Source organism: Streptomyces sp. NPDC048825, assembly GCF_043198355.1.
Taxonomy (GTDB): Bacteria; Actinomycetota; Actinomycetes; order Streptomycetales; family Streptomycetaceae; genus Streptomyces; species Streptomyces xiangluensis.
On the sequence record NZ_JBICUR010000010.1, the window covers coordinates 229,016 to 339,386 of the forward strand.

Below are 110,371 nucleotides of genomic sequence, written 5' to 3' on the forward strand. Positions count from 1 at the left end.
ACCGTCGTCGACCTGACCCCGGTCGGCCTCGGACGCCGCCCCGTCCAGCTCGCCGAGGTCTCCCGCACAAGCGCCGTACATGTCGTGGCCGCGACCGGCTTCCACCGCAGCGCGCACTACCCGGCCGCTCACTGGGCCCGCCACGCCGACGACGCCACGCTTCTCGACGTACTCCTGGACGACCTCGGGACCGGCATGGACAGCCACGACTGGGACTTTCCGCGCCCCGTCCCCAGCCCTCACAAGGCGGGCGTCATCAAACTCGGGGCTTCGTACCACCGTATCGACCGCCACGAGGAACGCTGGTTCGCCGCGGGAGCGACGGCGGCCCGGCAGACAGGCGTGGCCGTGGCGGTCCACACCGAGGTCGGGACCGCCGCACACGCCGCCCTGGACCTCCTGGACAAGCACGGCCTGCCGGCCGGGCGGGTTCTGCTCGCCCACACCGACCGCAACCCCGATCCGGAACTGCACCTCGACCTGATCGCCCGCGGCGCCCACCTCGTCTACGACACGATCGGGCGGATCAAGTACCGGCCGGACTCCGTCGTCCTCGACCTGATCGAGCGCATGGCCGAGGCCGGCAAGCTGGGTCACGTCTGCCTGGGGACCGACGTCGGACGCAAGTCCTCGCTCACCGCGTACGGCGGCGGGCCGGGAATGGACGTACTCGGCCGGGAGTTCGTCCCGCGGCTGCGCCGGCGCCTGGGCGACGAGGCGGTCGAGACCGTTTTGCGGTACGCCCCTCAGGCACTCCTGGGCAAAGAGACCCCCGCCGTGTGAGGGCAGCGCCGAGCCGCGGCCGCGCCGTCGGCCCCGCCCCAGGTGGGGCGGGCTCCTCACGGGTGTGAGCAGGTGTACGTCACGGTGCTCGGAGGTCGACCAGTTCGGCCAGCGCCTCCCGGTGGCCGCCCGCCGTTCCGTACGCGATCGAGTCGGCCTTGGCCCGCTTCAGGTAGAGGTGCACTGGGTGCTCCCACGTCATGCCGATGCCGCCGTGCAACTGCACTGCCTCCTCGGCGGCGTGAACCGCGACGGGTGCCGCGTAGGCCTGGGCGACGGCTACCGCCACGTCCGCGTCCGTACTCCCGGTGGCCAGCGTGTCGGCGGCATTGCGGGCCGCGGCACGTGTGTTGACGACCTCCAGCCACAGCTGGGCGAGCCGGTGCTTGATGGCCTGGAAGCCGCCGACGGGCCGGTTGAACTGCTTGCGGTCCTTCAGGTGGCGGACCGTCTCGGTCAAGCACCAGTCGGCGAGGCCGAGTTGCTCGGAGGCGAGCAGTCCGGCTCCAGCCCGCAGGCCACGTCGTACGGCGGGTTCGGCATCCCCCAGCAGGCGGCCGGCCGCACCCTCCAGCAGCACCGTCGCCACCGGCCGGGTCAGGTCCAGGGACACCTGCGGGCTGACGGTCACGGCGTCGGCCTCCACCGCGTACAGGCCGCCGTCGTCCGCGGGCACCAGCAGTACGTCGGCGACGGCCGCGTCCGCGATGCCGGTCAACTCCCCGTGCAGGGCGCCATTCTCGTGTCGTACGAGCTGGTAGGCGGCGCCGGGAGCGACGTTCAGCGCGACGGCGAGGGCGCCGATCCGCCGCCCGGACGCCAACTCGCCGAGAAGGTCGTCGGCCGGGGGGATGGCGAGCAGGGCCTCAGTGGCGACGACCGCGCTCGTCAGATAGGGCACGGGAGCGACCGCGCGGCCCAACTCCTCCAGCACCACGGCGACTTCGCGGTGCGTGGCGCCCTGGCCGCCGGACGACTCGGGGACGAGGAGGCCCGCAAGGCCCATGCCGTCGGCGAGTGCCTTCCACAGCTCTGGGTCGTAGGGCGTGTCGGACTCCACGCGGGCGAGCACGCCCGCCGCGTCGCAGTGGTCGGCGAGGAGATCGCGTACGGCCGCGCGCAGCGCCTCTTCCTCCTCCGAGTACAGCAGATCAGTCATCGCGCGAGGTCCTTCCAGGCGACGTCCTTGTCGGTGCGCGGCTCGGCGGGCAGGCCCAGGACGCGCTCGGCGACGATGTTCAGCAGGACCTCGCTGGTCCCGCCCTCGATGCTGTTGCCCTTGGAGCGGAGGTAGCGGTATCCGGCCTCGCGCCCGGTGAAGTCGACGAGTTCGGGGCGCCGCATCGTCCAGTCGTCGTACAACAGGCCTTCCTCGCCGAGCAGTTCGACCTCCAGGCCGCTGATCTCCTGGTTGAGGCGGGCGAACGCGAGCTTCAGCCCGGAGCCCTCGGGGCCGGGCTGGCCCGCGACGAGCTGCTGGCGCAGCCGTTCGCCGGTGAGACGGGCGACCTCAGCCTCCACCCACAGGGTGAGGAGTCGCTGATGGAGGTCGTGGGTGCGCAGTTCGGGCCGCTCGCGCCAGGTCTTCGAGACCGGGCCGATCATGCCGCCCTCGCGCGGGATGCGCATACCGCCGATGGACACCCGCTCGTTCATCAGCGTCGTCTGCGCGACGCGCCAGCCGTCGCCGATCTCCCCGAGCCGGTGGCTGTCAGGAATGCGCACGTCGGTGAGGAACACCTCGTTGAACTCGGCCTCGCCGGTGATCTGGCGCAGCGGACGCACGTCGACACCGGGGTCGGTCATGTCGCAGATGAAGTACGTGATCCCGCGGTGCTTGGGCACGTCCGGGTCCGTGCGGGCGATGAGGATGGCCCAGCGGGCGAGATGGGCGCTTGACGTCCACACCTTCTGCCCGTTGACGACCCAGCTGTCGCCCTCTCGTACGGCCCGCGTGCCCAGCGCGGCCAGGTCGGAGCCGGCGCCCGGCTCGCTGAACAGCTGGCACCAGACCTCCTCGCCCACCCAAAGGGGCCTGAGGAAGCGGCGCTTCTGCTCCTGCGTACCGAAGCCGAGGATCGTCGGCGCCGCCATGCCGAGGCCGATGCCGATGCGCCGCGGGTCGTTGTCGGGGGCGCCCGCGGACTCCAACTCGGCGTCCACGACGGCCTGGAGAGAGCGCGGCGCGCCAAGTCCCCCGAGGCCCTCCGGGTAGTGCACCCAGGCGAGTCCGGCGTCGAAGCGGGCCTTGAGGAAGTCGAGGCGGTCGGTGGTGGCGGGGGCGTGGGCAGCCAGCAACTCCTGCGTCCGTTCCCGCAGTTCGGCGGCGTCGGTCATGCCGCTCCTCCTTCGGGGAGACCGGGGATGACGGCGACGCGCCCGGTGGTGACCCCGTCGGCGACACGCTGAACGGCGGCAGCCGCACCGCCCAGCGTCACGCGCTCACTGACCAGCGGCTTGATCGCGCCACGGGCGGCCAGTTCGGTGAGCTGCTCGTGGCAGCGCAGGACGAGCTTCGGGTTCTTGGTGTTGTAGAGGCCCCAATGCAGGCCCATGATCGAGTAGTTCTTCACCAGGGCGTGGTTCAGGGCCGGACTGGGAATGGACCCGCTCGCGAAGCCCACGACCACGATCCGCCCCTCGAAGGCGACGACCTTGGCGGACTGCGCGTACGCCTCACCGCCGACCGGGTCGTAGATCACGTCCGCGCCCCGGCCGCCAGTCGCCTCCTTCACGGCGCCGACGACGTCCTCGGCGCGCCGGTCGATGACGACGTCGCACCCCAACTCCCGCGCCACGTCCGCCTTGTCGGACCCGCCCACGACCCCGATGACCGTGGCGCCCGCGGCCTTGCCGAGCTGCACGGCCGCGCTGCCGACCCCTCCTGCGGCAGCGTGGACGAGCAGCGTCTCGCCGGCCTCCAGACCCGCCCTGCGGTGCAGACCGAACCACCCCGTCTGGTAGCCGATGTGCAGCGCCGCGGCCTCGGCGTCGTCGAGCGCCTCGGGGGCGGGCAGTACGGCCGCGGCGTCCGCGATCGCGTACTCGGCGAAGCCGCCGTACGGCAGCGCGGGATTGCCGATGACCCGCCGTCCGTCCTCGGTCTCGCCGCAGAGTTCCACGCCGGGCGTGAACGGCAGCGGCGGCCTGATCTGGTACTGCCCGCGGCACAGCAGGGCGTCCGGGAAGTTGATGTTCGCGGCACGCACCTTGAGCAGGACCTGGCCCTCGCCGGGCACCGGCCGCTCCACCTCGTCGAGCCGCATCACCTCGCTCGGCTCGCCGTTCTGGTGCACTTGCCATGCCTGCATGCGGGGCCTCCACGGAGCGGTGTCTGTCCCGGTCGCCTCCGGGGCGCGCTTGCTCGTCTGGTGCGCCTGACCGGGCTCCAGCGCATACTAAGCGGTCGCTTGCCCTCCTGTGAACCACCGGCGTCAGCCGTCTTCGCCACCCTGCTTGGGCCGCGCCCGTACGTGCATCCGCTCCCCCTGCGGCCCGAAGATGCTGAGGAACTCCACCGGCCCGTCCCCCGTCGACCCGAACCAGTGAGGCACGCGCGTGTCGAACTCGGCTGCCTCCCCCGGCCCGAGCACTACGTCATGGTCGCCGAGCACGAGCCGCAGCCGCCCCGAGAGCACGTACATCCACTCGTATCCCTCGTGCACACGCGGGTCCGGCTCTGTGGACCGGGCAGGTTCCAGCACCTTGTAGGCCAGGAGTCCGCCGGGCTGCCGGGTGAGCGGCCAGTGGGTCCGGCCATACCGCACGATGGGCTTGGACCGGACGCGCGGGTCGCCCACAGGGGGTGCGCCGACCAGTTCGTCGAGGGGCACCTGGTGGGCGCGGGCGATGGGCAGCAGCAGTTCCAGGCTGGGTTTGCGCAGACCGGACTCCAGCCGGGAGAGGGTGCTCACGGAGATGCCGGTGACTTCGGACAGACCCGCCAGGGTCGCGCCCCGCTCCTTCCTGATCCGTCGCAGCCGGGGACCGACTCCCGCCAGAACTTCGTCGGTGTCCCGCTCATTGAGGTCCGTCTCGTGCTCACTCATGGATCTATTGCAGTTTCGGCAAAGATGTTTGTCAATGCGGCAGCGATTCGGCGACCTTGTCCATGGAGGTGGTCACCATGACCGATCGTTACGAAGTGGTCGTCGTCGGAGGCGGCGCGGCCGGGCTGTCCGCCGCGCTCGTACTGGGGCGCGCACGGCGCCACGTGCTCGTCGTCGACGCGGGCGAGCCGCGCAACGCGCCTGCCGCGCACATGCAGGGTTATCTGTCGCGTGACGGGATGTCACCCGCAGAGTTCCTCGCCGAGGGGCGGCGGGAGATTCAGCGGTACGGGGTCGGACTGGTCCAGGACCGCGCGGTCGACGTCGCGCGGGACGACGCCGGGGAGTTCGATGTGACGCTGGCGTCCGGGCGTTCGGTGCACGCGCGCCGGCTGGTCGTCGCGACCGGGCTCGCGGACGAAATGCCGTCGGTGCCCGGGGTCGCGGAGCGGTTCGGGCGGGACGTGCTGCACTGTCCGTACTGCCACGGCTGGGAGGTCCGAGACCAGGCGTTCGGGGTGCTCGCGACGTCCGTCATGAGCGTGCACCAGGCGCTGATGGTCACGCAGTGGTCCAAGGACGTGTCCTTGTTCCTGCACACGGTCGCCGAATCCGAACTCTCGGACGAGGACCTGCGCCACCTGGCCGCGGCAGGGGTGAACGTGGTTCCCGGCGAGGTTTCGGCGCTCGTCGTCTCAGACGATCGGCTCGCCGGCGTACGTCTCGCGGACGGGTCCGAGCACGAGCGCTCGGTGGTGTTCGTATCGCCGCGGGCCGTTCCGCGCACGAGGCTGCTGGAGCGGCTCGGTGCCGACCTGAAGGAGACTCCGTTCGGCGTGTACGCCGCCGTGGACGAGACGGGGCGCACGAGCGTGCCGGGGGTGTGGGCTGCGGGTAACGCGGTGGGGTTCTCGGAGCAGGTGATCAATGCGGCGGCGTTGGGTTATCGGGCGGGTGCCATCATCAATGGGGACTTGCTGTTCGCGGACATCGCGAGTGCCTCCGGCGGCTGAGCGAGTGCCTCCGGCGGTTCAGCAGGGGCGCCTACCAGGCGGGTGGGTTCGGTTCGTGGGCGGCTGCGGGTGCGTCGTGGCTGGTCGCGCAGTTCCCCGCGCCCCTAAAAAGGGGCGCTCCCGGAGCCGCCAGGCATCATGCTCACCAGCCCCGACGTGCCCGCACTTGCCCACCGGCGGGAGGGGACGTGGGCCGGTGCGTCGTATGCCCGTCGCGTAGGTTCTGTCTCAGGTCACCCGCACCCTGTGGAAGACGAAGGGCCGTATGCCCACCCTGCGACGGGCTGACGCACCGGCCCACGGCCCCGCACCCACCACCCACCCCAGGGGCGCGGGGCTGTGACATCAGCGGCTCCGCCGCGGGGCGCGACCAGCCACCCACAAACCCGCACCCGACAACGAACCCACCCGCCCAACCGCCGGAGGCAACCCGCCCCCGAGACACAACCTGTAGGACCATGGCTTCATGCTGTTCGCCCGGCTCGCTCGTGTGTCGCAGGAGGTCGCCTCCACCTCGGCCCGCTCCCGGAAGATCGGCCTGCTGGCCGAGCTGTTCCGGGACGCCGAGGCCGAGGAGGCGCCGATCGTGATCCCCTACCTGGCGGGACGCCTCCCTCAGGGAAGGATCGGCATCGGCTGGAAGGTGCTCAGCCGCCCCGTCACCCCGGCCGGAGAGCCCACGCTCAGCGTCCGGGACGTGGACGCCCGCCTGACCACGCTCGCCGGCGTCTCCGGCCCCGGCTCGCAGGCCGAACGCCTGCGGCTGGTCGGAGAGTTGTTGGCGGCGGCCACCGCGGACGAGCAGCGGTTCCTGTTCGGCCTGCTCAGCGGAGAGGTACGGCAGGGCGCCCTCGACGCCGTCGCCGTCGAGGGACTCGCCGAGGCGACCGACGCACCCTCCGCGGACGTACGACGGGCGGTGATGCTGGCCGGTTCGCTGCAGACCGTGGCGCAGCGCCTGCTGGCGGACGGCCCGAAGGCCCTCGCCGAGTTCCGGCTCACCGTCGGCCGCCCTGTCCTGCCCATGCTGGCGCACAGCGCCTCGTCCGTGGCCGAGGCGATCGACAAGCTCGGCACCTGCGCAGTCGAGGAGAAGCTGGACGGCATCCGCGTCCAGGTCCACCGCGGCGGCGACGACATACGCCTCTACACGCGCACCCTGGACGACATCACCGACCGCCTGCCCGAACTCACTGCCGCGGCACGGGAGTTGAAGGGCGAGCGGTTCATCCTGGACGGCGAGGTCATCGCGTTCGACGAGGGCGGACGCCCGAAATCCTTCCAGGACATCGCCGGACGGGTGGGCTCCCGCGTGGACGTCGGCACGGCGGCCAGGGCCCTGCCCGTCTCCCCCGTCTTCTTCGACGCGCTGTCGGTGAACGGCCACGACCTTCTCGACCTGCCGTTCGCCGACCGCCACGCGCAGCTGGCCCGGCTGGTGCCCGAACCGATGCGAGTGCGGCGCACGCTGGTGACGGATCCGGCGGACGGCGAGACACGCGAGGCCGCGGAACGGTTCCTCGCGGACACGCTGAAGCGCGGCCACGAGGGCGTCGTACTGAAGGGCCTCGACGCCCCCTACAGCGCGGGGCGGCGCGGCGCCTCCTGGCTCAAGGTCAAACCCGTACACACGCTTGACCTGGTGGTGCTGGCCGCCGAGTGGGGGCACGGGCGGCGTACCGGCAAGCTGTCCAACCTGCATCTGGGGGCGCGTAATCCGGACGGCTCGTTCGCCATGCTGGGCAAGACGTTCAAGGGCATGACGGACGCGATGCTGGACTGGCAGACCGAGCGGCTGCGCGAGCTCGCCGTCAAGGACAGCGGGCATGTGGTGACCGTCCGTCCCGAACTCGTCGTCGAGATCGCCTACGACGGCTTGCAGAAGTCCACCCGCTACCCGGCCGGCGTCACGCTCCGCTTCGCCCGCGTCGTCCGGTACCGCGAGGACAAAACTCCGGCGGAGGCCGACACCGTCGAGACGCTGCTCGCCGCGCACCCGGAGGTGTCCCGGTGAAAGCCCCTCGCCGCAGCGCGGGCCTGCTGCTGTTCCACCACACCGGCGACGGCCCGGAGGTACTGCTCGGCCACATGGGCGGCCCGTTCTGGGAACGCCGCGACGCCGGCGCATGGACCGTACCGAAGGGTGAGTACGAGCCCGACGAGCCGGCCTGGGACGCGGCCCGCCGGGAGTTCCGCGAGGAGCTGGGCCTGGAGCCACCCGACGGAGAGGCCGTGCCGCTCGGCGAGGTCCGGCAGGCGAACGCCAAGATCGTCACCGCGTGGGCGATCGAGGCCGACCTCGACCCGGCGACGGTGGTCCCGGGAACATTCGAGATGGAGTGGCCGAGGGGCTCGGGCCGGGTCCAGCAGTTCCCGGAACTGATCCGGGTGGAGTGGTTCGGGCTCGACCGGGCGCGATCGTTGATCGTCAAGGCCCAGGCCGAGTTCCTGGACCGCCTCGAAGAGCGAGTCGGCTAGAACGCCTGCACCTGGGTACGCGGATCCGACAAGGGCCCCGAAGGGGCGCGGGGCCGTGACATATGCGGCTCCGCAGCGCGGGTGCTACCAGCCACAACCAACCCGCAGACCTGGACGGCGCTCGGAACAACAGCGCTCCCAGAACAAGTGCCCCCGAGCGGAGCGCCCCCGCGGAGCGCCCGCGTATCAGGAGGTCAGCCATGCCCATCGCAACGGTGAACCCGGCAAACGGCGAAACGCTCAAGACCTACGACGCCCTCGGCGCCGAGGAGACCGAGCGCAGGCTCGCGACCGCCGACGCCGCGTTCCATACGTATCGCACCACCTCGTTCGCCGAGCGCGCACGGCTGATGCGCCGGGCCGCCGACCTGCTGGAAGAGGATTCGCAGGACACCGCCCGCGTGATGACCACGGAGATGGGCAAGCCGATCAAGCAGGCCCGCGCGGAGGTCGCGAAGTGCGCGAAAGCGATGCGCTGGTACGCCGACCACGCCGAGGAACTGCTCGCCGACGAAGAGGCCCCGGAGCCGGAGGCGCGCGACTCCGGCGCCTCCCGGGTGCTCGTGCGCTACCGGCCGCTCGGCCCGGTGCTCGCGGTGATGCCCTGGAACTTCCCGCTGTGGCAGGTGATCCGGTTCGCCGCGCCCGCGCTGATGGCCGGCAACGTGGGGCTGCTGAAGCACGCGTCGAACGTGCCGCAGACCGCCCTCTACCTGGAGGATCTGTTCCACCGGGCGGGCTTCCCCGAGGGCTGCTTCCAGACGTTGCTCATCGGCTCCGGCGAGGTCGAGGGCATCCTGCGTGACGAGCGGGTCAAGGCTGCGACGCTCACCGGCAGCGAACCTGCGGGCCGCGCGGTCGCCTCGGTCGCCGGCGACGAGGTCAAGAAGACGGTGCTGGAGCTGGGCGGCAGCGATCCGTACGTGGTGATGCCGTCGGCCGACCTCGACCGGGCGGCGAAGACGGCGGTGACGGCCCGAGTGCAGAACACCGGACAGTCCTGCATCGCCGCCAAGCGGTTCATCGTGCACACGGACGTGTTCGACGCCTTCGCCGAGCGCTTCACGGCGGGCATGGAGGCGCTGAACGTCGGCGACCCGCTGGACGAGGACACGGACGTCGGCCCGCTCTCCAGCGAGCAGGGCCGCGACGGCCTGGTGGAGCTGGTGGACGAGGCGGTGGAGAGCGGCGCGACGGTCCTGTGCGGCGGCGAACGGCCCGACCGGCCCGGCTGGTACTACCCGCCGACCGTCCTCGCCGACGTCACCCCCGCCATGCGCATCCACCGCGAGGAGACCTTCGGTCCGGTCGCCACGCTCTATCGTGCCGCCGGCCTCGACGAAGCGGTGGCGATCGCCAACGACTCGCCGTTCGGGTTGAGTTCCAACGTCTGGACCCGCGACGAGGCCGACATCGACCGCTTTGTACGCGATCTGGAAGCGGGCGGTGTCTACGTCAACGGGATGACGGCGTCCCACCCGGCGTTCCCGTTCGGCGGGGTCAAGCGGTCCGGCTACGGGCGTGAGCTGTCGGGCCAGGGAATCCGCGAGTTCTGCAACATCACCACCGTATGGCACGGAGCGTGAGCGTTCCGCAGTTACGATCGCCTGTGTGAACCGCGAAGTGACCCTCCCTCTGATCGTCGACGACCGCGGCACTTTGCAGGTGGCGGCCGCCGATGTCAGCAAGCTGCTGCGCACGGTCGGCGGCCGGTGGCTGCATCTGGTGGAAGCCGGTCAGGAGGGTCTCGACGAGGACACGGTGGCGACCCTCACGATCGAACTCGCCAAGCTGGCCGACCGTATCGACGTGGCCTGCATCGCCCACAGCAGCGGGACGTCGTCCGACTAGGACTCACTCGCTAGGACTCGCCCCGGTCCAGCTCCCACAGCGTGTGCCAGAACATCTCCTCGTAGCGCTGCAGCAGGCGTCCGTAGCGATGGACCGCCTCCTCGCTGATCAACTCCGCGTCCAGCCCTGCCTGTACGGCGGCCACCGCCTTCTGCTCCAGGTCGGGCGCGGGTTCGGCGAACAGGTCGAAGAACCCGCAGGCCTCGTCGTCGAAGCCGTACTGGCGGCGCAGCGCCTCGGCAATGGTGGCGCAATAGCCGCCCCACGCCGAGAAGTTGGCGCTCAGCGCGAGCACCACGTCGGCCGGTGCACCGTTCAGGGCGAGCCAGGCGACGTACGCGGGATACGCCTGGGCCCCCGCCAGCGGCTCGTACGCCGCCACCCGCGCCTCATCGGCTCCGCAGGCGGCGAGCAGCGGTCCGAGCCGACCATGGGCCAGCGCCTCACCCTCCGCAAGCATGGTGAAGTAGGCGAAGCACTCGGGCTCGGCGGCCGACCGTTCCGCCAGGTGCAGGAACGCCCGGCGGTCCGCGGCGATCACATAGCGCTGTTCCATTGCGAGAGTGGCGAGGGTGTCTTGCCGTGCCGCGCCCCTGCCGATCAGGGGCAGCAGCCGGTTGGCCTGCGGGTCGGGGGCGAGCTTTCCGGTGGTGGTCTCCAGCAGTTCCCTGGCTGTCCGCGTCATCGCCGCACTCCTTCGGCTCGACTGCGCTGCCTTTCCCGTACCCCCAGGCTCTCACGGCCCCGCCGACCGCTCAGGTGCCGTCAGCGGATCGGCATACCCGCGAGGGTTCGGGCGATCACCAGACGCTGGATCTCGCTTGTGCCCTCAAAGATGGTGTAAATCGCTGCGTCCCTATGCATGCGCTCGACCGGGTACTCGCGCGTGTATCCGTTTCCGCCGAGGATCTGGATCGCCTCCGCCGTCACCTTCTTCGCCGTCTCACTCGCGAACAGCTTCGACATGGAACCCTCAGCCGCGGTGAACGGCTTCCCGTTGACCGCCATCCAGGAGGCACGCCACACCAGCAGCCGGGCCGCATCGATCGACGTACGCATGTCAGCGAGCTGGAAGGCGACACCCTGGTTGTCGATGATCGGCCGGCCGAACTGCTCGCGTGTCTTGGCGTAGTCGAGGGCGACCTCGTACGCGGCCCGGGCCGTGCCCACGGCCATGGCGCCCACTGCCGGGCGCGAGGCCTCGAACGTCGCCATAGCGGCGTTCTTCACGCGCTCGCCCCCTGCCTTCGCCCTCTCACGGGCACGCGCCAGGCGCTCGTCCAGCTTCTCCTTGCCGCCGAGCAGGCAGGAGCCGGGGACGCGGACGTCCTCCAGGACGACCTCGGCGGTGTGCGAGGCACGGATGCCGTGCTTCTTGAACTTCTGACCCTGGGACAGGCCGGGCGTGTTCGGCGGGATGATGAAGGACGCGTGGCCCTTGGAGCCGAGCTCCGCGTCGACGACGGCGACCACGACGTGGACGTTGGCGATGCCGCCATTCGTCGCCCACGTCTTCGTGCCGTTGAGGACCCACTCGTCCTTGGCCTCGTCGTAGACGGCACGGGTGCGCATGGAGGCCACGTCGGAGCCGGCGTCGGGCTCGGAGGAACAGAAGGCCGCGACCTTGACGTCGCCCGCGTCGCCGTACATCTGGGGGATCCAGGTGCCGATCTGCTCCTCGGTGCCGTTGGCGAGGACGCCCACGGCGGCGAGGCCGGTGCCGACGATGGAGAGGGCGATGCCCGCGTCACCCCAGAACAGCTCCTCCATGGCCATGGGGATGCCGAGGCCGGTGGGGTCGAAGTACTGCTGGGCGTAGAAGTCCAGGGAGTAGATGCCGACTTTCGCGGCCTCCTGGATGACCGGCCAGGGAGTCTCTTCGCGCTCGTCCCATTCGGCTGCCGCGGGACGGATCACGTCGGCGGCGAAGCCGTGGAGCCAGTCCTGGACCTCCTTCTGTTCGTCGTTGAGCTCCATGGTGAACTCGGCCATGTCCCCTCCAGCTACAGCACTCACATGTTACTTGCGGTAACAGTAGCCTGTTACCCGTCAGTAGGAAAAGTCAACTCCCGGTTCCCCTCCGGCAGCCCGTTCGATGCAGAATCCCAGCAGGGTGTTACGTTGCGCAGGCGTCACCGAACCAGTACGGGTGGGGAGAGCTCATGGACACCACACAGCGGACCGAGCACCAGCGGTCCGCCGACCGCCGCCGGCGCGAGCTGCTGGAGGCCGCCGACCGGGTGGTGCTCCGCGACGGCCCCGGCGCCTCGATGAACGCCATCGCCGCCGAGGCCGGTATCACCAAGCCCATTCTGTACCGGCACTTCGGTGACAAGGGGGGACTGTACGCGGCTCTCGCCAAGCGCCACACGGACGCCCTGCTCGAAGCGCTGCGGGCCGCGCTGGACGCACCGGCCGAGCGCCGCGAGCGGGTCGAGGCCACGCTCGACACCTACCTCGCGGCCATCGAAGCACGTCCGCAGGTGTACCGCTTCCTGATGCACCCGTCAGAGGGCGGCCCACAGAGCGACCAGGGCTTCGACGTCGGCCTGCACTCCGCTCCCCTGCTGCGCCGTATGGGCGAGGAACTCGGCAAGGTCATCGAGGAACGGGTCGACCTCGGCCCGAACAGCGAACAGCTCGCCCGAGTCTGGGGCCACGGCATCGTCGGCATGATGCACGCGGCGGGCGACTGGTGGCTGGGCGAACGCCCGTGCTCACGCGCGGAGTTGGTACGCAGTTTGGCTGACCTGCTGTGGGGACGTCTGGCAGCGGCGGGCGACAAGGTGGGTGGCCCCAGCTTCTGACTCCGGTGAGCTGAAGCGCCCCGTGAGGGGCCGCGGGGCTGTATCAATGTGCGGCTCCGCCGCGATGGGGGTCCCCCCGCTCGAGCGAAGCCGAGAGTGGGGGAGCGACCCGCCACAGAGAACTGGCAGACCGCATCCGAGACCGCACCCCAACGCCGCTCACCGGCTCCAGGAAGCCCGCGCGGCGGCCCGCAGAACCCGCCGCCTGCGCCACCCCTTGACGCGTTCGGTGTAGACACCCCCGTCAAGGTGGTCGCACTCATGCTGAAGGCACCGGGCGAAGAACCCGGTGCCATGAACCCGCACCAACTCACCGTCCAGCGTGCGACCTTCGACGATCGCGTGGTCGTACCGCTCCGTCCCCGCCTCAAGCCCCGGCAACGACAAACACCCCTCGGGCCCGCGCAGCACAAGCCCGTCCGCCTCGACCAGACGCGGGTTCACCAGGTGACCCACATGCCGCCGCTCCTCGTCGTCAGGGCAGTCGTACACAAAGACCCGCAACGACTGACCGACCTGGTTCGCGGCGAGCCCAACCCCCTGAGCCGCGTACATCGTCGCGAACATGTCCTCGACCAGACGCGCCAGTTGAGGGCCGAAGTCGGTGACTTCCTCGCACGGTGTGTGCAACACGGGGTCGCCAAGGAGGGACAGCGTGAGAACGCGCCCCTGGGCGCCCGGGATCGAGCTGTGTCGCATGGCCGCAAGGGTACGGTCCTCAATGTCGCGCGGGCGCCGGGGTGGTGCCGCGAATCGGGCCGGTCGTGGATCTCGATAGGCTGAGGGCCACACGTTGCCGGGAGCAGGGCAGGGCGCGGCGTCGTACGCAAGGAGGATCGAGAACTGATGGCAGGCAACTCGGACCCGCTGTCACCGCGGGCCAAGCTGGCCGTGACGGCGGGCAAGGCGGTCGCGGCGGCTTCGCGTGCCGCGGGCCGCGGCAGCGGATCGGTGATCGGCGGCCGGGTGGCGCTCAAACTCGACCCCGACCTGCTGGCCCGGCTCGCCCAGCACCTGGACGTCATCCTGGTGTCGGCCACCAACGGCAAGACGACCACCACGCGGCTGATCGCGGAGGCGCTGCGTGCCGCGGGTCCCGTCGTCTCGAACGCCCTGGGCGCGAACATGCCCGCCGGCATCACCTCCGCGCTGGCCGGCGGCTCGGACGCGCGGTACGCGGTCATCGAGGTCGACGAGAAATACCTCGCCGGTGTGGCACGTGACACCGCCCCGAAGGCCATCGCGCTCCTCAACCTCTCCCGCGACCAGCTCGACCGCGCCGCCGAGACCCGCATGCTCGCCGAGCACTGGCGTGAGGGCCTGGCCGGGTCGAAGTCCGTCGTGATCGCCAACGCGGACGACCCGCTGGTCGTATGGGCAGCCTCCTCCTCGCCGAACGTCGTATGGGTGGCCGCCGGGCAGATGTGGAAGGACGACGCCTGGTCCTGCCCGTCCTGCGGCGGTGTGATGCAGCGGCCGGGTGACGACTGGTTCTGCAGCGAGTGCGGTTTCCGCCGTCCGACGCCCAGTTGGGCGCTGAACGGCGACCATGTACTGGACCCGCACGGTTCCGCCTGGCCGATCCACCTCCAGCTGCCGGGCCGCGCCAACAAGGCCAACGCCGCCTCGTCGGCCGCCGTCGCCGCGGTCTTCGGTGTGCCGCCGCAGGTCGCCCTGGAACGCATGTACCAGGTCCAGGCGGTGGCCGGACGGTACGACGTCGTGCAGTTCATGCAGCGTGACCTGCGCCTGCTGCTCGCCAAGAACCCCGCGGGCTGGCTGGAGACGTTCTCACTGATCGACCCGCCGCCGACGCCGGTCATCCTGTCCGTGAACGCGCGCGGGGCCGACGGCACCGACACCTCCTGGCTGTGGGACGTCGACTACACGCGGCTGAGCGGGCACCCGATCTTTGTCATCGGCGACCGGAAGCTGGACCTCGCGGTGCGTCTGGAGGTCGCGAACCAGACCTTCCAGGTCTGCGAGAACCTCGACCAGGCCGTGCAGATCGCACCACCGGGGCGGATCGAGGTCATCGCGAACTACACCGCGTTCCAGGACCTGCGCCGCCGTGTCGGCAACTGACCACAGAGGACGATCATCGATGAGTGACAACAGCCTGCGTCTGGTGTGGATCTACCCGGACCTGCTGAGCACGTACGGCGACCAGGGCAACGCCCTCGTGGTGGAGCGCCGGGCCCGGCAGCGCGGCCTGGACGTGGCCCGGCTCGACGTACGCAGCGACCAGCCGATCCCCACCTCCGGCGACATCTACCTGATCGGCGGCGGCGAGGACCGGCCGCAGCGGCTCGCTGCCGAGCGGCTGCGCCGTGACGGGGGTCTGCACCGCGCGGTCGGCAACGGCGCGATCGTCTTCTCCGTGTGCGCCGGCTACCAGATCCTCGGCCACGAGTTCATCAACGACCTCGGTCAGCGCGAGCCGGGCCTCGGCCTGCTCGACGTGGTCTCCACGCGCGGCGAGGGCGAACGCTGTGTCGGGGACGTACTCGGGGACATCGACCCGCCCCTCGGCCTGCCGCAGCTCACGGGCTTCGAGAACCACCAGGGCATCACCCACCTCGGCCCCACCGCGCGCCCCTTCGCCCAGGTCCGCCTCGGCAAGGGCAACGGCACAGGAGACGGCACGGAAGGCGCGTACAACGACACGGTCTTCGGGACCTACATGCACGGGCCGGTGCTCGCCCGCAACCCGCTGATCGCGGACCTGCTGCTCAAGCTCGCGCTCGACGTCAACGCCCTGCCGCCGATCGACGACCGGTGGTACGAGGCGCTGCGCGCCGAGCGCATCGCGGCCGCTCAGCAACCTGCCTGAGAGGCCCTGATACGCGGAGACACAGCTCACAGCCCGCCCGGGACAGCCCGAGACATGGAGCACAGCCCTTCTGGCGGCCCGCCCGCTCACCTGTGCGGGGGCGTCCAGCAGGCGGACGCACGATGCGGAACCGCCCCCTGCCGCCGGTAGGCTGGCCGGGTCCAACCGGACAGCGCGGTCCGGTACCCGGCCCACGTTGAGAAGGTATTTCGGGCTATGCGCATTGGTGTCCTCACGTCCGGCGGCGACTGCCCCGGCCTGAACGCCGTCATCCGGTCCGTCGTGCACCGCGCCGTCGTCGACCACGGCGACGAGGTCATCGGCTTCCGGGACGGCTGGAAAGGCCTTCTGGAGTGCGACTACCTCAAGCTCGACCTCGACGCGGTGAGCGGAATCCTGGCTCGCGGCGGCACCATCCTCGGCTCCTCCCGCGTACGTCCCGAGCAGCTCAGGGACGGCGTGGAGCGGGCCAAGGGGTATGTCGAGGAACTCGGGCTCGACGCGATCATCCCGATCGGCGGGGAGGGCACGCTCAAAGCGGCGCGCCTCCTGTCGGACGGCGGCCTGCCGATCGTCGGCGTGCCGAAGACCATCGACAATGACATCGCGGTGACGGACGTCACCTTCGGCTTCGACACGGCCGTGGGCGTGGCGACCGAGGCCCTCGACCGCCTCAAGACCACCGCCGAGTCCCATCAGCGCGTGCTGATCGTGGAGGTCATGGGCCGCCACACCGGCTGGATCGCGCTGCACTCGGGCATGGCGGCCGGCGCGCACGCGATCGTCGTGCCGGAACGCCCCTTCGACGTCGAGGAGCTGGCGGCCAAGGTCGGCGAGCGCTTCTCTGCGGGCAAGAAGTTCGCCATCGTGGTGGCCGCGGAGGGCGCGAAGCCTCGCGAGGGCACCATGGAGTTCGACGAGGGCGCCAAGGACATCTACGGACACGAGCGGTTCGCGGGCATCGCCCGCCAGCTCTCGCTCGAGCTGGAGCACCGGCTCGGCAAGGAGGCCCGTCCGGTGATCCTCGGGCACGTCCAGCGTGGCGGCACCCCGACCGCGTACGACCGCGTCCTCGCGACCCGTTTCGGGTGGCACGCGGTGGAGGCCGTGCATCGTGGCGAGTTCGGCAGGATGACGGCGCTGCGCGGTACCGAGATCGAAATGGTGTCGCTCGCGGAGGCGGTCGAGACACTGAAGACGGTTCCGGATGAGCGGTACGCGGAAGCGGAGTGCGTGCTTTAGCCGGGGCAGTGCCTTAACACTTTCGGTCTGACTGGTCGCGCCCGCGCGGCGGAGCCGCATATCGACACAGCCCCGCGCCCCTGAAGGGGCGCCCCCCCCGGTCACCGCCGGCTCCGGAGGCGGTTCTAGTCTGGGTGCGGACAGACGGCGCACAACCAGTACGAATCAGGAGCCGGCGGATGGATCACAGCGGGCACGGCATGGTCATGGATCTGCCGCCGTTCACGCTGGGGCGAGGGCTCGCGTGGTCCGCGGACCCGTTCTTCCTCGTCGCCTGCCTGGTGGGGCTCGCCCTGTACGGGTGGGGCGTCGTGCGGCTGGTGCGGCGCGGTGACAAGTGGCCGGTCGGGCGGACCGTGGCGTTCGTCGCCGGCGTACTGACCGTCGTGCTCGTGATGTGCACCGGGCTCAATGACTACGGCATGGTCATGTTCAGCGTGCACATGGTGCAGCACATGGTGATCAGCATGCTTTCGCCGATCCTGATCCTGCTCGGCGCGCCGATCACGCTGGCGCTGCGTGCCCTGCCGGTGGCTTCCCGCCGGGGCCGCAAGGGGCCGCGTGAGCTGCTGCTGGCGCTGCTGCACAGCCGGTTCATGCGGCTGATCTCGCACCCTGCGTTCACGATCCCGCTGTTCATCGCGAGCCTGTACGCGCTGTACTTCACTCCCCTCTTCGACTTCCTGATGGGTTCGAAGACGGGCCACACCGTGATGATGTGCCACTTCCTCGCTGTCGGCCTCGCCTTCTTCTGGCCGATCATGGGCGTGGATCCCGGTCCGCACCGGCCCGGCTATCTGATTCGGATGCTGGAGCTGTTCGCGGGCATGCCGTTCCACGCGTTCTTCGGCATCGCACTGATGATGGCGTCCGGGCCGATGGTCGAGACGTACAAGAACCCTCCCGCGTCGCTGGGCATCGACGCGCTCTCGGACCAGAACGCGGCGGGCGGCATCGCCTGGGCGTTCAGCGAGATCCCGTCCGTACTCGTGCTGCTCGCGCTGCTCTTCCAGTGGTACCGCTCCGAACAACGGCAGGCCCGGCGCAAGGACAGGGCCGCGGACCGCGACGGGGACAAGGAGCTGGAGGCGTACAACGCCTATCTGGCCTCGTTGAACGCGCGCACCCGCTGAGAATCAATTCCCACTCAAGGCCACTGAGAATCTCTGGCCCCTCTTGGCACTTCCAGGACTTAATGCCTCTTCCAATTAATCTTGACTGAAAGGCTTTTCCATTCAGTAGCATGGCGCGCAAGCCCTGCTTTCGCTGTGCAGGGTGACGGGGGAACCGCCGGGGGGAGCGGTAATGACATTTCGCGTGCCCATGTACAGGGGCTTTCAATCTTCGGTCCGCGGGACCGCATTTCTGCTGGTCGCTTTGCTGATCCTCAGCGGCTGCACTCAATCCGACCGCCTGACCGTCGTGAAGGCCGTCGCCGCCGGCGTTCCCGCTCTCGATCCCTTCTTCGACGAGAAGAGTGGGCTCGGTGTGGATGCCGAGGTACGTGGGGAGCGGCCTCGTGGCGGCTTGCAGCAAGGCAACACACCTGGGCTGTACGGCGGTTCGCGTAAGCAGGGCGCCTGTGACGTCGACCGGCTCAAGGAATTCCTCAACGATCCCAAGAACCGCCAGAAGGCGCGGGAATGGGCACGGGTTGTCGAAATTTCTCCGGATGCGATCGATGAGTACGTCGATCGACTCACACCGGTCCTCCTCCGTCACGACACTCTCGTACAGAACCATGACTACAAGAAGGGCAGGGCCGTTGCCTACGACGCCTTGCTGGAGGCGGGAATCGCGGTTCTCGTGAACGATCAGGGATTGCCCGCCGTGAAGTGCTCCTGCGGTAATCCGCTGCGCACATTCCAGGGGGACACCGACAAGATCTCGGTGCGGTTCGAGGACGGCAACAAGAAGTGGCCGAGTTTCCGCGAGGAGTCGGTGGTGTCGGTCGAACCGTCGCCCACGAAGCTCGACCGGCTTGCTCTCGTGGACGTGGACGACACGGACAAGGGTCTCGACCGGCCCGTGGGCACCGACGGCTCGGAGGACCGGACGTTCGGCGCAGGCGACGAGGCCACCGAGGAGCCGGGCACTTCCCCGGACCCGGGTTCGACCTCGCCCACCGAGACGTCGACCGACACCGCGACTCCGAGCGATCCGACGGAGACCGATCCGGCGGAGACCGAACCGGTGGAGCCCCCGACGTCGCCCGCCGACAGGCGGCTCACTGACACGCCGTCCCCACCGACGCCGACCGGCACGAAGCCCGCCGAGCCCTCGACGCCGACGTCGACGGACAGCACAAGTCCGCCGAGCGACGATCCGTCTCGTACGAGCTCATCACCGCCGACGAGCGATCCGGTTACCAGCGAGCCCGTCACCAGCGCACCTGTGACCAGCAGCGCACCCGTCACGAGCGAGCCGGCGACCGACGCCCCGGTGAGCGGCGACCCCGCCCCGAGCGCGGTCTGACCCACGGCACCCAGGAGGGACCGGATGGCACCAGGAACTTCGCAGTCGGGAGTGGGCCGGGTCATCGCGGGCCGGTATCTGCTCCTGAACCGGCTCGGTACCGGCGGCATGGGACACGTCTGGCTCGCCCATGACCAGCATCTCGCCTGCGAGGTCGCGCTCAAGGAGATCGTGTTCCGCAACCCGGCCGAGGCCGGCCGGCAGCGGGCGGCCCGGGTGGCGCGTGCCCGCGCGGAGGCCCGGCACGCGGCGGGGCTGCGGGGCCATCCGCACGTGGTGACCGTGCACGACGTGCTGGAGCACGAGGGCCTGCCGTGGATCGTGATGGAGTACGTCGCGGGCGCCCTCGACCTGCGCGACCTCGTCACGCAGCGGGGCCCGACGGCGCCCGCCGAGTGCGCCCGGATCGGCCTCGCCGTGCTGGACGCGCTGACCGCGGGGCATGAGCGGGGCGTCATGCACCGCGATGTGAAGCCCGCGAACATCCTGCTGGCGCCGGACCGTTCGGGTTCGCCGTACGCACGTGTCCTGCTCACGGACTACGGCATCTCTGTGCAGCCGGACTCCGCGGAGCCGCGCTGGACGATGACGTCCATGCTCGTGGGCACGGCCGGGTATCTGGCGCCCGAGCGGGCCCAGGGCGGGCCGCCGACCGCTGCCGCCGACCTGTTCTCGCTGGGCTGCACGCTCTACTACGCGGTCGAGGGCTGCGGCCCCTTCGACCGCGACACCGACCTGGCCGCGCTCACCGCGGCCGTCCTGGAGGAGGCCCGCCCGCCACTGCGCGCGGGCGCGCTGGAACCGCTCCTGGCGGCCTTGCTCACCAAGGACCCGGTCCACCGCGTGACGGCCGAGGAGACGCAGGCCGCGCTGTCCGCGATCGTCATGCCGCAGTCCCCGCAGCGCACCCATGCCGATCCGGGATCGCAGCCGCAGTGGGCGCACGCCGAGACGGAGGCGTCAGCCAGGCCGGTGCCTGTGTCGGGGCCCGGGTTCGGGCCACCGCAGTCACCGCTGCCACCCGTCTCGCCGATGTCGCCCATGTCGCCGACGTACGGACCGCCGCCCGGAAGGCGGCGTCGCAAGCGCTCGAACGTCCTCCAGTCCGTGATCGCGGGCCTCCTCGGTGTGGGCCTGGCGCTCGGCGGGGTCTGGTACGCGATGGGCCGGCAGGCGGACGAGGGCGGCAGTGCGCAGCCGTACGGAGCGACCATCGGGCTCGCCGAGCCGCTCAAGGACGGCGACTGTGTCATCGCCGACTGGTCCGAGAGGCGTTTCGAGGGCACTCCACGGCTCAAGCTCGAGGACTGCCTCAAAGGGTCACCGGACGGCCAGGTCATGGCGGTGGTCGAGGCCGGATCCGTCGAGGAGGCGCGGACAAACGGGCCCGCCCGGTGCGAGGAGCGCACAGAGAAGACCCGTAAGAAGCTCGCGGACGTACGCGGCTACGTCGTGCTGCCGACCGAAGCGGGCTTCGAGGCCGCCGGCCGGCGCACCGTCTGTCTGCTGCTCGGGGCGAACGGAGGGGTGTACGGGCCGCTCGGGGACCACCGGGAGGCGGGGCTGGCGTTCATCGATACGGCCAATATGCACAAGCAGGACTGCCTGGACGAACGGTCCGACCGGGACGCCCGGCTGGCCTCCTGCGACGAGCCGCACGACCAGCGGGTACTCGGTTTCACCCGGCTCGGCCCCGACACCACGCTGGAAGAGGCCAAGCGGGAGTCCGTGGAGGCGTGTGCGGCGGATGTGCCGCCGATCCAGTACGGCTACGACCCGAGCCGCTATGAAGCGGCGGCCTGGGCCGGGGAGAGCGGCTGGAAAACAGGCACACATTTCGTCGTATGCACTGTGAAAAGGCAGGACGGGGGCACCATGGAGAAGGACGAACCATAAGGAGGGTGTTGCGATGCCCGGTTCCACGAAGACCATGGGGGTGCTCACCGTCGGCGGCCTGGTAGTGGTCACGGCCTACACGGTGGCGCTCGGCAGCAACGGCTGGCTGTGGTTCGGCTGGGTCGTGCTCGGCCTGATCACGCTGGCGATGGTGGCCTCACGCAGCACCTGATGCGCTCCGCGACGCCTCCCCGGACGACCGTCTCCGACTGGTCCGGGGAGGCTCTCGTTCGCGGGAGAAGCGCCCTAGTGCACGCCAGGCTGGTATTTGGGCAGCCTGGCGGTGATTTTCATGCCGGCGCCGAGGGCGGTCTCGATGACGAGGCCGTAGTCGTCTCCGTAGACCTGGCGCAGCCGGTCGTCGACGTTCGACAGACCGATGCCGCCCGAGGGGCTGGTCTCGCCTGCCAGGATGCGGCGCAGCCAGTCCGGGTCCATGCCGGGGCCGTCGTCCTCGATGACGACGAGGGCCTCGGCTCCCGCGTCCTGTGCGGTGATGCTGATGTGGCTCTTGTCGACCTGGCCGGTGCCGCCCTCCAGTCCGTGTTTCACGGCGTTCTCCACGAGGGGTTGCAGACACAGGAAGGGCAGGGTCACCGGGAGTACTTCGGGGGCGATCTGCAGGGTGACCGAGAGGCGGTCCCCGAAGCGGGCCCTGACCAGGGTCAAGTAGTGGTCGATGGCATGGAGTTCGTCGGCGAGCGTGGTGAAGTCGCCATGCCTGCGGAACGAGTAGCGGGTGAAATCGGCGAATTCCAGCAGGAGTTCACGGGCGCGCTCCGGGTCGGTGCGGACGAACGAGGCGATCACGGCAAGCGAGTTGAAGATGAAGTGCGGGGAGATCTGGGCGCGCAGGGCCTTGATCTCCGCCTCGATCAGCCGCGTACGGGACTGGTCGAGGTCGGCGAGTTCCAGCTGGACCGAGACCCAGCGGGCGACCTCGCCGGTGGCCCTGACCAGTACGGCGGACTCGCGGGGTGCGCAGGCGACGAGCGCGCCGTGTACGCGGTCGTCGACGGTGAGCGGGGCGACGACTGCCCAGCGCACCGGGCAGTCCGGTTCGACGCAGTCGAGGCGGAAGGCTTCGCCGCGGCCGTTCTCCAGCGGTCCGGCTAGCCGGTCCATGATCTGCGTTTTGTGGTGCTCGCCCACGCCTTCCCAGGCCAGGACCGTGTCCTGGTCGGTGAGGCAGAGCGCGTCGGTGCCGAGCAGGGTGCGCAGTCGCCGGGCCGACTTGCGGGCCGTCTCCTCGGTGAGGCCCGCCCGCAGTGGGGGTGCGGCGAGCGAGGCGGTGTGCAGGGTCTCGAAGGTGGCGTGCTCGACGGGGGTGCCGAGTCCGCCCAGGCTCCGTGGGCGCGTGGTGCGCCGGCCGAGCCAGAATCCGGCCGCCAGCAGCGGGAGTACGGCCACCAAGAGCCCGGCCAGGAAACCGCTCATGTCTCCACCACCCGGTTCATGACTACCCAGCTCATGCGTCGACTTCCTTCGCGCTCACAGCCGTTCGCACCTGGCCGCCCGACAGCTGCTCCGGCAGATGGAAGCGGGCGAGGATCGCGGCCGTGCCCGCCGGCACCAGCCCGGGTGTGGCCAGCGACACCAGCACCATGGTGAGGAAGCCCAGCGGCACGGACCACAGCGCGGGCCAGGCGAGGAGCGCGTGCAGCGGGCCCGTGCCCGGGAAGCCCGCCATGGTCGCGGCGACCGCGAGCAGCGCCGAGCCGCCGCCGACCAGCATCCCGGCCGCCGCGCCCGGCGGGGTGAGCCGCCGCCACCAGATGCCGAGAACGAGGAGCGGGCAGAACGACGACGCGGACACGGCGAAGGCGAGCCCCACGGCGTCCGCGACGGGCAGTCCGCCCACGACCACGCTGGCCATCAGCGGCACGATCATCGAGAGCACCGTGCCCAGCCGGAAGTGCCGTACGCCGCGAGCCGGGAGCACGTCCTGGGTGAGCACGCCCGCCACCGCCATGGTCAGCCCGGACGCCGTGGACAGGAACGCGGCGAAGGCACCGCCCGCCACCAGTGCGCCCAGCAGGTCTCCACCGAGTCCGCCGATCACCCGGTCGGGCAGCAGCAGTACGGCTGCGTCGGCGTCCCCGGTGAGGGTGAGCTCGGGGGCGTACAGGCGGCCCAGCGCGCCGTAGAGCGGCGGCAGCAGGTAGAAGGCGCCGATCAGGCCGAGTACGACGACCGTGGTGCGGCGGGCGGCGACGCCGTGCGGGCTGGTGTAGAAGCGGACGACCACGTGCGGCAGGCCCATGGTGCCGAGGAAGGTGGCGAGGATCAGTCCATACGTGGCGTAGAGCGGGCGGTCCTCGCGACCCTCGGCGAGCGAGGTGGACATGCCGCCGTTGCTGCCGCGGTCGGCGACGGGGACGTGGTCGCCCTTGGTGAAGCCCAGCTCGGTGCCCCGCTCGATGCGGTGGACGCCCTCGGTGAGCCGTACCTTCTCGTCCTCGTACCGCTCGCCGTCCACGGTGCCCGTCGCCGTGACGTTCAGCGGTGCGGCGAGCTTCAGGTCGAGGCCGCTGTCGACGCGGACGACTCTGTGTTCGCGGAAGGTCGCCGGTTCGTCGAAGGCGTTCCGTGGCGATCCGTCGCCCTGCCAGGCGAGGACGAGGAACAGTGCGGGGACGAGCAGGGCGGTGAGTTTCAGCCAGTACTGGAAGGCCTGTACGAAGGTGATGCTGCGCATGCCGCCGGCGGCGACGGTCGCGACCACGACGACGGCGACGATGATTCCGCCGAGTGACTTGGGGGCCCCGGTCAGCACGTTCAACGTCAGCCCGGCGCCCTGTAGTTGGGGCAGCAGATACAGCCAGCCGACCCCGACGACGAAGGCGCCCGCCAGCCGTCGCACCGACTGTGAGGCGAGCCGTGCCTCCGCGAAGTCGGGCAGCGTGTAGGCGCCGGAGCGGCGCAGCGGGGCTGCCACGAAGAGCAGCAGGACGAGATAGCCCGCCGTGTAGCCGACGGGGTACCACAGCATGTCGGGGCCCTGGACGAGGACGAGGCCCGCTATGCCGAGGAACGAGGCGGCGGACAGGTACTCACCGCTGATGGCCGCCGCGTTCAGCCGGGGTCCGACGGTGCGCGAGGCGACGTAGAAGTCCGAGGTGGTCCGTGAGATGCGCAGGCCGAAGGCGCCGACGAAGACGGTCGCCACGACGACGAGGGCGACCGCGGGAACGGCGTAGTTCTCGTTCACTGTTCAGCGGTCCTCGTTCTGGTTCATGGGCTCGGCATTCGGGGGTCAGCGGTCCTCGACGAGGCGGACGAAGTCCCTCTCGTTGCGGTCGGCCCGGCGTACGTACCAGCGGGCGAGCAGCACCAGCGGCGGGTAGACGCAGAAGCCGAGGACGAGCCATTCGAGGTTCGTACTGTCGTTCATGGAGGTGAACACCAGCGGCAGCGGTCCCACGAGCAGCACGAGTACGCCGAACACCGTGAGCGCGGCGCGCAGCTGGCTGCGGATGAGCGAGCGGACGTAGGTGTGGCCGAGAGTCGTCTGCTCGTCGATCTCTGTGCGGGGGCGGTAGCCGTTCAGCCTGCCGGTGCGGCGGGGCGGCCCCGTGACGACCACGCGGCGATCGGTCGGATCCTGTGCCACTGAAGCCCCCTAGCTCGCTGTCCGGCGCATCAGCAGCTCGCGCAGCTCGCGGGCGTGCCGGCGGCTGACCTGCAGCTCGACGGGGCCGACCAGGACGCTCACGGTGCCGGCGTCCAGCCGGAGCTCGCTGATGTGGCCGAGCGCGACGAGATGGCGCCGGTGGATGCGGACGAAGCCGCGCGAGCGCCAGCGCTCCTCCAGCGTGGACAGCGGGATACGCACCAGATGGCTGCCCTGCGCGGTGTGCAGTCGCGCGTAGTCACCCTGGGCCTCGACATGCGTGATGTCCTCGACGGCCACGAAACGGGTGACCCCGCCCAGCTCGACCGGGATGTGGTCCGGGTCGGGCTCGTGCACGGGGATCAGCGGAGCCGCCTCCTTCAGCTCGGCGGCCCGGCGGACGGCCTCGGCCAGCCGTTCCCTGCGTACCGGCTTCAGGACGTAGTCGACGGCCTTGAGGTCGAAGGCCTGCACCGCGAAGCCCTCGTGGGCGGTGACGAACACGACGAGCGGGGGTTTGGCGAGGCCCGCGAGCAGCCGCGCCATGTCCAGGCCGTCGAGCCCGGGCATCTGGATGTCGAGGAAGATCACGTCGATCGCGTCGTCGCCGGCGGGGCCGCACTCCAAAGCGCGATTGATCCGCCGCAGCGCCTCTGTCGCGTCGCTCGCGCCCTCGACGCTCTTCACGCGTGGGTCGGCCTCCAGCAGATAGAGCAGCTCTTCGAGGGACGGCGGTTCGTCGTCGACGGCGAGGGCGCGCAGCATGAGGCTGGAGTCTAGGAGCAATCCGGACGTCTGCACATGCGCGAGACGGGGCTGTGACCTCTGGGCCTGCGGAGCCGTGAGGTGTGGCCGTCACCGCTGGATACAGTGCGCGCATGAGCCCCAAGTCCGCGCCGTTCGACGAGCTCGACCGCAAGATCGTCACGGCCCTGATGGCGAACGCCCGCACCAGCTTCGCCGTGATCGGCGAGGCGGTCGGCCTGTCGGCCACCGCGGTCAAGCGCCGCGTCGACCGGATGCGCGAGACCGGTGTGGTCACCGGATTCACGGCCACCGTGAAGCCGGACGCGCTCGGCTGGCGTACGGAGGCGTACGTCGAGGTGTACTGCGAGGGCGCGGCCCCGCCGCGGCGGCTGGCGGAGGTGGTGCGCAACCATCCGGAGATCACCGCCGCGATGACGGTGACCGGGGGCGCGGACGCGCTGCTGCATGTACGGGCCCGGGACGTGGACCACTTCGAGGAGGTGCTCGAGCGAATCCGTACGGAGCCGTTCATCCGCAAGACGATCAGTTACATGGTGCTGTCGCATCTGCTCCCGGAGAGCCCGGAGGCGGGCGCGAACCAGCCGGCTCCGCCGCCGGAGGAGTGAGCGACCCGGTTCGCGCACCGATCGTGCGGTGAACCGTCTGAATACGCAGCGTTCCTGCGCCGACGCGCAATTGTCGGTGCTTGTCGCCCCTCTCCCCCACTTCCTACCGTTGACTCACCGCCAGTCATCACCTCGTCACCGCAGGAAGCGGAGGAACCCCTCTGTGCCCAACAGCCGTGTGTCGCGCCCGAAGCACTTTCTGGTCTGCGAACCCAGACACTTCGCCGTGCAGTACGCCATCAACCCATGGATGCATGAGGACACACAGGTCGACGTCGATCTGGCCCGCGGCCAGTGGGCGGAGCTGATCCGCGCCTACCGCGCCCACGGCCACACCGTCGACAGCGTCGAGCCGGTCGCCGGTCTTCCGGACATGGTCTTCGCCGCGAACTCCGCGCTGGTCGTGGAAGGCCGGGTCTTCGGCTCGCTGTTCCACGCGCCGCAGCGGCGGCCGGAGTCGACCGCGTACGAGACCTGGTTCAAGAACGCGGGCTTCGACGTCCAGCACCCCGAGTCGGTGTGCGAGGGCGAGGGCGATCTCGTCCCGGTCGGCCCCTACATCCTGGCCGGCACCGGCTTTCGTACGACGCGGGATGCGCACCGCGAGGTGCAGGAGTTCTTCGGCATCCCGACGATCGGCCTGCAGCTGGTGGACCCGTACCTCTACCACATGGACACCGCGCTGTTCGTCCTCGACGACGGAGGCGACGGCCCCGAGGCGAACATCGCGTACTACCCCGAGGCCTTCTCCCCGGGAAGCCGTGAGGTGCTCGGGCGGCTGTTCCCGGAGGCGGTGATCGCCACGCGTGAGGACGCGATGGCGTTCGGGCTCAACTCCGTCTCGGACGGCCGCCATGTCTTCATCTCGCCCCGCGCCGAGGCGCTCGCGGACCAGCTGAACCGCCACGGCTATGTTCCCGTCCCCGTCGACCTGTCGGAGCTCCACAAGGCCGGCGGCGGCATCAAGTGCTGCACCCAGGAGATCCGTTCATGACCGCTCCCGCGCGTACGCGTACCTCCGCAGACCTGATCCGCGCCGAGGAGCCCGTCCTCGCGCACAACTACCACCCGCTGCCCGTGGTCGTCGCCCGCGCCGAGGGCGTCTGGGTCGAGGACGTCGAGGGCCGCCGCTACCTCGACATGCTGGCCGGCTACTCGGCCCTCAACTTCGGCCACCGCCACCCGGCGCTGATCGAGGCCGCGCACCGCCAGCTCGACCAGCTGACGCTCACCTCGCGCGCCTTCCACAACGACAAGCTCGCCGAATTCGCCGAGTCCCTGGCCGAGTTGACCGGCCTGGACATGGTGCTGCCGATGAACACGGGCGCCGAGGCCGTGGAGAGCGGCATCAAGGTCGCCCGCAAATGGGCGTACGAGGTGAAGGGCGTCCCCGCCGACCAGGCGACCATCGTGGTGGCCGCCGACAACTTCCACGGTCGTACGACCACCATCGTCAGCTTCTCCACCGACGAGAGCGCCCGCGCGGGCTTCGGGCCGTTCACGCCCGGCTTCCGCATCGTCCCGTACAACGATCTCGCCGCGCTCGAGGCGGCGGTCGACGAGACGACGGCGGCTGTCCTCCTCGAGCCGATCCAGGGCGAGGCGGGCGTGGTCGTCCCGGACGACGGCTACCTCACCGGCGTACGCGAACTGACCCGGCGGGCCGGGTGCCTGTTCATCGCGGACGAGATCCAGTCGGGCCTCGGCCGTACGGGCCGCACGCTGGCCGTCGAGCACGAGGCGGTCGTCCCGGACATGGTGCTGCTCGGCAAGGCGCTCGGCGGCGGCATCGTCCCCGTCTCCGCGGTCGTCGCGCGCCGCGACGTGCTCGGCGTGCTGCGGCCCGGCGAGCACGGCTCGACGTTCGGCGGCAATCCGCTGGCCGCGGCGGTGGGTTCCGCGGTCGTCGAGCTGCTGGGGACCGGTGATTTCCAGCTCAGGGCCGCCGAGTTGGGTGTGACCCTGCGCGAGGGGCTGGCCGCTCTCGAGGGCAGGGGCGTACGCGGTTTCCGTGCGCGTGGTCTGTGGGCGGGCGTCGACGTCGACCCCGCCATCGGCACCGGCCGCGAGATCAGCGAACGCCTCATGCGCGAGGGAATCCTCGTCAAGGACACCCACGGCTCGACGATCCGGCTGGCACCACCGCTGACCATCACCGACGGGGAACTCCGCTCGGCGCTCGGGACACTGGAGAAGGTTCTGACAGAAGGGGCCTGAGGGCAGAAGGAGCCTGCGCGACGGGGGCCGGAACCAGGAACTGCTTTATCCTTTATGGTGATTGGTTCCGGCCAAGCGGGCTAGATTGTGCACTGTCCCAGTCAGTGATGAGCGAAAAGAGCCACAGGGATGTCCGAACTCTCGACACCAGGCACCCGGGGCACCATGCGGAATCCCAAGCTCAAGACCAATGTGTCGCACTCCGCGCGCATCTGGAACTACTGGCTGGGCGGCAGGGACAACTACCAGATCGATCAACAGGTCGGCGATCACATCCTGTCCTTCGTGCCGGAAATCTCGCGCTCGGCCGTCGCGGACCGGCGGTTCCTGGCGCGCTCTGTGCGGTTTCTCGCCGGTGAGGCGGGAATCCGGCAGTTCCTGGACATCGGCACGGGCCTGCCGATCGTCGACAACACCCACGAGGTGGCCCAACGCGTCGATCCCGGCTGCCGGATCGTCTACGTGGACAACGACCCCATCGTGCTGAGCCACGCCCGCGCCCTGCTCACCAGCACGCCCGAGGGTGCCACCGACTACATCGACGCCGACGTCCACGCCCCCGACTCGATCCTCCAGGGTGCCGCCCGGACGCTGGACTTCAGCCGGCCCGTGGGAATCACGATGCTGGGCATCCTCAATTTCGTCCTGGACAACGATGAGGCCCGCTCCATCGTGCGGCGGCTCATGGACGCCGTGCCCTCCGGCAGCCACCTGGTCGTCTCTCACCCGACCTCGGAGGTCGACGGCCTGGCGATGGCCCAGGCGGTCCACTACTGGAACACGCAGGGATCGGCGCCGATGACACTGCGTACCCGCGAAGAACTCCTGGGACTCTTCGACGGTTTTGATCTCCTCGAGCCGGGCGTCGTCTCCTGCCCCCGCTGGCGGCCCGACTGTCCGCAGGAAGAGATCGTCGATGTGACTCACTTCTGCGGAGTGGCCCGCAAGCCGTAGCGCACCGGTTAACACAGGCCCGCGCCTGCACATACACTGGCGTCTCTCCCGCGTACCTATTGACCTGCTAGAACACGGCGGTTGAGCCGATCCGGCGGAGTGAGGAGCGACGACCCCATGTTCTACTACGTGCTCAAGTACGTGATCCTGGGACCTTTGCTGAGACTGGTCTTCCGTCCCCGGATCGATGGGCTCGAGCATGTACCGGCGACGGGCGCGGCCATTGTCGCCGGTAATCATCTGTCGTTCTCGGACCATTTCCTGATGCCCGCGATCCTCAAGCGGCGGATCACGTTCCTGGCGAAGGCGGAGTACTTCACGGGGCCCGGTATCAAGGGCCGTCTGACGGCCTACTTCTTCCGCAGCGCCGGGCAGATCCCGGTGGACCGCTCCGGCAAGGAAGCAGGTCAGGCAGCCATCCGCGAGGGCCTCGGCGTGCTGCGCAAGGACGAGCTCCTCGGCATCTATCCGGAGGGCACGCGTTCGCACGACGGCCGCCTCTACAAGGGCAAGGTGGGCGTCGCGGTCATGGCCCTCAGGGCCCAGGTCCCCGTCATTCCCTGCGCGATGATCGGCACCTTCGAGGCCCAGCCGCCCGGGAAGAAGATCCCCAACATCCACCCCGTGGTGATCCGCTTCGGCAAGCCCCTCGACTTCTCCCGCTATGCCGGCATGGAGAACGAGAAGGCGATCCTGCGCGCCATCACCGACGAGATCATGTACGCCATCCTCAGCCTCTCCGAGCAGGAGTACGTGGACCGGTACGCGGCCGACGTCAAGGCCGAGGAAGCCGAGCAGAAGGCGGCCGAGAAGGGGCGCAAGTTCCCGCGGATGCCGCTGAGTTGAAGCTGAGTGCATGCGGAGGGGGCGGCCGGATCCCGGCCGCCCCCTCTTCGTGCCTGTCGTGCTTACGGACTACGGCGTGGGCGTGGCGTGCGCGGCGCACGTCACGTCGGCCGCGTCGACCTTGCCGGTGAGCAGGTAGGTGTCCACCCGCTCGTTGATGCAGGGGTTGGCCAGCCCCGTGACACCGTGCGAGCCCGCGTTCTTCTCGGTGATCAGACGGGAGCCCTTGAACCGCTTGTGCAGCTCGACGGCGCCCTCGTACGGAGTGGCGGCGTCCCGCGTGGCCTGCACGATCAGCACGGGCGGCAGGCCCTTGCCGGTCTTGACGTTCAGCGGGGTCTGCTGCTTGGCCGGCCAGGTGGCGCAGGGCAGGTTCAGCCAGGCGTTGGCCCACGTCATGAACGGGTACTTCTTGTGCAGCTCGGTGTTGTCGCGGTCCCACTTCTTCCAGCTGGTGGGCCACTTGGCGTCGGTGCACTCGACGGCGGTGTAGACGGCGTTGCCGTTCTCCGAGGCGGCGTTGCCGGCGGTGTCCGACAGGTCCGGAGCGGCGGCGTCGACGAGCGCCTGGGTGTCACCGGCGACGTACTTGCTCCATACGGCGGCGGTCGGCGCCCACGCGGAGTCGTAGTACGGAGCACTCTGGAAGAAGCTGATGAGCTCGGCCGGACCGACGAGCCCGCCGATCGGGTTCTTCTTGGCCGCTGCGCGCAACTTCAGCCACTGGGCCTGGACTTCGGCCCGCGTGTCGCCCAGGTGATAGGTCGCGTCGTTCTTGGCGACCCAGTCCTGCCAGTCCTGCCAGCGCATCTCGAAGGCGACGTCCTGGTCGAGGTTGGCCTCGTACCAGATCTTCTCGCGCGACGGGTTGACGACGCTGTCGGCGACCATGCGGCGCACATGCGTCGGGAAGAGCGTGCCGTAGACGGCGGCGATGTACGTGCCGTACGAGACGCCGAGGAAGTTGAGCTTCTTCTCGCCGAGGGCGGCCCGGATGACGTCCAGGTCGCGCGCGGTGTTGGGCGTCGTCATGTGCGGCAGCATCTCGCCGCTGCGCTCGGCGCAGCCGTCCGCGTACTCGGCGGCGAGCTTGCGCTGGGCACGCTTGTCGGCCTCGGAGTCCGGCACCGGGTCCATCTTGGGCGCCTTCACGAACTCCTGAGGGTCCGCGCAGGAGATGGGCGCCGAGTGGCCGACACCGCGCGGGTCGAAGCCCACGAAGTCGTACGCCTTCGCCGTGTTGACCCAGAGCGGGGCCTTGGTGGTGACCCGGCGCGGGAAGCGCAGGCCCGAGCCGCCGGGGCCGCCGGGGTTGTAGATGAGGGCGCCCTGACGCTCCGCCTTGGTGCCCGTGTTGCCGATGCGGTCGACGGCGAGCTTGATCTGCTTGCCGTTCGGCTTCGCGTAGTCGAGCGGCACCGTGACCCAGCCGCACTGGATGGGCTTCTCAAGTCCCCAGTCGGCCGGGCAGTCCTGCCAGTTGATACCGGCCTTGGCGGCCCGTGCGGCCGCGATCGCCGTACCGCGCGCCTCGCGGTCCTGGCCGTGGCGGGTGTCCGCACTGGCGGACGGTGCCGCGACGGCGCCTGCTATCAGTGTCGCCGTGACAAGCACTCCGGCCGAGCCGAGCGCTGCCGCTTTCTTCTTCGGCGGTCTCATACCCGTCAAGTGGGCCTCCCCGTACATGTTGTGGTCGGTACGGGGATCCTTTCGGCTGTGACCTCCCTGAGAACAGGGGTGACTTGGCTTCTTTGCCAATCCGATAACCGGTAACCACCTGCCCGTTGAGCGGAGTTGTCCGTTACGGGCCGAGTATGCGCAGGGCTTCGTCGAGGGTGCGGCGCAGCCGCAGGGCATCCGGGGCGAGTGCGGTCACGAGGACGCCGGGTCCTGCGAGCGGGGTGAGCGCGGCATGCTCTCCCAGGAGCTGTGGGCTGGGCGGCGCCTCGGCGAATTCCGGTCGTACGACGATGAGTTGCCCCACGGCCCGATGTCCCGCCAGAACCGCCGGGCCGTCCCAGCCGCCGGGAGCGCCGGGTCCGCAGGACAGTTCCTGGTCGAGCAGCGGGCGCCCGTCGAGACGGACGGTGAGCCGGCTGGTGAGGCGCCCCGGCTCCTCGTGGGCGCGGCCGAGTACCTGTTCCTCACGCAGCGTCAGGCGGGCGCCCGGCGCGAGATCGGCGCGGGTGGTGACGTACAGATCACTGCCGTTCGCGGAGATCAACTGCTCGGGTAGCCAGCGCAGTTCGGCGCCGTCGGCGACCGTGAGGCGCACGTCGTAGCGGGCCTCGCCCTTGGCCTGGCCCGGCAGGGCGATGGTGGCGGCGGCGGATCCGATGTGCAGTTCGGCGCCGTCGGCGGCGGTCGCCTCGACGGTGAAGTGGTCGCCGCCGAGGGGGCCGCTCATCGCCCCGACCAGCGTGACGCGCGCCTCGGAGCCGGTTGCGCGGGTGCGGCGCAGGGCGAGGGGGCCTTCGCCTTCCAGGGTGGGCAGGGCGGTGCCGCCGCGGCCGTCGGGGCGGGCGGCGATGCGGGCGGTGGCGCGTACGCCGGCTGCTTGGGCTTCTCCGGGGGCCCAGGCCGCTCGGGCTGTTCGGGTCGTCATGCCGTCCACGCGGCGAGTTGGGCCCGTACCCACTCGGCGACCTCCCGGACTCCGCCCTCCGCCCTCAACGACTGGAAGACAACCGGCAGTTCGGCACGCTGGGTCTTGGCATCGGCGGCCATCCGCCCGAGGTCCGACCCGACGTGCGGGGCGAGGTCCGTTTTATTCACGACCAGCAGATCGGCGGTGGTGACACCGGGCCCGCCCTTGCGCGGGATGTCATCGCCACCGGCCACGTCGATCACGAAGATCTGCGCATCGACGAGCCCCTTGGAGAAGGTCGCGGTGAGGTTGTCTCCCCCGGACTCGACGAGGATCAGGTCCAGCGGACCGATCTCGTCCTCCAGATCCTCGACGGCTTCGAGATTCGCGGAGATGTCGTCCCGGATCGCGGTGTGCGGGCACGCGCCCGTCTCGACGGCGGTGATCCTCTCGGGCGGCAGCACGGCCTCCCGGAGGAGGAACTCGGCGTCCTCGCGCGTGTAGATGTCGTTCGTGACGACGGCGAGGGAGAGTCCGTCGCGGAGTTCTCGGCAGAGGGCGGCGACGGTGGCGGTCTTGCCGGAGCCGACGGGGCCGCCGAGTCCGATACGGAGGGCACGGCGGGTGCCGTCGGGGCGGTGCGCGTCGGCGCTCACGGCTCCGCCGTGGTGAGGGTGGGAGTGGTCGAGGTGCATGCGGGTTGCTCCTGTGGCTTTCGTGTCGGTCGGTGGTTGGTGCGCTGCCGCCGGGTGGTGCCGGGGGTTGTTTCGCCCCGCCGCACCTACCCGTCCCGTCCCGGGGCCGGCCCCGGACCCCGCTGGGGGCTGCGCCCCCAGACCCCCATCGGCCCGGCGGCCTCGTCCTCAAACGCCGGACGGGCTGAGTTCAGCCCGTCCGGCGTTTTAGGACCGTGGGTCCGGGGCGAAACCCCTCCTACGACGCGAACAGACGAACCGCCCACGCGGCATGCACCTCCGCACTGATCTCCAGCAGCGGCGCGGAAGCCGCAGGCAGCGCGTCGACGCCCTCCTCCACGGCACACCGAGCCGCTTCGGCCGCCCGGCCCGCGACACGGTCGAGGTCCGGAGCCAGCCGAGCCAACACCCCCGTGGCGTCAAAGGGATCCAGACTCAGCAACCGCACCGTCGCGGAAGCCGCCCCACTGACACTCTCGTACGCGGAGCAGTACGCGGCGTCCACCGCCCCAAGCCCCGCGGCCCGAGCAGCCACCCCGAGGACGACCGGCTGATGGGCCCCCTTGGGGAACGCCCGTGCCACGGCGTCGAGTTCGGGAGACGGCCACGTCGCCCGCGCCGCCCGCATCAGCTGCCGCCCGAGCTTCCGCGCAGCAACCCGCAGCGCGGCCGACGGCGTACGGGCGTCCGCCGCGGCGTCGAGTGCCAGGGGATCAAGTCCCAGCGCCCCCGCCGCGGCCAGCGAGGCGGACACAAGCCCCGCCGTGTGCAACCTGCCACGGCAGAACTCCTCAAGACTCTCCGCCCCAGTGATCCGCCCGGCCTTGACGGCCGCCTCGGCCCCGCCGGAGTGCGCGTGCCCACCGGCGGGAAAGCGGCCATCGGCCAGGACGAGAAGCGCGGCTCGGGACATGGTGACGCGTCCTTAGAAGAGGAAGTACCGCTGAGCCATGGGCAGTTCAGCAGCGGGCGTGGCCTCGACCAGTTCCCCGTCGATGTGCACGGCGAAGCTGTCCGGATCGACCCGCACCTGAGGCCGCGCATCGTTCTCTCGCATGTCCGCCTTGGTCACCGCCCGCGTCGACTCGATCGCCACGAACCGCTTCCCGAGCCCGAGGCGCTCCGGCAGCCCGTCCTCTACCGCGAGCGGCGCCACGAAGTTGAAGGAGTTGGAAGCCGGAGCCCGCCCGATCGCCCCGTACATCGGCCGGGGCAGAATCGGCTGCGGCGTCGGAATGGACGCGTTGGCGTCGCCCATCTGCGCGTACGCGATCTGCCCGCCCTTGATGATGAGCTGCGGCTTGACCCCGAAGAAGGCGGGCTCCCACAGCACGAGGTCCGCGAGCTTCCCGGTCTCGACGGAGCCGACCTCGCGGGCGAGCCCCTGCGCGAGGGCCGGGTTGATCGTGTACTTGGCGACATAGCGACGTACGCGGTGATTGTCGGCACGCCCGTCACCGGGCAGCGCGCCCCGCCGGCCCTTCATCACATGCGCGGTCTGCCAGGTCCGCATGATGACCTCGCCCACCCGCCCCATGGCCTGGGAGTCCGACGAGATGATCGAGATGGCGCCGAGGTCGTGCAGGATGTCCTCGGCCCCGATGGTGGAGGGCCGGATACGGGACTCGGCGAAGGCCAGGTCCTCGGGCACGGCGGGGTTCAGGTGGTGGCACACCATCAGCATGTCGAGGTGTTCCTCGGCGGTGTTGACGGTGTAGGGCCGGGTCGGGTTGGTGGAGCTGGGCAGGACGTGCGGCTCGGAGACCACGGTCATGATGTCCGGCGCGTGGCCACCGCCCGCGCCCTCCGTGTGGTACGCGTGGATGCCGCGCCCGGCGATCGCGGCGAGCGTGTCGGCCACGAAGCCCGCTTCGTTCAGGGTGTCCGTGTGGATCGCCACCTGGATACCCGTCTGATCGGCGACCGTCAGCGCGGCATCGATGGCGGCAGGCGTGGAGCCCCAGTCCTCGTGGATCTTCAGACCCAGCGCGCCGCCCCGGATCTGCGAGAGCATCGCCTCGTGCGAGACGGTGTTGCCCTTGCCCAGCAGCCCGAAGTTGAGCGGGTACTCCTCCATGGCCTCCAGCATCCGTGCCAGATGCCAGGGGCCGGGCGTGACGGTGGTGGCCTTCGAGCCCTCGGCCGGACCCGTGCCGCCGCCGACGAGGGTCGTGATGCCGGAGGCGAGCGCCTCGTCGGCGATCTGCGGGCAGATCAGGTGCACATGGGCGTCGATGGCACCGGCCGTCAGGATGCGGCCGTTGCCCGCGATGATCTCGGTCTCCGGTCCGATGACGAGGTCCGGGTGGACCCCGTCCATCGTGTCCGGGTTGCCCGCCTTGCCGATGCCGGTGATCCGGCCGTCGCGGATGCCGACGTCGGCCTTGACGATGCCCCAGTGGTCGACGATCACGGCTCCGGTGATGACGGTGTCCGGCGTGCCCTCCGCACGCGTGGCACGCGACTGGCCCATGGACTCGCGGATGACCTTGCCCCCGCCGAACACCGCCTCGTCACCGGCGAGCCCGGGCCCGCCGGAACGATCCTCCTCGATCTCGATCAGCAGATCGGTGTCGGCGAGCCGGATCCGGTCGCCGGTGGTCGGGCCGAACAGATCGGCGTACGCGGCACGCGAGAGCTCAGCCATCCAGAGCACCTCCGGTCTCACCGCGCAGTCCGGGCACCACACGGGCGCCGGTGAGCGGAACGAGTTCGACGTCTACGGGGATACCGGGCTCGAAGCGCACAGCGGTGCCGGCGGCGACGTTGAGCCGCTTGCCTCGCGCGGCGGCGCGGTCGAAGTCCAGACCGGGGTTGGCCTCGGCGAAGTGGTAGTGGGAGCCGACCTGGACGGGCCGGTCGGCGGCGTTGAGGACGGTGAGCCGGGTGACCTCGCGGCCTTCGTTGAAGGCGACGGATCCGTCGGCGAAAAGGATCTCTCCGGGAATCATGGTGGCCGCTCCCCCGTCAGACGATCGGGTCGTGGACGGTGACGAGCTTGGTCCCGTCCGGGAAGGTGGCCTCCACCTGGACGTCGTGGATCATCTCGGGGATGCCCTCCATGACGTCCTCGCGGGTGAGGATCTTGCGCCCGGAGGCCATCAGTTCGGCCACGGTACGGCCGTCCCTCGCGCCTTCGAGGATGTGCGACGTGATGAGTGCGACGGCTTCGGGGTGGTTCAGTTTCAGTCCGCGCGCCCGGCGCTTCTCGGCCACGTCGGCGGCCACATGAATGAGCAGCCTCTCCTGCTCGTGCGGGGTCAGTTGCACGGCGTCCCACCTCACAGTCCTCGCTCCGGACCGTGCGGGGTCCGGTTTCCGCAGCCGCCGGGCAAAATCCCAGGTGGCGTGGAGGCGCAGGCTAATTGGGCGGCGTTTCAGCGACGTTAACCAGCCGTCGGCCGGCTCAGGCCCGCGCGTCGGGGTTCCCCATGCTCATCAGGCCCCGCAGCCCCTCCTGCAACACCTCCACCGGTGCGGCGCCGAAGATCGCCATCTGCGCCACAAAGCCCTGGGCCGTCGCGATCATAGTCCGGGCGACGCTTTCGGCCGGTACGTCGTCCCTCATCATCCCCGCGTCCTGATAGCCCTGGACGACCTTCATCCAGGCCGCCCGCACGCTGCCGTAGCCGTCGTTGATCGCGGCCGACAGCTCTTCGTTGCGCAGGGTCTCCGTCCAGACCTGGATGATCAGCCGGGGGTACACGAACTCCCCGTTGTGGACCATCCCCGACCTCCCCCCGAGGACTGAGCCCATGACGCGCCCCACCAGCTCGTCGGGCGGCGGGGGCGGGCTCTGCCGGGCTGCGGCCTCGAAGTGTTCGCGAATCTCCGACAGCACCTCGGTGACGATCGCGCTGATCAGCTCGTCCTTGCCGCTGAAGTAGCGGTAGACGGCACCCGCCGAGAGGTCCACTTCCTTCAGCACGTCCTGCATGGACGTGGCGTGGAAGCCGTTGCGGGCGAAGCAGAGGGCCGCACCGTCGAGGATCTGACGGCGACGGGCGTCGAGGTGTTCCTGAGTTACGCGGGCCATGGACAGAAAAGTAAAACGAACATTCCTTCTTGACAAGCTCGCAGGGTGCGCTGGATGGTGGCAACGTACCTAAAACGAACGATCCTTCTTTTTGAGCCTAGACCTCGATCGGAGAGGAAACCCATGTCCGCCACCTCCGCTACCGCCACCAGGACCACCACCCCACCGCCGCCGACAGCACCTTCGCCACCCCACGGCCGCCGTATGGTCGCCGTCGTCCTGCTGGTCCCCGTCCTGGTCGCCCTCGCACTGTGGGCGTTCGCCTGGCCCGCGGCCCGCACCGCGCCGCACGACCTGCCGCTCGGCGTGGCGGGTCCCGCCACCGCGACGGCCCAGGTGGAGCAGAAGCTCGAGGCGCGCGAGGGCGCCTTCGAGATCCACCGGTACGCCGACGAGAGCGCCGCCCGGGACGCGATCGAGGACCGGACCGTATACGGGGCGGTCGTCGCCACCGAGCAGGGGCCGAAGCTGCTCACCGCCTCGGCCGCGAGTCCGGTCGTCGCCCAGCTGCTCCAGCAGGCGGTGACCCAGCAGGCGGGTGGCGCCCAGGTGCAGACCGTCGATGTGGTGCCGGCCCCCGCCGGTGATCCGCGCGGCGCGGCCCTGACGTCGAGCGTGCTGCCGATGGCACTGGCCGGCATCGGTGCGGGAGCCGCCGTGACGCTGCTGGGGCTGCGTGGCTGGCGTGCGGCCGGTGCACTGGTCGGCGCGGCTGTCCTGGTCGGCGCGGTGGCCGCCGCGATCGCGGGCAGCTGGCTCGGCGTGCTCACCGGGAACTGGTGGGCCGAGGCGGGCGCTCTCGGGCTGTCGACGCTGGCGGTGAGCGCCGCCGTCGCGGGGCTCGCGGCCCTGTTCGGCACGCCGGGCGTCGGGCTCGGCGCGTTCGTCATGATGCTGCTCGGCAACCCGTTCTCCGGCGCCGGCTCGGCACCCGAGATGCTGCCCCAGCCGGTCGGCGTGATCGGTCAGTGGCTGCCGCCGGGGGCGGGCGCCTCACTGCTCCGCTCGGTCTCGTTCTTCGACGGAGCCGCCGCGGCCGGTCCCGCGCTCACCCTCACCTGGTGGGCAGCGCTCGGCCTTGGCGCGGTCATCCTGGGCAGCGCGCTCCAGCGGCGCAAGGCACCTGCCGAGCAGGTCGTCGCCGAGCGGGAACCTGCCCGGGCCGGCTGACCACCACGACAACAGAGCGACCGTGCGTCCCCGCTGTAGCGGACGGGGGCGCACGGTCTTTTGCATCCGCAGGCGTCCCGCCCACAGGAGCGCCCTACGAAGCGTTGGGCCCCCGGTGCTCCGCCGCGATACCGAAGCGCTGCCGTTCGCGGGGAGCGGACGCGACCTCGCGGACGCTGGAGACGGCGCTGATCACCTGCTCCTCGGCCGGGTCTTGAAGTTCTTCGAGTCGTTCCAGGTCAGCGGCGGAGACAAGGGCGACGAGGGGCTTTCCGTGCCGCGTCACGACGACGCGCTCACCGCCGTACACCACTTTGTTGATCAGGTCGGCGAGCTCAGCCCTGGCTTGCGTCACCGGAATCTCGTAGGCCATGCTCCCCATCATAACGGCATGTACGTCCTGTACATTTTTTACAGGACCTCACACGGAGGAGGCGTGTGTCATGACCCGACCGTCCGCCCGCTACGTCCTGCCCGAGTTCACCGAACGCACCAGCGCGGGGCAGCGGACCATGGATCCGTACTCGAAGCTGCTGGAGGAGCGGATCGTCTTCCTGGGGACACCGATCGACGACACGTCGGCGAACGACGTGATGGCGCAGTTCATGCACCTCGAGTACCAGTCGCCGGACCGCGACATCTCGCTGTACATCAACTCTCCCGGCGGCCAGTTCAGCGCGATGACCGCGATCTACGACACGATGCGGTTCGTCAGCTGCGAGGTGGAGACCGTCTGCCTGGGGCAGGCGGGGGCCGCCGCCGCGGTACTGCTCGCGGCCGGTGCGCCGGGGAAGCGGTCCGCACTGCCGGACGCACGCGTACTGATCCACCAGCCGGCGCTGCCCGAGCCGGTGCAGGGCCAGACCTCCGATCTGGCCATCCAGGCCGAGGAGTTGATGCGCACGCGCAGGATGCTCGAGGAGATGCTCGCCCGGCATACCGGCCAGAGTCAGGAGCGCATCAGCGCGGACATCGAGCGGGACAAGATCCTGGAGGCACCGCAGGCACTGGAGTACGGGCTGGTCGACCGCATCATTCCGAGCCGCAAGAACTCGCTCACCGCCCCCGGCGCGAGGTGAACGGCGGATGCTCCCACCCGAGTTGCCCCCGCTGCCGGCGCTGACCCGGGCGGAGGGTGAACTGGTCGACCGTTACCTGGAGGTGCTCGATCTCCTGGGCCGGATCAATCCGGCGAACCGCGGCGACACCTATGGCGGACTGCGCGCGGCACAGGCACTGGTCACCAAGGCCACCGCGCTGCGCGATGCGCTGAACCTGATGCACCAACGCGGCGAACACGAGTTGCACGCACCGACCCTGACGCGGGCTCTGCGGGTCCTCGACGGTGAGCGCCGGGCGGCCCGCGTCACCTTGCCGCCGGAGACCTCCGACATCTGACGCCCACCGAGCGGCCCGGGGGCTCCGCAGGCGACTGAGGGGGCGTCCGGGCAAGATGTGAAACGGACCAAATGACGTACCCCTGAAAGGAGTAGACGGAGGTACGTTCAAAGGCCCCCGCAACTTGCGCAGCGCGCGTACTCAAACACCGGAATCAGACATTCCGGTGCTGGTACGAGGGTCCTCGACCCCCTCGACGCTCGTTCGACAACAGGCCTGTCCACCCGAACGGGTGAGTGGTGAGTAAGCCCACAAACCGCCGATTCCGCTCGGACTTTCCGACATTCGTGCGTCAAGATCCCTTCCGACGACAAGCCCCCGCCACAGCGGCGGGGCGGTCCGGGCGGACGCCGAGTCCTGCCGCCGCCCGGATGACGGGTCGACAGAAGTGGATCGGCAGGAGTGGAGGACCCAAGCACGACGGGCCGCCGGAGACTTCCGAGTGGTCCTTGGGGTGAAGCCGCACACCGCGGCCGGGCAACTTCGCCAGCCCGAATCCGACAGGTCATCCTTCACAGGCGGCTGACGAAGGGTTGCGCATGTCTGCGCTCAATCGTGTCCCGTCGCTGTTGACCAGGGCCGGTACCGCCTCGGCTCTCACCGTCGCCGTTGTCGGCGGCAGCGTTGTTGCCCCCGGTCTCACATCCGACGCCGAAGCAGTAACCCCAGCGAAGAAGGCACTTCAGGTAGCGGCCTCCAAAAAGGGGTCCCCGTACAAGTGGGGAGCCACGGGGCCCAGGCGCTTCGACTGCTCCGGGCTCACGCTCTACTCGTTCAAGAAGGCGGGGAAGAAGCTGCCCCGTACGGCCGCGCAGCAGTACAACAAAACGCGCCACATCTCGGCTTCGAGCCGCAAGCAGGGAGATCTGGTGTTCTTCCACTCGGGCCGGAACGTGTACCACGTCGGCATCTACGCCGGGAAGGGACGGATCTGGCACTCCCCGAAGACCGGGGACGTGGTGAAGCTGCAGAAGATCTGGACGAAGAGCGTCTGGTACGGCCGGGTCAGGTGACGCGCGTGGGGTGGCGGCGGTCATCGCCGCCACCCCACGGGGCGTGATTCGGGCGGCTGACGGGATACTCATGGATCCATGGCCCAGCAACCGCCCAGCGACCGAGAGCCCGACGAGCGACGTCCGGGCGACGAGCGTCCGTACGCCCAACGGATGGAGCGGCGCGAGACACCGCTCGAGCGCGCCGACCGCAACTTCATCGAACTGCTCCAGGAGTTGAGGGTCACCCAGACGGGCGTACAGATCCTCTTCGCATTCCTGCTGAGCCTCGCGTTCACCCCGCGCTTCCCGGACCTCGACTCGGTGCAGCGCGCCACGTACATCACGACGCTGCTGCTCGCGGTGCTGTCCTCCGTGCTCCTCACGGCACCGGCCGCCCTGCACCGCCGGCTGTTCCAGCAGGGCGCCAAGCCGCAGATCGTGGCGGTCTCCTCGCACCTCGCCCAGATCGGGATGGGTGTGCTGGCGTTCGCGCTCACCGGCTCGGTCCTGCTCGTCGTCGATGTGACGGCGGGCCGTCTCGAAGGGATTCTGGCCGGCGCGGCCACCATGGTGATCTGCTTCGGCCTGTGGGGGCTCGTGCCGCTCTTGATGAAACGGGCCGGCAGCAGGAGCCCGGACGATTCCTGAGCCCTGCCGGCCGGGCTCTCCGGCTCAGGCGAGCACCGTTTCGAGAACGAGTCCCAGTCCCAGCACCGTAAGAGCGGTTCCGGTGACGGCCTCGATGACCCGGGCTGTACGCGGCCTGCGCAGCCACCGGCCGAGCCGGTCCACGAGCAGCGCGACCGCCGGGAACCAGATCAGCGCGAGCGCGACCACGATCAGCGCGAGGACCAGCGTCCGAGGCATCGCGGGACTTCCGACTGGTACGAACTGCGGCAGCAGGCTGAGGAAGGTGATCGTCGCCTTTGGGTTGAGGGCGTTGGTGACGAAGCCCTGCCGCAGGGCTCCGGCCCCGGACACGACCGGCGCCTCCTCGGCCCCCGTCGTACGCCTGCCGCGCACCGACTGCAGCGTCCGTACGCCGAGATAGAGGACGTAGGCACCACCCAGTAGTTGGAGCGCGCGGAACAGCGGAGGCACGGTCGTCAGCACCGCGGCCACCCCGACGACGGCGAGGGCCGTGTGGACGAGCAGCGCCGCCGCGATCCCGAGCGCGCACGCGATACCGGCCCGGCGGGAGACCAAAGCGTTGCGGACCACGACGGTGAAGTCGGCACCGGGCATGGCGACCAGGCCTGCGGCGACCCCGGTGAAGGCGATGAGCTGTCCATCCATGAGCACCAGCGTGCCCGCTCCAAGCCTTCAGCAGGTATGTGCATTATCCTGGGCCAGCCTTAAGTAATTCTTTAGTCCGCACTTGGGCCGGGAGCCTCGCATGTACGACCCCACGCGGCTCGCGGCGCTGGTGGCGGTCGCCGAGGTCGGCTCGATCACCCGCGCCGCCGAGCGCCTCGGCTACACCACGCCGGCGCTCTCCCAGCAACTGGCCAAGCTGGAGCGGGAGGCGGGCACGGCGCTTCTCGTACGCCACCATCGCGGCGCCCGCCTGACCGGCGCGGGCGAACTCCTCGTGGCCCGGGCACGCCGGGTGCTGGACGAGATGGACCGGGCGCGGCTCGAACTGGCGCGCCTGACCGGGCTGTCCGGCGGCAGGCTGCGGCTCGGCACTTTCCAGACGGCCGGGATCCATCTGCTGCCGCCGGTGCTGAGCGCGTTCCGCCGAGCCCATCCTGATGTGGAGCTGACCGTGGCGGACTACGAGCCGCCGGCCGGCATCGCCGCGGTGGCCGCGGGCCAGGTGGATCTGGCGCTGACGCACGGCTACGAGCCCGCGGCCCCCGTCCCGCTGCCCGCCGCGGTGTCCGCGGAGCCGGTCCTGGTCGAGGAGCTGGTGCTCGTGACCGCCCCCGGGCACGCCCTGACCAGCGGCTCGTCGCGGCTGCCGCTGACCGGTCTTGCCGGCCGGCAGCTGATCAGCATGGCCCCGGACCACCCACCCCGACAGGGCGTGGAGGCCGCGCTCGCCCGCGCGGGCGCCACACCCTCGGTCCTCGTCGCGACTCCCGGCTACGCCCTGGTGGGCGCCCTGGTCAGCGCGGGCCTCGGCATCGCGGTGGTCCCGGAGATGGTCGCCAGAACCGCCGCCACTCCGGTGAGCATGCGCCTCCTGGAGCCGGGCGACCTGCGCAGGACGGTCTCGGTCGCCTACCGCACCGACGAGCAGGCACCCGCGGCTGACGCCTTCCGCGCGCTGCTCCGCGGCGCTTTCGGCCGCGCGTCCCAACGGACCTGACGGTCAGCGCCCTTGAGGGTCCGCAGCCGACAACCCGCAGTCCCCGCAGCCCCTCAGTCGGCAGAGACCGGCTGAACCGGAGTCGTCCAGGGCAGCGTGATCGAAACCGTCTTGCCGCCCTCACGAGTGGGCCGGACCGTCAGCTTCCCCCCGCACTCGGCCGTGAGGAAGCGGATGATCACCATCCCTCGGCCGTTGTCCTGCTGGACGGCCGCAGGGAGTCTCTTCGGGAAGCGTGGATGGCTGTCGGTCACGCCGATGAGCAGTTGCTCGTCACGGTCGAGCGTGAGGTCCACCGTGAAGGTCGGTGACTGGCCGAGGGTGTGCTGCACGGAGTTGGTGGCGAGCTCGGAGACGATGAGACGGACGGTGTCGGCGACATCCGTGTCGGACGGAAGGCCCCATTCGGCAAGGACGTTGGCGACGTAGGTGCGGGCGGCGGAGACCGAGGCGGGATCGCTCGGCAGAGTGACGGATGCTTCCAGGTGGTCTGCCATGGCGACGTCGTCCCTTTCCCACGGGACCGGAGTCCGACACGGAGCGGAGGTTCGAGTACGGTCCCGGACTGGTGCTGCGCGCCAGACTGCCACTACCGGGCCGGTCTCGGTGCCGATCCACCAAGATATGCATATATCTGTCGCTCGAAGCGGTGAACTCTCCGACGACCGACCGTATTTGGGTCGCGCCCAGGGTGGTCATTCGGACGGGTGACCGGGTCGTCTTCTGCCGTCGCCGCGACCCCCGACGCTATAGCGTCGGCGCGACGGTCGGAAGGAGACGACCATGCAACACGGTCCCGCAGTACGCCGCCGCAAACTCGGCGCCGAGCTGCGCGCCCTGCGCACCCGCGCGGGTCTCACGAGCGGCGAGGCCGCCCGGCGCGTCGGCTGGCACCAGTCGAAGGTGAGCAGGATCGAGACCGGCCGCAGCGGGGTCAAAGCGGCGGACATACGGCGACTCCTCGACGCGTACGACGTCCGGGACCCGGAACTGCTCGAGTTGCTCGTCGTGCTCGCGGGCGCCTACGGCGACGGCCGGCACCGCTGGTGGAATGCCTACCGGGGTCTGCTGCCGCCCACGTACCGCGACTTCATCAGCCTGGAGTCGCAGGCCGGCGCGATGCGCACGCTGGAGAACTCCGTGGTTCCCGGGCTGTTGCAGACACCGGAGTACGCCCGTGAGGTGACGCGGGCCGCCCTGGACGGGCTGCCGGACGGCAAGGTCGACGCGCTGGTGGAGGTGCGCCTCGCCCGCCAGGAGGTGCTGCGCTCGGAAACGCCGCTGCGGCTGAGCGCGGTCCTGGACGAGGGAGTGCTGCGGCGGTCGGTCGGCGGACCGGAGGTGATGGCACGGCAGTTGAGGCGTCTGCGGGACGCTGCCCGACTGCCTCACGTGCGGATTCAGGTGCTGCCGTTCGGAGTTGGGGCCCATGTCGGGGTGACCGGGCCTTTCGTTATCTTTTCATTTTCGACCACTTCTGATCTGGATGTGGTTGTTCTCGACCACTTGACGAGTAGCCTCTATCTCGAAAGGGAAGAGGACGTTCAGGCCTACACCGAGGCCTTCAACTCCCTTCAGATCCACGCCCTTTCTCCCGAGGACTCGTTGGATTTCATCGCCGGTCTGGCTGACGGCGAGTAAGGAGGCACCATGTCCACCCCCCTGCCTCGGTCCGTACCTTCCAGCACCCGTCTGCACGGTGTGCGGTGGCAGCGCAGCAGCCGCAGCACAGGAATGAACAACTGCGTCGAGACGGCCTGTCCGGCCTCCGGCCCGTGTGCCGGACTTCTCGCGGTGCGCGACTCGAAGAACACTTCGGGTCCCGCGCTGCTCTTCGCGCCCTCGGCCTGGGAGGGCTTTATCGACGCGCTGCGCTGATCACCCGTACGGCATGGTCGAGTTGCCCGTCGGTGAGGTCCGCGCGGGCGGTGAGCCGCAGCCGTGAGATTCCGTCCGGCACCGACGGGGGACGGAAGCAGCCGACGGCCAGTCCCGCCTCGCGGCAGTCCGCCGCCCAGCGCACGGCCTGCTCCGGCGAGGATGCGCGCACGGAGACGACGGCGGCGTCCGGGCGTACCGCTTCAAGGCCTTCGGCCGTCAGCCGGGTGTGGAGCTGCATCGCCACGGCACGCGCGCGTGCCGCCCGTTCCGGTTCCCGGCGCAGCAGCCGCAGGGCCGCGAGGGCGGCGCCCGCGGCGGCCGGGGCCAGACCGGTGTCGAAGATGAAGGTGCGGGCCGCGTTGACCAGGTGGTCGATCACGTGGGCCGGGCCGAGGACGGCGCCGCCCTGGCTGCCGAACGACTTCGACAGGGTGACCGTCGTGACGACGTCCGCCGCCCCCGCGAGTCCTGTCGCATGCGGTGCGCCCCGGCCGCCGTCACCGAGCACGCCGAGCCCGTGTGCGTCGTCGACGACCAGACCGGCGCCGAACTCCCGGCATGCATCCGCGAGTTCAGCGAGCGGAGCCGCGTCGCCGTCCACCGAGAAGACCGTGTCGGACACGACGACGGCGGGTGCGGAGTGCGTGCCCAGCACCTTGCGTACGGCGTCGGGGTCGGCGTGCGCGACGACCTGCGTGGTGCCCCGCGCGAGACGGCAACCGTCGATCAGCGAGGCATGGTTGCCCGCGTCCGACACGACGAGAGAGCCGTGCGGCGCCAGCGCGGTGACGGCGGCGAGGTTGGCGGCATAACCCGAGGAGAAGACGAGCGCGGACTCGAAGCCGCAGAACTCGGCCAGCTCACGCTCGAGTTCGGCGTGCAGCTCCGTGGAGCCGGTGACCAGCCGGGAGCCGGTGGCGCCGCCTCCCCACACCTGTGCGGCATGCGCGGCTGCCTCGGTGATCTCGGGGTGCCGGGCCAGGCCCAGGTAGTCGTTGCTCGCGAGATCGAGCAGCGGGGACTGAGCAGGGCGTGGGCGCAGGGTGCGGACGAGTCCGGCCCGGCGCCGCGTACGCGCCTGTTCGTCGATCCACGCGAACGGCGATCCCGCCATGTGTCCTCCGGGCCTTGAGGGTCTTGCTTGAGGGTGCGTCCTGCAGACGGTGCTTTGTAGGCAGTGCACAGACCCTAGCCGCCCGGCCCGCCACCCATGATGTGGAAAAAACCACACCTCGAACGGGCTGTCTTGTACGAACTCTCCTTGGCCCCGCCCCCTCGCATAGGCCAGGATCTGACCCCATGGACCTGCTGAACACGCTGGTGGACAAGGGGCTTCGGCGCGAGCTGCCGACCCGCGAAGAGGCACTGGCCGTGCTGGCCACCTCCGACGACGAACTCCTCGATGTGGTGGCCGCGGCCGGCAAGGTAAGGCGGCAGTGGTTCGGCCGAAGGGTGAAACTCAACTATCTGGTCAACCTCAAGTCGGGCCTGTGCCCCGAGGACTGCTCGTACTGCTCCCAACGCCTCGGCTCCAAGGCGGAGATCCTCAAGTACACCTGGCTGAAGCCCGGCCAGGCCTCCGAGGCGGCGGCTGCCGGGCTCGCGGGCGGCGCCAAGCGGGTCTGTCTGGTGGCGAGCGGGCGGGGGCCGACGGACCGTGACGTCGACCGGGTCTCGGACACCATCAAGGCGATCAAGGACCAGAACGAGGGGGTCGAGGTGTGCGCCTGCCTCGGCCTCCTCTCCGACGGCCAGGCCGAGCGGCTGCGCGCGGCGGGTGCGGACGCCTACAACCACAACCTCAACACGTCCGAGGGGACGTACGGGGACATCACGACCACCCATACGTACGCGGACCGCGTGGACACGGTCCACAAGGCGCACGCGGCGGGCCTGTCCGCCTGCTCCGGCCTGATCGCGGGCATGGGCGAGAGCGACGAGGACCTGGTCGACGTCGTCTACGCGCTGCGTGAGCTGGACCCGGACTCGGTCCCGGTGAACTTCCTGATCCCCTTCGAGGGCACCCCGCTCGCCAAGGAGTGGAATCTCACCCCGCAGCGCTGTCTGCGCATCCTCGCGATGGTCCGCTTCGTCTGCCCGGACGTGGAGGTGCGCATCGCGGGCGGCCGTGAGGTCCATCTCCGTACGATGCAGCCGCTCGCGCTGCACCTCGCCAACTCGATCTTCCTCGGCGACTACCTCACGAGCGAGGGCCAGGCGGGCAAGGCGGACCTGGACATGATCGCGGACGCCGGCTTCGAGGTGGAGGGCACGGACGAGGTGACGCTGCCGGAGCACCGGGGGGCTGGTGCGTGCGGCTCGGGGGGCGTCTGCGGTTCCGCCGATTCGGACGCGATCCCCGAGGCGCGTACGGATCTGGTCGCGGTACGCCGCCGTGGTGCCGGAACGGATCTCGCACCCAATGCCTGACCTGCCCGTGAGTGAGCTGCTCGAGCTCGACCGACGCCACGTATGGCATCCGTACGGTCCGATGCCCGGCCGTCAGGAACCGCTCGTCGTGGAGTCGGCGAGCGGGGTACGGCTGACGATCGCCGGTGAGCCGGGCGAGCTGGTGGACGGCATGTCGTCCTGGTGGTCCGCCATCCACGGCTACAACCACCCGGTACTCAACGACGCGGTGCGCGAGCAGCTCGGGCGGATGAGCCACGTCATGTTCGGCGGGCTCACGCACGAGCCCGCCGTGCGGCTGGCAAAACGTCTGGTCGATATGTCACCCGAGGGGTTGGAGCATGTCTTCCTCGCCGACTCCGGTTCGGTCTCGGTCGAGGTGGCGGTCAAGATGTGCCTGCAGTACTGGCGTTCGCTCGGCCGACCGGCCAAGCAGCGCCTGCTGACCTGGCGCGGCGGCTATCACGGCGACACCTGGCAGCCGATGTCGGTGTGCGATCCCGAGGGCGGGATGCACGAGCTGTGGCAGGGGGTGCTGCCCCGGCAGGTGTTCGCGGATCCGCCTCCGGTTGCGTACGAGGAGTCGTACGCCGATCAGCTGCGCTCGCTGATCGAGCGCCACGCCGACGAACTGGCCGCGGTGATCGTGGAGCCGGTGGTGCAGGGCGCGGGCGGGATGCGGTTCCACTCCCCCGGGTATCTGCGGGTGCTGCGCGAGGCGTGCGACGCACACGGCGTGCTGCTCGTGCTCGACGAGATCGCGACCGGGTTCGGGCGTACGGGTGCGCTGTTCGCGGCGGACCATGCGGGTGTGACGCCGGACGTGATGTGCGTGGGCAAGGCTCTGACCGGCGGCTATATGACGATGGCGGCGACACTGTGTACGTCACGGGTCGCCGAGGGAATCTCCCGCGGCGAGGTCCCGGTGCTCGCCCATGGCCCTACCTTCATGGGCAATCCGCTTGCCGCCGCGGTGGCCTGCGCCTCCATCGACCTGCTCCTCGGCCAGGACTGGCGGACGGAGATCAAGCGCATCGAGACGGGGCTGCGGGAGGGGCTGGCACCGGCTTCGGAGCTGCCCGGGGTGCGGGACGTACGCGTGCTCGGTGCCATCGGTGTCGTGCAGTTGGATCACGCCGTCGACATGGCGGCGGCGACGCGGGCGGCGGTGCGCGAGGGCGTGTGGCTGCGCCCGTTCCGCGACCTCGTCTACACGATGCCCCCGTACGTGACGGGCGACGCGGACGTGGCGCGGATCGCGCGCGCGGTGTGCGCGGCGGCGCGGGAAGGGTGAGCAGGGAGCGTGAGCGGGGAGATGCGCGGGAGGTGACATGCCGGTACTGGTGATCACGGGGACGGGCACGGAGGTCGGCAAGACGGTCACGACCGCGGCCGTCGCGGCGGCTGCCGTCGCCGCCGGGCGGTCCGTTGCCGTGCTCAAGCCCGCGCAGACGGGCGTACGGCCGGACGAGCGCGGCGACGCCGATGAGGTGGCCCGGCTCGCGGGCCCGGTGACCGCGCTCGAGCTCGCCCGTTATCCCGAGCCGTTGGCGCCCGCGACGGCTGCCCGAAGAGCGGGCCTCCCGCCGGTGCGGGCGCGCGAAGTGGCGGAGGCGGCGGGCAAGCTGGCCGCCGAACACGAGGTCGTGCTGGTGGAAGGGGCGGGCGGGCTGCTCGTACGTTTCGACGACGCGGGCGACACGCTGGCGGACGTGGCCCGCCTGCTGGACGCACCTGTGCTGGTGGTGGCCTCCGCCGGCCTCGGCACCCTCAACACGACGGAACTCACCGCCCGCGAACTGGCCGCCCGGCAGCTCGATCTGCTCGGCATCGTCGTGGGCAGCTGGCCGAACGACCCGGACCTCGCCTCGCGCTGCAACGTCGCCGATCTCCCGGTGGTGGCGGGGGCTTCGCTGCTGGGGGCGGTTCCCGAAGGGGCGGGGCGGCTGCGACCCGCCGACTTCCGTGCTGCCGCACCGAGTTGGCTGGCCCGGCCGCTGGGCGGGACGTGGGATGCGGACGCGTTCGCTGTGAGGCAGGCGGCGGAGTAGGCGCGGGGCGGGCCGACACGGGGCGCCGCATCGCGACTCACCGAGGGGTCAGTGGGCGCGTACGGGGGGACAATCGCCGTAGCGCAAGTCGCCCAGGGGAGGTCTCCATGCGACCACGCGGTTCCCGGACCACCAAGTCCGGCCGGATGGCCCCGGCACCCGTGCACCACCCGGTGTTCGCCCGCTTCTACGCCAAAATCAGTGTCGCCTCCGAGCCCGCCATCGGCCCGCACCGCGACGAACTGCTCGCCGGGCTCTCCGGCCGGGTCATCGAGATCGGCGCCGGCAACGGACTGAACTTCGCCCACTATCCGAGCACCGTCTCGGAGGTCGTCGCCATCGAACCCGAGCGCAGCCTGCGGCAGTTGGCGGTGACCGCGGCCCTGCGCTCCGAAGTGCCCGTCGACGTGGTGCCGGGCGTCGCGGAGGGGCTGCCGGTCAAGAGCGAGGCGTTCGACGCGGCGGTCCTGTCGCTGGTGCTGTGCAGCGTACGAGATGTGCCGAGGGCCCTGGCCGAGATCCGCCGCGTCCTGCGTCCCGGCGGCGAGCTGCGGTTCTTCGAGCACGGCAAGGGCGGCGGCGCGGCGATGGGCGTCACCCAGCGTGCCCTGGACCGTACCGTGTGGCCGCCGCTGTTCGGCGGCTGCCATGTGAGCCGGGACGTCCTCGGTGCGCTACGGGACGCGGGGTACGAACTGGGTCCGTACCGGCGGCTGTTGGTGCCCGAGAAGGGGCTGCGCATGCCGAGCTCGTACTGCGTGCTCGGCACGGCTCGCTCCGCGGGTTAGGCCGTTTGAAAGTGCGGGTTCGTTGTGGCTGGTCGCGCAGTTCCCCGCGCCCCTAGGAGGCCTACGGCCTCCTTAGGCGCGCGATGACGCACCCGGACTCCGACGAGTCCGCTAAGGGACGTGCCGGACCCTGGACTGCTCACGGATCGAGACTCCACCGGCGCAGCTCCTGCGTGATCTCCTGCACCGTTGCCTCGCCTGTCTTGACCAGGCGGGCCAGGTCGCGGACCTGCTCGGGTGAGGTGACGACCTTCAGGCCGCTGGCGACCAGATAGGCGTATGCGACGGCCGTGGCGAACATCGCGTTGGAGCGTTCAAGTGCGGGGATGTGCAGCAGGAGCTGGAGCAGCGCGGCGGCGCGGGCGTGTGGACTGTCGTAGACGGGGACGCCGAAGATCTCCGCATCGTGCCGGCTGACCGCGGCGACGAGGGCTCCCCAGTCGGTGACCTGGGGATCTCCGGGAGTCTTCTGTTCGGCGACCATGAGCAGCCAGGCAAGGTCGACTCTGACGTTCAAGGGTTCAGCGACGACCTTCTCGCTCCGGGCCGAACTCCTCGGCGAACACGGACTCGTACTGCTTCATGAAGTCGGCGGCGGCCTCCACGAAGGTGTGCCCCACTTCCCCGGTGTCCTGTTTGACCAGCTCTTCGATATAGCGGTTGACGCTCATGCCGCGGGCCAGGGCTCGCTCCCGCGCGGCCCGGGCGGTGCCCTCGTCCACGCGCACGTTCAGTTGGGTCTTCGCCATGCCTCGAAGCTAGCGCCTGGGCGCTAGCAGGGCAAGGGGTACCCAACGGCGATCCACTAAGGGTGCCCCTTACATCAAACTCAGGGGCACCGACCTGCGCAGGAGAGCGGCTCGGACTTCGGGTGGATACAAGTGTGTGCGGGATCACACTAGGCTCGCCCGCGAGACCGAACCGACCTAGGAGGCGGCCTTGCCCTCAGCAGCTGCGGAGCACGCCCTCGGGCGCACGGACGCCGGGGAGATCGCCGCCCGCGCCCGTGGTCTCACCAAGGCGTACGGCACGGGCGAGACGACCGTGCTCGCCCTCGACTCGGTCGACGTGGACATCGCGCGCGGTCGCTTCACGGCGGTCATGGGCCCCTCGGGCTCGGGGAAATCCACGCTGATGCACTGTCTGGCGGGGCTCGACACCGTGTCGGCCGGACAGGTGTGGCTGGGCGACACCGAGATCACCGGGCTGAAGGAGCGCGAGCTGACACGGCTGCGCCGGGACCGGATCGGCTTCATGTTCCAGTCGTTCAACCTGATCCCGACGCTGAACGCGATCGAGAACATCACGCTGCCCATGGACATCGCGGGCAAGAAGCCAGACGAGAAGTGGCTGGACCAGGTCATCGACACGCTCGGCCTGCGCGACCGGCTGAAGCACCGGCCGGCTCAGCTGTCCGGCGGGCAGCAGCAGCGCGTCGCCTGCGCCCGCGCGCTGGCCTCCCGCCCCGAGCTGATCTTCGCCGACGAGCCCACGGGCAATCTCGACTCACGGGCCGGTCTCGAAGTCCTCGGCTTTCTGCGGAACGCCGTCGACGAGCTGGGCCAGACCGTCGTCATGGTCACGCACGACCCGGGCGCGGCGGCCCACTCCGACCTGGTGCTCTTCCTCGGGGACGGCCGGATCGTGGACGAAATGGCGCGGCCCTCGGCGGAGGCGGTGCTGGAACGCATGAAGAGGTTCGACACCATCCGCGGCACGTTCGAGGACGGCGCCGCCCCCGGCCAGGGCATCACCCCCGATCAGGGCGTCGCACTCGACAAGAGCGTCGCTCCCGACCAAGGCATCGCTCCCGACCAGGGCATCGCCCGCGACCAGGACTGAGGCAGGCCGTCGTGCTGAAGGCGACACTGAGGAGTTTCCTCGCGCACAAGGGGCGGCTGCTGCTCTCGGCGCTGGCCGTCCTGCTGTCCGTGGCGTTCGTCGCGGGCAGCCTGATCTTCTCGGACACGGTCACCCGTACCTTCGACCGGCTCTTCGCGTCCACGTCGGCCGACGTGACCGTGCTGCCGCGCGAGGATCTGGACTCGCAGCTGCCCTCCGGGGCCGTCCAGACCGTGGACGCGAGCATCGAGGACCGTATCGCCCGGGTCGACGGCGTCGCCGACACGCATCTGGACGTCTCCGTCGAGGGTGTCACCGTCGTCGACAGCAAGAACAAGTCCGTGGGCCCGACCACCGGCGCGCCCACCATCGCCACCGGCTGGTACGTCACCGAGCGCAGCCCCGTGGAGCTGACCTCCGGCCACGAGCCGCGCGGGCCCGGTGAGGCGCTGATCGACGCGGACACGGCCGACAACAAGGACGTACGCATCGGTGACACGCTCACCGTGATCGCACAGCCGGGTTCGTTCAAGGTGGAGATCGTCGGCATCGCGACCTTCACCACCACCAACCCCGGTGCGGCGCTCGTCTTCCTCGACATCCCGACCGCGCAGACGGAGCTGCTGGGCGAGAGGGGTGTCGCCACCAGCATCGCGGTGGACGCGGAGGACGGCGTGAGCGACGCCGCTCTCAAGCAGCGCATCTCCCGCGAGATCGGCACCGAGACCTATGAGGTGGAGACCGCCGACGAACAGGCCGAGTCCGCCGCCGCCGAACTCGGCGGCTTCCTCGACGTGATCAAGTACGTGATGCTCGGCTTCGCCGGAATCGCCGTACTGGTCGGCGTGTTCCTGATCGTCAACACCTTCTCCATGCTGATCGCCCAACGCACCCGCGAACTGGGCCTGTTGCGAGCCCTTGGCGCCGATCGGAAGCAGGTGCGCCGGTCCGTGCTCCTGGAGGCGACCCTGCTGGGCCTGGTGGGCTCCACGCTCGGGCTGGCCACGGGGATCGGGCTCGCGTTCGGACTGATCGAGCTCATGGGCCTGCTCGGGATGAACCTCAAGTCCACCGAGATGGTCATCGGCTGGGTGACCCCCGTCTCGGCATACGCGGTCGGGGTCGGCGTCACCTTCGTCGCCGCGTATCTGCCGGCGCGGCGGGCCGCCGGGGTGTCGCCGATGGCCGCGCTCGCGGACGCCGAAATCGCCGGTGTGGGGCGGCCGTTGCGGGTACGGGCCGTGGTGGGAACGGTCGTCGGAGCACTCGGCGCCGCCGCGCTGGTCGGATGTGTGACCGCGACGGAGACAGGCTCCGCCGCTTCCCTGCTGGGACTCGGCGTCGTCCTGACCCTCATCGCGACCGTCATCGCCGGGCCGCTCCTCGTACGGCCTGTGATCCGCGTCCTCGGCGGAGCGTTCCCGGCCCTGTTCGGCTCGATCGGGCGGATGAGCCAGCGCAACGCGCTGCGCAATCCGCGTCGTACGGGTGCCACCGCGGCAGCTCTTATGGTCGGCCTCGCCCTGGTCGGCGGGATGTCCGTGGCCAGCGCGTCCATGACCGAGTCCTTCGACCAGCAGATCGACAAGACACTGGGCGCCGACTTCGTGGTGCAGAACAACAACTTCCAGCCGTTCCCTCAGGAGATCACCGAGAAGGTGGACGACACGGACGGCGTCGGAATCGTCGTACGCCAGCGGTTCGCGCCCATCGCGGCCACGCTGCCGGACGGCGACCGCGTCGAGACGGCCGCGGGCGGCTACGGCGACCAGCTCGACGAGGTCGCGAACATCACGTACGCGCAGGGCGACACCGCGGCGGCGCTGGCGCCCGGCAACATGGCCATGGATGTCGACTACGCCGAGGATCACGACGTACGCATCGGCAGCGTCATCCCCATCGAGTTCCCGGCCGGCCGGCAGACCGAACTGCGGGTGGCCGCGCTCACGGACCAGGAGGGCGGCGAGGGCTTCGGCGCGCAGGGAGCGATGTACTTCGGCCTGAAGACCCTCGAGCAGTACGTGCCGGGCGGTCAGGACTCGACGCTGTACGTGAACGCCGCCTCGGGCACCTCCGTCGACACGCTGCGCTCGCGCCTGGAGCAGACGCTCGACCCGTATCCGCAGGTGCAGGTGCGCGACCAGGCCGACTACAAGCAGCTGGTCCGCGACCAGATCGCCGTACTGCTCTATCTGGTCTACGCCCTGCTGGGCCTGGCGATCGTCATCGCGGTGCTCGGTGTGGTCAACACCCTTGCCCTCTCGGTCGTCGAGCGCACGCGCGAGATCGGGCTGCTGCGCGCGATCGGCCTCGCCAGGCGGCAGTTGCGCCGGATGATCCGGCTGGAGTCTGTGGTGATCGCCGTGTTCGGCGCGGTTCTCGGGCTCGCGCTGGGGCTTGTGTGGGGCGTGTGCGTGCAGCAGGTCCTGGCGCTCCAGGGCATGACGGCGCTGGCGATCCCGTGGGTCACCATCGTCGCGGTCGTGGTGGGCTCGGCGATCGTGGGCATCGTGGCGGCGCTGCTGCCCGCGTTGCGTGCCTCGCGGATGAACGTGCTGGCAGCCATCGCGCACGAGTGAGGAAATCGCACATGAGTGACGGCGGCACGTACGAGTGATGGAATCGGGTACGTGCTCAAGTCCCTTGTCTGTGAGGAGAGTCCATGTCGCAGCCGCAGCCCCTCCGCCCGTTCCGGTTCGGCGTCAACCTGGTCACCCCCGCACCCTCCGAGGAATGGCGCGCGAAGTGCCGCCGGGCCGAGGAACTCGGCTACGACGTGATTCTGGTCCCGGACCATCTGGGGATGATCGCGCCGTTCCCGGCCCTGATCACGGCGGCCGAAGCGACCGAGCGTCCGCGCCTGGGCACGTTCGTTCTCAACGCGGGCTTCTGGAACCCCACGCTGCTGGCCCGCGAGGTCGCCACCACGGACGCGCTGACGGGCGGGCGCCTGGAACTGGGCCTCGGCACCGGATACGTACAGGCGGAACACGACACGGCGGGCCTCCCCTGGGGTTCACCGCGGGAGCGCGTGGACCATCTGACGCGTACGGTCGAGGAGTTGGAGCGACTGCTGGGATCGGCGGATCACCAGCCGCAGCCCGTGCAGAAGCCACGGGTGCCACTGCTGATCGGCGGCAACGGCGACCGGGTGCTGCGGCTCACTGCGGAGCATGCCGACATCGCGGCGTTCACGGGCGCGCGTACGGTGCCGGACAGCCCGACGGGCACGCTGGCGCCGATCACAGCTGAGGAACTCGAGGAGCGTGTGGCCACGTACCGGCGCCTCGCGGCCGACCGCAAGGAACCCGCCGAGCTCAACCTGCTGATCCAGATGGTGGTCATCACCGAGGACCGCCGTGCGACGGTCCAGGAGTGGCTGCCCCTCGTGCCGCATCTGACCGAGCAGCAGATCCTCGAGCTGCCGATCATCCTGGTGGGGCCCTTGGAGCGGATCGTCGAGCAGGTGCGGGAGCAGCGGGAGCGGTACGGGTTCTCGTACCTCACCGTCCTGGAGCCGTACATGGAAGCCTTCGGGCCGGTCATCGAGGCGCTGCGCGGCGAGTGAGCGTCCGGATCGTGGAATTCGCCGTCCATCCGGTGCGCCCGTGATGGGATCGCGGCATGACTGATCTTCGGATACGGGCCGCGCTGCCCGACGACCTCGACGCCGTCCTCGCCTTCTGGAAGACGGCCGCCGAGGGCACGAGCATCAGTGACGACCGGGAGGGCGTGGAGCGGCTCGTCGCCCGTGATCCCGAGGCGCTCATCCTCGCCGAGTATGACGGGGAGCTGGTGGGCACGGTCATCGCGGGCTTCGACGGCTGGCGCTGCCATCTGTACCGCCTCGCCGTGCATCCGGACCGCCGCCGCCTCGGCATCGGCTCGGCGCTGCTCGCCGCCGCGGAGGAGCGGTTCGCACGGCTCGGTGGGCGGCGAGGAGACGCGATGGTGCTGCAGCGCAACGAGACCGCGCAACATGCGTGGCGGGCGGCAGGGTACACACCCGAGGAGCATTGGCGACGGTGGGTGAAGCCGCTCGGCGCGTGACCGGCGCACGGGCGACTTTGCTGACCCTTTACTATATGAAGATCTGGTCTTCTTCCTAGGAAAGGTGTGAGCGTCCGCCCATGGGCGAGCCTCCCAGTCCCGGCAGCCCGCGCGGTCTCGCGCCGTGCGGGCATCATGCGATCCCCACTCCTCTGTCCGACCATGGGACGGAGGTGACCCGATGACCGAAGTGCTCCTCCTCGCGGTGGCCGTTCTGCTCTCCCTGGCCTGCGGCGCGTTCGTCGCGGCGGAGTTCTCGCTGACCACGGTCGAGCGCGGCGAGCTGGAGCGGGCCGCCGAGCGCGGCGAGGTCGGCGCCTCGGGCGCACTCAAGGCCGTACGGAATCTGACCTTCCAGCTGTCCGGCGCGCAACTCGGCATCACCGTCACCAACTTGATCGTCGGCATGCTCGCCGAGCCGTCCATCGCCAAGCTGATCGCCGGCCCGCTGGAGGCGGTCGGCATGGGCCCCTCGGTGGCCTCTTCGACCGCGCTGGTCATCGGTACGGCGCTGTCGACGGTGTTCCTGATGGTCGTCGGCGAGCTCGTGCCCAAGAACTGGGCGATCTCCTCGCCGCTGTCGGTGGCCAAGAAGGTGGCGACGCCGCAGCGCTGGTTCAGCACGCTGTTCCGGCCGTTCATCACCCATCTCAACAACACCGCGAATCGTGTCGTACGCCGCTTCGGTGTCGAGCCCACCGAGGAGCTCGCCTCGGCCCGTGGGCCGCAGGAGCTGATGGCCCTGGCCCGGCACTCCGCGAAGGAGGGCGCGCTGGAGGCGGACACCGCCGAGCTGTTCGTCCGCACGCTGAACCTCGCGGACCTGACCGCGGAGAATGTGATGACGCCGCGCGTACAGGTCATCGCCCTGGATGTGCAGGCGACCTGCGAGGACGTGGCGAACGCGACGCGCGCGACGGGCCTTTCGCGTTTCCCCGTCTACCGCGGCAACCTCGACTCGGTCGTGGGTGTCGCGCACATCAAGGACGTACTGGCGGTGCCCGCCGAGCGCCGTAGCCGCAGCTCCGTCGCACAGCTGATGCGCGAACCCCTTCTCGTACCGGAGTCGCTGACCGTCGACCGGCTCCTGGACCGGATGTCCGGGAAGCGGACGATGGCCGTCGTCATCGACGAGTACGGCGGCACCGCCGGGGTCGCCACCCTGGAGGACATCGTCGAGGAGGTCGTCGGCGAGGTGCGGGACGAGCACGATCCGCACGAGGTGCCCGACCTGGCCCAGGCCGGCAAGGACGACGACGGCCGGTCGCTGTACTCCGCCGACGGCGCGGCCCGCACCGACCAGCTCGCGCGGGTCGGGCTGCGGGTGCCCGAGGGGCCGTACGAGACGCTGGCCGGGCTCGTCGCGACCGAACTCGGCCACATTCCCGACGTCGGCGACACCGTGGACGTCGTCGGCTGGCGGCTCGAAGTGACGGACGCATCGGGGCACCGGGCCGCGCGGGTGCTGCTGCACGCTCCGCTGCCGCTCATTGAGGAGAAGGGGACGCTGTGACCGCCGTACAGCTGCTGATCGGTCTGGCGACGCTCGTCGTGAACGCCTTCTTCGTGGGCGCCGAGTTCGCGCTGATCTCCGTACGCCGCAGCCAGATCGAGCCGTACGCCGAAGAGGGCGACCGGCGGGCACGGAGCGTGCTGTGGGGTTTGCAGCACGTCTCCGCGCTGATGGCCGCCGCGCAGCTCGGCATCACGCTGTGCACGCTGATCCTGGGTGTGGTCGCGGAGCCCGCGATCGAGCATCTGCTGGAGCCGGTGTTCCACGCGGTGGGCGTGCCGGAGGGCGCGGGGCACGTGATCTCGTTCGTGATCGCGCTGGCCCTGGCGACGTATCTGCACATGCTCCTCGGCGAGATGGTGCCGAAGAACATCGCGCTCGCCGAGCCGGTGCGCACGGCACTGCTGCTCGGCCCGCCGCTGGTCGCACTCTCCCGGGCGCTGCGTCCGGTGATCTTCACCATCAACGCCTTCGCGAACGGCCTGCTGAAGCTGATGCGCGTGGAGGCTCGGGACGAGGTGACCGCGACGTTCTCGGACGACGAGCTCGCCCGCCTCGTCCAGGACTCCAGCGCCGCGGGCCTGATCGACGACCGGGCCCAGGAACGACTGCACGACGCCCTGGAGCTGGGCCGCCGCCCTGTGCGGGACGTCGTCCTCCCGCTGGAACGCGTCGTCTACGCACGCGTGGGCGTCACGCCCGAGCAGTTGGAGGCCCTGTCGGCGGAGTCCGGCTTCTCCCGCTTCCCCGTCGTGGACGGCGGCCGCCGCATCGTCGGCTACCTCCACGTGAAGGACGCGCTGGACGCGATGCCGCGCGATCTCCCGTTCCGGGTCACGGACATGCGCTCTATCGCCCGCGTCCGGGAGAGCACGCCGCTGGACGACGTGCTCACGGCGATGCGGCGCAGTCGTACGCATCTGGCGGCGGTGATCGGCGGGGACGGGCTGCTGGCAGGGGTGGTGACGATGGAGGACGTACTGCGGGAGTTGTTCGGGCAGCCGGCGTGACGACGTGCGAGTCGGCGGACCCGCGACCTTGAGGGGTCGGGGCCGGAGTGGGGCAGGTGATCGGCTTACCGGCGGTGCCGGTGGGGGCTGACCGGCACCGTCGTCAGCGGACCGGTGCTCGGCGGACGCCAGCGGGTGTCCCGCTGAGCGGCGGGCGCCGGCGGCGGACGGGCTCGTCGGCCGGCCGGAGACCGATGGGCCTCGCCGGTTGCCCGGTGGCCAGCGAACTGACGGGCGCCTGGTGCACGGCCGGCAGGCATGGCCGTGGTGGAGCCGCCATCGGCTGACCGCCGGGAGCCGAAGGTTCCGGCGAGTGGCCGACGGCCGGAGCCCAGGGTTCCGGTGGGTGGCCGACCGATGGGAGCAGTGGGTGCCGCTGGGCGGCCGACCGCCGGGAACCGAGGGTGCCGGTGGGTGGCCGACCGATCGGTATGTGCACCGGATACCATCGCTTCCGCCATGGAGACGAATGCCACCTACACCAGTTTTGTCGCCGTCGGCGACTCCTTCACCGAGGGCATGTCGGACCGGTTGCCCGACGGCTCGTATCGCGGCTGGGCCGACCTGCTGGCCGGCCGGATGGCCGCTCGGACACCGGGCTTCCGGTACGCCAATCTCGCCGTGCGCGGCAAGCTGATCGGGCAGATCGTGGCCGACCAGGTGGGCATGGCGGCGGCCATGCAGCCGGACCTGATCACGCTGGTGGGCGGGCTGAACGACACGCTGCGCCCCAAGTGCGACATGGGGCGGATACGCGGGCTCCTGGAGGAGGCCGTCGAGCGGCTCGCCCCGTCCTGCAAGCAGCTCGTGCTGATGCGCAGCCCCGGACGCCAGGGCCCGGTGCTGGAACGGTTCCGTCCGCGCATGGAGGAGCTGTTCGGCTGCGTGGACGACCTCGCGGCCCGGCACGGCGCACTCGTGGTCGACCTCTACGGCGCCCCTTCACTCGCCGACCCCCGTATGTGGGACGTGGACCGGCTGCACCTGACGGCCGAGGGACACCGCCGCGTCGCGGAGGCGGTGTGGCAGACACTCGGCCACGAGGCGCAGGACGCCGAATGGCGCACCCCGATGCCCACGAGCGCACCGCCAGGTTGGGTCACCCGCCGGACCGCCGACGTCCGGTTCGCCCGGCAGTACCTGCTGCCGTGGATCGGACGGCGGATTACGGGGCGCTCGTCGGGCGACGGCCGACCGGCGAAGAGGCCCGAGTTGCTGCCGTTCGACGGACCGATGGCGTAGGCGTAGGAAGGGGCGGTGGCGTGGGTCGCCTGCGCGTCGGATGATCGGAGGCGTCGCCGGCGGCGCGAAGGGAGCCTCGCGTGACCACCACCGTGATCAACCTCAAGGGCCATATCCAGGAATTCGGGCCCCGGCTGGAGAAGGCCCCCGCGGACCTCGTCTACGTCGGCCGCCGCTGGACCAGGGGCGGCTGGGACCTGCCCGAACACCCGCTCAACAACCCGTTCGTCCCCGACACAGCCAAGAAGAAGCACGACGGCACCCGTGCCGAGGTCATGGCCAAGTACCGGGCGTACCTGCTGGAACGCCCCGACCTCCTCGACCTGGTGCCCGGACTGCGCGACAAGACGCTGGCCTGCTGGTGCGCACCGGAGCTGTGCCACGGCGACATCCTGGCGGAGCTCGCCGACGCGTCCTGAGCGGCCTCGGACCGCGCTTGTAGCTTCCGACCAACAACCCCGTGGCGCTGGCCTGCGGGAACCGCCAGTAGAATCAGGCCACGTGACTCCCGCGCCCGCAAAGCCCCGTATCCCGAACGTCCTCGCCGGCCGCTACGCCTCCGCCGAGCTCGCCGTCCTGTGGTCCCCCGAGCAGAAGGTGAAGCTGGAGCGTCAGCTCTGGCTCGCTGTGCTGCGGGCCCAGAAGGATCTGGGGATCGAGGTGCCGGACGCCGCCCTCGCCGACTACGAGCGCGTTCTCGACCAGGTCGACCTGGCCTCGATCGCCGAGCGCGAGAAGGTCACGCGGCACGATGTGAAGGCGCGGATCGAGGAGTTCAACGACCTCGCCGGGCACGAGCACGTCCACAAGGGCATGACCTCGCGTGACCTCACCGAGAACGTCGAGCAGCTCCAGGTACGGCTCTCGCTGGAGCTGATGCGCGACCGTACGGTGGCGGTCCTGGCGCGGCTCGGGAAGCTGGCCGGTGAGTACGGCGAGCTGGTCATGGCGGGCCGCTCGCACAACGTCGCCGCGCAGGCCACCACCCTCGGCAAGCGCTTCGCGACCGCCGCCGACGAGCTGCTCGTCGCGTACGGCCGGGTCGAGGAGCTGCTCGCCCGATACCCGTTGCGCGGCATCAAGGGCCCGGTGGGCACGGCCCAGGACATGCTCGACCTGCTGGGCGGCGACGCGGCGAAGCTCGCCGAGCTGGAGCAGCGCATCGCCGGGCACCTCGGCTTCTCGCAGGCCTTCACCTCCGTCGGCCAGGTCTACCCGCGCTCGCTCGACTACGAGGTCGTCACCGCCCTGGTGCAGCTGGCCGCGGCCCCGTCCTCGCTCGCGAAGACGATCCGACTGATGGCCGGGCACGAGCTGGTGACCGAGGGCTTCAAGCCCGGTCAGGTCGGCTCCTCGGCGATGCCGCACAAGATGAACACCCGCTCCTGCGAGCGCGTCAACGGCCTGATGGTGATCCTGCGCGGCTACGCCTCGATGACCGGCGAGCTGGCGGGCGACCAGTGGAACGAGGGCGACGTCTCCTGCTCGGTCGTACGCCGCGTCGCGCTGCCCGACGCCTTCTTCGCACTGGACGGCCTGCTGGAGACGTTCCTCACCGTGCTCGACGAGTTCGGTGCCTTCCCCGCGGTCGTCGCGCGTGAGCTGGACCGCTATCTGCCGTTCCTCGCGACGACGAAGGTCCTGATGGGTGCCGTACGCGCCGGTGTCGGTCGGGAGGTCGCCCACGAGGCCATCAAGGAGAACGCCGTCGCTTCCGCTCTCGCGATGCGCGAACAGGGCGCCGAGCGCAACGAACTGCTCGACAAGCTGGCCGCCGACGGCCGCCTTCCGCTGGACCGTGCGGACCTCGACGCGCTGATGGCCGACAAGTTGTCCTTCACGGGTGCCGCCGCCGACCAGGTGTCCGCCCTCGTCGGCCGGATCGAGGAGATCGTCAAGCAGCACCCGGAGGCGGCGGGGTACACGCCGGGGGCGATCCTCTGACCCGCTTCACCTCTGCGGACCTGGAGGCCGCCCGCGGCCGGCTTGTGCCGGATGTCGTCGCGGACGGCCTCCGCGTTCTGTTCTGCGGCATCAATCCCGGCCTCATGACGGCCGCGACGGGCCACCATTTCGCCCGCCCGGGCAACCGTTTCTGGCCGGTCCTGCACCTCTCCGGCTTCACACCCCGGCTGCTGAAGCCTTCGGAACAGGGCGAGTTGCTCTCGTACGGGCTCGGCATCACGAACGTGGTGGCGCGGGCGTCGGCGCGCGCCGACGAGCTGAGCGCGGAGGAGTACCGGGAGGGCGGGCGGCTGCTGAGTCTGAAGGTGGCGCGTCTGCGTCCGCGCTGGCTTGCGGTGGTGGGCGTCACCGCGTATCGGGCGGCCTTCGACGACCGCAGGGCTCAAGTGGGGCCGCAGGAGGCGACGATCGGTGACACCCGTGTGTGGGTGCTGCCCAATCCGAGCGGGCTGAACGCGCACTGGACCGCGCAGACGATGGCGGAGGAGTTCGGGCGCCTGCGGGCGGCGGCGGAGGCCTGACGGGTCATACCGGGTCCGTCTGCGTGACGACGGCCAGGAGTTGGACTTCGTCCGTCTCGTCCCGCTCGGCGACGGCAACGGCGACCCAGCGGCCGGTCCCCTCCGCCTCCCACAGGTAGGCCACGCGTGCGCGTGCGCTGAGCGAGGCCCATGGCTCGGGTATCTCCTCTCGCTCGGTGCGCAGGAGGATGGTCTGCAGGTTCCAGGGATCGGTCTGCCCCCAGCGTGGCGCGAGGCGTTCGTAGATGGCGTCCCGGTACTTCTCGTACTGGCCCACCGTCACCGCACGCTCCGCCGGGTCACCACCCCGCAGCCCGTGGCTGCGCTCCAACTCGACGACGTGAGACCGGCCGTGTTCCGTGGGAAAGGGGCGGAAGCACAGCTCGTCGATGAGGGCGATGTGCCGGGCAGTGTGCATGCGGTCCAGTAAACCGGTCCCCACTGACAATTGGCGCCCCGTCAGCCACAAGCCGCCGCTGGTCACGCGTCCCTGCGCCGTACGCTCCACGCCCCCGCCGCCAGCGCGGCCGCGGCCCACAGCGCGGTCACCGCCAGCCCGCTCCAAGGGCCGAGCGCGCCGTCGGACGTCTCGTGGAGAACCACCTGGCCCGCCTTGTCCGGCAGGAAGTCGGCGACTGAGCCGGACGCTCCCCCGACGACGAACGACACGATGAGCAGGAACGGGATCAGAATGCTCAGGGTGGCGACTCCGCTGCGCAGCAGGGCGGTCAGGCCGGCCGCGAAGAGGGCCATCAGCGCGAGGTAGAGCCCGCAACCGACGACACCCCGCAGTCCCTCGCCCCAGCTCAGGCCGCTCCCCTGGTCGCCGAGGACTGCTTTGCCCACGGCAAGGCTCACGAACCCGGTGACCAGCCCGACTGCCAGGGCGGGTACGCCGACCGCCGTCGCCTTCGCCGCGAACCACCGCCCCCGATGGGGCGCCGCGGCCAGCGAGACCCGAAGCGCACCGCCCTGGAACTCGGACGAGACGGCCTGCGCGCCGAACGTGATGGCCGCGATCTGCCCGAAACTGACGCCGAAAAAAGCCGAGAACAAGGGGTCGAAGTCCTCGTCCGAGGAGGCGTCGAGCCCGGCGATCGCGGAGAAGGCCGCGGTGACGACTACGACGGCGGCCAGTCCGGCGAGGAGGGACCGCAGCGTACGGATCTTGAGCCACTCGGAGTGGAGTACGGGTGCGAACGGCATGGTCAGGCCTCCTGCGGGTGCGTCGGGGACTGGGCGGCGAACTCGGCCTCCGTGGCGGTCAGATCGAGGTACGCCTGCTCCAACGTGCCCTCCTCTGCCGCGAGCTCCAGGATGGGCACTCCCGTGCCCGATGTGAGGCGGCCGATGTCGTCCACGCGCGCGTGGTGCACGATCCACCGTTCGTCCTCACCCGCCACGGCGTGGTATCCGTGCCGGGCCAGGAGCTCCCGAAGTGCCGCACCGTCGGTGGTGCGCACGCGTACGCGTGGCTGCACGCGCGCGTCGATGAACTCCCGCATCGGCATGTCGGCGAGCAGGCGTCCGCGGCCCAGGACGACGAGGTGGTCGGCGAAGGACGCGGTCTCGTTCATCAGGTGGCTGGAGACGAGCACGGTGCGGCCCTCGCGGGCGAGTCGGCGCATCAACTCCCGGATCCAGATGATGCCTTCGGGGTCGAGCCCGTTCGACGGCTCGTCGAGCAGGACCACCGGCGGGTCGCCCAGGAGTGCGGCGGCGATGCCCAGGCGCTGACGCATGCCGAGGGAGTACGTTCTGACGCGGCGGCGGGCGACCGAGGCGAGCCCCGCTTCTTCCAGGACCTCGTCCGCGCGGCGCTCCGGGAGGCGGTTGCTCGCTGCGAGCACGCGCAGATGGTCCCGTGCGGTGCGCCCGCCGTGCGCTGCCTGCGCGTCGAGCAGGGCGCCGACGTGGCGCAGCGGCTCGTCGAGCGTCGCGTAGGCGCGGCCGCCGATGGTGGCGGTGCCGGACGTCGGCCGGTCCAGGCCGAGTACGAGCCGCATGGTGGTGGACTTCCCGGCGCCGTTGGGACCGAGGAAGCCGGTGACCCGGCCCGGCGCGACGTGGAAGGTCAACCGGTCCACGGCGCGCGTGCTGCCGTACTCCTTGGTGAGGTCTTGGATGTCGATGCTGGTCATGGCCCAAGACTGGCCGCCGGGCGGGGGCCCGGGCCTCCCCCGCCCGGGGATACCGTCTCCCTCGCTCGGGGGAGGCCCGCTGTCAGTGTCGGCTGGCACGATGACGGAATGGCCCGCTTGCTGCGCCCGTTGACCCGGGTGGTCACCTACACACGATGGCTGCATCTGTTCATGGCCGTCGTGTGGCCGACCATGTGGCTCTTCATCTTCGACAGCATGTGGGCGTGGATCACCGCGGCCGGGCTGCTCCTCTTCGCCGGGCTCGTGTCCCCGATGCGAACCGTGGAGGGCCTGCAGGCCAGGCTGCTGCTGACGGGACACCGGCACGACAGCAAGAGCATGGAGATCGTCGTCGCGCCGTCCGCCACCTGGGGCGACCGTGGGCGGACCATCGTGTGGCTGGAGGCTCGGCTGTTCCTGGGCTCTCTCGTCTCGATGCTCACCGTCCAACTGCCCATCACCTCCGTGAACCTGGCATTGACGGCACGAGGCGAGACCCCGGGGGACGGTGCGATTCTTCACATCACGGGCCACCACTGGTGGCACGCGCTGCTCGCGCCCCTGCCGCTGATCCTGCTGGCGGCAGTCGTGGTCGGCTCCGGCGAACTGATGACCGCGATCGCGCGTCGCCTCCTCGGTGCCTCCCCCGCCGAGCGGCTTGCCGCCTTGGAGGAGCGCACGGAGCAGCTCCTGGAGCGCACACGCATCGCGCGAGAGCTGCACGACTCGATCGGCCACGCGCTGACCATCGCCGTGGTGCAGGCGGGTGCGGCGCGGGCGGCGGACGACCCCGCGTTCACCGACCGGGCGCTGGACGCCATCGAGGAGACGGGCCGGGCCGCGCTGGAGGATCTGGAACGGGTGCTTGGTGTGCTGCGTGAGTCGGAGCGTCCGGTGAGCAGCCGCCCGACGCTCACGGACGCCGACCGCCTGTTGGAGTCGGCGCGCGCCTCGGGGGCGAAGGTGGACGCCGAGGTGTCGGGTCCCGTGGAGGCCGTTCCCGGACCGGTGTCCCGTGAGGGCTACCGCATCCTCCAGGAGTCGCTCACCAACGTCCTGCGCCACGCGGGCTCGGTGCCCGTCCGGGTCCGTATCGCCGTCGAGGACCGGACCCTCTCCCTGGAGGTGCGCAATCCCCTGACAGCGGAGATACCGGGGCCCGGCCGGGGCAGCGGCCTCCGGGGCATACGGGAGCGGGCCGCGCTGCTCGGCGGCCACGCGGCGACCGGTCCGGACGACGGTGACTGGCAGGTGCACGCCGAGCTGCCGCTGCGCTGATCTACGCTGGCCGGATGCCGGTCACCGTTCTGCTCGTCGACGACGAACCCCTCGTACGAGCGGGACTGCGTGCCGTGCTGTCGGCACAGCCAGACATCGAGGTGGTCGGTGAGGCCGCCGACGGCGCTGCCGTGATCCCTCTGGTGCGGCAGCTGTGTCCGGACGTCGTCGCCATGGACGTGCGTATGCCGCTCATGGACGGCATCGAGGCCACGCGCGCTGTGCTGCGGACGGTGGACCGGCCGCCGAAGATCCTCGTGGTGACGACCTTCGAGAACGACGAGTACGTGTACGAGGCGCTGCGCGCGGGCGCCGACGGTTTCCTGCTGAAGCGGGCGCGGCCGGCGGAGATCGTGCACGCGGTGCGGCTGGTCGCCGAGGGCGAGTCGCTGCTGTTCCCGGCGTCGGTGCGGCAGCTGGCCGCCGAGTACGGGGACGGCGGCGGGAATCCCGCGGCGCGGGCGACGCTGGAGCGGGCCTCGCTGACCGAGCGCGAGGCGGAGGTGCTGCGGCTGATGACCCGCGGGATGTCGAACGCGGAGATCGCCGAGCGGCTGGTGGTCGGCACCGAGACGGTGAAGTCCCATGTCAGCGCCGTACTGGCGAAGTTGGGGGCGCGGGACCGGACCCAGGCGGTGATCGCGGCGTACGAGTCGGGGTTCGTGGCGCCCGGTTGATCCGGGACTCCCGGCAGGCGGCTGGCGGCAGGCACTCGCCGGGGTCGGCCGCGGCGAGTACGATCCGCCCAACACGCGCACGAGCTGGGAGGACGTACGTTGGGGCAGCTGACCGGCGGGGATCCCTCTCTGCTGCGGAGGATCAACTCCGCGGTGGTGCTGCACGCGCTGCGGGCCACGGACTTCGCGACTCTCACCGAGATCACCCGGGTGACCGGCCTGTCCAGGCCCACCGTCGAGGGTGTCGTCGAAGGGCTCGTCGCGGGCGGCCTCGTTGTCGAGGCCGCGGCCGAGGAGGGCGCCGCGCGGCGCCAGGGGCGGCCCGCGCGGAGGTACCGGTTCCGGGCGGAGGCGGGTCATCTGCTGGGGCTTGAAATCGGTTCGCACCGGGTGGCCGCGATCCTCGCGGACCTGGACGGCCGGGCCCTGGGTACGACGGCCAAGGACGTTTCCGAGGCGGCGTCGGCGGACGAGCGGCTCGAGCGGCTGCGTACCGCTGTCGCCGAGCTGCTGCGCGAGGCGGGTGTCGCGCGCGGTTCCCTGCGGGCCGTCGGCGTGGGTACGCCCGGCATCATCGAGGCGGACGGCACCGTACGGCTGGGCGCGGCTCTGCCTGAGTGGACGGGACTGCATCTGGGCGAGCGGTTGCGTCGCTCCTTCAAGTGTCCGGTGCTGGTGGAGAACGACGCCAACGCCGCGGCGGTCGCCGAGCACTGGAAGGGGGCGGGCACGGAGTCCGACGACATGGTGTTCGTGCTGGCCGGGCTGAGTCCGGGGGCGGGGTCGTTGATCGGCGGGCGGCTGCACCGGGGGTACGGGGGTGCGGCCGGGGAGATCGGTGCACTGCATCTGCTGGGACGCGAGGCGACTCCGGAGACATTGCTGTCCACGACTGGCAAGCCGTTGCTTCCGCTTGACGAGCAGGCGGTCGCGGGGGTCTTCGCGCAGGCGCGCGAGGGTGATCAGCGGGCTCGGGCGGCCGTTGAGCGGTTCATTCAGCGGCTGGTGCACGATGTGGCGGCGCTGGTGCTGGCCCTTGACCCGGAGCTTGTCGTGATCGGGGGCTGGGCGGCGGGGATCGATGGCGTGCTGGAGCCGCTGCGCAAGGAACTGTCGCGCTACTGTCTGCGGCCGCCTCGGGTGGCACTCTCGGTCCTGGGCGAGGCGGCTGTGGTCATGGGGGCGTTGCGGCTCGCTCTCGATCATGTGGAGGAGCAGTTGTTCGCGGTGGAGGGCACGGTTACGGCACGGCGGTGAGGTGTCGGCGGGGTTGTTTCGCCCCCGCCGCCCCTGCCTCCCCAGCTACCGCTGGGAGGCCCCCCGGAGGGGCTGCAATTGCCTCAGGACGCCCGCCGCTCCGGATCGTGGTGGATCTCCACCCCGCCCGTGTCGCCGAACGTCAAGCGGCACGTGTCGGCCCGGTACGTGGCGATCGAGGCCGCCGCGGTCCGGCCCCCGGCGTAGAAGCGGGTGGTGACGACGAGGACGGGGGCGCCGGGGAGGCGGTCGAGTTCCTTGGCGTCGTCCGCGCGGGCCGAGCCGAGTTCTACGGCGCTGTCCTGGCCCTCCAGGTCCAGGCGCTGGAGTTCGCGGAGCACGGCACGCGCGCGTGCCGCTCCCGAGGGCGCGTCGATGGCCGAGAGGTCGGGAACCGACGACACCGGAACGTAGAGCAGTTCGGCGGCTACGGGCTGGCCGTGCGTCATGCGGGAGCGGCGTACCGTGTGCACCTGCTCCTCGGGGGCGGTCTCCAGGATGTCGGCCACCGCCGAGGGCGGAACCGCCACCGTGCAGTCCACGGGCTGCCACGCGTCACCGGTCCCGCCCGGCCACGCGTGCTGCTCGGAGCCCACGGCCACGCCCATGCGCGGCGGAGCCACCGTCGTGCCGACACCGCGGCGGCGCTGGAGCCGGCCTTCGAGTTCGAGCTGCTCCAGGGCCTGGCGGAGGGTGGCCCTGGCGACTCCGAACCGCGCGGCAAGATCACGTTCGTTGGGCAGGATCTCGCCCACCGAGAACTCGGAGTCCAGTGCCTCACTCAGTACGGTCCGCAGGTGCCAGTACTTGGGCTCCGGCACCGTATCCAACTGCGTGGTCCCCACCGTGTCCTCCGCAATCGCCGTGCCCCGACGGCTTTCAACGCCCTTGTTTATTAAAGGTTCTTGCACTAACTCCTGCGACCATAAGACGGCCCCCACCCTTGGTCAAGACCAATCCTGGACACATGCCGTTCAGACGTCGGCCAGCGACAGCAGCTTCTCCGGGTTGCGCACGATGTAGACGCACTGGATCCGGCCGTCGGCGACGTCCAGCTGGAACACGCTGTCGGGCTTGCCCGCGGACAGGACGAGCAGTGCGGGGCCACCGTTGAGTTCCACGATGCGGAACGACGCGTCCTGAATGCCACCGCCGTGCTTGGCGGCGCCGATGACGAAGCGGCTCACCTTGTCGGCCGACTCGATCGCGCGCACCGGCGCCTTGGCCCGGCCACCGCTGTCGCCGACCAGGCGTACGTCCGGGGCCAGCAGGGTCAGCAGCCCTTCCAGGTCGCCCTCGGTGGCCGCGGCGATGAACCGTTCGGTGAGTTCGCGTTGCAGCGCGGGGTCGACCTCGTAGCGCGTGCGCCTCTCGTCGACGTGCTTGCGGGCCCGCCCGGCGAGCTGGCGCACCGCGGGCTCGCTGCGGTCGAGGGTGGTGGCGATGTCGGCGTACGGAAATCCGAAGGCCTCGCGGAGGACGAACACCGCGCGTTCCAGGGGTGACAGGGACTCCAGGACGACGAGGACGGCGAGCGAGACGGAGTCGGCGAGCACGGCCCGCTCCGCCGCGTCCGGGACGGTGTCGGCGAAGTCGGTGGCGTACGGCTCGGGCAGCCATGGTCCTACGTAGGCCTCGTTGCGCGACTGGATCTGGCGCAGCCGGTCGATGGCGAGTCGGGTGGTGATGCGTACGAGGTAGGCGCGCGGTTCGCGCACCTCGGCGTGGTCGGCGCCGGACCAGCGCAGCCACGCCTCCTGGACGACGTCCTCCGCGTCGGCCATCCGGCCGAGCATGCGGTAGGCGACGCCCATCAGGACGGGGCGGTGCTCTTCAAAGACCTCGATCGCGGTGTCGGTAGCCACGGCACCATCCCATCCGACGACTCGGAACGTGTCCAGGCGACGCGGAAGCCAACCCGGGCACACGCCGGACACGTTGAGCGGCATATGGCCGGGCCGGCAGGTTGGCGTCGCCTGGGCACTACCGGCAGGTAGCAGTTGCTGACAAACTGTCTAGGAGCAGGTCGTGTGCGCACCAGCCCTGCCCGCGTCCGCCCTGTCCCCAGACGAGGAGCAGTTCCATGTCCGCCCCGGTCAGTCGCCCCGTCCCTTCCTCGTTCTCGCCAGGCCCGCAGTCCGTGACCTTCTCCGTCCCCTCTCCGCTCGGCCCGCTGCCCGTGACCCTCGCGTACACGCGCGTGGGCAGTGGCGAGCCGCTTCTGCTGCTGCACGGGATCGGACACCACCGGCAGGCCTGGGACCCGGTCATCGACATCCTGGCCGTCGAGCGCGATGTGATCGCGGTGGATCTTCCCGGCTTCGGCGAGTCCTCCCCACTGGCCGAAGGGCTCGCCCACGATCTGCCGACGATGAACGCCGCGCTCGGCGCGCTGTGCCAGGCGCTGGAGATCGAGCGGCCGCATGTGGCGGGCAACTCGCTGGGCGGGCTGCTGGCCCTGGAGCTGGGCCGCGAGCAGCTCGTCCGGTCCGTGACGGCGCTGTCGCCCGCGGGCTTCTGGTCGCCGGTCGAGCGGCGGTACGCCTTCGGGGTCCTGCAGGCGATGCGGCAGACCGCGATCCGTATGCCATTGCCGGTGGTGGAGCGGCTGTCGCGTACGGCGGCCGGGCGTACCGTGCTGACCAGCACCATCTACGCCCGCCCCGGCCTGCGTTCACCCGAGGCGGTCGTCGCCGAGACGCTCGCGCTGGCCCATGCCGCGGGATTCGCCGAGACGCTCCGGGCCGGCATCGCCGTCCAGTTCACCGACGACGTCCCCGGGCTGCCCGTCACGGTGGCGTGGGGCACCCGCGACCGGCTGCTCATGCGGCGCCAGGGGGTCCGCGCCAAGTACGTCATCCCGCGTGCCCGGCTGGTGCGGCTGCCCGGATGCGGGCACGTCCCGATGAACGACGACCCGGCGCTCGTCGCCCGCGTCATACTCGACGGCAGCCGCTGAGACGGCAGCCGCCGGCCTCCGCGCCCGACGCCTCAACGCCCCCGATCCCACGGCGACTCCGGCACCCACCAGGGCACTGCCCACAGCCTGGGCCGGACCGTAGGAGCCCGTGCCGACGAGCGGTGCGGTGAAGGCGGCGGCGACGGGGATGAGGCCGGAGAAGAGGGTGGCGCGCTCCGCGCCGATGCGCTGCATGCCCATGTACCAGCAGACGAACCCGATGACCGTGACGATCACCGCCTGCCACAGCAGCGCGGCGAGTTCGGTGGTGTCGGGCGTACGCAGCCACGCGCGGCCTTCGACGATCAGTCCGGCCAGCGCCGACTGGACCGCCGCGAGACCGCACACAGTGGCGGCCAGCAGCCGTGGCCCGAGCGGTCGCAGCACGGGCGCGGCGAGGACCGCGAAGCCGACCTCTCCGACGAGCGCGCACACGGAGAAGGCGATGCCGGCGCCGTCGGTGTGTCCCCAGCCCTGGACGGTGAAGGCGCCCACGGCCACGAGCAACGCACCGTACAGGACGGGGCGTTGGGGCCGACGGCCGTCCAGGAGGGGCATGAGTACGGCCACCACCACCGGGGCGCAGCCCACGAAGACTCCCGGGACCGCCGGTTCCGCGGTGCGTTCGGCGGCGAGCACGGCGAGGTTGAAGCCGACCATGCCGACGGCCGCGACCAGTGCCAGCCGTATCCACTGCCGTGCGGTCAGCCCGCGCAGGGGCGCCGTGCCGCCGCGGCCGACCAAGGCCAGGAGCAGCAGGCAGGCGAGCCCGTAGCGCAGGAACTGGCCGCCTGCGTACGGGTATTCGCCGAGGACGCTGTTGGCGGTGAAGGAGCCTCCGACGAGGAGGCCGGCCAGGGCGGCGAGCAGGGAGCCGCGGGTGGTGGCGTTCATGGAGGCGACGCTATGGACCCCACCGGACCGGTTTAAGGTCCACTTTCATGACGCCATCGGGGACCAATGCGGATCGTCCTCCGGGTACGCCGGGACCAGCTTCGGGCACGTCCGGATCGGCCTGGGCTGCCGCCTGGGAGCTGCTTCTGCCGGCCGCCTCGGCACCGGCACGCGCGCGCGGGCGCTCCTTGCAGGCCGCGTTGCGGGAAGCGGTCCGTTCGGGGCGGCTCGCGCCCGGCACCCGGCTGCCGTCCAGCCGCGAACTCGCCTCCGATCTCGGGGTGTCCCGTGGGCTGGTCACCGAGGCGTACGAGCAGTTGACCGCGGAGGGCTATCTGCGCAGCGACCGGGGAGCCGGAACGTGGGTGGGCGGTGCCGTCCGGGCCGCCCACCCCCGCGCGCGTGATCTCGCGCCCCGCTCCCCCGGTGCCCGCGTCGACTTCCTGCCCGGCACCCCGGATCTGTCGCTCTTCCCGCGCGCGGCCTGGGCAGCCGCTCAGCGCGGGGTGCTGGCCGAACTGCCGCACCACGCGCTGGGTTACCCCGATCCGCGCGGGCTGCCCCGGCTGCGTACGGCCCTCGCGGAGCTGCTGGCCCGGCGCCGGGGCGTGGTCGCGGACCCGGAGAGGGTGCTGGTCGTCTCTGGCGTGGCGCAGGCGACGACGCTGCTCGGATTCGTGCTGCACGCGCGCGGGGTGCGTGCCGTCGGCGTCGAGGACCCCGGAACCCCCGAGCACGGCGCGCTGTACACCTCGGCCGGCGTCCGCACCGTACCGCTGCCGCTGGACGACGAGGGGCTGGCCCTCGGGCCGCTGCGGGAGTCGGGCGTACGGGTGGTGGTGACGACGCCCGCGCACCAGTTCCCCTCGGGAATCGCGTACTCCGCGCGGCGCCGGGCCGAACTCCTCGACTGGGCGCACTCCGTGGACGGGCTCGTCGTCGAGGACGACTACGACGGGGACTTCCGCTACGACCGGGCGCCGGTCGGTGCCCTTCAGGGGCTCGATCCGGAGCACGTCGCGTACACGGGGTCCGTCAGCAAGTCGCTGGCGCCGGGGCTGCGGCTCGGCTGGCTGCTGGTGCCGGCGTCGCTGGCCGAGGAGGTCGTCGAGCGCAAGCGCACCATGGATCTCGGCAATCCGGTCGTCGACCAGGCGCTCCTCGCCCGCTTCATGGAACGCGGCGACTACGACCGGCAACTGCGGCGCTGCCAACGCGCTTACAAGGAACGGCGCGACGTCCTTGTGAGTGCACTGGAGGAGCACTTTCCCGGCACGCGGGTGTCCGGGATCGCGGCCGGGCTGCACGCGATCGCCACGCTGCCCCTCCGGCACGGGCCGCCGTCACACTTCCTGGCACGGGCAGCCGCGGCCGGCGTCGCGGTACGCCCTCTGACCGATTACGCGCAGACGCCGGCCGGAGAGCAGGGGGTGGTGCGGCTGGTGTTGGGGTACGCGCATGTGCCTCCGGCGCGTATCAGGGAGGGGGTGCGGCTGATGGCTGAGGCCGTCGGCGCTTAGTGGACGCTTCTTCGCCCCGGTTCCCAAGTGGCTGCGGCAGTTGTTCACTTGTGGTTCAGATGCGCGCTGTGGTGCACCCGTAGTTGTGGCCCTGCACAGTGGTCCAACCCGTCCCAGGAGGCGTTCCATGTCAGACAGCCCGTCGAGCCCACTCCCCGCGCGCCGCAGCGTTCTCCGGGGTTCGCTCGCCGCGTCGGCGGCGCTCGCCGTGCCGGCCACCGTCGGTACAGCGCCGGCCTTCCCCCTGTCGGGGCGGCCGAAGGCCGCGTGGGGTGTGCAGAGCGGCGACGTGAGCGCGCACTCCGGCCTGCTGTGGGTGCGTTCGGACCGGCCGGCGTGGATGGTCGTGGAGACTTCGGCGACCGAGTCGTTCCGTAAAGCGAACCGATGGCACGGCCCGCTCCTGGGCCCCGGCACGGACTTCACCGGCACCACCCGGCTGCGCGGACTGCCTGCCGGCGAGCAGATCCACTACCGCGTCCTGCTCGCCGACCCGGATGACCCGCGCCGCACCGGCGAGCCGGTGACCGGCACCTTCCGTACGGCGTCCCTGGGTCGGCGCGACGATGTGCGCTTCGTGTGGTCCGGCGACCTGGCGGGCCAGGGCTGGGGCATCAACCCGGACTTCGGCGGCTACACGATCTTCAAGGCGATGGCCGGGCTCGACCCGGACTTCTTCCTCCACAGCGGCGACACCATATACGCCGACGGACCGATATCCGCGACCGTGCCCCTGCCCGACGGCAGCACCTGGCGGAACATCACCACCGAGGAGAAGTCCAAGGTCGCCGAGACCCTGGCCGAGTTCCGCGGCAACTTCCGCTACAACCTGCTGGACGAGCACCTCAAGGCGTTCAACGCGCAGGTGCCGTCGATCGTCCAGTGGGACGATCACGAGGTCACCAACAACTGGTATCCGGGCGAGACCCTCACCGACACCCGGTACACGGAGAAGAACGTCGACGTGCTGGCGTCCCGGGCGCGGCAGGCGTTCGGCGAGTACTTCCCGATCTCGACCCTGCGGCCTGGCGCCGAGGAAGGCCGAGTGCACCGGGTGCTGCGCCACGGTCCGCTGCTGGACGTGTTCGTGCTGGACATGCGGACGTACCGCAACGCCAACTCCCCCGATACGCAGACCACCGACCCGCAGGGCATCCTCGGCGCCGAGCAACTGGAGTGGCTCAAGCGGGAGCTGTCGCGGTCGCGCGCGGTGTGGAAGGTGATCGCCTCCGACATGCCGCTCGGCCTGGTCGTACCGGACACCGGGGACGGCAAGCCGAACATCGAGGCCGTGGCCCAGGGCGACCCGGGCGCGCCGCTCGGACGCGAGCTGCAGATCGCCGAGCTGCTGCGGTTCATCAAGCACCGGCGGATCACGGGCACGGTGTGGCTGACGGCGGACGTGCACTACACATCGGCCCAGCACTACCAGCCGTCGCGGGCCGCGTTCACCGACTTCGAGCCGTTCTGGGAGTTCGTCTCCGGCCCGCTGAACGCGGGTGCCTTTCCGGCGAACGCCCTGGACAACACGTTCGGTCCGGAGCGGGTGTTTGTGAAGGCGCCCACTGTCGCGAATGTCTCGCCCGCCGGTGGTTACCAGTTCTTCGGCGAGGTCGACATCGACGGCGGCAGCGGAGAGCTGACGGTTCGACTGCGTGAGCAGGACGGGACCGTGCTGTACACGAAGGTGCTCCAGCCGGGCCAGGTCGGGCAGTAAGCCATCAAATATAGTTCTAAATAGGACAGAGAGTGTCTTAATCGCTCAGTCACAAAGCGTTCGTGATCACGCAACACCCTTCCTGCACAGTGGTTGCATGACTCCAGATATGACTGACGCAGTACATACCAGGAACGACCGTCCGGAACAGCACGGGAGCCGCGGACTCGTGGCGCGGTTCCGCAGCTGGTGGGAACGACGCACCCACGATCACGCCCCTCCGAAGGGTCATACCGGCGCCCGGCCGCCCGCCGACGTGCGGGAGGCCGGGCCCCCCGAGGCGGCCCCTGCCCTGCCGGAGGCCGTCAGCGCGGAGGCCGTCCTCTGGCGGATGCGGACCACCGTGCGGGACGAGCCGGGCTCGCTGGCAGCGCTGTGCACAGCACTCGCGGGCCGGCGGGTCGACATCCTGAGCCTGCAGACGCATCCCCTTGCCGAGGGCACGGTTGACGAGTTCCTGTTGCGGGCCCCCGCGGAAGTGGACGCGAACGCGGTCACCCGCGCGGTCGCGCAGGCCGGCGGTTCCGGTACCTGGATCGAGCGCGCCGACGCGCACGACCTGGTGGACGCGCCCACACGCATCCTGGGCCTGGCGACGCGCACGGCGCTGGACTCGGCCGAGCTGCCGCTGGCCTTGCGGCAGTTGCTGGGCCGGTGCAGCATCCGGTCGCTGCCCGCCGGGGCCGTGGGCGTGGACGGCACGGACATGGAGGTGCCCGTCGAGGGGGCTCTGGCTCATGCCGAAGGGGCGCCCGAGAACACCCTGATGCGGCTGCGCGCCCCCGAAGGCGGAGTGATCACCGTGGAGCGGCCGTATCTTCCGTTCACGCCCACCGAGTTCGCGCGGGCCCGCGCGCTGGTCGAGCTGGACGCCCAGCTCGGTCCGCGCCTGCCGCGCCGGCAGGACGTACTGACGCTGCCTCAGGGCAACGCCATCACCGTGCGCCGCGCCGGCCCCCATGACATCGATGCCGCGAAGGCCATGCACGAGCGGTGCTCGCCGCGCACGCTCAGCCTGCGGTACCACGGGCCGATCGGAGACGCAGACCGCTACCTCAACCACCTCCTCAGCCCCCGCTTCGGGCGGACGCTCGCCGTGGAGACCGCCTCGGGTCGCCTGGTCGGGCTCGGCCATCTCCTCTGGGACGGCGACGAGACGGAGGTCGCGCTGCTCGTCGAGGACGGGTGGCAGCGGCGCGGCATCGGCAGCGAGTTGCTCGGCCGCCTGGTGACCATGGCCGTCGAGGCCGGCTGCGACAGCGTGTACGCCGTCACGCAGTCGTCGAACACGGGCATGGTGGCCGCGATGCGGGGCCTCGGCCTTCCCCTCGACTACCAGATCGAGGAGGGCACGCTGGTCATCACGGCGCGGCTGGACGTGACTCCGGTGAGTTCACGACTGCCGTACGACCATGAGCAGCCCGTAGGGGACTAGCCCGGACTAACCCTCGGTGGACACCGAACGGTTCGGCCGGCCCGACGCAGCGCGCCGGGCCGGCCCACTCCCCCGCCCCCGCCCCATCGCCCGCTCCAAGTCGCGCCACAGATCCTCCACGTCCTCCAGCCCCACCGAAAGCCGCAGCAACCGGTCGCTCACCCCAGACATGCGGCGGTCCTCCGCGTCGACGATGCGGTGGCTGATCGAGGCGGGGTGCTGGATGAGTGTGTCGACGCTGCCGAGGCTGACCGCGGGGGTGATGAGGCGGACCCCGGCGATGACTTGGTGGGGGTCGCCGGAGACCTCGAAGGCGATCATGGCGCCGCCGAGCCGGGGATAGTGGACGCGGGTGACGCGCGGGTCGGCGGCGAGGCGGCGGGCCAGTTCCGCGGCGTTCGCGGACGCCGCACGGACGCGTACGGGCAGTGTGGCCAGGCCGCGGAGCAGCAGGTAACCGGCGAGCGGGTGCAGCACACCGCCGGTGGCGAACCGGACCTGGCGCAGGCGACGGGCGAACTCCTCGTCGCAGGCCACCACCCCGGCCATCACGTCACCGTGTCCGCCCAGGTACTTGGTGGCGCTGTGCAGCACGAGTCGCGCCCCCTGTCCGGCGGGCCGCTGGAGCACCGGCGTGGCGAAGGTGTTGTCCGCGAGCAACGGCACGGTCCCGCAGGCGTGCGCGATCGCCCGCAGATCGAGTTCCGCGAGCGTCGGGTTGGCCGGCGACTCGACCATCACCAGACCCGTGTCCGGCCGCAGCGCGTCCGCGATACCGGCCGGGTCGACCCAGGTCACCTCGGTGCCGAGCAGCCCGGCCGTCAGCAGGTGGTCGCTACACCCGTAGAGGGGACGTACGGCCACGACATGCCGCAGGCCCATCGCGTTCCGTACGAGCAGTACGGCACTCAACGCGGCCATGCCGCTCGCGAACGCCACCGCGCTGTCGGTGCCTTCCAGCCGGGCAAGGGCCGTCTCGAACCGGGCGACGGTCGGATTGCCGAGCCGGCCGTAGACCGGCGGTCCCTCCAGGATGGCGCCGTTCGCGGCGAAGGCGTCGATCCGGGCGGCCTCGGCGCGACTGTCGTACGACGGATAGGTCGTCGACAGGTCGATCGGCGGGGCGTGCAGCCCCTGCCGGGCGAGGTCGTCCCGCCCGGCGTGCACGGCCTCGGTGGCCAGGGCCCGCACATCGTCCATCACGTCCGTTGCGTCAGCCATCACGTCGTACGCGTCGTCAGATACGTCCATGACCAGCAGCCTGAACAGTGGCCGGAGTACGGGCGCAAAATCCCGTGCTACGTTCGGGCGATGGCCGAATCCGTCGTACTCGATCCGGTGGACCTCCATCTTCTGCGGCTGTTGCAGAACGACGCACGGGCCACCTATCGCGACCTCGCCGCGCAGATCGGCGTCGCACCCTCGACCTGCCTGGACCGGGTGACGCGGCTGCGCCGGGCGGGCGTCATCCTCGGCCATCAGCTGCGGCTCGACCCGGCCAAGCTGGGGCGGGGCCTTGAGGCGCTGCTGTCCGTGCAGGTCAGGCCGCATCGGCGGGAGCTGGTGGGGCCGTTCGTGGAGCGGATCCGGGCGCTGCCGGAGTCCCGTACCGTCTTCCATCTCACGGGCCCCGACGACTATCTCGTCCATGTCGCGGTGGCGGACATGGCGGATCTGCAGCGGCTGGTCCTCGACGAGTTCACCTCGCGGCGCGAAGTGGCCCGTGTCGAGACGCGGTTGATCTTCCAGCAATGGGAGTGCGGACCACTGCTGCCGCCCGCCCCGCGCACGACCGGCGTGGAACCGGGCTGACGCGCACGGCTCCCGTATATCCGGCTGACGCGCATGGTCTCCCCGTATGAGGATGTCCGCATGTCAGAGACGAAGAGCCCGCTGCCCCGCGAGGTCGCCGACGCATACGTCGACGACCTCATCGCCCTCGACCCGGTCACCGGTACGTATCTCGGCGTGAAGGAGAGTTCCAGCAGGTTGCCCGACACCTCGCCCGCCGGTCAGGAGGCGCTCGCCGAGCTGGCGCGGGCGACGCTCGCGAGGCTCGACGAGGCGGAGCGGCAGCCGGGTGCGGACAGCGACATCGAGCGCCGCTGCGGACGTCTGCTGCGCGAGCGGCTGACCGCCGAACTCGCCGTGCACGAGTCCGACGAGGGGCTGCGGTCTGTCGGCAACCTGGCCACGGTCGCGCACTCGGTGCGCGAGGTGTTCACCGTGACTCCGGCCCAGACGGACGAGGACTGGGCCGCGATCGCCCAGCGGCTGCGCGCGGTGCCCACCGCGCTGGCCGGATACCGCGAATCCCTCGCCCTCGGCCTGGAGCGCAAGCTGTACGCCGGCCCCCGCCCCACCGCGACCTTCATCGGCCAGCTCACCGAGTGGTCGGACACGGACGGTTCGGGCCGCGGCTGGTTCGAGGACTTCGCGTCGGCAGGTCCCGACTCCCTGCGTACGGAACTGGACGAGGCCGCCCGCTCGGCGACCGCGGCCGTCGTCGAACTGCGCGACTGGATGCGCGAGGTGTACGCGCCCACGATCGAGGGCTCGCCGAACACCGTGGGCCGCGAGCGGTACGCGCGCTGGTCCCGCTACTTCAACGGTACGGATCTGGACCTCGACGAGGCGTACGCATACGGCTGGTCCGAGTACCACCGCCTGCTCGCCGAGATGAAGACCGAGGCCGAGAAGGTGCTGCCCGGCGCCGAGACACCGTGGGTGGCGCTCGCGCACCTCGATGAGCACGGCCGGCACATCGAGGGCGTCGACGAGGTCCGTGAGTGGCTGCAGGGCCTGATGGACCAGGCGATCGAGGCGCTCGACGGCACGCACTTCGAACTCGCCGAGCGGGTACGGAAGGTGGAGTCCCGCATCGCCCCACCGGGCAGCGCGGCGGCCCCGTACTACACGCCACCGTCCGAGGACTTCTCACGCCCCGGCTGTACGTGGCTGCCGACGATGGGGCAGACCCGCTTCCCGGTGTACGACCTGGTGTCGACCTGGTACCACGAGGGCGTCCCCGGCCATCACCTCCAGCTGGCGCAGTGGGTGCACGTGGCCGGGAACCTCTCCCGCTACCAGGCCACCGTGGGCGGCGTGAGCGCCAACTGCGAGGGCTGGGCGCTGTACGCGGAGCGGCTCATGGACGAGCTCGGCTTCCTCACCGACGCCGAGCAGCGGCTCGGCTATCTGGACGCCCAGATGATGCGCGCGGCCCGCGTCATCGTCGACATCGGCATGCACCTGGAGCTGGAGATTCCGGCGGACTCGCCCTTCCACGCGGGCGAACGCTGGACGCCCGAGCTGGCCCAGGAGTTCTTCGGCGCGCACAGCAGCCGCCCCGCGGACTTCGTGGAGAGCGAGCTCACCCGCTATCTCTGCATCCCCGGCCAGGCCATCGGCTACAAACTCGGCGAACGTGCCTGGCTGTTGGGCCGCGAGAACGCACGCCGCCGCCATGGCGACGCCTTCGACGCCAAGGCCTGGCACATGGCGGCGCTGTCGCAGGGGTCGCTGGGCTTGGACGACCTGGTGGACGAGCTCTCCCAGCTCTGACGGCCGGTGGGCGCGTACGTGCTGCCGAGGTCTTCCCTCGGCAGCACGTACGCAGGTCGGCGTCAGGCAGGCATCACATGGGACGAGCCTCCCACTGCCGGAACCCGCCCACCGAGTCGACGACCTGTCCGGTGATCCACTCGGCCTCGTCCGTGGCGAGCCAGGAGATGAGGCGGGCGGGATCGTCGGGCATGCCCCAGCGGCCGGCCGGGAACATCGCGGCGATGGCCGCGTAGTCGTCGCCGGTCATGTAGTCCGTGTCCACGGGGCCGGGGTTAACGGCGTTCACGGTGACGGCGAGGTCGGCGAGAGCGGTTGACAGGGTGCGGGTGATCGAGGCGAGGGCGCCCTTCTGGAGGGCGTACGCGATCTCGCCCGGCATGCCGCCCGCGATGTCCTGCCCGGAGGTCATCATCACCACGCGCCCGCCCGGGGTGCGCGGCGGGAGAGCGGCCCGCATCCGGGCGTAGGCCTGGATGAGCAGCAGCACCGAGCGGGTGTCGACCGCCCAGTGGGCGTCGAGCATCGCGGTGTCGATCTCGTCGAGGGTGCCGTCGTAGCCGCTCAGCGCGTGGTTGGCGACGAGGATGTCGATACGTCCGCCGAGCGCGTCCGCGGCCCGTGCGACCAGTTCGGCGGGCACGGCCGGGTCGGACAGGTCGCCCGGACCGTCGACCACCCGCGCCTCCGGGTCCCCGAGCGCCTCGCGCACGCCCTCGGCCACCGCCTCGGGACGGTCGGCGCCCCAGGGCATGGTGGCGTCGTGCGGCACATGGTGGTGCAGATACAGACTCGCTCCGTACGCGGCGAGCCGCCGGGCCACGGCGTAGCCGATGCCTCCGCGTCTGCTGGCGCCGGTGACGAGGGCGGTACGGCCGCGCAGCGGCAAGGGGTCGCGGCGCAGCGATTCGGCGGTGGGGTGCGGGAGTTGGGGCATGGCGGACCATGATGGTTGGGGGAGCGCCTGGCCCGCACATGATTATTCCGCGGCCGGCCGCGGACACGGCCCGCACCCCCAACTACCCGCAGCCTCCCACCGGCGGGAGGGGACGTGGGCCGGTGCGTTGTATGCCCGTCGCGTAGGTTCTGTCTCGGCCCACCCGCGCCCTGTGGAAGCGGAAGAGCCGTATGCCCTGTTGGCGACGGGCTGACGCACCGGCCCACGGCCCCGCACCCACAACCACCGAGGGGCGCGGGGCTGTGACATCAGCGGCTCCGCCGCGGGGCGCGAGCAACCACAACGCACCCGCACCCAAAACGAACCCCACCGCTCAACCCAGCGGAGCGACCTGCCGCAGTTGGACCAGCCCCAGCCATGTCTCGGGCCCGGGCTCCGCATACGCCGCCCGGACCGTGTACCGCCCGGCTTCCAGTGCGATCCGCAGATGCCCCGCCTTCTCGGCGTCGTTACCGGGCCACGCCGCGTCGAACAGGACCACGGCTCCCGGGATGTCCCAGTGGACCTCCCGCTGCCACACCGCCGCGTCGAGCGCCGCCGGAACACCGGCCAGCAACTGCCTCTCCGACTCCGCGGCGCACCACCGTACGAAGGTGCCGTGCTCGGGCAGATAGGCGGTCGAGGCGGGATCGTCGCCGAGGACGAGGGCCGTGGTGTTGCCGACCGGAAGCAGACCGATGTAGCCGTCCACGTCACAGGCCCGGTCGTAGTCGGACGCCAACTCGACGCCGTCCGCCCCCGTCCAGAACGGCAGCACCACCTCCGGGATCGCTATGAGGGGCCCACCGCCGGACTCCACCCACTCGACCGCACCTTGATCCACGTGACTCACCATGCGGGAGAAGCTACACGCACCGGGTGACACGGAAATGGCGGTGTCACCCATGAGTCCCATACGCCGCAGAGCGTTCAGCAGCCACAGTCCGCCGCGTCGGCCGGTGCGGTCAACACGTCGGGCTTACGCCGCTCGTGCCCCTCCCAGGTCTCGAACTCGAAGCCCTCGCACACCCAGTACTCGAAGCCGCCGAGCATCTCCTTGACCTGGAAGCCGAGTTGGGCGAGGGCGAGGGCGGCGCGGGATGCGTTATGAACAGCTCGCATGTCTCTGATCCCCTCCTGTCTCACCAACATCCAGGTGGGGCACCAGTTTGATCAACTGCGTACTGAGCGGGCAAGTGTCTCAGTGATAGCCGGGGACCGTTGCTCGTTCGTGACCTTCTCGCCTGACCCGCGATGCTTCTCTCGGGGCGGGATTGGTCGGATGCGACAGAGCCGCCGACCGCTGCTCTCGTCGACCTCGGCAGGGGTTCGTTGCACATGCTTTCGCCGTGACTCGTTGTCCGTCTCCTGACTCCCTGCTTTCTTCTTCTGTATCTCCGTTGCGATGGAGCCCAGTTGGTCGGCAAGTTGCGGCTGGTCGTAGCGGGTGAAGATCTGGGCGAGGCTGTCGACGAGGTTCATGCGGGCGGGCGTGTCGAGGTCCTGCAGGAAGGTCTGGAGCAGGTGGGCGACTTGGACCCAAGCGGTATGCGGGGCGTAGGCAGCGATTTCTCGTGTCAGCTGGCTCAGGGCGTCGATGGTGTTTCAGTCGGCGGCCTTGGGGTTGGTGGATGAGCCAGTTGGCGAGCGCCAGTGTGGGCGACGTGGACAGGGCTCGGTGCAGTTCTTCTGCGTGGTACTGGCGTTGGCGGTTGGCCAGTTCGTTCAGGGTCTCGTCGTGTATCCGGCGCTGGAGGCAGACGAGCGCCTCGATGTCTGCCCTGTCAGCTGTCAGGTGCACCCGGGCCCACAGGAGGCGGACGGGAGCATCGACGAGGTCGTGTGAGGTGCCCAGTTGGCTCTTGAGTTCCTCGATGGTCCCCCACTCGAGGATCCCGGCGTTGTTGACCAGCACCGAGACCGGGCCCAGTTCCCGCTCCGTCTCCGCCACCACCGTCTGCCGGCCGTCCGCCGTGCTGACGTCCAGGTGCGCGTACAGGGACGGGCCACCGAGTTCCGCCGCCAGCTTCTCCCCTTCGGGAACCGACGGAATGGACTGGTCAGGGGATATGGACGGTCTTGTGAAGGAGTCATCCCGCGCTTATCAAGATCATTTCCTACGGAACAGGTGGCCCATGTCACGGATGACGACGCATCACTCAACCTCGCAAAGCCGGAGAAGAGACGATCGGGGCCAGGCTCCGGTCGGCTAATGATCGCGGTATGACACCCGGCGAGGCACGCCCAGCGCTTCGTGACCGAGGGCCAGGACAGGGACTTATCGCCGAGGTTACGGACAGGGTGGGCGCCTGTCCGTTGTCCATTTCCTCGCCCTGCTGTCACAGGAAGAACGTGAGGTACAGCCCGTCATGAGCGGGGGTGTGTTTCGTACATGCGGACCGCGACCATCAGGCCGGAGGCGGCGGTGAGGGCGGCGACGGCCCAGATGGCGGTGGTGATGCCGTATGCGTCGGCGAGGATCCCGGCGAGGAGGGCGCCGACGGCGAAGCCGCCGTCGCGCCACAGGCGGTAGACACCGACGGCGACGCCAGCGCCTTGATGTGCGCCGCACGGCGGGGTCAGCAGCACGGGCCGGCATGGCGGTTCTCCTCGGCAAGCTCGGTGAACGGCAAAGGGCAGGAGGGCATCGATGCGCACACGGTCAGGTCGTCACACCCGACCTCGACGGCGCTGAGCAGGGCGGCGCGGATGGTGTACAGATCGGCGATCTTCGCGTCAACCTCGGCGAGCTTGGCCACGGCGCGCTCCTGGAGTCCCGCGACACGGCGGCCATGCCGGTGGCGGCCGGCCTCCAGCAGCTCAGCGACCTCCTCGAGGGTGAACCCCAGGCGCTGGGCCGCCTTGATCACCCGCAGCACGGTGACCGCCTCCTCGCCGTAGAGGCGGTGCCCGCCGGGACTGCGGTCGGGCTCGGCCAGCAGGCCCCGTCGCTCGTAGTAGCGCAAGGTCTGGATGTTCACCCCGGCCGCATCCGCGACCTGACCGCTGCGCATGCCAACGGCGCTCACGGCAGGTCCCGGCCGACGGCCACCGCAGCCCGCTCCTGCAGGGCGTCCAGGACGCCCTCGTACGCGCCGTCCACCTCGACATCCAGACAGATCCACTCCGGGCCGGGGCTGACGGTGAAGGTGAAGAACGAGCAGCAGCCGCTCTCACGGGCCACCAGGTCGCGCACCGTCTCCTCCACGCCCGGCCCGCCGGTGAGCACCAGCTGCAGCCGCAGCCGGTCAGGCCGGGAAAAGCCAGTCAGCCGCTCGGCGAACAACGCGTCGAACTCCGCGACCCGCAGCGGCTGCTCGATGATGGGCAGTGTGCAGGACCGCGGTACCCAGGTCGCCATGGTGACCACTCCCGTCGGAGATGTCCCCGACCGGTGCGGTCGGGGACATCTCCGACGGTAAACCTGTACCTGGGTACCGGTTGCAAGTCCGGGCGCAGCCGTCATCAGCCTCCGGCGCCCCGCCAGCCGTCCACCCGGGCCGTCGGAGACGTGGCGGAGAGGCGAAGGGCGGCTACGCGGCGAACTGGCCGACGTGGGTAGCCAGGCAGAAGTCCCAGCCCGGTGGGGGCTCCACGCCGCCGCGCACCGCGGGCTGTGCGCGGTGGCCTATCGGCTCGCCTGGTCGATCGTCCGCAGCCGAGTGATCACCGTCTCCAGTCCGTCGTAGATCGCGGCCAGCTGCGCGGCGGGCATGTCCCCGAACAGCTCCACAGCCAGCTCATCCCGCCCCTCGCGCAATCCGGCGGTCAGGGCGCGGCCCGATTCAGTGAGGGAGACCAACGTGGCACGCCGGTCGGCGGGGTGGGGGGTGCGGGCCACCAGTCCGTCGGCCTCCAGGGCGTCGATCAGTCCGGTGACGTTGCGCGGGGTGACCCCCAGCTGTCCGGCCAGCGCCCGCTGGGTCATCGGCCCGTCGTGGAACAGCGCCCACAGCAGGCCGGCCCGCGCCCGGGTCAGGCCGTGCGCGGCAACCCCGCGCTCCATCATCGAGCCGAGCACCTCGGCCAGCTCGAAGAGCCGGTCAAGTGAGACGCTGGCGGAAACGGCCCCCTCGGGCATATCGTGAAGTGACTTCACTATGTAGTACCTCCGCCAAGCATAGTAGCTCTCAGGGGAACTCTGTCGAGGAGGACGGTGACCCGCCATGACCACACAGACCGCCCCGCCGACCAGGCACCATCCGCTCTTCGCCCGCTTCTACGCCAAGGTCGCCGGCCCCGCCCTGGACAAGGCCGGCATCACCGAGCACCGCACCAACCTGCTGGCCGGCCTCACCGGCGAGGTCATCGAGATCGGTGCCGGCAACGGACTTAACTTCCCCCACTACCCGCCGGGCGTGAAGCGGGTGCTGGCCGTCGAACCGGAGCCGAACCTGCGCGCCCTGGCCGAGCGGGCCGTCTGCACAGCCCCGGTGCCCGTGGAGGTGATTGACGGGATCGCCGAGCAACTGCCCGTCCCAGACGCTTCGTTCGACGCGGCCGTCGTCTGTCTGACCCTGTGCTCGGTGGCCGACCCGCACGCCGCACTCGCCGACCTCCACCGCGTCCTACGACCCGGCGGAGAGCTCCGCTTCTTCGAGCACGTACGCGCCGACTCACCTGGCATGCGCCGCGTGCAGCGCGCCGTGGACGCCACCGTCTGGCCCCTGCTGATGGGTGGCTGCCACACGGGCCGCGACACCCAGTCGGCCATCACCGCCGCCGGGTTCACCCTCACCTCGGTGGAGAAGTTCGCTTTCCCCGAGACCCGCTTGCCCTCCCCGGCCGCCACCCACATCCTCGGCACGGCCGAGCGCCCCCAGGGAGGCGCGTCATGACCGGCCCCCAGCACGAGGCCATGCCGGCGCGCCTGCCGGACACGGACCTGTCGGCCGCCCACGCCTCCGTCAGGCTCCTGGAACGCCTCGCCGACAAACTCGGCGGCCGCGCCTCGGTGACCGCCGTCTACGGCGAGCCCATCACCGCCGAGGGTGTCACCGTCATCCCGGTCGCCGAGGTCGGCTTCGGCTTCGGGGGCGGCGCCGGACGGGAGGTCGGCGCCACCAAGACCGGCGAAGGCGGAGGCGGCGGAGGAGGAGCCGGTGCCAAGCCCCTGGGATACATCGAGATCCGCGACGGCACCGCCATCTACAAGCCCATCCGCGACCCGTGGTCCGATGTCGTCCTGCCCTTGGCGGCCCTCGTCATCGGAGGCGCCATCCCGAAGCTCCTCCGCGCGCTGCGTCGACGAGGACGCGCGTGAGGCCTGATCCGTCGCCGGTCCGTCCTGTCCGGACACTGCGCTGTTCCGGACACCGTGCGGCTCGCGCGTTCGACTCCGGGGCCCTCTGGGCCTCTGGGGACGGTCCGTTGCAGCTGGGGCGGCAGCCGCACGCACCGTCCGTCTTCGTTTCAATGGTCGGGACCGCCGCAGCGGAGGGCGCGCAGCAGCCCTTGCCCTGCCAGGCGTCGTGACCTTCCTTGGTGGCAACAGCGGCGATGACGAGGGCGGCAATGGGTCGGCCCAGGGCCAGCCGAGGGCGGCGTTGCAGGATCAGGCCACCGCAGCGGCGGAGGAGGAGGAGACCTCGATGACCGAGTCCAGGCCGAAGCCCATCAGGGTGGCGGACGACGCGAGAGTGCCGGCTGTGATGGCGACGACCGCCTCGATGACGTTGTAGGTGATCGTCACCGCGACCATCGGACCGAGTGCGCCGGTGCCGGGATGCGGCTGCGTCCCGATGCCTCGACGATGAAGGCATGGTTCCCGTCGGTCCTGCCGACCGTTTCGACGCGTTCCGCGCCCTGGCCGACAGGCGCGGGCGGCCTGGAGACCGGTTGACCGAGTCGCTGGTTGAGGCCAGGGCAGGAACTGCGGACGGCCCCGGGAGCTGGGCGCCGTCTGTCGCGGCCCGTGTCGGACTTCCCGCTGCCGCCGCGCTCGGACCGGCCACTTACTACGCGGACCTCGCCACCCCGCAGGGCCGCCGTCATGTCCGAGTCTGCGTCGCGACGGCATGCTTCGCCGCGCGGGCCGGACGGCACCTCGCCGAGGTGGAACACGAGTTGGGCGTGTCCGCGGGCTGCGTCACTGTGGACCAGGACGCCTCTCTGCAAACCGTACGTTGCCTGGGCTATTGCTACGCAGGACCCGCCGCGCTCGACGGCGATGTGCCCTGCACAGGTCCGGACCTCGCCCGTCAGCTCGCCGGGCAGGCGCCACCGTCGGCGACGGAGATCCCGGCCACCGACGACACGGGTGACCCCGTCCTGCTGGGCGGTGTGCTCTTCGGCGAGCCTGCGTGGCAGATGTGGTCGAGGGCGGTTCTGGCCGGCAGTCCGCAGGAAGTCCTTGGGCAAGTAGCGGCATCCGGGCTCCGCGGGCGGGGCGGCGCTGGTTTCCGAGTCGCAGCGAAATGGGAGGCGGCCGGCCGCGCACCCGACACAGTGGTCGTCGCCAACGGCGACGAAGGCGATCCGGGTGCGTACGCCGACAGGCTGCTGATGGAGGCCGACCCGGGGCGCGTGCTGGAGGGGCTGGCCCTGGCCTGTTTCGCGTGCGGCGCCCGCCGCGGCGTCGTGCTGGTGCGCTCCGAATACCCGGCCGCTCTGGCCCGGATGCGGAAAGCGGTGCGCCAGGCGTACGCCGATGGCTGTCTCGGACCGTCGGTGCACGGAACGGCCACGTCCCTGGACCTCCACGTCGTCGAGGGCGCCGGCTCCTACGTCGCCGGTGAAGAGACCGCGCTGATCGCGGGTTGGAGGGCGATCGGGGATGCGCCCGGCCGCGCCCGCCTTACCCAACCGAGCGCGGGCTGTGGGATGCGCCGACCGTGGTCAACAACGTGGAGACCCTGGCGGCCGTGCCGTGGATCGTCCGGCATGGCGGCGAGGCGTACGCCCGGCGCGGCACGCCCGCCGAGACGGGGACCAAGCTGGTCTGCCTCTCCGAGCGGTTCGCCCGGCCTGGTTGCTACGAGGTCGAGTTGGGCACGCCGGTGCGGCGGATCGTCACCGAGCTGGGAGGTGGCCTGAAGGACGGCGCCGAGCTGGCCGCTCTCCAGGTCGGAGGGCCGCTGGGCGGCTTCCTTTCCGCCGACGCGCTGGACGTGCCGCTGTCGGAGGCAGGACTGTCGGCCCGGGGCGCTGCCCTCGGCCACGCCGGACTGGTGTCCGGCAAGACCGTCCTGGCCGTGATCGTGTGGCTGCTGGCTTGGGGCGTCCTGTACGCCGTACTGCACAACAAGCCGTTCGAGACCGTGCGTGCCCTCGTCATCAGCCTCGTACTTATCGCCCTGGGGGTCCTCGGAACCTTCCCCCCGTTCTTCCAGCTTTTCGCCTAGGACCTGTACTCGCACAGCCGGCACCACCGGACGCGTAAACCGGTTTTCGCCAAACCAGCCAGCCTGCTCACGCCCTGCCGGGCAACGGCGCCGGCCGCGTCCCCACCGACGCATCCCCGGCTTCGACGAAACCGGCATCCTGCTGATCGCCCAGGGCCTTGTGACGGTGACGCCGGATGCTGCCAACGATTTGGTGGATCGTCACCGTTTCGGCCCGGACGCGCGCGTAGTCCACCGCGAACGCAGCGCCACCCGTTACTCGGGAACTCGGGCATCGTCCCCCACCCCGCGCCGAAGTGCCCCTGCCGAGTAGGGGCTGAACGGCCCACAGGTCCTGGACCGTCCGGCCCGAGACCACCGTCCGCGCGGGGGAACAATAGAGGTAAGCAGCAGCCCGCCCGAGCGGCGGGCTCCGCGGCCCGCACCAGCCGCCGAAACGAGCCGAAGCAGGTGAGTGGCGATGATGTTCTGGTACGCCCACGGTATGAGCGGGTGGGGCTGGTTCGGGATGTCGGTCGGCATGGTCCTGTTCTGGGCGCTGATCATCACGGCCCTTGTTCTGGTCTTCCGTGCCGTCAACCGGCCCCACGAACACGCCCACCCCCACATCCCCGCCGCACCCACACCGCAGCAGATCCTCGCTGAGCGGTTCGCCCGCGGGGAGATCAACGAAGAGGTGTACCGGCGCCGCCTGAGCGCCCTGCACGCCGGCCCTCTCACCAAATCCTGAACATGGCCGCACCCCGTTACGGCCTTGGCCCTCCGCAGAAGGAGGCCTGTGATGAACGACAAGCGCAACTACGGCATGTACGCCCTCGCCGCCGCGATCGTCTTGGTCGGAGCCCTGATCGTCGGCGCGTCGCTGGAAAGCCTCGTCTGGCTCGCCCTCGTCGCGGCCTGCCCGCTGATGATGTTCTTCATGATGCGCAGCATGCACGGCCAGGACACGCACGGCGGTCACGACCAGCATCGCGACGACCGGGACGAGGACACTTCCCCAAGCTCTTCGAGCAGGGGAGACCCCTTGCACAAGCACGACCACCACACCGGGCCCGGGCGGCCCTGACCGCCCCGGCTCGGGCAGGGGGTGAGCGCCATGGCCGCGCTGCTCGCCTCGCTGGCCGGAGCGCTGATCCTGGCGAGCATCGTCTACGACATCGCCCGCCTGATCACCCCCGACGAGGCGCGCCGTTCGCCGCTGGCCCGCCTGCGCGGACGGCACGCGGCACCGGAGGAAGCCGAACGGTGGCTGGTGGGCCTTCGCCTTCACCACCACCGCGTCGACGCGGACGCCTACCGGCGCCGCATGAGCGGCATCGCCCGCAGGCAGCACCGCACCCCTGCCGCCCCGACCCATCGTGTGGGAGGACGTCATGGCTGACGCCGCATACGGACTGTGGCCGCTGGTCGTCCTCAACACCCTTCTGTTCGTGGTGTTCGCGGCCAGCTTCTTCCACCCCAAGTCGAAGCGGGACTGGCGCGCGATGGGCGCCTACAGCGCCTTCCTCGTCGCGCTGTTCACTGAGATGTACGGCATCCCGCTGACCGTCTACCTGCTGGGCAGCTGGCTCGGCTCCAGCTTCCCCCTGCTGAAGGACACCCACGCAGGCGGCCACCTGTGGAACGACCTGACCAGCTGGCAGGGCGACCCGCACCTCAGCCCCTTCCACCTGGCCAGCTACGTCGCCATAGGCGCCGGGTTCTGGCTGATCGCCACCGCCTGGAAGCACCTGCACACCGCCGCCCAGCACGACGAACTCGCCAGCACCGGCCCGTACGCGTGGGTGCGCCACCCGCAGTACGACGGCTTCCTGCTCATCGTGATCGGCTTCCTGCTGCAGTGGCCCACCATCCCGACCCTGCTCATGTTCCCGGTCCTGGTGTACGTGTATCTGCGGCTGGCCCGCAGCGAAGAACGCGAGGTCGCCGCCCGGTTCGCTGAGCAGTGGACCGCCTACGCGGCACGGACACCAGCGTTCTGGCCGAAGCTGCGCCACCGGCCGACCCCTCACAGCCGGGCCCCCACAGAAGTCCGAGGACCGGAACAGCCCACCACGCGGAGGTGAGCGCGATGACGGCGCTGACCTGGATCCTGACCGCCGTCGGCCTTCTGAGCGTCGCGGTCTGCGCCGTCCAGGTACACCGCCAGGGCGGGCCCTCCCCGGAAGCCACCCTGACCCTGCTGATCGCCGGTGTGCTCGCCCTGCCAGCGCTCCTGGTCGACGACGCGTCCGCCGCAGCCTGGGGGCTGTGGGGCACCACCACCATCGCCGCCGCCCTGACCTGGGCCGTCGCCGACACCCTGCGCGATACACCCGGCCGGGCACGGCATACGGCTCGGAGGACACCATGACCAGCAATGTGGCCAGGCCACCGCAGGCCGGCACAGCTTCCGACGCCGTAGCCCCGGCCTCTGCGGCGACCGCCCCAGACGTGGTGCTCCAGGCGTCAGGGGTCGCCAAGGAGTACCGGCGCGGAATCTGGCCAGCCCGGCGCCGCACCCCGGTGCTGCACGGCGTGGACCTGGAACTGGCGGCAGGTGAGGTGGTCGGCCTGGTCGGGGAGAACGGCTCCGGCAAGAGCACTCTGATGAAGATCCTGGTCGGGGACCTGGCCGCCGACACCGGCACCATCACCCGCAACGGGCGGATCGGCTACTGCCCGCAAGAGCCCGTGGTCTACGAACGCCTCACCTGCGACGAACACTTCGAACTGTTCGGCCGCGCCTACGGCCTGACCGAACGGGCCGAGCGCGCCTCCCGCGCCCGCATCTACACCCAGCTCGGCTTCGACCGCTACGCCACCACCCGCGCCGACCGGCTGTCCGGCGGCACCCTGTCCAAGCTGAACCTGGGCCTGGCGCTGCTGGCCGACCCGGACGTGCTGCTGCTGGACGAGCCCTACGCCGGCTTCGACTTCGACACCTACCTGAAGTTCTGGGACCTGGTCGCCCAACGCCGCCAGGCGGGCCGGTCAGTGCTGATCATCAGCCACTTCGTCACCGACGAGGAACGCTTCGACCGCATCATCAAGCTCCGCGACGGACGGGCGGTGCCACGATGACCGTGCTGCTCACCCGGCGTTTCCTGACCGACGCCGTGCGCACACCGGTGAACCTGCTCGTGCTCGTGCTGGTGCCGGTGGTGTTCGTCGTGGTGGCCTCCCGCCCCCTGGCCGACACCGCAGAGCTGCTGGGCGGACCGGGCGGCCCCGCGGTGCAGACCGCCACCGCCGGATGGGCCGCCGGTTTCATCGCCGCCATCGCCATGTACTTCCAACTGCGCGCCGCGCGCGCCGCCGACCGCCGCCTGGTCCTGGCTGGCCTCGCCCCCGTCCGGCTCGTGGCCGCCCGCATGGCCACCGGCCTGACTCTGGCGCTTCTCTCCGCAGCCGCGGCCCTGGTGGCGCTCGCCGCGCGCACGGGACTGGGTGATGCACCGGGGCGGGTCGTGGCCGGAACGGTGATGTACGCGGTGATCTACCTGGCGATCGGCCCCCTGATCGGGGCCCTCGTCGCCAACCCGGTCAACGGAACCGTGCTGGTGCTGTTCCTATGGATCATCGACGTCTTCTTCGGCCCCGTCCTCGGCGCCGCCGACCGGCCCCTCACCCGCGTCCTGCCCACCCACTTCGTCACGCTGTGGATGGTGGACCTGCCCTCCGGCCACGGCGGACGCCTCGGCGACCTCGGCTGGGCACTGACCTGGACGGCAGCCGCCCTCACCGCGGCCTGGACAGTCATCACCGCCACCAGCCGCACCCGCCATGCACGCCGACGTGCCCCGCCCGGCTCGGTGCGGGCCCAGCTGGCCGCCGGGGTACGGATGGGCCTGCGCGAGGCCGGACGCAACCGGGTGCTGTGGGCCCTCCTGATCGCCGTCCCCGTCGTCTTCGTCCTCCTGGCGGTGGCCACCACCCCGCAGGAGAACACGACCCTGACCGTGCGCGAGAACGGCAGCACGCTCGACCAGCAGGCGTGGCTGCCCGACATCCACGGCGGCACCATGGCCCCCATCGCCATCGGCTCGCTGGCCACCCTCGTCGGCGTGTTCACCGTCCTGGACGCCCGCAGCGGCGACCGGCGCCTGTCTCTGGCCGGCTTCCGCCCCACCGCCCTGCTCGCCTCCCGCCTGAGCATCGTCGCCCTGGGCGCGCTGGTGACCACCGCTGCCTCCCTCTCGGTCACGGCCACCGTCTTCGACGCCCGCAACTGGCCCCGCTACATCGCCGCCAGCGTCCTCATCGCACTCACCTACGGCCTCATCGGCGTCCTGCTCGGCCCCCTCTTCGGACGCGTCGGCGGCATCCTGATCGCCTTCCTCGTCCCCTTTCTGGATCTGGGTATCGAGCAGAGCCCCATGCTCCGCTCCGCCCCGCCCGACTGGGCGCACGCGCTGCCCGGCTACGGCTCCGGCCGCGTCCTCATCGACGCCGCCCTCACCCCCGGCTTCGACGAGACAGGCCCCCTGCTGATCGCCGTCGCGTGGCTGGCCGGCCTCACTCTGGCCGCCGCTGCACTGTTCCATCGCAGTGCCGCGCCCGTGGCTCTCAAGAACAGGGCCCCCAACGAACCCGCGCCGTCCACGGCCGGGACAGCGCGGTGAGCTTCTCACGGCTGGTGTGGCCTTCATCGGGCTGCGCGGGTTCGCCGCCGACATGGCCAAGGAGCCAGGCGGCGGCGCAGGCCATAGCCACGGCGAGGAAACGACCAGCGGCGACACGCACACCGAGGACAGCCACAGCGAGGACACCGGTACCAAGACGCCAGCACCTGAGACTTCTCCGAGCGCCACCGTTCCCGCAGGCGGTGACGAACAGACCGGGCACGCCGAGGACGGCCACGCTCACTGACCCACGTCCTGACCGAGCACAAGGCCTAGCCGACATGGCCGCTCACACCGCGAGCAGGGGCCGGGCGAGGGCTGCTACGGCGGCCCTCGCCCTTCGCCGCCCGAGGGGTCGTATCTCTCCCGCTCGCGCCTGGCGGGTCGAGGATGGAGATGAGCCGCAAAAGAGGTGATCGACGATGCCACCGCACTGTGATTCTCTCGACGGTCCCGTCGTCACGGCCGCGCGCAAAGCCATGGAAGGAAGGGATATCGACCAGGTCCTGCCCTACGTGCCTGAAGAAGGCGAACCAGAAGTCCGTGAAGCGTTCAGTCTCACGGCCAAGGCGCGGACGCTCGGCCGGGAGGCACAGGAAGTGGCCGACCGCTGGTTCTTCGAGACGGTCGTCCGCGTACACCGCGCCGGTGAAGGCGCTCCCTTCACGGGGCTGAAGCCGGCCGGTCTCAATGTCGGGCCGGTAATCCCGGCTGCTGAGCATGCCCTCGATGCCGGCTCCGCGGACGAACTGACCGGGATACTCTGCGGGATCATCCGTGAGCAGGTCGAAGAGCGTCACGGCCGCGCCATGGCGCTCAAGGAGCACGCCACTGAGGAGGTGGCTGCCGCCCGCGCGTATGTGGAGGCCAGTCTCGGCCTGCAGGTGTGGGCGCACCACTTGTACAAACAGGCGATCGCCGTCCCGCACGCACCAACCCGGCGCTCGTAAGGGAACGAAGAGTCTGGGCCGCCCGCCTATGAACCCCGGCGCAAAGGGCGGCCTTGCGCTCCTTCTTATCCGTGATCACGTACCGGATACCGCGCCCTGCGGAGGTAGGCGCAGACCATGCGGCTGCTGTACGTCTTGTCCGCGCAGAGTTGACCACGAGCCAGGCTGCATGTTGTGCGAGGACGGCGCGCGTATCGCCTGTTCCACGATGATCCGCACGAGGTCGGTCCGCGGGTGCAGTGCCTCGGCGGCCTCCCCGGATTCATGCCTCCGCACTGACGCGCGTGCGCAGATTGTGGAACTGGCGGGTCTGCATGATCAGGTGAGCGGGTTCCCAGAACAGCACATCCATGGGCCGAGTGAGGAGCCGCGGGCGGCTGTGGGCCCGGGCGCGGACGATGAGCCGGGTCCTTCCGCCGGATTCCGGCCGGAGGTGGAAGCCCCAGATCGAGTCGATGTACGCCCTGGGCAGCGGGCCGTACCGCTCGTCGAAGGGGTGCCCCGACGGGAGCTGGGTCTGTGAGCGCAGCACCAGTGTCCGCTCCGGTTCCAGGACCGCGACGGTGAACCAGGCGTCGCTGCTCGGCAGGGAGTCCAGGTGCTGCCCCTGCTCCAGGCGCTGCCACTCCGGGACGATGCGTTGCGCGCTCGGGCGTCCGCCGTTGTCCAGGCGGTCCCAGCTGTACCAGCCGCCGCGGTTGCAGCCCATCTGCTGCAGCCAGGCCCAGACTTCCTCGGGCGGCGCCGGCAGGGTCGTGGCCATGGTCGAGGAGCCGTCGGCCTCGGGGATGAGGTCATCGCCGGGGAAGCCGCGTTCAGCTTCGTCGTGCGTCGTGCCCCAGGTCAGCACCCGCGGCCGCAGAAAGACCCCGTACAGCGCCAGCGCAGCGGCCGCCACGCCGAAGGGACGTCGCCGGGCCCTGGACCGGTGCTCGCTCATATCTTCAGCGTCGCAGCTCCGTTTCAGTGCCACCACAGGAACTCCATACCGCCAGCGCGAGAGCCCGGCCTCATCAAGGACCGGCGGCCCCGCACCACGGCAGTTCGTCTCATCGGTTCGGGACCCGACCGCGACGGGTAGCCGTCGGCCACAGGAGACCGTGGAAGACTGGGCCGACCGGCCCTGGTCCTTCGGCCCGGAGGCGAGCAAGATCTCGAACAGGGAAGCCGACCGCGTCCGTGTGCGGACGTCGGCGGATCACGCGGGACAGGAGCAGAGGACTGCGGAGAGCGACCGGAACGACCCCGGCACCCGGATCCAGGTCTTCTTGCTGGACGCCCACGAGGTTGGTGCGCCGCGGAGTGCGCGACCTGCTGAACGACGAGCTGGACATCACCGTGGTCGGTGAGGCCGGCATCGTCGAGCAGGCCCTCGTCCGCGTCCCCGCGCTGCGTCCACAGGTCGCCGTACTCGACGTGCGTCTGCCCGACGGGGACGGAGTGACCGTGTGCAGGGAACTGCGCTCGCGCATGCCCGACCTGGCCTGCCTGATGCTGACCTCGTTCGACGACGAGGAGGCCCTGCTGGAATCGATCATGGCCGGGGCGTCCGGCTGCGTGCTCAAGCAGATCCAGGGCTCGGACCTTGTCTAGGCCGTCCGAACGGTGGCCCGGGGCCAGTCCCTCCTCGACCCGAGCGCAACCACCAAGTTGATGGCCCGGCTGCGCGGTGGCCCGCAGCAGGAGGAGGAACCTCACGTGTCTCGGGGCTGACCGACCGCGGGCGGGAGATTCTCGCGCTGATCGGCGAGGGCCTGACCAACCGGCAGATCGGCCAGCGGCTCTACCTCGCCCAGAAGACGTCAAGAACCACATCTGACGCCTACTGGCCAAGCTCGGTGTCGAGCGGCGCATCCAGGCCGCCGTCATCGCGAGCCAGGCCCAGGACCGGCTCAAGCAGGACAGACACTGAAGGTGACGACCTGACGTTGGTGCCTGGACCGGTCCCTGAAAGCGGATCAGGTCAGCGCCGTGTTCCGGGGGACCGCTGACGGGCCGTTGAAGCGCAGCAATTCCTCGGGGGTCCGACGCCCCGATCGTCTCCCGCGACGCCGTCGCCGATACGAGTGAGGCCTCATCAACCGGCTCCTCGACCTCACCAAAGCGCCGCCGCCCGCTTCGCTCGCTTCCCACGAAGCCGACCGCCGTGCCCCCAAGCCGCTGCCCTGATCCCGTACCGCCGCTTGACGTGGACCGATACGGTGGCACGTGACCGGATCGGTCGGCGGCGGGTATGCCGAGGGGACCTGGAGGATCGCCGGTGGGAAGCCCCATAGGAAGCGGGGAGGCCCGCGTACGGCTGCCCCAGCTGAGGCTGGACGAGTTGCTGGAGGAGCTTCAGGCGCGCCTGGACGCGGCCCGCGGTACCCGTGACCACGTGCACAGCCTGCTGGAGGCCGTGCTCTCGGTCGGCCGCGAGCTGGATCTCGAGCAGGCGCTGCGCAGCATCGTGCAGGCAGCAGCCGTGCTGGTGGACGCGGAGTACGCCGCCCTGGGCGTGATCGGACCGGGCGGCAAGCGACTGTCGGAATTCCTCACGGTCGGGGTCAGGGAGGAGCACATCGCCCGGATCGGTCCCTTCCCCGAGGGCCATGGCATCCTCGGGGAGCTGATCCGGCACCCTGAGCCGCTGCGGTTGCCAAAGATTTCCGAGCATTCTTCCTCGCACGGCTTCCCGCCTCACCACCCGCCGATGAACACCTTCCTCGGCGTCCCGATCCGGGTGCGGGATCAGGTCTTCGGCAATCTGTATCTGACCGAGAAACGGGGTGGGGCGCAGTTCGATGAAGACGACGAGTCGGTGCTGTCGACCCTGGCCGTGGCGGCTGGCGTGGCGATCGACAACGCCCGACTCTACGAGGAGTCCCGGCTGCGTGAGCGCTGGCTTCAGGCGAGCGCGGAGATCACCCACAGCCTGATGTCCGGCAGCGAACGCAGCGAGGTGCTCGGGCTGATCGCTGAACGGGCAAGGGAGATCACGGGCGCCGCCCTCGCGGTGGTCGCCGTGCCGATGGAGGCCACGGACTCGCTCACGGTGGAGCTGGCCATCGGACAGGGAGCCGAGGCGCACCGCGGGCTGGTCCTGCCCCTCGACGACAGCCTGATCGGCCGGGCCTTCTCCGACGCCGCCCCGATAACCAGCCCAAACGTCTCCCACGACGAGCGCAGCGAGAGCGGGGCGCCCCCGGCCGGAGGCGGGGGGCGGGTCTCGTCGGGTCCGCCACGCTTCACCGGCCTCGGCCCGGCCGTGGCCGTGCCCATCAGCAGCATAGACGGCGTACGAGGCGTGGTCCTGTTGGTCCGCGCGGCGGATCAGACGGTGTTCACCGAGAAGGAGACCGAGCCGCTGCAGGGCTTCGCCGCCCAAGCCGCGGTCGCAATGGAACTGGCGGAACACCGCAGAGACGCCGAAAAGATCGCGCTCCTGCAGGACCGTGACCGGATCGCCCGCGACCTCCACGACCTGGCGATCCAGCGGCTGTTCGCCACCGGCATGACACTGCAGAGCGCGGGGCGCTTCATCGAGCACCCGCAGGCCTCGGAGCGGGTGCTCCAGGCCGTGGACGACCTGGACGAGACCATCAAGATCATCAGGTCGACGATCTTCGGGCTGCGCTCGCGTGAGGACGCCGTGGCACCGGGCCTGCGAGCCCGGATCGTCCGAGCGGCCGGGGAGGCCGCCCCAGTGCTGGGTTTCGCGCCCAGCCTGCGCATGGATGGGTTGCTGGACACGCAGGTCCCCAGTGAGACCGCCGACCACGTGATGGCCGTCCTCACCGAGGCCCTGACCAACATCGCCCGGCACGCACACTCCGACCGGGCCGAGATCGTAGTGGAGACCGACGGCGACGAGCTGCGCCTCACCGTCTCCGACAACGGCGTCGGTATCCCGTCCGAGGGTCGCCGCAGCGGCCTGCGCAACATGGCCGACCGGGCTGAGCAGTTGGGCGGCACGCTGGAGGTGGCCAGCCCTCCCGGCGGCGGCGCACGGCTGGTGTGGCGGGTACCGGTGGGCGAGGGGTAAGGAGCCCTGTGCCTCTCCCTGGTCACCTGCGCCGGATGCCTGGCGCGTGGCCGGGAGCTCGGGCGCCGTTCCGACCGTGACACGCAGCCGGCCTCGCCTTCCTCGGCCCGCTCGCGCAGACACCGCGGAACATGGAGCGCAAGACTCTCACTGTCCCCCAAGTTGGGCCGGACGCCTCTCTGGTGTCTGCTACCACCGAGTAATCCTTGAATCAGGCACGGCGCCGAATTCGGCATCCGCGAGGGGTTCCACCGTCCCCTGCCGGAACGGCGACCGCGCCAGGGGGACGGCCTCTCCAAGGCAGCGGCCGTACGTGGGTCGTCGGCCGCGTGCCCGCGGGATTCGTACCCATGCGGGCACGTCCCCCGCCCGAACCGCCACGCACGACTTGCCTCTGAGGATTCTCCCCCTGCAGGGGTATGCGAGTCCGCCTGCGCGGGCCGCTATCAGCTGAGCCTCGAGGCGGGCGCGGGCCGGACGGTCACCGTGCCCCAGCGGCGCCATCAGCCCGCAGCCGACGCCCTACCGCACACCCACCAGTGCGCGGGCGACCAGATCGTGGGCCCCTTCAACGCCGACTGCGCCGCCGCGTCGTGACCACCCTGAGGCGTGGTTGATGGCGCCCGCATACCGGTGCCGGCGGCGAGTCGAGGATGCCCATGGTCAGGGGACATCCGCCGGGGAAACACATATGCACCTGCTCGGACACCGCTGTCATGGCCTGTCCGCCGGCCGGTCATTGCCGCATTCGGCGGACCGGGTCGAGCTCGTAGGGACTGGGGACGGGGAAGTACGCCTCCAGGAAAGCGGTCAGCAAGGCTTGCTGGGCGTCGAGCTCCTGCTCGGCGGAGACCGTGTCGTTCAGGCAGAACGCCTGCCTGTCCCGGCGGGCCAGCAAGGCCGCGAGGCGGGTGGAGAGTGCGGGGTGGGCCACGTCGAGGTAGGCGTAGCGCATGTGGGCGGGAACGGCGCGGGCGGTGTGGAAGGCGTAGTAGTGGTGCAGCGACGAGACGAAGGACACGTCGTCGAGGCTGCGGAAGCGATGACTGGCAGTGGCGTGGTGCTGTGCCGGAAACCTCGCCTCCATCTCGTCCAGAACGCTGCGCCGCAGCGCGTGCGGCGTGTGCTTCATCTTGTGGCTGATGACCGTGCCGAAGGCAGCCTCGATGAGGGCGCGGTTGTTCTTGCCCGCCGCCGCGATCGGCACGTCCTCCGCGGTCGGTTCACCCGGCGGGATGAGCACCTTTGACGGGAAGAACTTGGTCAGCCCGTTGGGGAGGAAGAAGTCCTGGGGGACGACGGGCCGGCCCAGAAAGACGTCGTCGTTGAAGTACAGGAAGTGTTCGGACAGGCCGTCAATGTGGTGTAGCTGGCTCTCGATGGCGTGGGAGTTGAACGTCGGGAGCAGGCTCGGGTCGCTGAAGATCTCCTTGTGGCTGATGACGTGCAGACCGGGCACGCCGGTGTCCAGCCAGGGCGGCACCTGCTCGTCGGTGACCAGGTAGATCCTGCGCACCCAGGGGGCGTACTGGCTCAGTGAGCGAAGTGAGTAGCGCAGTTCGTCGCGGCTGAGGTACCGCGCCGCGTTCGCCGCCTCCTCGTGGTACGCCTGCCCCACACAGGCCGCACGGCGCCGCAGCCACTCCGGGTCGCGTCCGTCGACCCAGGTGTACACGACGTCCACGGGGAACCGGACGTCCTCGCAGCCCGGCCGGGCGAACTCCTTGCGGGTGCGCACCTGGGGCAGCGGGCGGTCGGCGGGGGCCAACGCGGTGAACAGGGAGTCGGAGGCCGACACCGGGGCGTCGGTGCGCGGTACCTGCTCGGCCATCCGGTTCGGGCGTGGCGCCAGCAGCAGGTCCCCCGTCTCCTCGTCCGCCGTCCAGAACTCGACGTCGCAGCCGTACTTGGGGCCGAGCGTCAACTGCCCGCGCGGATCGCCGTAGTACCAGGTCACCCGGAGTACGTCCGCCCGTGCGAGCCGCCGCCAGGTGCCGCGGCAAAACCCCGGCCGGGTCGTGCGCCGCTCGCGCCAGTGGCCGTCGACGGCACAGACGTAACCGGGCCGGTTACGGCAGGCCCGCTCCAGAGCGCGGTGGGCCGCGGCCCGGTCCTGGGCGGCGAGGGCGACGACCGCGGCGGTGTTGCTGAGCCCGCGGACGCAGAAGTAGTCGAGTCCCGCCTCGTCGAAGGCCGCGCGGACCGCTGCCGCGTTGGCGCTGCGTGCCGTCAGCGGCGAGATACCAGGGTGTACGAGGACCATTTTGGGCGCGCCGCGCACCAGCTGCACCTCCCGGTCCGGCTCTGCGAGCAGGCCGGAATGGCGGCGCACCAGCCAGGCCGCGCGCACCCGGCCCATCATCAGGCGCGCGGACGGCAGCCGTGCGAAGTGCTGCTTGACGCGGGCGCGTGCCCGCGGAGTCGTACGGGCCACGACGGCCCGTCTGAGGCGTGCGGGCACCGTGCGCCGGTACAGGCGCGTCAGCCACGAGCCCTCGGGATCACGGCGGACCGCGGACACCCGCGGCGGGTGCGGTCGGCTGGAAGTGTCTTCTCGGGATACCGAGGCGCTCACGTCGCGGCCCTCCTCACGCGTCAGGTCGCTGCCCGATCACTCTCCTCCCGGCGCACGCGACGGGCCTGGGCCTTTCAGGTCCGATCCGGGGCCGAACGGGCCGCAACCGCTGGGCTCGCCGGGCCGCACCATCCACGACGTGTGCGGCATCGACGCCGTACTCATTGCAATCGCCCTCACCGGCGCGTGACCGGTCCATCGCCCTCACCGGCCGCGTGACCCGGTCCATCGCCCTCACGCGGCTGTGAAACCTCCCTGCGGTGTGCGACGGGCACTTGGTGTACCTACCTGCTGCAGCACGCCGTACTTCATGACGGCCACGCGGTCCCCCATGGTCAGAGCCTCGACCTGGTCGTGGGTGACGTAGACCGTGGTAGTGCCGAGGCGCGGTTGCAGCGAGGCGATCTGTGCGCGGGTCTGGACCCGCAGCTTCGCGTCGAGGTTGGACAGCGGCTCGTCCATGAGGAACACCTGCTGTTCCCGGAAGGTGACGGACGCCATGATTCTTCCTCTCCCTGACGACCCCTCAGCGGTGCATCGAAGAATCCGACACGGAGCGGGGGCTCTGTACCTGACTGCGCGTTACACCCTCAGGTTCGAACGGCGCCTGCCGGCGCGGCAGGTCCTCGACGTCCCCGCCCGTGGGCCGGTCGGCCCTGTCGGCGTGCGGCACGAAGCACGACCGCTGTAGACCCCTTCGGCACGGCCGGGAACCCGCCAGAGATACCCGTCCGAGCAGGAAAGGCCACCCAGACCCGGCCCGTGGACCCATCGGCCCATGGCACGGCACCCATGTCCTCGCAAGCTGGGGAACCACCAAGGCCGTTCGGCCCCAACTTCGAGGAGACCGACGTCATGACCGCTGTGGTACCTAGCCCGACGGTTCGGCCGGAAACGCACCCCCGGCCCGCATTGCTCACGTTCCTGGGCGGCGTAGGAACGGTCACCGGCAGCAAGTTCCTCGTCGAGAGCGACCACGCCCGCGTACTCGTCGACTGCGGGCTCTTCCAAGGCCTCGCCGACCTGCGCAAGCGCAACTGGCGCGCATTGCCCTGCGACGCCACGGACATCGGGGCGGTGGTCGTCACCCACGCCCACCTCGACCACTGCGGATATCTGCCCCGACTCGTCCGTCACGGCTTCCGGGGACGGATCGTGACGACGGAGTCCAGCGCCCGCCTCATGGAGATCGTGCTGCGGGACAGTGCCAAGCTGCAGACAGAGACCGCCCGGCACGCCAACGAGCACGGTTGGTCCAAACACCGGCCCGCACAGCCGCTGTACGACGACTCAGACGTTGACCGCGCCCTCAAACTCGTCGACCCGATACCGACCTGCACACCAACCGACATCGCCGCCGGAACCAGGCTCACGCTGCATCCCGCCGGCCACATCCTCGGATCGGCCTGGGCCCGGCTGACCTTCGAGGACGGACACACGCTGGCCGTCAGCGGTGACCTGGGCCGCCCCGGCCATCCGCTGCTGCGCCCTCCGGAGCCGTTCTCCGGAGCGGACGTGCTGCTCATGGAATCGACGTACGGCAACCGTCGCCACGAAGATGAGGCGGGGCGGACACACTTCGCCGACGTACTGACCCGTACCCTCGCGCGCGGCGGAACCGTCGTCATCCCGGCCTTCGCCCTCGACCGCACCGAGGTCGTCCTGCACGAACTCGCCGAACTCCGCCGCGCGGGCCTCATCCCGGCAACCGTTCCCGTGTACGTCGACAGCCCGATGGCCCTCGCCGCGCTCGACGTCTACCGGGACGCCATCCTCACCCGGGACCCCGAGTTGCGCCCGGAGGTGACGGCGGCGGGCACGGCCGCGCTGAGTCCCGAGCCGTTCCTCGCCGTGCGATCGATCCAGGAGTCCGTCGACATCAGCCGCGCGGGCGGACCTGCCATCATCGTCTCGGCGTCGGGCATGGCCACCGGGGGCCGCGTCCTGCACCACCTCCAGCGTCTGCTGCCCGACCCGCGCAACGCCGTCGTCGTGGTGGGCTTCGCCGCTCAGGGAACGCGTGCCCGGGACCTGGTCGACGGGGCCAAAGCGCTCAAGATGTTCGGTGAGTACGTCCCGGTGCGTGCGCAGGTCGCCGACGTACCGCACTTCTCGGCCCACGCCGACGCCACCCAGATCATCGACTGGCTTCGCGGCGCCCCCGCCCCGCACACCACCTACCTGGTACACGGCGAGCCCGACGCGGCCGACGCGCTGCGTGACCGTATCGACCGGGCCCTGGGCTGGGCCGCCGTCGTACCGCGCTCCGGGGAGCGCGTGCTCGTCCGGTGACGGGGCGCGCTCGTCGGCTCCTCGGCGAGTCGCCCAGTCGGTGTGGAGAGCCTCGAACGTGGTCCGCCGCACGGCGATGAGGAAACGGTCACGGGCCGGACGGCCCGGCACAGGGACCACTCGCGGCCTCCGCCCGGGGCCGGTTGGCCCATGTGCCGGAATCCGTATCGGAGTTGGCTGGGAGCGGTTCGCCGTTCTGCTGGTTGCGGCGATCGGATTGACATGCGTCCTCACCGCATCGTTCGACGCGCTGGCCGCTCGACTCCTGCGCCGTCGCGTCCGCAGGCAGTCAGATCCGGCGGGAGCGGCGTCGAAGGTCGCGGGGCACCGCACTTCCGTCCGCACGTGAGGGGACACGGCCATGTTCGCCGACCTTGACAGGATCCCAAGCCGATCGTCGCAGGGCCGGAGATGGAGGTGCTGGCCCGCTTCTGCCGGGACATGACGTGGACCGGCATCGTCGAAGCGGGCGGCATGGGCCCGGCACCACCGGCCATCACCTCCGTGGCCGGGGCACACACGAGCGCATCCAGGACGGCCGCTGGATCGTGGGGACGCCGAGTTGCTGCGCACGGACGACGAGGACCAGGCGTAGGGCCCTGGCGCAATTGGGCGGGCCCTGTCCGTCTGTCTCCGTCCTGCCTCTCATCCGCGAGCCAGCTCGTCGGCGATCCCGGAGGCCCAGGCGTCGATGGCGTCCCAGTCGCGGTAATCGCCGAACCGGCCGCCCAACAGGCGGAACAGGATGCGTCCGGTGACGGGTAGCTGGACCGGTGCGACGACACCGGAGAACAGCCGATGGTCCCGGTACGACAGGTCACCGGGCAGACTCTCGGCGATCACCGGGATCTCCTTGTCCGCCATGCGCCTCCAGGGTCCGCGCAGCGCGCCTGGCATGCCGACGCTGAAGATCCATACCGGGCGGGAGCCCAGTACGTCGCGATTTTCACGTACGAAGTCCTTGGCCGGATCCAGCCAGGTCTGTCCGTGGACGGCGCTGCCCAGGACGAACGCGTTGTACGCGTCGGCGTCGTCCACCGTCTCCATGGACCGCGCCTCGGCTTTGAGTCCTGCCTCGCCCAGCTTGGTGGCCAGTCGTTCGGCAATCTCGCGCGTCGAGCCGTGCGCGGTCGCGTAGCCCACCAGGATGTCCATGACATCACCTCGACGTTCCTCGACTTCGCCGCAGTTAGTGGTACACGAGGCGTTTGAGGGTGATCCACCGGACCACCAGGGCCGGTCGCGTGCGCCAACGGCTCTCGCATCGGATGCGACCGGATACGGGGGTATCACCCCATGGTTCCTCCGCGAGGTGGACGGATTCCGGTTTCGGGCACTGGCTCAGACGTGCGGGACGACAGCGACGGGGCAGCCGGCATGGTGCAGCACCGCGTGGGTGACCGGTCCGGCATGACCGCCGAGACGGATGTCCCGCAACCGGCGTCCCACGACGACAAGGGCAGCTCCGGTAGCGGCGCGGGTCAGTTCGGTGGCCGCCCGGCCCTCGACGACGGTCTCGGTGACGGCAACTTCGGGGAACTTCTCGCACCACGGACGCAGCGTCGCGACCACGGCGTGTTCGTGCTCCGCGAGCAGCTCCGGGCCCGGCGGCGGGACGACCCGGTCGGCGGTGGCGTATCCCGGCGGGACCGTGAAGGTGTGGATCACGCGCAGCGCTGCGCCACGGCGTTGAGCGGCCTCGAAAGCGAACTCGAGAAGATCGTCGCAGGGTTGGCCGGTGTCGAGGCCGAGGACGACATCGCGGTACGGAATCTCGGGGATCTCGTCCGGAGAGACACCGCCGGGGACCGGGAAGTGTTCATCAGCGACGTTCTCACCCGCGCGGACCAGAACCACGGGGCGCGACGACCTGGCGACGACCCGCGCGGACACCGAGCCGAGCAGGAAGCCTGCGAAACCGCTGAGCCCCCGGGACCCGAGCACCATCAGCTCGGCCCGTTCCGCCGCTTCCAGCAGGGCGGTGACCGGTGAGCCCTTCACCTGCTGGTCGACGACTTGCAGCCCGGGGTGCGCGGCGCGGACGCTGTCCAACGCCTCCGCGAGGATCTGCCGTGCCCAGCTTCGCTCGGTCATGTCCAAGGGCACGTTGGCGGCGGGACGTGCGTGCAACTGCCAGGCGTGCACGAGCCGCAGCGCGGCTCCGCGGCGCAGTGCTTCCCGGGCCGCCCAGTGCGCGGCAGCGCGGCTCTCGGGGGAAGCTTCGATCCCTGCGACAACGTGTCGATCCATGACCCGTGCCTCCTCGTTGTGCGTCTGTCCGTGTGTCCGTGTGTCCGTCATCAAGCCTGGTACGAACACCGAGCGGTGCGCAGGGGCCGGACGGGCCCTTTCCCCGGGCTCCACGGCCCCTCTGCGGCCTCCTGCATCGTTGGAGACGGACATCTGATCGCCTTCCTGCCCGCCCTGGCACATCCCGGAAGTCTCACCATCCTCGGCGGACGTGAGCAGGGCAGAAGCGCTGACCGTTCGCCGACTGACACCCGCACCTCTCACCGCCGCCTCGGGTGCCACAGCCACGTGAGCCGGCCACCCCGCTCTTCGGGTCTGAGGCGTGTCTGGCTGGCCCGTCGATCCTGCCAACACCGGTCGATGAGAGGACGGTTCGACCCGGGAGTCCGGGCCGGTCGGCCCCTGCCCCCTCAATCCGTTGCACGCGAGGCTGAAGGAGCATCGGAGGGCCGGCTACCCGGGACAGTCCGAAGGGACGGAAACGGCCGAACCGGCCGCTCGGCCCCCCGGCGCACACCGAAGCGGCACGGCACCCGGCGGTGTCCGGTTGGGCCTGCGGACGCCGTACGCACCACAGACCTGTCGCGCTCTGCTTGAAGCGGTGAAGGAGAGGAGGAGACAGCCATGAAGACGTGCAAGGTCGGCGAGGTGATGACCAGCGAGGTCATCGGCGCCCGCCGGGAGACGCCGTTCAAAGATGTGGCCCGACTGCTGCACCAGCATCGGATCAGCGGCCTGCCGGTGGTGGACACCGACGACAAGGTCGTGGGCGTGATCTCCGAGACCGACCTGATGCGCCGACAGGCGGCTCAGGCCGAACGGGCCCCGGGACGCCGCTTCCGACTCCCCGCCCTGCGCGGCAGGGCGCGGCCCAGGGCCGTCGAAGTCCGCGCCACGACTGCAGGGCAGCTGATGTCGACGCCCGCGATCACGGCGCACCCGGAGCAACGCGTCGCGGACGCGGCCCGGGTGATGGAGCGTCACCACGTCGAACGGCTGCCCGTGGTCGACGAGGAGGACCGCCTCATCGGCATCGCCACCCGCCGCGACCTGATGCGGGTCTTCCTGCGCACCGACGAGGAGATCCGCCGGGAGATCATCGACGAGGTCCTGACCCGCGCCATGTGCCTGCCGCACTACACCGTGATCGTCTCCGTCCGCGACGGCGTGGCCACGCTGGAAGGCCGTCTGGAGCACCGCAGCGACATCCCGCTGGTGGTCCAGCTGGTCTGGAAGGTGGACGGCGTCGTGGGAGTGATGAAAAGCCTCACCTTCCGCATCGACGACACCCACCCGCCCGAGCAACACCCCTCGCACCGGATCGCCCATCACTGGCTCCCGGAGCGGTGACCTCGACGGCGCGTTGTCGGCGGCCAGGGCTTCGACCTGGCCGCCGACATGGTCGCCTTCCACGGCCAGGGCCACAGCGCGGTCATCCACACTGTCGCCCCGGAGCTCGCGGAAGCATACGAAGGACGCCCTGCCCCAGGCAGGCCGTCAATGCCTACGAGGACCAGTGCGCACCCGCGAACCCGCGGATGCCCATGCTCGACGACATGCAAGAGATCATGCGCACCGCCTACTACGGCCGTGTGAACACCCCCGGCGCGTAGGGCCGACCGGACGCACGCCAGGGCCGTTCGGCCCTGGCGTGCGTGAGTCCGGCGTTGTTTGACTGATCCGATCGGGCCTGCCCGCAGCCCGCGCTTGAGCCGGGTGCCGCGGGCAGGACGCCGCCCACGTCTCGAAAGGACGACGTACATGCCGTACCGGCGCACGGGCCGTGAACGCGGCGGAAGGCCGTGTGACGGCATCCCTGCGTCGGCCGGAGACACACAGCAGTGAGCAACGAACCATCCGTACGGAACTTCGCCATGACCGACAACGCCCAGGCAGTCCCGGCCGGGCCTCGCCAGAGCGTCGAGCTCGACAGCGACGAAGCCCTGCGGCTGCTGGGCAGCGTGTCCCTGGGGAGGATCGTCTTCACCCGGCATGCGCTACCGACCGTCCGCCCCGTCAATCACATCCTGGACAATGGTGACATCGTCATCCGCACGCACGAGGGCACGGCCCTGACCTCGCACACCCGTCAGGCCGACAGCCCGGGCGTCGTCGTCGCGTACGAGGCCGACGACATCGACCCGGACACACACGTCGGCTGGAGCGTGGTGATCATCGGTTACGCCCACCTGGTGACCGATCCGCACGAACTGGCCCGCTACCAGGCGCTGCTCCACCCCTGGGTGAAGCAGACCATGGACTACGCGGTCCGCATCCACCCCGACCTGATCACCGGCATCCGGCTCACCGACGCCGACGAGCCCTCCGGCGCCTGACCACAGCACACCTTGCCAGACGACTTTGTGCCAACCGCTGTCGTTGCGCGCAACGAAGTAGCAGGCGGTCTGGTGGGGACGGTGACGTACTGGAAGAGCACAGACACGCGCCCCTGCAGGGCGACATGAGCCCCGCGCCTCCTCCCGCCCCGGACGCCCAGCGTCGTCAGCCCTGGCGGCGCCGTCCCCAGCGCCCCAGACGCCTCAAGCACCCGTGGATCACCGCAGTTCTGGTCCTTCTCGGTCTCCTCCTTGGCCTCGGTGGCCTGGGGGCCTGAGGGAAGACCGGCAGTCCACCTCCGATCCGGCACCCGGCATGGCCTCTCCGATACCGCCGCCCACCAGCTCACCACAACCGACGGAACCGCAGGACGACCCCACGACACCGACACCACGATCAGGCGCGGTGGTGCTCCGCGTCATCGACGGTGACACCATCGAGGTGCGCGACGACGGCCAAGTCGTCCCGGACGGCACCGTGGCCCGCGTTCGGCTCCTCGAGATCGACGCCCCGGAACAAGGCGGCTGCTTCGCCGACGACGCGACCGCCCGCACCACGGCGCCACTGCCGCCGGGCAGCACCGCACGCATCGAACGTGACGCGGACCTCACCGACCGCTATGACCGCTATGACCGCTACCTGCTGTACGTGTGCAACGAGCAGGGCGTCTTCGTCAACGAGTCCCTCGCCCGCACCAAAGTCTCCCGCGCCGCGGACACTGCCCACAAGCCGGCGCCGGCCTCTGGGCCGCCTGCGAAGGGGCGCCGGAAACTCCCGCTACTCCCCTGACACGCCCGGGACTTGCCCGAAGGTCCTCCTGCAGGTGTCCCCGATGTGGTCTGCTCCGACCTGTCCGGCCCCGTCTGGGTCGGCCCCGGTGACCCACACCGTCTCGACGCCGACGGCGACGGAATCAGCTGCGATGCCGACTGAACGACGTCGGCGCGGATCGCCGTCACCGCCGGGTAGCCCGGATCACACCTCCCGCGTGGCTGGCGACTCGTGCCTGGGTGGCGAAGAAAGTCCGGCACCTACCCCACTCGACCGTATGGCTGCCCTTGAGGCCGATACCGTTCGGCCGCCCGTCGGGGACAAACGGCCCTGGGCGAACGGCGCAACCGCAGAGACTCTTGAGGCATGGTTGCAGGGAACAGACCGGCGACTGCCTCAGCCAAAGCGGTACGCCGAACCGGGTGGGTGAACCGCATCGTCCTGGCGCTGCTGCGATCGCGGTGGCAGGTGGCACCTCCCGGCCTATGTGCGCTGGCTTTCCCGGGGCGTCGTACCGGGCGCCCTGTGACACTTCCTGTGCGGTACGCGCGCGAAGACGATAAGCTCGTGGTGCTCGCGGGTCGCTCTGCCCACAAACGGTGGTGGCGGAACTTCACCCAGCCCCATCAGGTCGGTGTTCTGGTTGACGGGGTGACCTACGAAGGCATCGGCCGCCTGACGCCAGCTGGTCATCCCGGCCGTATCGCAGCGGAACGGACTTATGGTCGGCGACATCCACACGTTCCGATCAGCACGGATGATCCCCTGATTGTGGTCACCTTGGCGCCCGACGGTGTACCAAGCGCGGAGCCCGAGCCCTCAGGCCGCCCTGTCGGCGAACCGTCATCGCCGGCCGGGCTGCGACTGTGGGGGCGGTGGTGGCGATGGACGACGCTGGGCGAGGCTGCGGGCTTCTGCGTTCCGGCGGCCGCAGGGGCCATCGTCAGCGACGCCTCCACTGCGATCGCCTGGCCGATGCTGGTGGCAGCGGGGACGGCAGAGGGAGCACTGCTGGGCGCGGCTCAGGCCCATGTGCTCGCCCAGGTGCTGCCCGATCTGCGGCCGCGCCGCTGGGTGACCGCCACGGGGGCGGCCGCCGGCTTCGCCTGGATGCTGGGGCTGCTGCCCTCACTCGTGGCTCCGCGGGTCGGCTTCTCGCCCGCTGTGGCCGGCCTGGCAGCCGTCGACGGGGTGCTTGTGCTGCTCAGCCTGGGCACCGCGCAGTGGTGGGTGCTGCACCGGCACGTCACCGGCGCCTGGAAGTGGATTCCGGCCACCGCGGCAGCCTGGCTGGCCGGACTGGCCGTCTTCTTCACAGTGACCATGCCGTTGTGGCACCCGGGCCAGTCTCCCTTGCTGATCGCGGGCATCGGCGTACTCGCCGGGTTGCTGATGGCGGGCACGGTCGCTGCCGTCACCGGATGGGCGCTGGTCCGCCTGTTGAGGTGACCAACGGAGTCTGCGGCTGACGAACGGCAGGCGTGCCCACGCCTTGCCCAGGCCCCAGGTGGCTCCGGCGCCCGCGGCCGCGAGGGTGTCCCTCTGCTGGAGTTCGCCTTCACCACTGCCGCGGTGCAGGGGGCACGCGTGCGCGCGGCGCGGGCCCTGGCTTCCGCGACTCCCCGGTCCCGGTTCGCGCGACTCCGCATCCGGGACTGTCGGCCACCGCCGACTCGCGGCGTACCGCGTTCAGGCGGCCGTCGCCCGTCACGCGCCCCTCATGTGTAGATGATCTGACCGCCGGTGGCGATGTCGTAGAACTCGCCGACCGTGATGATGCCCTGGACCTGCTCGATGAGGTCGTCCTTGTCGAGTTCGAAGAGGTCCACCGATGCCTTGCAGGCGTAGATACCTGCACCGGTGTCGGAGATCATCTCGATGAACTCGGGAACGGGCGGGATGTCGAGCTTCTCCATCTTGCGTTCCATGTACCGGGTGACCAGGCCCGG

111 protein-coding genes, 8 pseudogenes and 1 riboswitch (2 of these 120 cut by a window edge) are annotated in these 110,371 nt (G+C 70.4%); of the genes and pseudogenes, 72 read left to right on the top strand and 47 right to left on the bottom strand.

The features are described from left to right. On the top strand, positions 1–783 hold the 3' portion of the coding sequence (locus tag ACGFNK_RS24555; RefSeq protein ID WP_393419196.1) for a phosphotriesterase. It extends 168 nt beyond the left edge of the window; only the last 783 of its 951 coding nucleotides appear in the window; the start codon falls outside the window, past its left edge; the stop codon is at positions 781–783. Between the two features lie 79 nt (positions 784–862). On the opposite strand, the gene ACGFNK_RS24560 is transcribed toward ACGFNK_RS24555, so the two are convergent. From ACGFNK_RS24560 to ACGFNK_RS24575, 4 genes are all read right to left on the bottom strand, one after another. Beyond that, on the bottom strand, positions 863–1,942 hold the full coding sequence (locus ACGFNK_RS24560) for an acyl-CoA dehydrogenase family protein (protein WP_393419198.1): 1,080 nt from the start codon (positions 1,940–1,942) through the stop codon (positions 863–865). Next, entirely contained in the window at positions 1,939–3,120 is a 1,182-nt protein-coding gene (locus ACGFNK_RS24565; RefSeq protein ID WP_393419200.1) for an acyl-CoA dehydrogenase family protein, read from the bottom strand. Before ACGFNK_RS24565 ends, ACGFNK_RS24560 begins: the two co-directional genes overlap by 4 nt. Next, positions 3,117–4,094 (bottom strand): NADPH:quinone oxidoreductase family protein, encoded by a 978-nt coding sequence (locus ACGFNK_RS24570; protein WP_393419202.1) that lies wholly within the window; start codon positions 4,092–4,094, stop codon positions 3,117–3,119. Before ACGFNK_RS24570 ends, ACGFNK_RS24565 begins: the two co-directional genes overlap by 4 nt. Before the next feature lie 123 nt (positions 4,095–4,217). Continuing rightward, complete coding sequence (locus ACGFNK_RS24575) at positions 4,218–4,832, bottom strand: helix-turn-helix domain-containing protein (protein WP_393419204.1); 615 nt, start codon at positions 4,830–4,832, stop codon at positions 4,218–4,220. 77 nt (positions 4,833–4,909) lie between these two features. On the opposite strand from ACGFNK_RS24575, the gene ACGFNK_RS24580 reads away from it, so the two are divergent. The 5 genes from ACGFNK_RS24580 (at position 4,910) to ACGFNK_RS24600 (ending at position 10,174) form a co-directional block, all read left to right on the top strand. Then, positions 4,910–5,845: an NAD(P)/FAD-dependent oxidoreductase gene (locus ACGFNK_RS24580; RefSeq protein WP_393419206.1), complete on the top strand. Its 936-nt coding sequence runs from the start codon at positions 4,910–4,912 to the stop codon at positions 5,843–5,845. A gap of 466 nt (positions 5,846–6,311) precedes the next feature. Next, on the top strand, positions 6,312–7,859 hold the full coding sequence (locus ACGFNK_RS24585; RefSeq protein ID WP_393419208.1) for an ATP-dependent DNA ligase: 1,548 nt from the start codon (positions 6,312–6,314) through the stop codon (positions 7,857–7,859). After that, positions 7,856–8,323, top strand: a complete 468-nt coding sequence (locus ACGFNK_RS24590; RefSeq protein ID WP_393419210.1) for an NUDIX domain-containing protein — start codon at positions 7,856–7,858, stop codon at positions 8,321–8,323. Before ACGFNK_RS24585 ends, ACGFNK_RS24590 begins: the two co-directional genes overlap by 4 nt. Positions 8,324–8,523: 200 nt before the next feature. Further along, on the top strand, positions 8,524–9,909 hold the full coding sequence (locus ACGFNK_RS24595) for an NADP-dependent succinic semialdehyde dehydrogenase (RefSeq protein ID WP_393419212.1): 1,386 nt from the start codon (positions 8,524–8,526) through the stop codon (positions 9,907–9,909). A 25-nt stretch (positions 9,910–9,934) separates the two neighbouring features. Beyond that, positions 9,935–10,174, top strand: coding sequence for a DUF6213 family protein (locus ACGFNK_RS24600; protein WP_033325019.1), 240 nt, complete (start codon positions 9,935–9,937; stop codon positions 10,172–10,174). A gap of 10 nt (positions 10,175–10,184) precedes the next feature. On the opposite strand, the gene ACGFNK_RS24605 is transcribed toward ACGFNK_RS24600, so the two are convergent. Both ACGFNK_RS24605 and ACGFNK_RS24610 read right to left on the bottom strand, forming a co-directional pair. Further along, complete coding sequence (locus ACGFNK_RS24605; RefSeq protein ID WP_393419214.1) at positions 10,185–10,859, bottom strand: transcriptional regulator; 675 nt, start codon at positions 10,857–10,859, stop codon at positions 10,185–10,187. Positions 10,860–10,939: 80 nt separating this feature from the next. Next, entirely contained in the window at positions 10,940–12,166 is a 1,227-nt protein-coding gene (locus ACGFNK_RS24610; protein ID WP_393419216.1) for an acyl-CoA dehydrogenase family protein, read from the bottom strand. Positions 12,167–12,336: 170 nt separating this feature from the next. Here ACGFNK_RS24610 and ACGFNK_RS24615 point away from each other — a divergent pair, with 170 nt between their 5' ends. Continuing rightward, positions 12,337–12,981 (top strand): TetR family transcriptional regulator, encoded by a 645-nt coding sequence (locus tag ACGFNK_RS24615; RefSeq protein ID WP_393419218.1) that lies wholly within the window; start codon positions 12,337–12,339, stop codon positions 12,979–12,981. Between the two features lie 159 nt (positions 12,982–13,140). Here the strand turns inward: ACGFNK_RS24615 and def are convergent, their stop codons facing one another. Beyond that, the gene (def, locus tag ACGFNK_RS24620; RefSeq protein ID WP_393419220.1) at positions 13,141–13,680 is read right to left on the bottom strand and encodes a peptide deformylase; all 540 of its coding nucleotides are present in this window, start codon (positions 13,678–13,680) and stop codon (positions 13,141–13,143) included. 147 nt (positions 13,681–13,827) lie between these two features. Here def and ACGFNK_RS24625 point away from each other — a divergent pair, with 147 nt between their 5' ends. The 7 genes from ACGFNK_RS24625 (at position 13,828) to ACGFNK_RS24655 (ending at position 21,599) form a co-directional block, all read left to right on the top strand. After that, on the top strand, positions 13,828–15,066 hold the full coding sequence (locus ACGFNK_RS24625; protein WP_393419222.1) for a MurT ligase domain-containing protein: 1,239 nt from the start codon (positions 13,828–13,830) through the stop codon (positions 15,064–15,066). A 19-nt stretch (positions 15,067–15,085) separates the two neighbouring features. After that, complete coding sequence (locus tag ACGFNK_RS24630; protein ID WP_328773167.1) at positions 15,086–15,814, top strand: glutamine amidotransferase; 729 nt, start codon at positions 15,086–15,088, stop codon at positions 15,812–15,814. 216 nt (positions 15,815–16,030) lie between these two features. After that, positions 16,031–17,056, top strand: a complete 1,026-nt coding sequence (locus ACGFNK_RS24635; RefSeq protein ID WP_393419224.1) for a 6-phosphofructokinase — start codon at positions 16,031–16,033, stop codon at positions 17,054–17,056. A gap of 179 nt (positions 17,057–17,235) precedes the next feature. After that, positions 17,236–18,189: a cytochrome c oxidase assembly protein gene (locus ACGFNK_RS24640; protein WP_393419226.1), complete on the top strand. Its 954-nt coding sequence runs from the start codon at positions 17,236–17,238 to the stop codon at positions 18,187–18,189. A gap of 244 nt (positions 18,190–18,433) precedes the next feature. Then, a complete protein-coding gene (locus ACGFNK_RS24645; protein WP_393419228.1) occupies positions 18,434–19,531 on the top strand; it encodes a DUF6777 domain-containing protein in 1,098 nt (365 codons plus the stop codon). A 24-nt stretch (positions 19,532–19,555) separates the two neighbouring features. Beyond that, positions 19,556–21,427, top strand: coding sequence for a protein kinase (locus ACGFNK_RS24650; protein ID WP_393419230.1), 1,872 nt, complete (start codon positions 19,556–19,558; stop codon positions 21,425–21,427). A gap of 13 nt (positions 21,428–21,440) precedes the next feature. Beyond that, complete coding sequence (locus ACGFNK_RS24655) at positions 21,441–21,599, top strand: hypothetical protein (RefSeq protein WP_033325007.1); 159 nt, start codon at positions 21,441–21,443, stop codon at positions 21,597–21,599. 74 nt (positions 21,600–21,673) lie between these two features. Here the strand turns inward: ACGFNK_RS24655 and ACGFNK_RS24660 are convergent, their stop codons facing one another. Genes ACGFNK_RS24660 through ACGFNK_RS24675 form a run of 4 tightly spaced genes read right to left on the bottom strand, consistent with a single transcriptional unit; the run spans position 21,674 to position 25,805 of the window. Beyond that, positions 21,674–22,864, bottom strand: coding sequence for a sensor histidine kinase (locus ACGFNK_RS24660; RefSeq protein ID WP_393419232.1), 1,191 nt, complete (start codon positions 22,862–22,864; stop codon positions 21,674–21,676). 31 nt (positions 22,865–22,895) lie between these two features. Then, positions 22,896–24,638 (bottom strand): cation acetate symporter, encoded by a 1,743-nt coding sequence (locus tag ACGFNK_RS24665; protein ID WP_393419234.1) that lies wholly within the window; start codon positions 24,636–24,638, stop codon positions 22,896–22,898. Between the two features lie 45 nt (positions 24,639–24,683). Further along, positions 24,684–25,040 (bottom strand): hypothetical protein, encoded by a 357-nt coding sequence (locus ACGFNK_RS24670; RefSeq protein WP_386343283.1) that lies wholly within the window; start codon positions 25,038–25,040, stop codon positions 24,684–24,686. Positions 25,041–25,049: 9 nt separating this feature from the next. Next, positions 25,050–25,805 carry a LytR/AlgR family response regulator transcription factor gene (locus ACGFNK_RS24675; RefSeq protein ID WP_393419236.1) on the bottom strand — a complete coding sequence of 252 codons (756 nt, stop codon included), beginning with the start codon at positions 25,803–25,805 and terminating at the stop codon, positions 25,050–25,052. A 113-nt stretch (positions 25,806–25,918) separates the two neighbouring features. On the opposite strand from ACGFNK_RS24675, the gene ACGFNK_RS24680 reads away from it, so the two are divergent. The 5 genes from ACGFNK_RS24680 to ACGFNK_RS24700 all read left to right on the top strand — a co-directional run bounded on the left by ACGFNK_RS24680 (position 25,919) and on the right by ACGFNK_RS24700 (position 30,430). Next, positions 25,919–26,413: an Lrp/AsnC family transcriptional regulator gene (locus ACGFNK_RS24680; RefSeq protein ID WP_393419238.1), complete on the top strand. Its 495-nt coding sequence runs from the start codon at positions 25,919–25,921 to the stop codon at positions 26,411–26,413. A gap of 163 nt (positions 26,414–26,576) precedes the next feature. Continuing rightward, positions 26,577–27,407, top strand: a complete 831-nt coding sequence (gene ddaH / locus ACGFNK_RS24685) for a dimethylargininase (RefSeq protein WP_393419240.1) — start codon at positions 26,577–26,579, stop codon at positions 27,405–27,407. Next, entirely contained in the window at positions 27,404–28,630 is a 1,227-nt protein-coding gene (rocD, locus tag ACGFNK_RS24690) for an ornithine--oxo-acid transaminase (RefSeq protein ID WP_393419241.1), read from the top strand. The genes ddaH and rocD overlap by 4 nt, the downstream gene beginning before the upstream one ends. A gap of 129 nt (positions 28,631–28,759) precedes the next feature. After that, positions 28,760–29,584: an SAM-dependent methyltransferase gene (locus ACGFNK_RS24695; protein ID WP_393419243.1), complete on the top strand. Its 825-nt coding sequence runs from the start codon at positions 28,760–28,762 to the stop codon at positions 29,582–29,584. Positions 29,585–29,701: 117 nt separating this feature from the next. Further along, entirely contained in the window at positions 29,702–30,430 is a 729-nt protein-coding gene (locus tag ACGFNK_RS24700) for a lysophospholipid acyltransferase family protein (RefSeq protein ID WP_386343288.1), read from the top strand. 69 nt (positions 30,431–30,499) lie between these two features. Here ACGFNK_RS24700 and ACGFNK_RS24705 read toward each other — a convergent pair whose 3' ends face one another. The 8 genes from ACGFNK_RS24705 to ACGFNK_RS24740 form a co-directional block, all read right to left on the bottom strand. Continuing rightward, positions 30,500–32,089 carry an alpha/beta hydrolase gene (locus ACGFNK_RS24705; protein WP_393419415.1) on the bottom strand — a complete coding sequence of 530 codons (1,590 nt, stop codon included), beginning with the start codon at positions 32,087–32,089 and terminating at the stop codon, positions 30,500–30,502. 142 nt (positions 32,090–32,231) lie between these two features. Then, complete coding sequence (locus ACGFNK_RS24710) at positions 32,232–33,035, bottom strand: urease accessory protein UreD (RefSeq protein WP_393419245.1); 804 nt, start codon at positions 33,033–33,035, stop codon at positions 32,232–32,234. After that, positions 33,032–33,712 (bottom strand): urease accessory protein UreG, encoded by a 681-nt coding sequence (gene ureG, locus ACGFNK_RS24715; RefSeq protein WP_386343292.1) that lies wholly within the window; start codon positions 33,710–33,712, stop codon positions 33,032–33,034. The genes ACGFNK_RS24710 and ureG overlap by 4 nt, the downstream gene beginning before the upstream one ends. A 238-nt stretch (positions 33,713–33,950) precedes the next feature. Further along, entirely contained in the window at positions 33,951–34,625 is a 675-nt protein-coding gene (locus ACGFNK_RS24720) for an urease accessory protein UreF (protein ID WP_393419248.1), read from the bottom strand. 12 nt (positions 34,626–34,637) lie between these two features. Then, the gene (locus ACGFNK_RS24725; RefSeq protein ID WP_386343296.1) at positions 34,638–36,359 is read right to left on the bottom strand and encodes an urease subunit alpha; all 1,722 of its coding nucleotides are present in this window, start codon (positions 36,357–36,359) and stop codon (positions 34,638–34,640) included. After that, on the bottom strand, positions 36,352–36,663 hold the full coding sequence (locus tag ACGFNK_RS24730) for an urease subunit beta (protein WP_393419250.1): 312 nt from the start codon (positions 36,661–36,663) through the stop codon (positions 36,352–36,354). The genes ACGFNK_RS24725 and ACGFNK_RS24730 overlap by 8 nt, the downstream gene beginning before the upstream one ends. A gap of 16 nt (positions 36,664–36,679) precedes the next feature. Further along, a complete protein-coding gene (locus ACGFNK_RS24735; RefSeq protein ID WP_055614092.1) occupies positions 36,680–36,982 on the bottom strand; it encodes an urease subunit gamma in 303 nt (100 codons plus the stop codon). Positions 36,983–37,118: 136 nt separating this feature from the next. Further along, on the bottom strand, positions 37,119–37,748 hold the full coding sequence (locus ACGFNK_RS24740) for a TetR/AcrR family transcriptional regulator (RefSeq protein ID WP_393419253.1): 630 nt from the start codon (positions 37,746–37,748) through the stop codon (positions 37,119–37,121). A gap of 204 nt (positions 37,749–37,952) precedes the next feature. Here ACGFNK_RS24740 and ACGFNK_RS24745 point away from each other — a divergent pair, with 204 nt between their 5' ends. Continuing rightward, on the top strand, positions 37,953–38,918 hold the full coding sequence (locus ACGFNK_RS24745; RefSeq protein ID WP_393419417.1) for an ABC transporter permease: 966 nt from the start codon (positions 37,953–37,955) through the stop codon (positions 38,916–38,918). Between the two features lie 94 nt (positions 38,919–39,012). Here the strand turns inward: ACGFNK_RS24745 and ACGFNK_RS24750 are convergent, their stop codons facing one another. Beyond that, positions 39,013–39,291: a type II toxin-antitoxin system Phd/YefM family antitoxin gene (locus ACGFNK_RS24750; protein WP_386343300.1), complete on the bottom strand. Its 279-nt coding sequence runs from the start codon at positions 39,289–39,291 to the stop codon at positions 39,013–39,015. Between the two features lie 70 nt (positions 39,292–39,361). Here ACGFNK_RS24750 and ACGFNK_RS24755 point away from each other — a divergent pair, with 70 nt between their 5' ends. From ACGFNK_RS24755 to ACGFNK_RS24770, 4 genes are all read left to right on the top strand, one after another. Next, positions 39,362–39,997, top strand: a complete 636-nt coding sequence (locus tag ACGFNK_RS24755) for an ATP-dependent Clp protease proteolytic subunit (protein ID WP_393419255.1) — start codon at positions 39,362–39,364, stop codon at positions 39,995–39,997. Between the two features lie 7 nt (positions 39,998–40,004). Then, positions 40,005–40,316, top strand: coding sequence for a hypothetical protein (locus ACGFNK_RS24760; RefSeq protein WP_393419257.1), 312 nt, complete (start codon positions 40,005–40,007; stop codon positions 40,314–40,316). Positions 40,317–40,664: 348 nt separating this feature from the next. Next, positions 40,665–40,852: riboswitch (cyclic di-AMP (ydaO/yuaA leader) on the top strand. 3 nt (positions 40,853–40,855) lie between these two features. Beyond that, positions 40,856–41,329 (top strand): C40 family peptidase, encoded by a 474-nt coding sequence (locus tag ACGFNK_RS24765; protein WP_386343358.1) that lies wholly within the window; start codon positions 40,856–40,858, stop codon positions 41,327–41,329. Between the two features lie 153 nt (positions 41,330–41,482). Further along, positions 41,483–41,959, top strand: a complete 477-nt coding sequence (locus ACGFNK_RS24770; protein WP_393419419.1) for a DUF6328 family protein — start codon at positions 41,483–41,485, stop codon at positions 41,957–41,959. 24 nt (positions 41,960–41,983) lie between these two features. On the opposite strand, the gene ACGFNK_RS24775 is transcribed toward ACGFNK_RS24770, so the two are convergent. After that, positions 41,984–42,607, bottom strand: a complete 624-nt coding sequence (locus ACGFNK_RS24775) for a LysE family translocator (protein ID WP_393419259.1) — start codon at positions 42,605–42,607, stop codon at positions 41,984–41,986. Positions 42,608–42,707: 100 nt separating this feature from the next. On the opposite strand from ACGFNK_RS24775, the gene ACGFNK_RS24780 reads away from it, so the two are divergent. Next, positions 42,708–43,625 carry a LysR family transcriptional regulator gene (locus ACGFNK_RS24780; RefSeq protein WP_393419261.1) on the top strand — a complete coding sequence of 306 codons (918 nt, stop codon included), beginning with the start codon at positions 42,708–42,710 and terminating at the stop codon, positions 43,623–43,625. Between the two features lie 53 nt (positions 43,626–43,678). Here ACGFNK_RS24780 and ACGFNK_RS24785 read toward each other — a convergent pair whose 3' ends face one another. After that, the gene (locus ACGFNK_RS24785) at positions 43,679–44,122 is read right to left on the bottom strand and encodes an ATP-binding protein (RefSeq protein WP_393419263.1); all 444 of its coding nucleotides are present in this window, start codon (positions 44,120–44,122) and stop codon (positions 43,679–43,681) included. A 286-nt stretch (positions 44,123–44,408) separates the two neighbouring features. Between ACGFNK_RS24785 and ACGFNK_RS24790 the strand changes: the two genes are divergently transcribed. Beyond that, positions 44,409–45,266: a helix-turn-helix domain-containing protein gene (locus ACGFNK_RS24790; protein ID WP_393419265.1), complete on the top strand. Its 858-nt coding sequence runs from the start codon at positions 44,409–44,411 to the stop codon at positions 45,264–45,266. A gap of 9 nt (positions 45,267–45,275) precedes the next feature. Then, positions 45,276–45,503: a DUF397 domain-containing protein gene (locus ACGFNK_RS24795; RefSeq protein WP_386343366.1), complete on the top strand. Its 228-nt coding sequence runs from the start codon at positions 45,276–45,278 to the stop codon at positions 45,501–45,503. On the opposite strand, the gene ACGFNK_RS24800 is transcribed toward ACGFNK_RS24795, so the two are convergent. Further along, on the bottom strand, positions 45,484–46,620 hold the full coding sequence (locus tag ACGFNK_RS24800) for an 8-amino-7-oxononanoate synthase (RefSeq protein WP_393419267.1): 1,137 nt from the start codon (positions 46,618–46,620) through the stop codon (positions 45,484–45,486). The two genes, ACGFNK_RS24795 and ACGFNK_RS24800, sit on opposite strands and share 20 nt — an antisense overlap. Positions 46,621–46,805: 185 nt before the next feature. Here ACGFNK_RS24800 and bioB point away from each other — a divergent pair, with 185 nt between their 5' ends. The 4 genes from bioB (at position 46,806) to ACGFNK_RS24820 (ending at position 50,754) form a co-directional block, all read left to right on the top strand. Further along, positions 46,806–47,936 (top strand): biotin synthase BioB, encoded by a 1,131-nt coding sequence (gene bioB, locus ACGFNK_RS24805; protein ID WP_393419269.1) that lies wholly within the window; start codon positions 46,806–46,808, stop codon positions 47,934–47,936. After that, a complete protein-coding gene (locus tag ACGFNK_RS24810) occupies positions 47,929–49,209 on the top strand; it encodes an adenosylmethionine--8-amino-7-oxononanoate transaminase (RefSeq protein WP_393419271.1) in 1,281 nt (426 codons plus the stop codon). The genes bioB and ACGFNK_RS24810 overlap by 8 nt, the downstream gene beginning before the upstream one ends. A 37-nt stretch (positions 49,210–49,246) precedes the next feature. Then, positions 49,247–49,966, top strand: coding sequence for a dethiobiotin synthase (gene bioD, locus ACGFNK_RS24815; RefSeq protein WP_393419273.1), 720 nt, complete (start codon positions 49,247–49,249; stop codon positions 49,964–49,966). A gap of 107 nt (positions 49,967–50,073) precedes the next feature. Beyond that, positions 50,074–50,754: a class I SAM-dependent methyltransferase gene (locus ACGFNK_RS24820; protein ID WP_393419275.1), complete on the top strand. Its 681-nt coding sequence runs from the start codon at positions 50,074–50,076 to the stop codon at positions 50,752–50,754. Positions 50,755–50,893: 139 nt separating this feature from the next. On the opposite strand, the gene ACGFNK_RS24825 is transcribed toward ACGFNK_RS24820, so the two are convergent. Beyond that, positions 50,894–51,238: a fic family toxin-antitoxin system, toxin component gene (locus tag ACGFNK_RS24825; RefSeq protein ID WP_393419420.1), complete on the bottom strand. Its 345-nt coding sequence runs from the start codon at positions 51,236–51,238 to the stop codon at positions 50,894–50,896. Between the two features lie 37 nt (positions 51,239–51,275). Next, positions 51,276–51,503 carry an antitoxin gene (locus tag ACGFNK_RS24830; RefSeq protein WP_165263795.1) on the bottom strand — a complete coding sequence of 76 codons (228 nt, stop codon included), beginning with the start codon at positions 51,501–51,503 and terminating at the stop codon, positions 51,276–51,278. 190 nt (positions 51,504–51,693) lie between these two features. Here ACGFNK_RS24830 and ACGFNK_RS24835 point away from each other — a divergent pair, with 190 nt between their 5' ends. From ACGFNK_RS24835 to mug, 10 genes are all read left to right on the top strand, one after another. Next, positions 51,694–52,596: an ABC transporter ATP-binding protein gene (locus ACGFNK_RS24835; protein ID WP_393419278.1), complete on the top strand. Its 903-nt coding sequence runs from the start codon at positions 51,694–51,696 to the stop codon at positions 52,594–52,596. A gap of 11 nt (positions 52,597–52,607) precedes the next feature. Further along, positions 52,608–55,175, top strand: a complete 2,568-nt coding sequence (locus tag ACGFNK_RS24840; RefSeq protein ID WP_393419280.1) for an FtsX-like permease family protein — start codon at positions 52,608–52,610, stop codon at positions 55,173–55,175. Between the two features lie 83 nt (positions 55,176–55,258). Next, positions 55,259–56,164: an LLM class F420-dependent oxidoreductase gene (locus ACGFNK_RS24845; RefSeq protein ID WP_393419282.1), complete on the top strand. Its 906-nt coding sequence runs from the start codon at positions 55,259–55,261 to the stop codon at positions 56,162–56,164. 56 nt (positions 56,165–56,220) lie between these two features. After that, positions 56,221–56,646 carry a GNAT family N-acetyltransferase gene (locus ACGFNK_RS24850; RefSeq protein WP_393419284.1) on the top strand — a complete coding sequence of 142 codons (426 nt, stop codon included), beginning with the start codon at positions 56,221–56,223 and terminating at the stop codon, positions 56,644–56,646. Between the two features lie 181 nt (positions 56,647–56,827). After that, positions 56,828–58,159: a hemolysin family protein gene (locus tag ACGFNK_RS24855; protein ID WP_393419286.1), complete on the top strand. Its 1,332-nt coding sequence runs from the start codon at positions 56,828–56,830 to the stop codon at positions 58,157–58,159. After that, a complete protein-coding gene (locus ACGFNK_RS24860) occupies positions 58,156–59,169 on the top strand; it encodes a hemolysin family protein (RefSeq protein WP_393419287.1) in 1,014 nt (337 codons plus the stop codon). Before ACGFNK_RS24855 ends, ACGFNK_RS24860 begins: the two co-directional genes overlap by 4 nt. A 459-nt stretch (positions 59,170–59,628) precedes the next feature. Beyond that, positions 59,629–60,411 carry an SGNH/GDSL hydrolase family protein gene (locus ACGFNK_RS24865; RefSeq protein WP_393419289.1) on the top strand — a complete coding sequence of 261 codons (783 nt, stop codon included), beginning with the start codon at positions 59,629–59,631 and terminating at the stop codon, positions 60,409–60,411. 80 nt (positions 60,412–60,491) lie between these two features. Continuing rightward, positions 60,492–60,830 (top strand): DUF4326 domain-containing protein, encoded by a 339-nt coding sequence (locus ACGFNK_RS24870; protein ID WP_393419291.1) that lies wholly within the window; start codon positions 60,492–60,494, stop codon positions 60,828–60,830. A gap of 82 nt (positions 60,831–60,912) precedes the next feature. Beyond that, positions 60,913–62,355, top strand: coding sequence for an adenylosuccinate lyase (purB, locus tag ACGFNK_RS24875; protein ID WP_386343395.1), 1,443 nt, complete (start codon positions 60,913–60,915; stop codon positions 62,353–62,355). Next, the gene (gene mug, locus ACGFNK_RS24880; protein ID WP_393419422.1) at positions 62,352–62,897 is read left to right on the top strand and encodes a G/U mismatch-specific DNA glycosylase; all 546 of its coding nucleotides are present in this window, start codon (positions 62,352–62,354) and stop codon (positions 62,895–62,897) included. The genes purB and mug overlap by 4 nt, the downstream gene beginning before the upstream one ends. Positions 62,898–62,901: 4 nt before the next feature. On the opposite strand, the gene ACGFNK_RS24885 is transcribed toward mug, so the two are convergent. From ACGFNK_RS24885 to ACGFNK_RS24895, 3 genes are all read right to left on the bottom strand, one after another. After that, positions 62,902–63,315: a hypothetical protein gene (locus ACGFNK_RS24885; protein WP_393419293.1), complete on the bottom strand. Its 414-nt coding sequence runs from the start codon at positions 63,313–63,315 to the stop codon at positions 62,902–62,904. A 62-nt stretch (positions 63,316–63,377) separates the two neighbouring features. Beyond that, positions 63,378–64,103 carry an ABC transporter permease subunit gene (locus ACGFNK_RS24890; RefSeq protein WP_393419295.1) on the bottom strand — a complete coding sequence of 242 codons (726 nt, stop codon included), beginning with the start codon at positions 64,101–64,103 and terminating at the stop codon, positions 63,378–63,380. A 2-nt stretch (positions 64,104–64,105) separates the two neighbouring features. Further along, a complete protein-coding gene (locus tag ACGFNK_RS24895; RefSeq protein WP_393419297.1) occupies positions 64,106–65,038 on the bottom strand; it encodes an ABC transporter ATP-binding protein in 933 nt (310 codons plus the stop codon). A 108-nt stretch (positions 65,039–65,146) separates the two neighbouring features. Here ACGFNK_RS24895 and ACGFNK_RS24900 point away from each other — a divergent pair, with 108 nt between their 5' ends. The 3 genes from ACGFNK_RS24900 to ACGFNK_RS24910 all read left to right on the top strand — a co-directional run bounded on the left by ACGFNK_RS24900 (position 65,147) and on the right by ACGFNK_RS24910 (position 68,250). Beyond that, complete coding sequence (locus ACGFNK_RS24900) at positions 65,147–66,316, top strand: sensor histidine kinase (protein WP_393419299.1); 1,170 nt, start codon at positions 65,147–65,149, stop codon at positions 66,314–66,316. A gap of 14 nt (positions 66,317–66,330) precedes the next feature. After that, positions 66,331–66,993, top strand: a complete 663-nt coding sequence (locus tag ACGFNK_RS24905) for a response regulator (RefSeq protein ID WP_393419301.1) — start codon at positions 66,331–66,333, stop codon at positions 66,991–66,993. Positions 66,994–67,092: 99 nt separating this feature from the next. After that, positions 67,093–68,250: an ROK family transcriptional regulator gene (locus tag ACGFNK_RS24910; RefSeq protein ID WP_393419303.1), complete on the top strand. Its 1,158-nt coding sequence runs from the start codon at positions 67,093–67,095 to the stop codon at positions 68,248–68,250. 83 nt (positions 68,251–68,333) lie between these two features. Here ACGFNK_RS24910 and ACGFNK_RS24915 read toward each other — a convergent pair whose 3' ends face one another. Both ACGFNK_RS24915 and ACGFNK_RS24920 read right to left on the bottom strand, forming a co-directional pair. Continuing rightward, positions 68,334–69,095, bottom strand: a complete 762-nt coding sequence (locus ACGFNK_RS24915) for a GntR family transcriptional regulator (RefSeq protein WP_393419305.1) — start codon at positions 69,093–69,095, stop codon at positions 68,334–68,336. 129 nt (positions 69,096–69,224) lie between these two features. Next, positions 69,225–70,115: an RNA polymerase sigma-70 factor gene (locus ACGFNK_RS24920; protein ID WP_393419307.1), complete on the bottom strand. Its 891-nt coding sequence runs from the start codon at positions 70,113–70,115 to the stop codon at positions 69,225–69,227. A 218-nt stretch (positions 70,116–70,333) separates the two neighbouring features. Between ACGFNK_RS24920 and ACGFNK_RS24925 the strand changes: the two genes are divergently transcribed. Then, positions 70,334–71,209, top strand: coding sequence for an alpha/beta fold hydrolase (locus tag ACGFNK_RS24925; RefSeq protein ID WP_393419309.1), 876 nt, complete (start codon positions 70,334–70,336; stop codon positions 71,207–71,209). A 60-nt stretch (positions 71,210–71,269) separates the two neighbouring features. Here the strand turns inward: ACGFNK_RS24925 and ACGFNK_RS24930 are convergent. Then, positions 71,270–72,103, bottom strand: a pseudogene (locus ACGFNK_RS24930) (DMT family transporter); the annotation flags it as partial. 47 nt (positions 72,104–72,150) lie between these two features. Here ACGFNK_RS24930 and ACGFNK_RS24935 point away from each other — a divergent pair. From ACGFNK_RS24935 to ACGFNK_RS24945, 3 genes are all read left to right on the top strand, one after another. Then, on the top strand, positions 72,151–73,623 hold the full coding sequence (locus tag ACGFNK_RS24935; protein WP_393419311.1) for a PLP-dependent aminotransferase family protein: 1,473 nt from the start codon (positions 72,151–72,153) through the stop codon (positions 73,621–73,623). Between the two features lie 127 nt (positions 73,624–73,750). Continuing rightward, positions 73,751–75,340 carry an alkaline phosphatase D family protein gene (locus ACGFNK_RS24940; protein ID WP_393419313.1) on the top strand — a complete coding sequence of 530 codons (1,590 nt, stop codon included), beginning with the start codon at positions 73,751–73,753 and terminating at the stop codon, positions 75,338–75,340. A 109-nt stretch (positions 75,341–75,449) separates the two neighbouring features. Then, a complete protein-coding gene (locus tag ACGFNK_RS24945; RefSeq protein ID WP_393419315.1) occupies positions 75,450–76,775 on the top strand; it encodes a GNAT family N-acetyltransferase in 1,326 nt (441 codons plus the stop codon). Positions 76,776–76,781: 6 nt separating this feature from the next. Here ACGFNK_RS24945 and ACGFNK_RS24950 read toward each other — a convergent pair whose 3' ends face one another. Next, on the bottom strand, positions 76,782–78,026 hold the full coding sequence (locus tag ACGFNK_RS24950) for a trans-sulfuration enzyme family protein (protein ID WP_393419317.1): 1,245 nt from the start codon (positions 78,024–78,026) through the stop codon (positions 76,782–76,784). Between the two features lie 60 nt (positions 78,027–78,086). Here ACGFNK_RS24950 and ACGFNK_RS24955 point away from each other — a divergent pair, with 60 nt between their 5' ends. Together ACGFNK_RS24955 and ACGFNK_RS24960 are read left to right on the top strand one after the other, a co-directional pair. After that, positions 78,087–78,587, top strand: a complete 501-nt coding sequence (locus ACGFNK_RS24955; protein ID WP_393419319.1) for an Lrp/AsnC family transcriptional regulator — start codon at positions 78,087–78,089, stop codon at positions 78,585–78,587. A 60-nt stretch (positions 78,588–78,647) separates the two neighbouring features. Further along, entirely contained in the window at positions 78,648–80,339 is a 1,692-nt protein-coding gene (locus ACGFNK_RS24960; RefSeq protein ID WP_393419321.1) for a DUF885 domain-containing protein, read from the top strand. 73 nt (positions 80,340–80,412) lie between these two features. Here the strand turns inward: ACGFNK_RS24960 and ACGFNK_RS24965 are convergent, their stop codons facing one another. From ACGFNK_RS24965 to ACGFNK_RS24975, 3 genes and pseudogenes are all read right to left on the bottom strand, one after another. Beyond that, positions 80,413–81,276: an SDR family oxidoreductase gene (locus ACGFNK_RS24965; protein ID WP_393419323.1), complete on the bottom strand. Its 864-nt coding sequence runs from the start codon at positions 81,274–81,276 to the stop codon at positions 80,413–80,415. A gap of 334 nt (positions 81,277–81,610) precedes the next feature. Beyond that, complete coding sequence (locus ACGFNK_RS24970; RefSeq protein ID WP_393419325.1) at positions 81,611–82,132, bottom strand: immunity 21 family protein; 522 nt, start codon at positions 82,130–82,132, stop codon at positions 81,611–81,613. 74 nt (positions 82,133–82,206) lie between these two features. Then, positions 82,207–82,386: pseudogene (locus ACGFNK_RS24975) on the bottom strand (rhodanese-like domain-containing protein); the annotation flags it as partial. Positions 82,387–82,692: 306 nt separating this feature from the next. On the opposite strand from ACGFNK_RS24975, the gene ACGFNK_RS24980 reads away from it, so the two are divergent. Continuing rightward, complete coding sequence (locus tag ACGFNK_RS24980) at positions 82,693–82,911, top strand: hypothetical protein (protein WP_393419327.1); 219 nt, start codon at positions 82,693–82,695, stop codon at positions 82,909–82,911. A 232-nt stretch (positions 82,912–83,143) separates the two neighbouring features. Here ACGFNK_RS24980 and ACGFNK_RS24985 read toward each other — a convergent pair. The 5 genes and pseudogenes from ACGFNK_RS24985 to ACGFNK_RS25005 form a co-directional block, all read right to left on the bottom strand. After that, positions 83,144–83,347, bottom strand: a pseudogene (locus ACGFNK_RS24985) (SDR family NAD(P)-dependent oxidoreductase); the annotation flags it as partial. Between the two features lie 296 nt (positions 83,348–83,643). Beyond that, complete coding sequence (locus ACGFNK_RS24990; protein ID WP_393419329.1) at positions 83,644–83,865, bottom strand: hypothetical protein; 222 nt, start codon at positions 83,863–83,865, stop codon at positions 83,644–83,646. Further along, entirely contained in the window at positions 83,856–84,305 is a 450-nt protein-coding gene (locus ACGFNK_RS24995; protein ID WP_393419331.1) for a MerR family transcriptional regulator, read from the bottom strand. Before ACGFNK_RS24995 ends, ACGFNK_RS24990 begins: the two co-directional genes overlap by 10 nt. After that, positions 84,302–84,637 carry a hypothetical protein gene (locus tag ACGFNK_RS25000; RefSeq protein ID WP_393419333.1) on the bottom strand — a complete coding sequence of 112 codons (336 nt, stop codon included), beginning with the start codon at positions 84,635–84,637 and terminating at the stop codon, positions 84,302–84,304. The genes ACGFNK_RS24995 and ACGFNK_RS25000 overlap by 4 nt, the downstream gene beginning before the upstream one ends. A gap of 267 nt (positions 84,638–84,904) precedes the next feature. After that, a complete protein-coding gene (locus ACGFNK_RS25005) occupies positions 84,905–85,357 on the bottom strand; it encodes a MarR family winged helix-turn-helix transcriptional regulator (RefSeq protein ID WP_393419335.1) in 453 nt (150 codons plus the stop codon). An 85-nt stretch (positions 85,358–85,442) separates the two neighbouring features. Between ACGFNK_RS25005 and ACGFNK_RS25010 the strand changes: the two genes are divergently transcribed. Both ACGFNK_RS25010 and ACGFNK_RS25015 read left to right on the top strand, forming a co-directional pair. After that, on the top strand, positions 85,443–86,114 hold the full coding sequence (locus ACGFNK_RS25010; protein WP_393419337.1) for a class I SAM-dependent methyltransferase: 672 nt from the start codon (positions 85,443–85,445) through the stop codon (positions 86,112–86,114). Then, entirely contained in the window at positions 86,111–86,539 is a 429-nt protein-coding gene (locus ACGFNK_RS25015; RefSeq protein WP_393419339.1) for a spore germination protein GerW family protein, read from the top strand. The genes ACGFNK_RS25010 and ACGFNK_RS25015 overlap by 4 nt, the downstream gene beginning before the upstream one ends. A gap of 106 nt (positions 86,540–86,645) precedes the next feature. Here the strand turns inward: ACGFNK_RS25015 and ACGFNK_RS25020 are convergent. Then, positions 86,646–87,019, bottom strand: a pseudogene (locus ACGFNK_RS25020) (hypothetical protein); the annotation flags it as partial. A 17-nt stretch (positions 87,020–87,036) separates the two neighbouring features. On the opposite strand from ACGFNK_RS25020, the pseudogene ACGFNK_RS25025 reads away from it, so the two are divergent. The 11 genes and pseudogenes from ACGFNK_RS25025 to ACGFNK_RS25075 all read left to right on the top strand — a co-directional run. Next, a pseudogene (locus ACGFNK_RS25025) lies at positions 87,037–87,972 on the top strand (NAD(P)H-dependent oxidoreductase subunit E); the annotation flags it as partial. Between the two features lie 137 nt (positions 87,973–88,109). After that, positions 88,110–88,619 carry an SLBB domain-containing protein gene (locus ACGFNK_RS25030; RefSeq protein ID WP_393419428.1) on the top strand — a complete coding sequence of 170 codons (510 nt, stop codon included), beginning with the start codon at positions 88,110–88,112 and terminating at the stop codon, positions 88,617–88,619. Between the two features lie 460 nt (positions 88,620–89,079). After that, positions 89,080–89,349 carry an SHOCT domain-containing protein gene (locus ACGFNK_RS25035; RefSeq protein WP_393419341.1) on the top strand — a complete coding sequence of 90 codons (270 nt, stop codon included), beginning with the start codon at positions 89,080–89,082 and terminating at the stop codon, positions 89,347–89,349. Positions 89,350–89,400: 51 nt separating this feature from the next. Next, positions 89,401–89,685: a DUF2933 domain-containing protein gene (locus ACGFNK_RS25040; RefSeq protein WP_393419343.1), complete on the top strand. Its 285-nt coding sequence runs from the start codon at positions 89,401–89,403 to the stop codon at positions 89,683–89,685. Between the two features lie 30 nt (positions 89,686–89,715). Further along, positions 89,716–90,000, top strand: coding sequence for a hypothetical protein (locus tag ACGFNK_RS25045; RefSeq protein ID WP_393419345.1), 285 nt, complete (start codon positions 89,716–89,718; stop codon positions 89,998–90,000). Then, the gene (locus ACGFNK_RS25050; RefSeq protein WP_393419347.1) at positions 89,993–90,685 is read left to right on the top strand and encodes a methyltransferase family protein; all 693 of its coding nucleotides are present in this window, start codon (positions 89,993–89,995) and stop codon (positions 90,683–90,685) included. Before ACGFNK_RS25045 ends, ACGFNK_RS25050 begins: the two co-directional genes overlap by 8 nt. 5 nt (positions 90,686–90,690) lie before the next feature. Then, positions 90,691–90,972, top strand: a complete 282-nt coding sequence (locus ACGFNK_RS25055) for a hypothetical protein (RefSeq protein WP_393419349.1) — start codon at positions 90,691–90,693, stop codon at positions 90,970–90,972. Beyond that, positions 90,969–91,682, top strand: a complete 714-nt coding sequence (locus ACGFNK_RS25060; protein ID WP_393419351.1) for an ABC transporter ATP-binding protein — start codon at positions 90,969–90,971, stop codon at positions 91,680–91,682. Before ACGFNK_RS25055 ends, ACGFNK_RS25060 begins: the two co-directional genes overlap by 4 nt. Beyond that, on the top strand, positions 91,679–93,223 hold the full coding sequence (locus ACGFNK_RS25065; protein ID WP_393419353.1) for an ABC transporter permease: 1,545 nt from the start codon (positions 91,679–91,681) through the stop codon (positions 93,221–93,223). Before ACGFNK_RS25060 ends, ACGFNK_RS25065 begins: the two co-directional genes overlap by 4 nt. Before the next feature lie 16 nt (positions 93,224–93,239). After that, entirely contained in the window at positions 93,240–93,470 is a 231-nt protein-coding gene (locus tag ACGFNK_RS25070; RefSeq protein WP_393419355.1) for a hypothetical protein, read from the top strand. 175 nt (positions 93,471–93,645) lie between these two features. After that, on the top strand, positions 93,646–94,173 hold the full coding sequence (locus ACGFNK_RS25075; RefSeq protein ID WP_393419357.1) for a DUF6448 family protein: 528 nt from the start codon (positions 93,646–93,648) through the stop codon (positions 94,171–94,173). A 262-nt stretch (positions 94,174–94,435) separates the two neighbouring features. Here the strand turns inward: ACGFNK_RS25075 and ACGFNK_RS25080 are convergent, their stop codons facing one another. Continuing rightward, entirely contained in the window at positions 94,436–95,113 is a 678-nt protein-coding gene (locus ACGFNK_RS25080; RefSeq protein WP_393419359.1) for a hypothetical protein, read from the bottom strand. 316 nt (positions 95,114–95,429) lie between these two features. Here ACGFNK_RS25080 and ACGFNK_RS25085 point away from each other — a divergent pair. Both ACGFNK_RS25085 and ACGFNK_RS25090 read left to right on the top strand, forming a co-directional pair. Continuing rightward, positions 95,430–96,085: pseudogene (locus ACGFNK_RS25085) on the top strand (response regulator). A 321-nt stretch (positions 96,086–96,406) separates the two neighbouring features. Beyond that, positions 96,407–98,197 (top strand): GAF domain-containing protein, encoded by a 1,791-nt coding sequence (locus ACGFNK_RS25090; protein WP_393419361.1) that lies wholly within the window; start codon positions 96,407–96,409, stop codon positions 98,195–98,197. A 736-nt stretch (positions 98,198–98,933) separates the two neighbouring features. Here ACGFNK_RS25090 and ACGFNK_RS25095 read toward each other — a convergent pair. Together ACGFNK_RS25095 and ACGFNK_RS25100 are read right to left on the bottom strand one after the other, a co-directional pair. Next, positions 98,934–100,718, bottom strand: coding sequence for a stealth family protein (locus ACGFNK_RS25095; RefSeq protein ID WP_393419424.1), 1,785 nt, complete (start codon positions 100,716–100,718; stop codon positions 98,934–98,936). A gap of 330 nt (positions 100,719–101,048) precedes the next feature. Beyond that, positions 101,049–101,255: pseudogene (locus ACGFNK_RS25100) on the bottom strand (sugar ABC transporter ATP-binding protein); the annotation flags it as partial. 372 nt (positions 101,256–101,627) lie between these two features. On the opposite strand from ACGFNK_RS25100, the gene ACGFNK_RS25105 reads away from it, so the two are divergent. Then, positions 101,628–103,064, top strand: coding sequence for an MBL fold metallo-hydrolase RNA specificity domain-containing protein (locus ACGFNK_RS25105; protein ID WP_393419363.1), 1,437 nt, complete (start codon positions 101,628–101,630; stop codon positions 103,062–103,064). A 645-nt stretch (positions 103,065–103,709) separates the two neighbouring features. Here the strand turns inward: ACGFNK_RS25105 and ACGFNK_RS25110 are convergent. Together ACGFNK_RS25110 and ACGFNK_RS25115 are read right to left on the bottom strand one after the other, a co-directional pair. After that, positions 103,710–104,219 (bottom strand): flavodoxin domain-containing protein, encoded by a 510-nt coding sequence (locus tag ACGFNK_RS25110; protein WP_393419365.1) that lies wholly within the window; start codon positions 104,217–104,219, stop codon positions 103,710–103,712. Positions 104,220–104,405: 186 nt separating this feature from the next. Next, positions 104,406–105,314 (bottom strand): universal stress protein, encoded by a 909-nt coding sequence (locus tag ACGFNK_RS25115; RefSeq protein ID WP_393419367.1) that lies wholly within the window; start codon positions 105,312–105,314, stop codon positions 104,406–104,408. 624 nt (positions 105,315–105,938) lie between these two features. On the opposite strand from ACGFNK_RS25115, the gene ACGFNK_RS25120 reads away from it, so the two are divergent. The 5 genes and pseudogenes from ACGFNK_RS25120 (at position 105,939) to ACGFNK_RS25140 (ending at position 109,871) form a co-directional block, all read left to right on the top strand. Then, on the top strand, positions 105,939–106,664 hold the full coding sequence (locus tag ACGFNK_RS25120; RefSeq protein WP_393419369.1) for a CBS domain-containing protein: 726 nt from the start codon (positions 105,939–105,941) through the stop codon (positions 106,662–106,664). A 524-nt stretch (positions 106,665–107,188) separates the two neighbouring features. Then, positions 107,189–107,650 carry a pyridoxamine 5'-phosphate oxidase family protein gene (locus tag ACGFNK_RS25125; RefSeq protein WP_393419426.1) on the top strand — a complete coding sequence of 154 codons (462 nt, stop codon included), beginning with the start codon at positions 107,189–107,191 and terminating at the stop codon, positions 107,648–107,650. Between the two features lie 406 nt (positions 107,651–108,056). Further along, entirely contained in the window at positions 108,057–108,440 is a 384-nt protein-coding gene (locus ACGFNK_RS25130) for a thermonuclease family protein (RefSeq protein WP_393419371.1), read from the top strand. Positions 108,441–108,788: 348 nt separating this feature from the next. Next, positions 108,789–109,094 (top strand): annotated as a pseudogene (locus tag ACGFNK_RS25135) (nitroreductase/quinone reductase family protein); the annotation flags it as partial. Between the two features lie 108 nt (positions 109,095–109,202). Further along, positions 109,203–109,871 carry a hypothetical protein gene (locus ACGFNK_RS25140; protein ID WP_393419430.1) on the top strand — a complete coding sequence of 223 codons (669 nt, stop codon included), beginning with the start codon at positions 109,203–109,205 and terminating at the stop codon, positions 109,869–109,871. Positions 109,872–110,140: 269 nt separating this feature from the next. Here the strand turns inward: ACGFNK_RS25140 and ACGFNK_RS25145 are convergent, their stop codons facing one another. Then, on the bottom strand, positions 110,141–110,371 hold the final stretch of the coding sequence (locus tag ACGFNK_RS25145) for a DsrE/DsrF/DrsH-like family protein (RefSeq protein WP_393419373.1). Its footprint extends 243 nt past the window's final position; only the last 231 of its 474 coding nucleotides appear in the window; its start codon lies beyond the right edge, outside the window; it ends in the stop codon at positions 110,141–110,143.

Coding starts and splice junctions, on each gene's coding strand:
- ACGFNK_RS24560 (WP_393419198.1), bottom strand. CDS start 1,942: ATGACTGATCTGCTGTACTCGGAGGAGGAAGAGGCGCTGCGCGCGGCC.
- ACGFNK_RS24565 (WP_393419200.1), bottom strand. CDS start 3,120: ATGACCGACGCCGCCGAACTGCGGGAACGGACGCAGGAGTTGCTGGCT.
- ACGFNK_RS24570 (WP_393419202.1), bottom strand. CDS start 4,094: ATGCAGGCATGGCAAGTGCACCAGAACGGCGAGCCGAGCGAGGTGATG.
- ACGFNK_RS24575 (WP_393419204.1), bottom strand. CDS start 4,832: ATGAGTGAGCACGAGACGGACCTCAATGAGCGGGACACCGACGAAGTT.
- ACGFNK_RS24580 (WP_393419206.1), top strand. CDS start 4,910: ATGACCGATCGTTACGAAGTGGTCGTCGTCGGAGGCGGCGCGGCCGGG.
- ACGFNK_RS24585 (WP_393419208.1), top strand. CDS start 6,312: ATGCTGTTCGCCCGGCTCGCTCGTGTGTCGCAGGAGGTCGCCTCCACC.
- ACGFNK_RS24595 (WP_393419212.1), top strand. CDS start 8,524: ATGCCCATCGCAACGGTGAACCCGGCAAACGGCGAAACGCTCAAGACC.
- ACGFNK_RS24605 (WP_393419214.1), bottom strand. CDS start 10,859: ATGACGCGGACAGCCAGGGAACTGCTGGAGACCACCACCGGAAAGCTC.
- ACGFNK_RS24610 (WP_393419216.1), bottom strand. CDS start 12,166: ATGGCCGAGTTCACCATGGAGCTCAACGACGAACAGAAGGAGGTCCAG.
- ACGFNK_RS24615 (WP_393419218.1), top strand. CDS start 12,337: ATGGACACCACACAGCGGACCGAGCACCAGCGGTCCGCCGACCGCCGC.
- def (WP_393419220.1), bottom strand. CDS start 13,680: ATGCGACACAGCTCGATCCCGGGCGCCCAGGGGCGCGTTCTCACGCTG.
- ACGFNK_RS24625 (WP_393419222.1), top strand. CDS start 13,828: ATGGCAGGCAACTCGGACCCGCTGTCACCGCGGGCCAAGCTGGCCGTG.
- ACGFNK_RS24630 (WP_328773167.1), top strand. CDS start 15,086: ATGAGTGACAACAGCCTGCGTCTGGTGTGGATCTACCCGGACCTGCTG.
- ACGFNK_RS24635 (WP_393419224.1), top strand. CDS start 16,031: ATGCGCATTGGTGTCCTCACGTCCGGCGGCGACTGCCCCGGCCTGAAC.
- ACGFNK_RS24640 (WP_393419226.1), top strand. CDS start 17,236: ATGGATCACAGCGGGCACGGCATGGTCATGGATCTGCCGCCGTTCACG.
- ACGFNK_RS24650 (WP_393419230.1), top strand. CDS start 19,556: ATGGCACCAGGAACTTCGCAGTCGGGAGTGGGCCGGGTCATCGCGGGC.
- ACGFNK_RS24655 (WP_033325007.1), top strand. CDS start 21,441: ATGCCCGGTTCCACGAAGACCATGGGGGTGCTCACCGTCGGCGGCCTG.
- ACGFNK_RS24660 (WP_393419232.1), bottom strand. CDS start 22,864: ATGAGCGGTTTCCTGGCCGGGCTCTTGGTGGCCGTACTCCCGCTGCTG.
- ACGFNK_RS24675 (WP_393419236.1), bottom strand. CDS start 25,805: ATGCTGCGCGCCCTCGCCGTCGACGACGAACCGCCGTCCCTCGAAGAG.
- ACGFNK_RS24680 (WP_393419238.1), top strand. CDS start 25,919: ATGAGCCCCAAGTCCGCGCCGTTCGACGAGCTCGACCGCAAGATCGTC.
- rocD (WP_393419241.1), top strand. CDS start 27,404: ATGACCGCTCCCGCGCGTACGCGTACCTCCGCAGACCTGATCCGCGCC.
- ACGFNK_RS24695 (WP_393419243.1), top strand. CDS start 28,760: ATGTCCGAACTCTCGACACCAGGCACCCGGGGCACCATGCGGAATCCC.
- ACGFNK_RS24700 (WP_386343288.1), top strand. CDS start 29,702: ATGTTCTACTACGTGCTCAAGTACGTGATCCTGGGACCTTTGCTGAGA.
- ACGFNK_RS24705 (WP_393419415.1), bottom strand. CDS start 32,089: ATGAGACCGCCGAAGAAGAAAGCGGCAGCGCTCGGCTCGGCCGGAGTG.
- ACGFNK_RS24710 (WP_393419245.1), bottom strand. CDS start 33,035: ATGACGACCCGAACAGCCCGAGCGGCCTGGGCCCCCGGAGAAGCCCAA.
- ureG (WP_386343292.1), bottom strand. CDS start 33,712: ATGCACCTCGACCACTCCCACCCTCACCACGGCGGAGCCGTGAGCGCC.
- ACGFNK_RS24720 (WP_393419248.1), bottom strand. CDS start 34,625: ATGTCCCGAGCCGCGCTTCTCGTCCTGGCCGATGGCCGCTTTCCCGCC.
- ACGFNK_RS24725 (WP_386343296.1), bottom strand. CDS start 36,359: ATGGCTGAGCTCTCGCGTGCCGCGTACGCCGATCTGTTCGGCCCGACC.
- ACGFNK_RS24730 (WP_393419250.1), bottom strand. CDS start 36,663: ATGATTCCCGGAGAGATCCTTTTCGCCGACGGATCCGTCGCCTTCAAC.
- ACGFNK_RS24740 (WP_393419253.1), bottom strand. CDS start 37,748: ATGGCCCGCGTAACTCAGGAACACCTCGACGCCCGTCGCCGTCAGATC.
- ACGFNK_RS24745 (WP_393419417.1), top strand. CDS start 37,953: ATGGTCGCCGTCGTCCTGCTGGTCCCCGTCCTGGTCGCCCTCGCACTG.
- ACGFNK_RS24750 (WP_386343300.1), bottom strand. CDS start 39,291: ATGGCCTACGAGATTCCGGTGACGCAAGCCAGGGCTGAGCTCGCCGAC.
- ACGFNK_RS24755 (WP_393419255.1), top strand. CDS start 39,362: ATGACCCGACCGTCCGCCCGCTACGTCCTGCCCGAGTTCACCGAACGC.
- ACGFNK_RS24760 (WP_393419257.1), top strand. CDS start 40,005: ATGCTCCCACCCGAGTTGCCCCCGCTGCCGGCGCTGACCCGGGCGGAG.
- ACGFNK_RS24765 (WP_386343358.1), top strand. CDS start 40,856: ATGTCTGCGCTCAATCGTGTCCCGTCGCTGTTGACCAGGGCCGGTACC.
- ACGFNK_RS24770 (WP_393419419.1), top strand. CDS start 41,483: ATGGAGCGGCGCGAGACACCGCTCGAGCGCGCCGACCGCAACTTCATC.
- ACGFNK_RS24775 (WP_393419259.1), bottom strand. CDS start 42,607: ATGGATGGACAGCTCATCGCCTTCACCGGGGTCGCCGCAGGCCTGGTC.
- ACGFNK_RS24780 (WP_393419261.1), top strand. CDS start 42,708: ATGTACGACCCCACGCGGCTCGCGGCGCTGGTGGCGGTCGCCGAGGTC.
- ACGFNK_RS24785 (WP_393419263.1), bottom strand. CDS start 44,122: ATGGCAGACCACCTGGAAGCATCCGTCACTCTGCCGAGCGATCCCGCC.
- ACGFNK_RS24790 (WP_393419265.1), top strand. CDS start 44,409: ATGCAACACGGTCCCGCAGTACGCCGCCGCAAACTCGGCGCCGAGCTG.
- ACGFNK_RS24795 (WP_386343366.1), top strand. CDS start 45,276: ATGTCCACCCCCCTGCCTCGGTCCGTACCTTCCAGCACCCGTCTGCAC.
- ACGFNK_RS24800 (WP_393419267.1), bottom strand. CDS start 46,620: ATGGCGGGATCGCCGTTCGCGTGGATCGACGAACAGGCGCGTACGCGG.
- bioB (WP_393419269.1), top strand. CDS start 46,806: ATGGACCTGCTGAACACGCTGGTGGACAAGGGGCTTCGGCGCGAGCTG.
- ACGFNK_RS24810 (WP_393419271.1), top strand. CDS start 47,929: ATGCCTGACCTGCCCGTGAGTGAGCTGCTCGAGCTCGACCGACGCCAC.
- bioD (WP_393419273.1), top strand. CDS start 49,247: ATGCCGGTACTGGTGATCACGGGGACGGGCACGGAGGTCGGCAAGACG.
- ACGFNK_RS24820 (WP_393419275.1), top strand. CDS start 50,074: ATGCGACCACGCGGTTCCCGGACCACCAAGTCCGGCCGGATGGCCCCG.
- ACGFNK_RS24825 (WP_393419420.1), bottom strand. CDS start 51,238: ATGGTCGCCGAACAGAAGACTCCCGGAGATCCCCAGGTCACCGACTGG.
- ACGFNK_RS24830 (WP_165263795.1), bottom strand. CDS start 51,503: ATGGCGAAGACCCAACTGAACGTGCGCGTGGACGAGGGCACCGCCCGG.
- ACGFNK_RS24845 (WP_393419282.1), top strand. CDS start 55,259: ATGTCGCAGCCGCAGCCCCTCCGCCCGTTCCGGTTCGGCGTCAACCTG.
- ACGFNK_RS24850 (WP_393419284.1), top strand. CDS start 56,221: ATGACTGATCTTCGGATACGGGCCGCGCTGCCCGACGACCTCGACGCC.
- ACGFNK_RS24855 (WP_393419286.1), top strand. CDS start 56,828: ATGACCGAAGTGCTCCTCCTCGCGGTGGCCGTTCTGCTCTCCCTGGCC.
- ACGFNK_RS24865 (WP_393419289.1), top strand. CDS start 59,629: ATGGAGACGAATGCCACCTACACCAGTTTTGTCGCCGTCGGCGACTCC.
- ACGFNK_RS24885 (WP_393419293.1), bottom strand. CDS start 63,315: ATGCACACTGCCCGGCACATCGCCCTCATCGACGAGCTGTGCTTCCGC.
- ACGFNK_RS24890 (WP_393419295.1), bottom strand. CDS start 64,103: ATGCCGTTCGCACCCGTACTCCACTCCGAGTGGCTCAAGATCCGTACG.
- ACGFNK_RS24895 (WP_393419297.1), bottom strand. CDS start 65,038: ATGACCAGCATCGACATCCAAGACCTCACCAAGGAGTACGGCAGCACG.
- ACGFNK_RS24900 (WP_393419299.1), top strand. CDS start 65,147: ATGGCCCGCTTGCTGCGCCCGTTGACCCGGGTGGTCACCTACACACGA.
- ACGFNK_RS24905 (WP_393419301.1), top strand. CDS start 66,331: ATGCCGGTCACCGTTCTGCTCGTCGACGACGAACCCCTCGTACGAGCG.
- ACGFNK_RS24925 (WP_393419309.1), top strand. CDS start 70,334: ATGTCCGCCCCGGTCAGTCGCCCCGTCCCTTCCTCGTTCTCGCCAGGC.
- ACGFNK_RS24935 (WP_393419311.1), top strand. CDS start 72,151: ATGACGCCATCGGGGACCAATGCGGATCGTCCTCCGGGTACGCCGGGA.
- ACGFNK_RS24940 (WP_393419313.1), top strand. CDS start 73,751: ATGTCAGACAGCCCGTCGAGCCCACTCCCCGCGCGCCGCAGCGTTCTC.
- ACGFNK_RS24945 (WP_393419315.1), top strand. CDS start 75,450: ATGACTGACGCAGTACATACCAGGAACGACCGTCCGGAACAGCACGGG.
- ACGFNK_RS24950 (WP_393419317.1), bottom strand. CDS start 78,026: ATGGACGTATCTGACGACGCGTACGACGTGATGGCTGACGCAACGGAC.
- ACGFNK_RS24955 (WP_393419319.1), top strand. CDS start 78,087: ATGGCCGAATCCGTCGTACTCGATCCGGTGGACCTCCATCTTCTGCGG.
- ACGFNK_RS24960 (WP_393419321.1), top strand. CDS start 78,648: ATGTCAGAGACGAAGAGCCCGCTGCCCCGCGAGGTCGCCGACGCATAC.
- ACGFNK_RS24965 (WP_393419323.1), bottom strand. CDS start 81,276: ATGCCCCAACTCCCGCACCCCACCGCCGAATCGCTGCGCCGCGACCCC.
- ACGFNK_RS24970 (WP_393419325.1), bottom strand. CDS start 82,132: ATGGTGAGTCACGTGGATCAAGGTGCGGTCGAGTGGGTGGAGTCCGGC.
- ACGFNK_RS25000 (WP_393419333.1), bottom strand. CDS start 84,637: ATGGCGACCTGGGTACCGCGGTCCTGCACACTGCCCATCATCGAGCAG.
- ACGFNK_RS25005 (WP_393419335.1), bottom strand. CDS start 85,357: ATGCCCGAGGGGGCCGTTTCCGCCAGCGTCTCACTTGACCGGCTCTTC.
- ACGFNK_RS25010 (WP_393419337.1), top strand. CDS start 85,443: ATGACCACACAGACCGCCCCGCCGACCAGGCACCATCCGCTCTTCGCC.
- ACGFNK_RS25015 (WP_393419339.1), top strand. CDS start 86,111: ATGACCGGCCCCCAGCACGAGGCCATGCCGGCGCGCCTGCCGGACACG.
- ACGFNK_RS25035 (WP_393419341.1), top strand. CDS start 89,080: ATGATGTTCTGGTACGCCCACGGTATGAGCGGGTGGGGCTGGTTCGGG.
- ACGFNK_RS25040 (WP_393419343.1), top strand. CDS start 89,401: ATGAACGACAAGCGCAACTACGGCATGTACGCCCTCGCCGCCGCGATC.
- ACGFNK_RS25045 (WP_393419345.1), top strand. CDS start 89,716: ATGGCCGCGCTGCTCGCCTCGCTGGCCGGAGCGCTGATCCTGGCGAGC.
- ACGFNK_RS25050 (WP_393419347.1), top strand. CDS start 89,993: ATGGCTGACGCCGCATACGGACTGTGGCCGCTGGTCGTCCTCAACACC.
- ACGFNK_RS25055 (WP_393419349.1), top strand. CDS start 90,691: ATGACGGCGCTGACCTGGATCCTGACCGCCGTCGGCCTTCTGAGCGTC.
- ACGFNK_RS25060 (WP_393419351.1), top strand. CDS start 90,969: ATGACCAGCAATGTGGCCAGGCCACCGCAGGCCGGCACAGCTTCCGAC.
- ACGFNK_RS25065 (WP_393419353.1), top strand. CDS start 91,679: ATGACCGTGCTGCTCACCCGGCGTTTCCTGACCGACGCCGTGCGCACA.
- ACGFNK_RS25075 (WP_393419357.1), top strand. CDS start 93,646: ATGCCACCGCACTGTGATTCTCTCGACGGTCCCGTCGTCACGGCCGCG.
- ACGFNK_RS25080 (WP_393419359.1), bottom strand. CDS start 95,113: ATGAGCGAGCACCGGTCCAGGGCCCGGCGACGTCCCTTCGGCGTGGCG.
- ACGFNK_RS25090 (WP_393419361.1), top strand. CDS start 96,407: ATGCCGAGGGGACCTGGAGGATCGCCGGTGGGAAGCCCCATAGGAAGC.
- ACGFNK_RS25105 (WP_393419363.1), top strand. CDS start 101,628: ATGACCGCTGTGGTACCTAGCCCGACGGTTCGGCCGGAAACGCACCCC.
- ACGFNK_RS25110 (WP_393419365.1), bottom strand. CDS start 104,219: ATGGACATCCTGGTGGGCTACGCGACCGCGCACGGCTCGACGCGCGAG.
- ACGFNK_RS25115 (WP_393419367.1), bottom strand. CDS start 105,314: ATGGATCGACACGTTGTCGCAGGGATCGAAGCTTCCCCCGAGAGCCGC.
- ACGFNK_RS25120 (WP_393419369.1), top strand. CDS start 105,939: ATGAAGACGTGCAAGGTCGGCGAGGTGATGACCAGCGAGGTCATCGGC.
- ACGFNK_RS25125 (WP_393419426.1), top strand. CDS start 107,189: ATGACCGACAACGCCCAGGCAGTCCCGGCCGGGCCTCGCCAGAGCGTC.